This is a genomic window from Rhodococcus indonesiensis (assembly GCF_047782815.1).
Taxonomy (GTDB): Bacteria; Actinomycetota; Actinomycetes; order Mycobacteriales; family Mycobacteriaceae; genus Rhodococcus; species Rhodococcus indonesiensis.
This window is the reverse complement of sequence record NZ_CP180631.1, coordinates 1-115343: the sequence shown is the minus strand read 5'-3', so window position 1 is coordinate 115343 and position 115343 is coordinate 1. Positions and strand designations below refer to the sequence as shown.

The 115343-nt window shown below is 67.4% G+C and carries 87 protein-coding genes and 5 pseudogenes (1 of these 92 running past the window's edge); 46 read left to right on the top strand and 46 right to left on the bottom strand.

What is annotated here, in order from left to right; translation table 11 throughout:
- From ACM26Y_RS25910 to ACM26Y_RS25890, 5 genes are all read right to left on the bottom strand, one after another.
- On the bottom strand, nt 1-1205 hold the beginning of the coding sequence (locus ACM26Y_RS25910; RefSeq protein ID WP_416063786.1) for a Swt1 family HEPN domain-containing protein. The gene continues 2215 nt to the left of window position 1, outside the view; only the first 1205 of its 3420 coding nucleotides appear in the window; the start codon lies at nt 1203-1205; the stop codon falls past the left edge of the window.
- A gap of 13 nt (nt 1206-1218) precedes the next feature.
- Complete coding sequence (locus ACM26Y_RS25905) at nt 1219-4017, bottom strand: DUF1156 domain-containing protein (protein ID WP_416063785.1); 2799 nt, start codon at nt 4015-4017, stop codon at nt 1219-1221.
- Nucleotides 4018-4136: 119 nt separating this feature from the next.
- Nucleotides 4137-7616: a helicase-related protein gene (locus ACM26Y_RS25900; protein WP_416063876.1), complete on the bottom strand. Its 3480-nt coding sequence runs from the start codon at nt 7614-7616 to the stop codon at nt 4137-4139.
- Nucleotides 7617-7821: 205 nt separating this feature from the next.
- On the bottom strand, nt 7822-8898 hold the full coding sequence (locus ACM26Y_RS25895; RefSeq protein WP_416063784.1) for a HigA family addiction module antitoxin: 1077 nt from the start codon (nt 8896-8898) through the stop codon (nt 7822-7824).
- On the bottom strand, nt 8895-9215 hold the full coding sequence (locus tag ACM26Y_RS25890) for a plasmid maintenance system killer protein (RefSeq protein ID WP_416063783.1): 321 nt from the start codon (nt 9213-9215) through the stop codon (nt 8895-8897). The genes ACM26Y_RS25895 and ACM26Y_RS25890 overlap by 4 nt, the downstream gene beginning before the upstream one ends.
- Nucleotides 9216-9421: 206 nt before the next feature.
- Between ACM26Y_RS25890 and ACM26Y_RS25885 the strand changes: the two genes are divergently transcribed.
- Genes ACM26Y_RS25885 through ACM26Y_RS25875 form a run of 3 tightly spaced genes read left to right on the top strand, consistent with a single transcriptional unit; the run spans nt 9422 to nt 11500 of the window.
- Entirely contained in the window at nt 9422-9667 is a 246-nt protein-coding gene (locus ACM26Y_RS25885) for a hypothetical protein (protein WP_416063782.1), read from the top strand.
- Nucleotides 9667-10035 carry a hypothetical protein gene (locus tag ACM26Y_RS25880; RefSeq protein WP_416063781.1) on the top strand — a complete coding sequence of 123 codons (369 nt, stop codon included), beginning with the start codon at nt 9667-9669 and terminating at the stop codon, nt 10033-10035. The genes ACM26Y_RS25885 and ACM26Y_RS25880 overlap by 1 nt, the downstream gene beginning before the upstream one ends.
- Nucleotides 10036-10057: 22 nt before the next feature.
- Complete coding sequence (locus tag ACM26Y_RS25875; protein WP_416063780.1) at nt 10058-11500, top strand: ThiF family adenylyltransferase; 1443 nt, start codon at nt 10058-10060, stop codon at nt 11498-11500.
- A gap of 191 nt (nt 11501-11691) precedes the next feature.
- Here the strand turns inward: ACM26Y_RS25875 and ACM26Y_RS25870 are convergent, their stop codons facing one another.
- The gene (locus ACM26Y_RS25870) at nt 11692-12324 is read right to left on the bottom strand and encodes a DUF6308 family protein (protein WP_416063779.1); all 633 of its coding nucleotides are present in this window, start codon (nt 12322-12324) and stop codon (nt 11692-11694) included.
- Nucleotides 12325-12352: 28 nt separating this feature from the next.
- The gene (locus tag ACM26Y_RS25865) at nt 12353-13621 is read right to left on the bottom strand and encodes a hypothetical protein (protein ID WP_416063778.1); all 1269 of its coding nucleotides are present in this window, start codon (nt 13619-13621) and stop codon (nt 12353-12355) included.
- 379 nt (nt 13622-14000) lie between these two features.
- On the opposite strand from ACM26Y_RS25865, the gene ACM26Y_RS25860 reads away from it, so the two are divergent.
- Complete coding sequence (locus ACM26Y_RS25860) at nt 14001-15098, top strand: hypothetical protein (RefSeq protein ID WP_416063777.1); 1098 nt, start codon at nt 14001-14003, stop codon at nt 15096-15098.
- A 91-nt stretch (nt 15099-15189) separates the two neighbouring features.
- Here ACM26Y_RS25860 and ACM26Y_RS25855 read toward each other — a convergent pair whose 3' ends face one another.
- The 7 genes from ACM26Y_RS25855 to ACM26Y_RS25825 all read right to left on the bottom strand — a co-directional run bounded on the left by ACM26Y_RS25855 (nt 15190) and on the right by ACM26Y_RS25825 (nt 21956).
- Nucleotides 15190-16275, bottom strand: coding sequence for a hypothetical protein (locus ACM26Y_RS25855; protein ID WP_416063776.1), 1086 nt, complete (start codon nt 16273-16275; stop codon nt 15190-15192).
- 761 nt (nt 16276-17036) lie between these two features.
- Entirely contained in the window at nt 17037-17900 is an 864-nt protein-coding gene (locus ACM26Y_RS25850; protein ID WP_416063775.1) for a hypothetical protein, read from the bottom strand.
- Nucleotides 17901-18242: 342 nt separating this feature from the next.
- A complete protein-coding gene (locus ACM26Y_RS25845) occupies nt 18243-18590 on the bottom strand; it encodes a hypothetical protein (RefSeq protein WP_416063774.1) in 348 nt (115 codons plus the stop codon).
- A gap of 78 nt (nt 18591-18668) precedes the next feature.
- Nucleotides 18669-19229: a hypothetical protein gene (locus ACM26Y_RS25840; protein WP_416063773.1), complete on the bottom strand. Its 561-nt coding sequence runs from the start codon at nt 19227-19229 to the stop codon at nt 18669-18671.
- Between the two features lie 112 nt (nt 19230-19341).
- The gene (locus ACM26Y_RS25835; RefSeq protein WP_416063772.1) at nt 19342-19527 is read right to left on the bottom strand and encodes a hypothetical protein; all 186 of its coding nucleotides are present in this window, start codon (nt 19525-19527) and stop codon (nt 19342-19344) included.
- On the bottom strand, nt 19524-20255 hold the full coding sequence (locus ACM26Y_RS25830; protein WP_416063771.1) for an excalibur calcium-binding domain-containing protein: 732 nt from the start codon (nt 20253-20255) through the stop codon (nt 19524-19526). The genes ACM26Y_RS25835 and ACM26Y_RS25830 overlap by 4 nt, the downstream gene beginning before the upstream one ends.
- A gap of 207 nt (nt 20256-20462) precedes the next feature.
- A complete protein-coding gene (locus ACM26Y_RS25825) occupies nt 20463-21956 on the bottom strand; it encodes a GIY-YIG nuclease family protein (RefSeq protein WP_416063770.1) in 1494 nt (497 codons plus the stop codon).
- A gap of 453 nt (nt 21957-22409) precedes the next feature.
- On the opposite strand from ACM26Y_RS25825, the gene ACM26Y_RS25820 reads away from it, so the two are divergent.
- Nucleotides 22410-22988: a hypothetical protein gene (locus ACM26Y_RS25820; protein ID WP_416063769.1), complete on the top strand. Its 579-nt coding sequence runs from the start codon at nt 22410-22412 to the stop codon at nt 22986-22988.
- A gap of 512 nt (nt 22989-23500) precedes the next feature.
- Here ACM26Y_RS25820 and ACM26Y_RS25815 read toward each other — a convergent pair.
- Nucleotides 23501-23974 carry a 5' nucleotidase, NT5C type gene (locus ACM26Y_RS25815; RefSeq protein WP_102799181.1) on the bottom strand — a complete coding sequence of 158 codons (474 nt, stop codon included), beginning with the start codon at nt 23972-23974 and terminating at the stop codon, nt 23501-23503.
- Between the two features lie 367 nt (nt 23975-24341).
- Between ACM26Y_RS25815 and ACM26Y_RS25810 the strand changes: the two are divergent.
- Nucleotides 24342-25364 (top strand): annotated as a pseudogene (locus tag ACM26Y_RS25810) (IS256 family transposase); the annotation flags it as partial.
- A gap of 47 nt (nt 25365-25411) precedes the next feature.
- Here ACM26Y_RS25810 and ACM26Y_RS25805 read toward each other — a convergent pair.
- Together ACM26Y_RS25805 and ACM26Y_RS25800 are read right to left on the bottom strand one after the other, a co-directional pair.
- Complete coding sequence (locus tag ACM26Y_RS25805; RefSeq protein ID WP_416063768.1) at nt 25412-27367, bottom strand: tyrosine-type recombinase/integrase; 1956 nt, start codon at nt 27365-27367, stop codon at nt 25412-25414.
- Nucleotides 27364-28419: a tyrosine-type recombinase/integrase gene (locus ACM26Y_RS25800; protein WP_416063767.1), complete on the bottom strand. Its 1056-nt coding sequence runs from the start codon at nt 28417-28419 to the stop codon at nt 27364-27366. Before ACM26Y_RS25800 ends, ACM26Y_RS25805 begins: the two co-directional genes overlap by 4 nt.
- A gap of 109 nt (nt 28420-28528) precedes the next feature.
- Between ACM26Y_RS25800 and ACM26Y_RS25795 the strand changes: the two are divergent.
- Nucleotides 28529-28768: pseudogene (locus tag ACM26Y_RS25795) on the top strand (transposase); the annotation flags it as partial.
- A 94-nt stretch (nt 28769-28862) separates the two neighbouring features.
- The gene (locus ACM26Y_RS25790) at nt 28863-29039 is read left to right on the top strand and encodes a hypothetical protein (RefSeq protein ID WP_416063766.1); all 177 of its coding nucleotides are present in this window, start codon (nt 28863-28865) and stop codon (nt 29037-29039) included.
- A gap of 611 nt (nt 29040-29650) precedes the next feature.
- Here ACM26Y_RS25790 and ACM26Y_RS25785 read toward each other — a convergent pair.
- Nucleotides 29651-30544, bottom strand: a complete 894-nt coding sequence (locus ACM26Y_RS25785; protein WP_416063765.1) for a LysR family transcriptional regulator — start codon at nt 30542-30544, stop codon at nt 29651-29653.
- 168 nt (nt 30545-30712) lie between these two features.
- Between ACM26Y_RS25785 and ACM26Y_RS25780 the strand changes: the two are divergent.
- The 5 genes and pseudogenes from ACM26Y_RS25780 to ACM26Y_RS25760 form a co-directional block, all read left to right on the top strand.
- A pseudogene (locus ACM26Y_RS25780) lies at nt 30713-31180 on the top strand (NAD(P)-dependent oxidoreductase); the annotation flags it as partial.
- Nucleotides 31166-31585 (top strand): NAD(P)-dependent oxidoreductase, encoded by a 420-nt coding sequence (locus tag ACM26Y_RS25775; protein ID WP_416063875.1) that lies wholly within the window; start codon nt 31166-31168, stop codon nt 31583-31585. The pseudogene ACM26Y_RS25780 and the gene ACM26Y_RS25775, both read left to right, overlap by 15 nt.
- 41 nt (nt 31586-31626) lie before the next feature.
- The gene (gene mmsA / locus ACM26Y_RS25770; RefSeq protein ID WP_416063764.1) at nt 31627-33102 is read left to right on the top strand and encodes a CoA-acylating methylmalonate-semialdehyde dehydrogenase; all 1476 of its coding nucleotides are present in this window, start codon (nt 31627-31629) and stop codon (nt 33100-33102) included.
- 194 nt (nt 33103-33296) lie between these two features.
- The gene (locus tag ACM26Y_RS25765; protein ID WP_416063763.1) at nt 33297-34862 is read left to right on the top strand and encodes a GntP family permease; all 1566 of its coding nucleotides are present in this window, start codon (nt 33297-33299) and stop codon (nt 34860-34862) included.
- A gap of 1158 nt (nt 34863-36020) precedes the next feature.
- A pseudogene (locus ACM26Y_RS25760) lies at nt 36021-37043 on the top strand (IS256 family transposase); the annotation flags it as partial.
- 47 nt (nt 37044-37090) lie between these two features.
- Here ACM26Y_RS25760 and ACM26Y_RS25755 read toward each other — a convergent pair.
- The 3 genes and pseudogenes from ACM26Y_RS25755 to ACM26Y_RS25745 all read right to left on the bottom strand — a co-directional run.
- Entirely contained in the window at nt 37091-39046 is a 1956-nt protein-coding gene (locus tag ACM26Y_RS25755) for a tyrosine-type recombinase/integrase (RefSeq protein ID WP_416063768.1), read from the bottom strand.
- Nucleotides 39043-40098, bottom strand: coding sequence for a tyrosine-type recombinase/integrase (locus ACM26Y_RS25750; RefSeq protein WP_416063767.1), 1056 nt, complete (start codon nt 40096-40098; stop codon nt 39043-39045). The genes ACM26Y_RS25755 and ACM26Y_RS25750 overlap by 4 nt, the downstream gene beginning before the upstream one ends.
- A gap of 111 nt (nt 40099-40209) precedes the next feature.
- Nucleotides 40210-41258: pseudogene (locus tag ACM26Y_RS25745) on the bottom strand (IS256 family transposase); the annotation flags it as partial.
- Between the two features lie 584 nt (nt 41259-41842).
- Here ACM26Y_RS25745 and ACM26Y_RS25740 point away from each other — a divergent pair.
- From ACM26Y_RS25740 to ACM26Y_RS25715, 6 genes are all read left to right on the top strand, one after another.
- Complete coding sequence (locus ACM26Y_RS25740; protein ID WP_416063870.1) at nt 41843-42109, top strand: hypothetical protein; 267 nt, start codon at nt 41843-41845, stop codon at nt 42107-42109.
- 231 nt (nt 42110-42340) lie between these two features.
- Nucleotides 42341-43654, top strand: a complete 1314-nt coding sequence (locus tag ACM26Y_RS25735) for an MFS transporter (RefSeq protein WP_416063869.1) — start codon at nt 42341-42343, stop codon at nt 43652-43654.
- A 42-nt stretch (nt 43655-43696) separates the two neighbouring features.
- On the top strand, nt 43697-44716 hold the full coding sequence (locus tag ACM26Y_RS25730) for a TIGR03617 family F420-dependent LLM class oxidoreductase (protein ID WP_416063868.1): 1020 nt from the start codon (nt 43697-43699) through the stop codon (nt 44714-44716).
- Nucleotides 44717-44752: 36 nt separating this feature from the next.
- Nucleotides 44753-46288: a long-chain-fatty-acid--CoA ligase gene (locus tag ACM26Y_RS25725; RefSeq protein ID WP_416063867.1), complete on the top strand. Its 1536-nt coding sequence runs from the start codon at nt 44753-44755 to the stop codon at nt 46286-46288.
- Nucleotides 46285-47193 carry an alpha/beta fold hydrolase gene (locus tag ACM26Y_RS25720; protein ID WP_416063866.1) on the top strand — a complete coding sequence of 303 codons (909 nt, stop codon included), beginning with the start codon at nt 46285-46287 and terminating at the stop codon, nt 47191-47193. Before ACM26Y_RS25725 ends, ACM26Y_RS25720 begins: the two co-directional genes overlap by 4 nt.
- Nucleotides 47190-48356, top strand: coding sequence for a CaiB/BaiF CoA transferase family protein (locus ACM26Y_RS25715; RefSeq protein WP_416063865.1), 1167 nt, complete (start codon nt 47190-47192; stop codon nt 48354-48356). Before ACM26Y_RS25720 ends, ACM26Y_RS25715 begins: the two co-directional genes overlap by 4 nt.
- Before the next feature lie 60 nt (nt 48357-48416).
- Here ACM26Y_RS25715 and ACM26Y_RS25710 read toward each other — a convergent pair whose 3' ends face one another.
- Nucleotides 48417-49637, bottom strand: a complete 1221-nt coding sequence (locus tag ACM26Y_RS25710; RefSeq protein ID WP_416063864.1) for a TetR/AcrR family transcriptional regulator — start codon at nt 49635-49637, stop codon at nt 48417-48419.
- A 271-nt stretch (nt 49638-49908) separates the two neighbouring features.
- On the opposite strand from ACM26Y_RS25710, the gene ACM26Y_RS25705 reads away from it, so the two are divergent.
- The 4 genes from ACM26Y_RS25705 (at nt 49909) to ACM26Y_RS25690 (ending at nt 54182) form a co-directional block, all read left to right on the top strand.
- Entirely contained in the window at nt 49909-50691 is a 783-nt protein-coding gene (locus ACM26Y_RS25705; protein ID WP_416063863.1) for an enoyl-CoA hydratase/isomerase family protein, read from the top strand.
- 109 nt (nt 50692-50800) lie between these two features.
- Nucleotides 50801-51700 (top strand): SDR family oxidoreductase, encoded by a 900-nt coding sequence (locus ACM26Y_RS25700; protein ID WP_416063874.1) that lies wholly within the window; start codon nt 50801-50803, stop codon nt 51698-51700.
- A 34-nt stretch (nt 51701-51734) separates the two neighbouring features.
- Nucleotides 51735-52592: a MaoC/PaaZ C-terminal domain-containing protein gene (locus tag ACM26Y_RS25695; protein WP_416063862.1), complete on the top strand. Its 858-nt coding sequence runs from the start codon at nt 51735-51737 to the stop codon at nt 52590-52592.
- Nucleotides 52593-52601: 9 nt separating this feature from the next.
- On the top strand, nt 52602-54182 hold the full coding sequence (locus tag ACM26Y_RS25690; RefSeq protein ID WP_416063861.1) for an AMP-binding protein: 1581 nt from the start codon (nt 52602-52604) through the stop codon (nt 54180-54182).
- 6 nt (nt 54183-54188) lie between these two features.
- Here the strand turns inward: ACM26Y_RS25690 and ACM26Y_RS25685 are convergent, their stop codons facing one another.
- A complete protein-coding gene (locus tag ACM26Y_RS25685; protein ID WP_416063860.1) occupies nt 54189-55070 on the bottom strand; it encodes a LysR family transcriptional regulator in 882 nt (293 codons plus the stop codon).
- A gap of 196 nt (nt 55071-55266) precedes the next feature.
- On the opposite strand from ACM26Y_RS25685, the gene ACM26Y_RS25680 reads away from it, so the two are divergent.
- From ACM26Y_RS25680 to ACM26Y_RS25625, 12 genes are all read left to right on the top strand, one after another.
- Nucleotides 55267-56202: an SDR family oxidoreductase gene (locus ACM26Y_RS25680; protein WP_416063859.1), complete on the top strand. Its 936-nt coding sequence runs from the start codon at nt 55267-55269 to the stop codon at nt 56200-56202.
- A 1-nt stretch (nt 56203) separates the two neighbouring features.
- Nucleotides 56204-56644, top strand: coding sequence for a MaoC family dehydratase N-terminal domain-containing protein (locus tag ACM26Y_RS25675; RefSeq protein WP_416063858.1), 441 nt, complete (start codon nt 56204-56206; stop codon nt 56642-56644).
- Nucleotides 56644-57132, top strand: a complete 489-nt coding sequence (locus ACM26Y_RS25670) for a MaoC/PaaZ C-terminal domain-containing protein (protein WP_416063857.1) — start codon at nt 56644-56646, stop codon at nt 57130-57132. The genes ACM26Y_RS25675 and ACM26Y_RS25670 overlap by 1 nt, the downstream gene beginning before the upstream one ends.
- 35 nt (nt 57133-57167) lie before the next feature.
- A complete protein-coding gene (locus tag ACM26Y_RS25665) occupies nt 57168-58604 on the top strand; it encodes an OB-fold domain-containing protein (RefSeq protein WP_416063856.1) in 1437 nt (478 codons plus the stop codon).
- A 1-nt stretch (nt 58605) separates the two neighbouring features.
- Nucleotides 58606-59802: an acetyl-CoA acetyltransferase gene (locus tag ACM26Y_RS25660; RefSeq protein WP_416063855.1), complete on the top strand. Its 1197-nt coding sequence runs from the start codon at nt 58606-58608 to the stop codon at nt 59800-59802.
- 37 nt (nt 59803-59839) lie between these two features.
- Entirely contained in the window at nt 59840-60988 is a 1149-nt protein-coding gene (locus tag ACM26Y_RS25655) for an acyl-CoA dehydrogenase family protein (protein ID WP_416063854.1), read from the top strand.
- A 123-nt stretch (nt 60989-61111) separates the two neighbouring features.
- Entirely contained in the window at nt 61112-62248 is a 1137-nt protein-coding gene (locus ACM26Y_RS25650; RefSeq protein WP_416063853.1) for an acyl-CoA dehydrogenase family protein, read from the top strand.
- The gene (locus ACM26Y_RS25645) at nt 62245-63306 is read left to right on the top strand and encodes an acyl-CoA dehydrogenase family protein (protein ID WP_416063852.1); all 1062 of its coding nucleotides are present in this window, start codon (nt 62245-62247) and stop codon (nt 63304-63306) included. The genes ACM26Y_RS25650 and ACM26Y_RS25645 overlap by 4 nt, the downstream gene beginning before the upstream one ends.
- A complete protein-coding gene (locus tag ACM26Y_RS25640) occupies nt 63303-64154 on the top strand; it encodes an enoyl-CoA hydratase/isomerase family protein (RefSeq protein WP_416063851.1) in 852 nt (283 codons plus the stop codon). Before ACM26Y_RS25645 ends, ACM26Y_RS25640 begins: the two co-directional genes overlap by 4 nt.
- 143 nt (nt 64155-64297) lie before the next feature.
- Nucleotides 64298-65221, top strand: a complete 924-nt coding sequence (locus ACM26Y_RS25635) for a TauD/TfdA dioxygenase family protein (RefSeq protein WP_416063850.1) — start codon at nt 64298-64300, stop codon at nt 65219-65221.
- Entirely contained in the window at nt 65218-66672 is a 1455-nt protein-coding gene (locus ACM26Y_RS25630; protein WP_416063849.1) for an aldehyde dehydrogenase, read from the top strand. The genes ACM26Y_RS25635 and ACM26Y_RS25630 overlap by 4 nt, the downstream gene beginning before the upstream one ends.
- A gap of 790 nt (nt 66673-67462) precedes the next feature.
- The gene (locus tag ACM26Y_RS25625; protein WP_416063848.1) at nt 67463-67615 is read left to right on the top strand and encodes a hypothetical protein; all 153 of its coding nucleotides are present in this window, start codon (nt 67463-67465) and stop codon (nt 67613-67615) included.
- A 55-nt stretch (nt 67616-67670) separates the two neighbouring features.
- Here the strand turns inward: ACM26Y_RS25625 and ACM26Y_RS25620 are convergent, their stop codons facing one another.
- From ACM26Y_RS25620 to ACM26Y_RS25610, 3 genes are all read right to left on the bottom strand, one after another.
- A complete protein-coding gene (locus tag ACM26Y_RS25620) occupies nt 67671-68954 on the bottom strand; it encodes an IS256 family transposase (protein ID WP_106201846.1) in 1284 nt (427 codons plus the stop codon).
- A 1128-nt stretch (nt 68955-70082) separates the two neighbouring features.
- Nucleotides 70083-70526, bottom strand: a complete 444-nt coding sequence (locus tag ACM26Y_RS25615; protein WP_416063847.1) for a hypothetical protein — start codon at nt 70524-70526, stop codon at nt 70083-70085.
- 36 nt (nt 70527-70562) lie between these two features.
- On the bottom strand, nt 70563-70754 hold the full coding sequence (locus tag ACM26Y_RS25610) for a hypothetical protein (RefSeq protein ID WP_416063846.1): 192 nt from the start codon (nt 70752-70754) through the stop codon (nt 70563-70565).
- Nucleotides 70755-71322: 568 nt separating this feature from the next.
- Between ACM26Y_RS25610 and ACM26Y_RS25605 the strand changes: the two genes are divergently transcribed.
- From ACM26Y_RS25605 to ACM26Y_RS25585, 5 genes are all read left to right on the top strand, one after another.
- Nucleotides 71323-71955, top strand: coding sequence for a hypothetical protein (locus ACM26Y_RS25605; RefSeq protein ID WP_416063845.1), 633 nt, complete (start codon nt 71323-71325; stop codon nt 71953-71955).
- 161 nt (nt 71956-72116) lie between these two features.
- Nucleotides 72117-81104, top strand: coding sequence for a helicase-related protein (locus tag ACM26Y_RS25600; RefSeq protein ID WP_416063844.1), 8988 nt, complete (start codon nt 72117-72119; stop codon nt 81102-81104).
- 80 nt (nt 81105-81184) lie between these two features.
- On the top strand, nt 81185-81373 hold the full coding sequence (locus ACM26Y_RS25595; RefSeq protein ID WP_416063843.1) for a hypothetical protein: 189 nt from the start codon (nt 81185-81187) through the stop codon (nt 81371-81373).
- A gap of 1 nt (nt 81374) precedes the next feature.
- Complete coding sequence (locus tag ACM26Y_RS25590; RefSeq protein WP_416063842.1) at nt 81375-82331, top strand: Fic/DOC family protein; 957 nt, start codon at nt 81375-81377, stop codon at nt 82329-82331.
- 105 nt (nt 82332-82436) lie between these two features.
- A complete protein-coding gene (locus ACM26Y_RS25585; protein WP_416063841.1) occupies nt 82437-83429 on the top strand; it encodes an Abi family protein in 993 nt (330 codons plus the stop codon).
- 533 nt (nt 83430-83962) lie between these two features.
- Here the strand turns inward: ACM26Y_RS25585 and ACM26Y_RS25580 are convergent.
- Nucleotides 83963-84550 carry a hypothetical protein gene (locus ACM26Y_RS25580; protein ID WP_416063840.1) on the bottom strand — a complete coding sequence of 196 codons (588 nt, stop codon included), beginning with the start codon at nt 84548-84550 and terminating at the stop codon, nt 83963-83965.
- Nucleotides 84551-84802: 252 nt separating this feature from the next.
- On the opposite strand from ACM26Y_RS25580, the gene mobF reads away from it, so the two are divergent.
- The 3 genes from mobF (at nt 84803) to ACM26Y_RS25565 (ending at nt 91277) form a co-directional block, all read left to right on the top strand.
- Nucleotides 84803-89089 (top strand): MobF family relaxase, encoded by a 4287-nt coding sequence (mobF, locus tag ACM26Y_RS25575; RefSeq protein WP_416063839.1) that lies wholly within the window; start codon nt 84803-84805, stop codon nt 89087-89089.
- 48 nt (nt 89090-89137) lie between these two features.
- A complete protein-coding gene (locus tag ACM26Y_RS25570) occupies nt 89138-90322 on the top strand; it encodes a hypothetical protein (protein ID WP_416063838.1) in 1185 nt (394 codons plus the stop codon).
- Nucleotides 90323-90773: 451 nt separating this feature from the next.
- Nucleotides 90774-91277 carry a hypothetical protein gene (locus tag ACM26Y_RS25565; RefSeq protein ID WP_416063837.1) on the top strand — a complete coding sequence of 168 codons (504 nt, stop codon included), beginning with the start codon at nt 90774-90776 and terminating at the stop codon, nt 91275-91277.
- A gap of 263 nt (nt 91278-91540) precedes the next feature.
- Here ACM26Y_RS25565 and ACM26Y_RS25560 read toward each other — a convergent pair whose 3' ends face one another.
- From ACM26Y_RS25560 to ACM26Y_RS25480, 17 genes are all read right to left on the bottom strand, one after another.
- Nucleotides 91541-92002 carry a DUF4913 domain-containing protein gene (locus ACM26Y_RS25560; RefSeq protein ID WP_416063836.1) on the bottom strand — a complete coding sequence of 154 codons (462 nt, stop codon included), beginning with the start codon at nt 92000-92002 and terminating at the stop codon, nt 91541-91543.
- A 2-nt stretch (nt 92003-92004) separates the two neighbouring features.
- Nucleotides 92005-93996 carry a type IV secretory system conjugative DNA transfer family protein gene (locus ACM26Y_RS25555; RefSeq protein WP_416063835.1) on the bottom strand — a complete coding sequence of 664 codons (1992 nt, stop codon included), beginning with the start codon at nt 93994-93996 and terminating at the stop codon, nt 92005-92007.
- Nucleotides 93997-94013: 17 nt separating this feature from the next.
- Nucleotides 94014-94565: a hypothetical protein gene (locus ACM26Y_RS25550; RefSeq protein ID WP_416063834.1), complete on the bottom strand. Its 552-nt coding sequence runs from the start codon at nt 94563-94565 to the stop codon at nt 94014-94016.
- A 14-nt stretch (nt 94566-94579) separates the two neighbouring features.
- Nucleotides 94580-96205, bottom strand: a complete 1626-nt coding sequence (locus ACM26Y_RS25545) for a peptidoglycan DD-metalloendopeptidase family protein (RefSeq protein ID WP_416063833.1) — start codon at nt 96203-96205, stop codon at nt 94580-94582.
- Nucleotides 96202-96516: a hypothetical protein gene (locus ACM26Y_RS25540; protein ID WP_416063832.1), complete on the bottom strand. Its 315-nt coding sequence runs from the start codon at nt 96514-96516 to the stop codon at nt 96202-96204. Before ACM26Y_RS25540 ends, ACM26Y_RS25545 begins: the two co-directional genes overlap by 4 nt.
- A complete protein-coding gene (locus tag ACM26Y_RS25535) occupies nt 96513-98267 on the bottom strand; it encodes an ATP-binding protein (RefSeq protein WP_416063831.1) in 1755 nt (584 codons plus the stop codon). The genes ACM26Y_RS25540 and ACM26Y_RS25535 overlap by 4 nt, the downstream gene beginning before the upstream one ends.
- A 19-nt stretch (nt 98268-98286) precedes the next feature.
- Nucleotides 98287-99792, bottom strand: coding sequence for an SCO6880 family protein (locus ACM26Y_RS25530; RefSeq protein ID WP_416063830.1), 1506 nt, complete (start codon nt 99790-99792; stop codon nt 98287-98289).
- Nucleotides 99789-101354 carry a hypothetical protein gene (locus ACM26Y_RS25525; RefSeq protein WP_416063873.1) on the bottom strand — a complete coding sequence of 522 codons (1566 nt, stop codon included), beginning with the start codon at nt 101352-101354 and terminating at the stop codon, nt 99789-99791. The genes ACM26Y_RS25530 and ACM26Y_RS25525 overlap by 4 nt, the downstream gene beginning before the upstream one ends.
- The gene (locus ACM26Y_RS25520; protein WP_416063829.1) at nt 101345-102187 is read right to left on the bottom strand and encodes a hypothetical protein; all 843 of its coding nucleotides are present in this window, start codon (nt 102185-102187) and stop codon (nt 101345-101347) included. Before ACM26Y_RS25520 ends, ACM26Y_RS25525 begins: the two co-directional genes overlap by 10 nt.
- Complete coding sequence (locus tag ACM26Y_RS25515) at nt 102184-102789, bottom strand: hypothetical protein (RefSeq protein ID WP_416063828.1); 606 nt, start codon at nt 102787-102789, stop codon at nt 102184-102186. Before ACM26Y_RS25515 ends, ACM26Y_RS25520 begins: the two co-directional genes overlap by 4 nt.
- Nucleotides 102786-103163, bottom strand: a complete 378-nt coding sequence (locus ACM26Y_RS25510) for a hypothetical protein (protein ID WP_416063827.1) — start codon at nt 103161-103163, stop codon at nt 102786-102788. The genes ACM26Y_RS25515 and ACM26Y_RS25510 overlap by 4 nt, the downstream gene beginning before the upstream one ends.
- Before the next feature lie 13 nt (nt 103164-103176).
- Complete coding sequence (locus tag ACM26Y_RS25505; protein WP_416063826.1) at nt 103177-103470, bottom strand: hypothetical protein; 294 nt, start codon at nt 103468-103470, stop codon at nt 103177-103179.
- Nucleotides 103471-103489: 19 nt separating this feature from the next.
- A complete protein-coding gene (locus ACM26Y_RS25500; RefSeq protein ID WP_416063825.1) occupies nt 103490-104062 on the bottom strand; it encodes a hypothetical protein in 573 nt (190 codons plus the stop codon).
- Nucleotides 104059-104835 carry a hypothetical protein gene (locus ACM26Y_RS25495; RefSeq protein ID WP_416063824.1) on the bottom strand — a complete coding sequence of 259 codons (777 nt, stop codon included), beginning with the start codon at nt 104833-104835 and terminating at the stop codon, nt 104059-104061. The genes ACM26Y_RS25500 and ACM26Y_RS25495 overlap by 4 nt, the downstream gene beginning before the upstream one ends.
- A complete protein-coding gene (locus ACM26Y_RS25490; protein ID WP_416063823.1) occupies nt 104832-105878 on the bottom strand; it encodes a hypothetical protein in 1047 nt (348 codons plus the stop codon). Before ACM26Y_RS25490 ends, ACM26Y_RS25495 begins: the two co-directional genes overlap by 4 nt.
- Nucleotides 105879-105981: 103 nt before the next feature.
- Nucleotides 105982-107106 carry an insoluble domain protein gene (locus ACM26Y_RS25485; RefSeq protein WP_416063822.1) on the bottom strand — a complete coding sequence of 375 codons (1125 nt, stop codon included), beginning with the start codon at nt 107104-107106 and terminating at the stop codon, nt 105982-105984.
- A gap of 40 nt (nt 107107-107146) precedes the next feature.
- On the bottom strand, nt 107147-108727 hold the full coding sequence (locus tag ACM26Y_RS25480) for a cutinase family protein (protein WP_416063872.1): 1581 nt from the start codon (nt 108725-108727) through the stop codon (nt 107147-107149).
- A gap of 948 nt (nt 108728-109675) precedes the next feature.
- Here ACM26Y_RS25480 and ACM26Y_RS25475 point away from each other — a divergent pair.
- From ACM26Y_RS25475 to ACM26Y_RS25465, 3 genes are all read left to right on the top strand, one after another.
- Complete coding sequence (locus tag ACM26Y_RS25475) at nt 109676-110113, top strand: helix-turn-helix domain-containing protein (protein ID WP_268744391.1); 438 nt, start codon at nt 109676-109678, stop codon at nt 110111-110113.
- 166 nt (nt 110114-110279) lie between these two features.
- Nucleotides 110280-110486 carry a toxin-antitoxin system gene (locus ACM26Y_RS25470; protein ID WP_139311051.1) on the top strand — a complete coding sequence of 69 codons (207 nt, stop codon included), beginning with the start codon at nt 110280-110282 and terminating at the stop codon, nt 110484-110486.
- A 303-nt stretch (nt 110487-110789) separates the two neighbouring features.
- Complete coding sequence (locus ACM26Y_RS25465) at nt 110790-112592, top strand: hypothetical protein (protein ID WP_416063871.1); 1803 nt, start codon at nt 110790-110792, stop codon at nt 112590-112592.
- Between the two features lie 28 nt (nt 112593-112620).
- On the opposite strand, the gene ACM26Y_RS25460 is transcribed toward ACM26Y_RS25465, so the two are convergent.
- A complete protein-coding gene (locus ACM26Y_RS25460; protein ID WP_416063821.1) occupies nt 112621-113619 on the bottom strand; it encodes a GAF domain-containing protein in 999 nt (332 codons plus the stop codon).
- A gap of 90 nt (nt 113620-113709) precedes the next feature.
- Nucleotides 113710-115068: a cytochrome P450 gene (locus ACM26Y_RS25455; RefSeq protein WP_416063877.1), complete on the bottom strand. Its 1359-nt coding sequence runs from the start codon at nt 115066-115068 to the stop codon at nt 113710-113712.
- Nucleotides 115069-115343: the final 275 nt, after the last annotated feature.

Sequence of the window (115343 nt, the reverse complement as noted above, 5' to 3'; positions counted from 1 at the left end):
GCCGCCTCGGTCAGGGCTTGGGCGAAGGTGAACTGGGCATCGAAGGTGCCGTCGGGCAGCTCCTCGTGGCCGAACAACAGGCGGGCGTAGGCGACCCATTCGTCGATGAGGATCACCGACGGGCCGAACCGCAGGAACAGCTCGCGCAGTGCTTCGCCGCTGGGATTCAGTCGGTTGGTGTCGGATTCGGCGACCATCGCATAGCCTTCGGCACCGCCGAGGTGCCACGCCAGCAGACCGCCGAGGGTATTGATGCGGGTGCCGTCGGGCATCACCTTCACCGCACCGGCCTTGATCTGGGTGCCCACCAGCGCCACCCGCCGTGCAGCGGGAATCTCGGTGCCGGCGAGCAGGTCCTGCACTTCCTGCGGGTAGTCCACCAGCGGCCGGCCGGACGCCAGATGCCATACCGCGAGCATGGAGTGGGTTTTGCCGCCACCGAAGTTGGTTTGCAGGTTGATGATCGGCGCGGCGTTGGGGTCGCCGGACAGGCGCCGCATCGCGGGGATGAGCAGATCCTTCAAGCCTTCGGTCAGGTAGGTGCGGGCGAAGAACTCCACCGGATCGGTGTATTCGGGGTCGCCTTCGCCGCGGGAGACCATCGCCAGGTCGGCGGCGAACTCGGCGGCGTGAAAGTTGCCGCTTTGCACATCCTGATGCGGGCTGAGCACCAGCCGCCACGGCTCAAGCCCGTCGGCGCCGATCTCCGCCGCCGCGGAGGTCTTGACGACCTTACGGTCCTGCTTTTCGGAGCTCAGACGCATGAGCTCGATCCGTGAGCGTCGGGCCTCATCGGCCTGGTCCGGAGCCCCTATCGCGCGGAGGAACCGCTCGGCGGTATCGAGGGCTCGATATGCATCGTCGCCGGAGAACGAACCGTTGTGCGCCCAGGTGTTGCGCACATCCCGCAGCTCTGTCGCCCAGGACTGCTCCGTGCGGGAAAGATGATCGGTGAACGGATACCAGCCCTTTTGGATCTGGTTGGGGATCTGTTCGGTGATCATCCGCAGGCCGTTCTGCGGATCGGTGCGCACATACGTCTTAGCCGCCCCGGCGCCCTTGGTCTTGTCCCGCGCCGCAAGTAGCGCCGTCCAGTCCCCCCCTTCCGGCAGTTTCTTGGCCAGCACGTAGGTGTGGAACTCGTCCAGCGCTGGCCCGAGAAGCTCGAAGATCCGACCGATCCGGTCGCGGTTGCTCACAGCCATGACACGGTTCCTTCTAGGTGTCCAGCATCAGCTGGGTTGAGGCGGTGCGGGACTCGGCGACAATGTCGTTCCATGCCGTACCGAGGGAGTTGAACTCGATAGCCACCTGGGTGCGCTTGGAGTCCTCTGCGATGGTGAACAGGAGGAACGCCAGCTCCTTGCACAGATCCCGATCGATCGATTCCGGGACTCGGGACAACAAGGCCGCCGCAGCCGGTACACCCTTCTCCGTCAGAGCCCGGGACAGGTGCATGACCACTTCCCAGGTGCTGAGGTGGGGGTCTGTAGCGGGGTCGTATTCCCTACTCGCATACACCCCTCCCAACGCGGCGGGAGAGAGCAACGCGACCTTGCCAGCGCGGCTGATAAGAATCCCGGAGCGCTCTAGGTGGTCGAGAGAGGCATTGCGCGCACGGGCCATGCTGTCGGCATCCCCGAAGCTGCCAGCATCGAAGCCGTGCTGTCGGAACCAAGCGATCGCGAAACGGGTGTCCGGATCGAAATCACCTTCCTGTTCGGCGAGCACCTCATCGAGGATCTCGTTGATCCGCGCCAGCGCCGCCCGCACCGTCATCTTCGAACCATCATCGGTGAGTACCCCCGAATACCGGGAGAACACCGACATACCCGGACCAATGGCCGCCTGCGGCAGATCGACCGGAGCGATCGAACCCTGCTGCAGCTCCCGGAGTGCTTGAGGAAGCTCGTCCTTCAGGACGCTGATGAAACCCCGGCGGTCGATGGTAGGCGCGTTCGTGGCCCGAGGGCGCAGGGCAAGGACGATGGAGGAAGCCAAAGCATTCGAGTCAAAGCTGCGCATTCGGTTACCCAGTTCACTGCGCATTGGCCATGTCGCGGTGATTACCCAATCGGACCGGATCATGCCCTCCAATAAGGTCTCCCACCCGGTCGAAGCCTCTCCACTGCCGTCGGCATCTTGCTGTTTGAAGGCGTAGTACACCGTGATGGGGTAATCCCGCAGCGCGGATTCACGAGCCTGACGGAACACTTCTCGAAATCCGCTCTCGAAGAATTTGTGCGCTCCGTCCTTGCCGCCATGTCGATATGGGTTGGCGACGAGTTCCTCTGCCTTGGGAACCAACATCGTGCTTAAGAGTTTCGGGTGAACTCGACGAAGAGACCGGCGTAGCCAGAGGTAGAAGAAATCAGACAGATCCGAGTACCCGATGTTGTCGTAATAGGGCGGGTCGGTAGAGACGATGTACGGGGCGCGAATACGATCTACCGCTGTAGCCTGCCTGGCCTCCGATTCCGCCGCGTCAGGTACCGCCCATGTGGTCAGCGCTTCGAGGACTTCGCATTCCGATTGAAGTACCGCCGAGAAGCCTCCACCAAAGCTCTCCAAGGGGTGAGCCTCTGCGTAATCCCACGTCATCGAGATCGCTTGGCGCTGGAATGACCCTCTTAGCCTATCCATACCGGTTTCCCACGTACACATTGTGTTGTTGCGAGCCGTAGATTTCGAAAGCGCGAAACCCAAATAAGTCGCAACCGCATCCGCGTATGCCGCAGCGCTGGTTCCACCCGATTCAAGACTGTCACCCTCTGGCATGCCGAAAGAAATTGCGTCGACGAGGACACGTTCGCGGGCCTCTCCGACGAGATCGCTGAGGGTAACTAGTGCAGTGAGTTGACGCAGGGTAAACAGATCTGTGTACTCAGTCATGCCATATGACTGGACACGGAAACCGAGTGCCTCCGTAGGGAGGCATCCATCCGGCATATCGATCGGTGGGGCTACCTGCGCTGCATTTTCATGTTCGTCCGTCGGCTCCAAATAGATTCGCTCGCGTTTTCCCTCAGCTACGATCGCCATCATCTGAGCACCGATCCGTCCGGCGTGACCTTCGGTACGGATATAGCTGAAATCGACCGCTGCACCGCATCCGATGCACGTTGCACCAGTCCTTCGGACAGTCCCGTCGTTGTCCTTCGTCGGCCCTTTCTTGGGATCATGTCCGATGGTGAAGTGGACTTGCCTATCCGTTACGGCAGGGATGACATAGGATTCTCTGCCCTTCTTCTTTCCCAGCCACCAACTGCTGGTCAGAGGCATGGCAATACCGCAAGCAGGGTTAGGGCAAGCGACAGTTCGGACCCAGATCCAGGCGATCACAGTGGCTGCTGTTCCGTCGGCCAGGGCAGCTTTCGGATACAGGTGCCCGATGCGCTTCTCCGCCTCGTCTCGTACCCATCGTCCGTACCGGCGCACATCCTCGGCGAGTCCTGTTACCCGCGGCCATGTGGTGATTTGGGCCTCGGCGGCGCCGGGGAACACTGGGGGGTGGCCAGCAAATTTCGGGGGGAACTCGATCAAGGCTTTGTTGATGAGCACCGCCACGGGGTTCAGATCGGAGGCGTGGGCTTCGAGGCCAAGACGCTGGGCTTCGAGAGGGATGGAACCGCCACCGGCGAACGGGTCGAGGATTGGGGGTGGATTACCGTCGCTGGAATCGAGGATCTCCTTACGAGCTCGACGAAGAAGGTTTTCGTCCCGGGCGTTATCCCACACCACCAACTGTTCGATGATCTCATGCAAGCGTCTCCGTTCCTTGGCGACGGATTCCTCGGTGGGGAACCGGTCGGGAAACGAGGAAGGATCATCGACAAGCTGCGCGAAGAGCACGGCGCGTGCGGTGGCGAGGGGTTTGCGCGACCACCATAGGTGCAAAGTGGAAGGGTGGCCATGGCGAATGGATTTCTCGCGGGCCGATTCTGTGTTGATCTTCTCCAGCGGCAGCGCGACCTCGATGAGTTTGCGACGGGCAACAGCGGTGGTGTCGGCAATCACGAGGTGGGGTCCTTCTCTATGTACATCGGTGCTGCTGGGAGCGTGGTTACGGGAAACAGTAGTGGCCGATCGTGCCGGGATCCGGCAGCGGTGCCCGGTCCGGTCGGGACGTGAGGCTGCTAGGAGGGTGGTCCGCCTTTCGCCCAGGTCTTGGCCCAGTGCAGACGTACCTCGGTGGCGGCAAGATCGCCCAGGTCGATGCGGCGGAACGGCTCATGCACATACCGCAACTGGTCGTGGTCAGGGCCGCGGTCGCTGACCGAGACCATGGCGAGGCGGTGACGATCGGGGACGTTCTTGCCGTAGAGGACTTCGTTGAACGTGACGGTGAAGTCCTCGGCGCCTTCGATACGGCCTTTGACCTCGATGAACACGTAGTGTCCGTCCTGCGGGTCGAGGGAGCGGATGTCGTAGCCCTTGTTGTTGTGCGGCATCTCCTCCGGGATGCGTCCGAGGGCGTGTTCGGCGGCGAGGACCTTGTCGACGGCGCGGCGTTCGATCCGAGCTGTTTCCTTGGCGTACCGGGCGGGGGCGCCGGGCAGCATTCCGGCGGGGATGACCAGCACGGCACCGGCGATCTGTGGGGGTTTGGCGGCCAGGCGGGATTGCAGGTCGAGTTCGGTGGTGCGGGCGGTGAGGCGGGTTTCGAGGTCGCGGGCGCGGGCCTCGAGCCGGTCGGGGCTGTGCCGGGGTTTGGCGTGCCGGCCCTGGGTGCGGGTGGACAGGATGTCGCGCAGGCGGGCGGCTTCGCTGTCGAGATAGTTGATCTGCTGGGTGAGGCGTTTGTGCACCGCAGCGCGGGTCTTGTCCAGCAGCGGCAGGACACGGTCTTTGACCTGGGCGAGATGTTCGGGTTGGGCGTGGGTGATGGCCCAGGTGGCGGCGAGTTGCTCGACCCCACCGGCAAGCCAGCTGTGGCCGAGGACCTTGTCGGCGATGGTGCGTGCCTCGGCGGGAAGGGGCTGGAGGTCCAGATAGGGCGCCGGTCCGCACAAGGTGGCGGTGCCGTCGGGGGTGAGGGTGATGAAGTCGAAGCGTTTGGACACCACCACGCCGGTGCCGTCGCTGATCTCGCCGGTCACGGCCACGATCAGCCGGGGGTGTTCGGCCGGGTCGTGCGGGTCGAACAGCACGGTTCCGGTCTCCAGCGCCTGCTGGTGGGTTTCGATGGTGGCGTCGAGGACCGTGTCGAGCAGCGGGTGGCCGGGGGCGAGGAGTTCGGCGCGTGGTGCGGTGGGTTCGCCTAGGTCGATGTGGTCTGGGTCGAAGGTGACCCGCTGATAGCGGGAGACGATCGGCACTGCTGAGCCGGGGCGTTGCCGGGTCCGCACAGTCGCGGGGACGTGGGTGATCTCGAACCGTCCGGCTTCCCGGCGAGGCAGGCGGCCTCCGAGGCGAGGGAACGCGTCGTGGAAGAACGCGGCGATGTAGTGCGGTTGCAGTCGGCGGGCGCGGGCTTCGTCCATCTCGCGGCGGAGCCGGTCGAGTTCGTGGGGGGCCAGGGCTTCGTGGGCCAGGGCGCGTTCTTCGAGCAGGGTGTCCAGGCCGCGGGAGACTTCGGCGTCGACGACCTGGTCGAGTGCGGCTAGGCGGGCCGGGTCGTCACCGTAGCGGATCGCGTCGAGCAGCAAGGTGCGTAGCGGTCGGTCGGTGAAGGCGTCGCCGAGGACGTCGAACAGCCGGCCGCCGTAGGCGCGGCGCTGGGTTTCCATTTTCTCGAGCAGCCGGGTGAACACGTGGCCTTCGCGGGTGCCGTCGGCGACGAGATTCCACAGTCGGCAAGTGTGGCGTTGGCCGATGCGGTGGATCCGGCCGAAGCGCTGCTCGAGCCGGTTGGGGTTCCACGGCAGGTCGTAGTTGATCATCAGGTGGGCGGCCTGCAGGTTCAGCCCTTCCCCGGCGGCATCGGTGGCGATGAGCACCTGGGTATCGGGGTTGTGGGTGAACTGTTCGCGGATCGTACGGCGGTCTTCGCGGCGGGTGCCGCCGTGGATGGTGACCACCGCGTCTTCGCGGCCGAGGATGTTGCGGATCTGGGCGGTCAGATAGTCCAGGGTGTCGCGGTGTTCGGTGAACACGATCAGCTTGCGCGGTGCACCTTGGGCGTCGCGCAGCAGATTCCGGTCCAGCAGCAGCGAGCGTAGTTCGGCCCATTTGCGGTCCTCGCCGGAGTCGCGGACCTGCTCGGCGAGGGCGACGAGCACCCCGAGGCGGGTGATTTCGATGTCGAGTTCGGCGACGGTCTGCGCCGCGGTGGCGGCGTCGACGACCTGCTCTTCCATCTCTTCGCGTTCGCCGGCGTCGTACTCGTCCGGATCGTCGAAGTCGATCCCGGTCAGCGCGAGATCGTCGACCCGACTCGTCGGGGTGGGGGTGAGCAGGTCCCGGCGTTTGGTGCCGAGGCGTTCGCGACGGCGTTGCAGCGACCGGACGATCGCATGCGGGGAGGACGCCAGGCGCCGTTGCAGCACGGTCAGGGCGAAACCGACGGTGCGAGCGCGGGGGTTGTCGGCGCCGAGACGGTCGGCGCGGTTCATCTCCTCACGGACGTACCGGGTGACCTCGTCGTAGAGCTGGCGTTCGCCGTCGGAGAGGGTGTACGGCACGGTCTCGGCGATGCGCTCGGGGAACAGCGGGGTGCCGTCGAAGGTAAGCAGCTCTTCTTTGACCATGCGGCGCATCAGCCCGGAGGTGTCGGTGGTGTGCGCCCCGGAGCGGTATTCGCCTTCGAACCGGTCCGGGTCGAGCAGTGCCATGAACGCCTGGAAGCTGGTTTCGTTGCCGTTGTGCGGGGTGGCGGTCATCAGCAGCAGGTGCCGGGTGACCTGCCCGAGACGCTGGCCGAGCTGGTAGCGGCGGGTGACGTCGAGTTCGCCGCCGTACCAGGTCGCCGACATCCGGTGTGCCTCATCGACGACCACCAGATCCCACTCGCTGGTGTCGAGCAAGGCGAGCAGATCGTCGTTGCGGGCGAGCTGGTCCATCCGGGCGATCAGCAGCGGATAGCGTTCGAAAGGATTCGCGTCCGGGCTCGAGGCGATCATCTCGCGCGAGAGCAGCTGCGCGTCGATGCCGAACTTGGTGGCCAGCTCGTCCTGCCACTGCTCGACCAGCGAACCGGGAGCGACAATCAACATGCGGGTCAGGTCCCCGCGCAGCATCAGTTCCTTCGCGTAGAGCCCGGCCATGATCGTCTTGCCGGCGCCGGGGTCGTCGGCGAGGACGAACCGCAGCGGGGTGCGGGGCAGCAGTTCGCCGTAAACGGCACGGATCTGGTGCGGCAAGGGATCGACCGCGCTGGACGAGACCGCCACCATCGGATCGTGCAGACCGGCCATGCGAATACGCAGCGCCTCGGCGGCGAGCCGGAACTCGGCCGGATCCGCATCGAACGACCACCGGGCCTGCGGTGTCTCGATCCGCAGACGTTCCTCATCGGTTCGATACAGCAACTGCTGCCCCAGACCGCCAGCGGTGTCCTTGAACGTCACCGTCACCGCGTCCGGGCCGTGCCGGTCGACATCGACCAGTGTCACCGGACCGGGTTGCACACCACGCAAGACCTGGCCACGGTCGAGATCCTCGAGCCGCACCGGCATCCCCTCCGGCGATGATCCCGACACTGTCCGTACTCCTTTCCCTGCGGCATCGTTGCCGTACATGGGTGATCGTTCGCCGGGCGAAGAACGTCACATGTACCCGGCATAACAGATATTCCGACCCGCTATGAATGCGCAGGATCAGCCAGGTCGGCACGGTTCGGACCGGGAAGAGCCTGATTGATGTGTCAATCGACTGTCGCCGTCACCAGTTCTTGAGTTCAGTGAGAACTGAAGGAGCGTTCTTGACCAGCGTGCTCTTCCAAGGAATTTGCCCATCGTTTTGGAGACGGCCGATCAGGACGATTGGGTGAATACCCAGGTCGCTGGCTACCGTTGTCAGCCACGGCTGATTGATTCGTGCCGGTATCGCGGGGAGCGGGGCTGGGAGTACCCAGTCTGCCGCCTGTTCATTGGCAGGCTCTTCTGCACCGAGTGTGGGGCTTTCGCCCTGGTCGTCGATGACGTACTTCTCGTCATTGAGGTGACCGAGGATGATGTGAGCAACCTCATGAAGCACGGTGAAGAGAACTTTGTCGAAGCGCCTTCCCCTGCCGGAGATACCGATCACCGGCGACTCATCGTCGAGCAGGAACGCGCAGCCATCCATCTTGCTCCCAGGAAAGGCTTCTACGAACACCAGACGAACGCCCACCTCCGCGAACAAGGCAGGGAGCCGGGTGAAATCGGCCGGCTCCTTGATCAGGCGAGTGAGCTTTCCTGCCAATTCTTCCAAGGCCGCACGGTCATAGGCACCGACCTGAAGTTCCTCGGCTCGCTGCCGCACGCAAGCGATCCACGCAAGTTGAGTGCCGGAAACGCGTTCGCCTGCTTTAGAACGGCGTGCCGCAACCAGCATCTCCGGGTCGGTGTAGATGTCGTCAAGCTTGTAGAGCCGCTCGAGTTCACGCGCTTGCTCTGCGGCTGTCTCACCCCGAACCACTCCCCGCTTCCGGAGAATACTAACCGGGGCAAGTTCCGCTAATCGTGCGCGCAGTCGCACCTCGTGCAATTGCCCTTGCGAGCGTTCGTCCTGCAGATACCGCCAGAGATGATATTTATCCTGAATATTTAGCCACATCTCAGGCGACGTCCCGAGAGCTGCGGCGATCTGTGTCGCCGACTCCCGGGTGATCTCCTTTTTTCCGGAGATGATCTCCGACACGAACTGTGCGGGCCGGTCGAGTATTTCCGCGAACTCGGCCTGGGTCCATCCCAGTACATCCAGTTCGTCGGACAGAATCTCGCCAACGGGGAAGGCCTCTGCCAGCTTCGTGCTCACCGCACACCTCCTTTCACTGATACATCGACGAGTTCGAGAACGACGACAACGAAGCCTGAGTGATCTCGACAGATCTCGAATGTCAACCGGTGCCCCTCGTCGAGGCGGATCGAGTAACAGTCCTTGGCACCGGTGGCGTCGATCTCTTCCAGTGCGAGGGACCGCAGCGCCCGGAGATCCCGCATGTCGACGGCCCCGTCCAGTATCTGCAGCTTCTTGCGATAGGCAGCAACCACGGAGCGTTCCCACTGGCGCGATGCGAAATCGCGGTCCTCAGCGAGGCGACGTACGTCTTCGTCGCCGTACTCGATCTGCACTCGGATTCGCTCCATCACCCATACGCCTGTGGACGGAACACTATCGCGCATTCCGGGTGGAACCTACCGGCACACCCTTCGCCGCTAGTACGATAATACTCTTCACCTAAAGGGTGATTGGCAGAATCCGATCGTTTGGTATAGTGGACTCCGGGAACAGGCCCACCCTCGAGCCGGAGCGCTGAGGGCGAAGTGAGGAGGTCGGCATGGCCGACATGCACGAATCGCGGAAAAAGATCACCATCACGATCGACGGCCGGCCGTTCACGACTCGTGACGACGATCAGGAAGCCGCCGCATTGCTGCGACTCGCAGGCCTCGACCCCGACCAGTACGATCTCGCCAAGATCAAGCACAACGGCGAGCCCAAGATTTACCGCGACGAGAAGGTCATCGACCTCAGAGACGGCGACGCCTTCGTCACTGTTCGCCAGAGCGCCCCGGTGGCCTGATGACCAGCGTCGTTCCGCCCGCAGACGGGGCCGCGCGTTTCATCGCCGACCTCGCCGACGAAGGACACGAACCGACCCGGTGTGGGGAGGTAGTTCGGTACCACGTCATTCCCGCATCCGGCCGGTACGCCGGAGTCCGGCTTGAAACCGGCGTCAGTGTGTGTGAACTGCAGGGATGGCCCACTGTTCCGCCGCACTGGATACATCTGCCAAACGAGGTCGGGTTCCCCCATACCAACGTCGATGCCCAGGATTGCCTGCCGGGCTGGCAACGACACTCCCGCGACACCGGGCCGTGGCGTATGGATCGCAAGCCGATTCTCGTGTGGATCGCACACGTGCGCGGCGTGCTTGGGCAGGCGATCTGAGATGGTCCGGCATTCGGTAGCGATGACGCAGGAAGCACACGACGTGCTGGCTCGTCATCTGCTGCGCACCGACGGACAGGAGGATATCTGTCTGGCAACCTACGAGGTCTCGACCGGTGCAAGACGCATTACGAGGGTGCTGCACACAGTCGAACTGCCCCGCGATGGTGAAAGGTTGGTGCACGGCAACGCCACCATCACGGGCTCGTACGTCCTTCGCGTCGCCGCGCAGGCCGCACGTGCAGGTCGTGGCCTGGTCCTGCTGCACAGCCACCCTCGCGGCGTGGGTTGGCAGCGCCTCAGTGGCCTCGATTTCGAGGCCGAACAGTCGTATGCGGGCCTGACACAGCAAGTCACTGGTCTGCCCCTGGTGGGCATGACACTGGCCGGGGATGAGACCTGGTCCGCGCGGATTTGGGCGGACGCGACACCGGTGGGGGTTGAGGCGGTGCGCCGCGTCGGTACCAGCCTGGCCGTCTCGTGGAACGACGCACTGCGTCCACCGTTCGAATCCGAGGAAGCGCAGAGTAGAACGGTTTCAGCCTGGGGTGAGGAGCGGCACCGGGACATCACCCGGATGCGGATCCTCGTCGTCGGTGTCGGCAGCGTCGGACTCGACGTGGTGCAACGGCTGGCCGCCACCGGTCTCGTCGAGATCGGCGTCATGGACCATGACCGTATCCATGAGGTCAATCGAGATCGCATGATCGGCGCGACCCGCCGCGACGTGCGATTGCGGCGCCGTAAGGTTGACGTCGCAGCACGCCTCGCTCGCCGAGCAGCCACCGCCCGCGACTTCGTGGTCCATTCACACCACGTCAATATCTGTACGCCCGAAGGCCGTGCAGCAGCGCTCGACTACGACATCGTCTTTTCGTGCGTGGATCGGCCTTGGCCTCGAGCGGTACTCAACACGCTGGCCTACGCCGACCTGATCCCCGTCATCGACGGCGGAATCGCGATCGATACATTCGACGACGGCGCCATGAGATCAGCGACACGGCGAAGCCAGACCGCGACTCCCGGACGGCCCTGTCTGGCGTGCACCGGCCAGATCGACATGTCCGAAGTGGCACTGGAAATGGGCGGCAACCTCGACGACCCGGGTTATATCCGGGACGCACACAGGTCGCCGGTATCAGGTCGCCCCAACGTCGCCGCGTTGTGCGCCGCCGTTAGCGGCAGCCAGCTCGAACACTTCGTGACTCTCGTGGCTCGCCCCGGCGGACAGGGAGTCCCGACCGCGCTGCGATTCACTCTCGCTACCCACCACCTGGAGCACCTACCGCATGACACTCAACCCTACTGCGCCACTGAGACTTGCACGGCCACAGGTGACCACCGTGCTGATCTGATCCGCCCCGACATACCGTGGGCCCGCGATCACGGGGCTTCGACCTCGGCGGTCCGGCGCTGGGCGCAAAACCTTGTCGATCGTGTGGTCGAGAAGCTTCTCAACGTCTGACGGCTAGGAGGTGCGGCCTTGCGCACGTCGTCGACGGGGAGAGTTACTGCAATTGGGTGATTAACATAAGAGAGGCATATCGGCCCCCCAACGACGGGTAGCCGATGTCGGGGCGCGACGAGTGCGCAAGGTGTCCAAATGCTGGACGTCGCCCCGCGCTCGTGTCGCTGGAGTGAGGCCCGCCCCGGCGTTCAGGCGATCGCCCAGGTCAGCAGGTCGAGCAGACGCACGTCGGTCAGGCCCGCGATCTGGCGCACATGTTCGGTTTCGGACTGCGCCAAGCGGTTACGGAACAGCGGGAGGGCACCGCTGTCGAGGTTGGCACACACGTCGCGGATGGCCGCCCAGAACAGCGCTCGTCGACCACGGTGAGGATATCGGGCAGCTGCGGCCCGCGCCTGGGATCGGTAGACCGCCATGACCTTCGAGTCGAGAATGGGGAACAAGCCCGGGCGTTTGAGGTGCAGCACTTTGCTGATCTTGGCCACCCCCACCTGCCTGGGGGCGGCGGTGCGGAAATGCTCGTAGAGCGCTTGGGCACCGTCGTAGAGGCCGCCGCTGACGTTCGGGTCGGCGTCGACCAGCCGCGCCTGTGCCGGCACCGCAGCCCACGGCGCACCGACGGCGGTCCGGAGGAACCAGTCGCGTTGGGCGTGACTGATCCGGGACCGCACCTTGTGGGTACGCGCGATGTCGCCGGCGGTGATCGCGTCGACCGGTCCGGGACCGGGCAGGTCGTAGCAGGCGACAGTCACCTTCGGATAGGCATGCGCCTGGGCGACCGCGGCCTCGATGCCGATGCTGCGCCCGGCAAGCACCAACACGGTGGCCCCCGACCGTCCCCGTCGCGGGTCACGGCTCTCGCTCACCGGCCGGTGCCGGGTCGGCATCGTCGCTGCCGGGTGGCTGTTTCGGTTCCACCCAGGTGGCCACGGCGTCGGCGCCGCGGGCGAGTCGGCGCCGGCCGGCGGTGACCGCAGCTCCGGTGCGGATGCGTGCTGCCGACCAGGCGTCACCCAGGGTGGCGTGGCGGGCGCCGGTCCACTGTTCGATTTGCAGGTTCCGGGCCGCGATGAACGCCTCGACCATCGCCGCCAGTGCGTCGCGGTGTTTGGTCAGGGCACGGCCGGCCAGCTTGTGGTGCGCTTCGCCGGGGCTCAGGACCGCGTGCTGGTCGAGGACCTGCCGCAGCCGGGCGGCGAGGTCGGTGTCGGCGGTGTACTGCTCGGACAGGGTCGCCCGGGCACTGGTGATGGTCTGCTGCAGGTGCTGCGGTTCGATGGTCTGCACCTGCACCAGGCGCAGCCGTTGCCACAGGAACAGCGACTGTTGGGCCACGATGAGCAGCTGCAGCGTCTCGAGCAGCCGGCCCTTGTGCAGCACGTCGGCGAGCTGATCGGCCCGGACGCCGGGGGAGGCGTCGGCCTCGAGGGTATCGAGCAGTTTCTGGGCGTGGAACCGCAGGCGTTCGACGCCGACCTCGAGGTCGGCTCCGAGCGCGGCGATCGAGGACCAGTCGGTGGCGGTCAACGCATCGCCGTCCGTGAGATCCTGCACCCGGCGGGTGAGCAGCCGGTGGTGGCCGTAGACGTCGCCGAGTCGCTGCGCGGACGCCAGCCGCAGGATCTCGTCGACGGAGTCCTCGATGCGATCGAGGTGCTCGTCGATCCGGTCGAACTGCGCCGCGATCGCCATCTCGAGGCCCGCCAACGCCGCGGCCGGACCGAACCCCGCCGCAGCCGCCGGGGGAGCGATCCGGGCGTGGGAGAGGATCTTGCCGGTGCCGGCATCGCGCACCATCCGATGGAAGGTGACGGTGGTGCCCGCGGTGGCCTTGGCGGCGAACTGGTGCTGCAGCGCCGTGCCGATCGCATAGGCCGTCGAGACGGTTCGCCTGGAGAACAGTTCCGCGGTCATCCGGGCCAGGGTGTCGTTCGGGGCGGTGGCCACGGACGTGAGCGGAGTGTCCCACTGTCGGCAGAACTGTTCGATCGCATCATCCGCGCCGACGACGGCGGTCCCGAACTCGTCGGCGATCACCATCAGGTCCACCTCGGGGGAGGAGGCCGTTGCCTCGTCGTGGTCCGGCTCCTCCGATGCGATCTGCTGTTCCGTGCTCACGCACACACCCCTTCTCCGCGTTGCTCCACACTGCGACATGTCGCCGAGGGCATCGTGCCGCACCCGTCCGACGTCACACCATGCGGACGCGCCGGCGGGCGCCGACACTGCGTCGCTGGGGACCGGCGTGTCGGTGTCGTCGCATGCGTATCTGTGGAGAAAGCCAGGTAGGAGAGGGGCATTCGAGGTGGCTCGGGGCGGATGTCGGCTTCGCGCGGAGCCATCACCCTCGTGCCCGCGCGGGCTTGATCCCCAGGGGATCTGCGTAGTTTCGTCGCGTTTCGGCGCGGTGGTGAGGTAGTAGGGGACTCTCACGCAATCATTGATCTTGTCGGTGCCTCGAGTTTGTGGGCGGTCGGATGAGGGGAAGTGGTGTGCGATGCCGGTACAGATCGGACTGTGGCGAGTGGACGGGACGCCGGTGCGGGTGCGGCCGGCGCGGATGCCGCTCGAAGAGCGCCTCGAGGCGATCATCGAATCCGACCCGGCGATGCTCGGCCAGGACCTACTGATCATCGGCCGGCAGGTCGTCACGAGCTACGGCAGCCGAATCGATCTGGTGGCCGTCGATGTCGACGGCGGCCTGCACGTCCTCGAACTCAAGCGGGACCGCACCCCGCGCGAGGTGGTCGCGCAGGTCCTGGACTACGGCTCCTGGGTGCAGGGACTGACCGACGACGACGTGCGGGGGATCTACAACACCTACCGCCGCAGCGGCAACGGGCCGGAATTCGACGAGGCCTTCGCCGACGCCTTCGGCGCCACCGCGCCCGAGACGTTGAACACCTCCCACCACCTGACGGTGGTGGCGTCGGAGATGGACGATGCCACTGAGCGGCTGGTGACGTACCTGGCGACGGGCTACGACGTGCCGATCAACGTGATGTTCTTCGACTACTACGAGGACGACGGCCGCAGCTACCTCGCCCGCACCTGGATGCTCGACCACAACGCCACGGCCGCGGCGTCGCGCACCGGCACGGCCGCCCGCAAACAGCACCCGTGGAACGGGCAGGACTGGTACGTCAGCTTCGGCGAGGAAGAATCGTCGCGGAACTGGGACGACGCCCGGCGGTACGGGTTCGTCTCCGCCGGTGGCGGCAAGTGGTTCTCGCGCACCCTCCGCCAGGTGCCGGTGGGCGGCCGAATCTTCGCCTACATCCCGAAGACCGGCTATGTCGGCGTCGGGGAAGTCGTCGGCGAGGCGCAACCGGCCGACGAGGCGGTGCTGACCGTCGAGGACACCACGGTCCCGTTCCGCAGCCTCGACCTGGGCGGACCGTACCGCCACCACATCCCCGATCCGAAGGACGGCGAAGACTACCGGGAATGGGTGCTGCCGGTCCGGTGGCTCGTGACCGTCGACCGCGACGAGGCCCTGAGCAGGCAAGGACTGTTCGCCAACCAGCACTCGGCCTGCAAGCTGCGCCACCAGTTCACCATCGACACCGTCACCCAGTTCTTCGACCTGGACTGACCGGACGCTCCGGATCAGAGAACATGCCGCGCCGGCTGAAGGGAGCGGCATGACGGGGACGGATTCGCAGCATGCGCACCGGGAGCGGGGATCACTCGATCCGGCTCTCGGCTACGCGCGAGGCGTGTCGATCCTGTCCGGTCGTTTCCTGTCCGTTGATGCGCCGGGCACACCGGAGCACTACCGGCCACAGCCGGTCGAGGTCGAGGTCGGCGACAGCGAATCCTTTCATGCTGGACTGATGGTCCTGGCCGACCAGGTGGGCGAGTTCTGCGAAGCCGGGGTGGTGGCGCACGGCCTCGTACTGCCGCCAGTTGCCGTACGCCATGAGTCGGCCGGACTTGTTGATCCACAGTTGCATCGGGGAGTACCGCAGCCCGTAGGGGTGCAGGAAGATGCCGCCGTAGGGGCGGTTGCCGAACCAGAGATCGTCGTGGGTGCCCGTCTTTGTGTCGATCGCCTCGAGCAGGGCGAATAGCCGTTCGGCGAGTTCGCGGTCCGACGGGGAGGCCAGGGCGTCGAGGAAAGTGCCCTTGGTCCAGGTGGTGTGCTGTCCCGAGGCTCGTGCCTTGACCGCGGCGATTTCCCCACCGTAGGTCGAGGGAACGAGGATCTCAAGGTCGCCGTGGCGGGCGTAGGCCAGTTGCAGGGCGGTCACCCGCACCTCGTCCCGGGTGATCGCGTTGAGGTACTCGACCAGCCGCCGCAGGTCGGCGTCGATCTGATCGACCGCCAGACACAGGTGGATCCGTCCGTCGGCGAGGTTGCGGTCCAGTTGCGCGTCGCCGCCCTCCCCGAGGGTGCTCAGGTCGGCGCCGCGTTGACGGGACCATTGTTCGCGAAACGCCGCGGGCCCGTCCCGCCAGATCGCCGAGGCGTAGTCGAGGACTTGTCCGATGACCATCCGGCGGCGTTCGGAGTTCGACGCCAGTTTGCATTCGACGATGGTGATGTCCCCGTCGGGGCTGAGGATGCACACATCGGCCGGCCCGGCGGAGGTGGGCAACTCCCGCACGGTCACCGCACCGTCGGGCACGCCGGGCACGTGCTGGGGTGCGGCGGCGATGATCGACTGCAGATGGTCTTCGTTGTCGTAGGCGGTCATCTCCGGCGACTCCCACGCCCCGCCGGAGCCCCCGTGACGCACCAGCAGGGCCCGCTCCGCATCGTCTGTCACGATTGCATCCTTCCTTCGGCTTCGGTGGTGTGGTGTGTACCCGTTTTCGGTCGGTGGGGTGACTACGGTGGGCGGCACCGCTCCCGTAGGACGCACGCGGTGGTGGGCGCACCCTCGGCAAATGCCGTCTGGCAAGGGTCGATAGTCGAGGACCGGGGGGATCGTGATGTCCACATCGGGGACAGTGAGGTGGCGAATGGCTTCACTCAGCGCATGCGGCCGCCTCTGATACTGCAGCCCGCTGCGGTGGGGCCGGTGTCCTGGCACAGCTCGATGCAACCGACCGCGACCCCGAATCGGTTCGAACGGAATCGATGTCACCGCAGCTGGCGAGGACGCTGATCGCCACCGGCATGTCGTTGCCCTGGCAGCGCTCGAAGGTACCGATGTCGGTGCCGGTGGAGGGGTAGACGCGGAGAAGACCGGCGGCGACGTCGATCGCGTGTACTGATCGAGTCCGGGCACGCTCGCCGCGGTCCTGCCACTCCGACGCGGACCACCTGGCCGCCTGCGACGCTGCTCAAGGCGCTCGCCGCCGACGGAAACGGCGCCCACCCGACCGACGAGGTACGCGACCCGGGCTCGTTCTCCACCTGTGGTGCCGCAACCGAGTTCGGACGCCCGGCTCGGCCCGTGACCGAACCGGGCCGAGCGGCGAACCGGCACTCGTCACCGGACGTACAGTCCCGTCCATACCGGTTCCGTACCGTGAGAGTCACCGTCGAGGCAGTCGCGGTCGATGTCGTGGAGTGATGTGTGGGTCAGGAACCGAGCGGGGGCAGGCACACCGATCCCCAGCACTGCCCCGGCTCCGGCTGGTCGTCGGTGGGCTGGACGGCGATGCCGTACGGGCGATTGAGGCCGGTGACCACAGTGGTGGGAGTGCCGCCGGTGATCGGTATCGAGATCACCGCGCCGGGACTGTTCTCGGTGATATAGAGCGTGTTGCCGGAAAGCGTCATTCCGTACGGGTAGGTCAGTCCGGTGGCGACGACGGTGGGGGCGCCGCCGGTGGTCGGCACCGATACCACCCGACCGGGATCGGTGGCCTCGGTGACGTAGAGCGTGTTGCCGGATACTGCCAGCCCGAGGGGAGTGGTCAGGCCGGTGGCCACGGCGGTGGGGATGCCGCCGGTGGTCGGCACCGCCACCACCCGGCGGCCTTCGAGTTCGCTGATGTAGAGGGTGGTGCCGGAGACCACGATCTCGCCGGCGCCGTTGAGTCCGGTGGCGAGGGTGGTCGGGGTGCCGCCGGTGGTCGGCACCGACACCACCCGGCCGGTCTCGATCTCGGCGACATAGACGGTGCCGCCGGACACCGCGATCCCGTACGGGCGGTTCAGACCGGTCGCAATGGGTGTCGGCGTGCCGCCGGCGACCGGGACCGACAGGACCCGGCCGGTTTCGATCTCGGTGAGGTAGAGGGTCTCCCCGGACACTGCCAGATCGGCCGGATAGTTCAAGCCGGTCACCACCGGGGTAGGGGTGCCGCCGGAGGCGGGGAGCGCGAGCACCTGCCCGGCGCCGGTCTCGGCGACGTAGATCATGCCCGGTGCCGGTTGCGCCGAGGCCGGACCGGTGATGGTGAGGATCGAGACGAGTGCCAGCAGGAGTACAGCCGCCACGGAGTGTGTACGGCGGCGTCCTCGAGCCGGGATGGGGTGAGGACGGGCGTGTCGGCTCATGGTCACTTCTCTCTCGTCGGTCATATGCGGGACACGGAAGCACTCGGGCAGGTCGGAGAGAAGCTCCCTCTTCCCGCCACGGGGATGAAGACCTTCGTCGGTTCGCCGACTTCCGCACCGTGTCGCGGTGGAACGTGGGGAGATTAACCCGACCGTCAGGCCTGCGTCCGACATCGCCGCGCTCAGGTCGAGGCGCGGGGAATGGCTTGGAGCCGTGGTACACCGCTCCCGCCCCCATCTGGTTGGAAGCACTGGTTTAACGGTGTCCGATGTCCCCGCCGGCTAGTTCGCGGTATCGAGATCACGGGTGATCACCGCGGTTTCCGAGGCCGGTGGCACCGTCCGCATCGTCGACGACCACCGGAGCGTCCCGGCGCGGACTTGTTCGTACTTGCGTCCCTGCATCCGGGTGATCGGGCGCAGCCGTGACGGCTCGGCGAAGTACACCAGCTGCCATGCGCCGTCGCCGAGGAGTTCGGCGAGCACCGGTGACGGGCCACGCTTCGGGCCGACGGCGGCGCGGGCGGCCTCGGCGAGGGCGTGCACGTTCACCGAGGTGTATATCGGCGCCGATCCGGCTACCGAGAAGTGCTCTCGGCTGCGCCACGCTCCGTACACGTCCACTCCCATCCTTGTTCCCCGCGGTCTTCACCCTGCTCGGTATCTATTTTTTCGCATCGACGCCGCTACTTCGGCTCGGCAGTGTTCTCAGTCGTGGAGGACGCGGTCGGCCAGCCACCGGTTGTGGTACTGCGCATAGACGCAGGTGCTTTCGGCCATCAGCTGCTCGGCGAGGGACGCTGCCGCGCGTCTCCACCGCAGGCCCTCGGGAAGAGCGATCCGTGGGCCGAGGACCTCGCTGGTGAGGCTGACGGCGCGGCCGGCGAACTTTGTGTGCTCGGCTACCTCGAGGAGCACGTCGTCACCGAAACGGTGATCCAGCTCGGCCAGCGAACTTCCGCAGTCCTGTTCCAAGGTGGCGCGGTCGACGAACACTGTGACGAAGTATCCGGTGACCACCGAGTGTTCCCGCAGGGTCCACAGGTAGGCGCCCTCAAGCGCGCCGACGTTGACGGTGAACAGACGCCCGCCGCCTCCGGTCGACGGCAGGCAACTGATCGACCACTGCGTGACGCAGGTGTCGCGGGGCTGGGTGATCGCGGCGTCGAGGTAGTCGCGGGCCACGCCCACGGCCAGATCCAGGTCGTAACGCTCCTTCAACCGCAGGTAGTTGTCCTCGGACGCGGACGGATACACACGGGAGGCCACGGCGCTCACCTTTCGGGCAGAAGGGATGGGGACATCGGATAGGGCATCGGGTCGGCGGTGGCCACGAGACGCGTCATCGAGCGGCGCCCCGCTACCGAGGCCGGGCGAGCGTTCAGTCCCGTCGGGCGGATTCAAGCTGGGTGATGCGGTGACGCTCGTCGAGGACCGCGTCGACGACCCGGGTCGGGATGCGGAAGGCGGCGCCTTCGCTGCGGCGCAGTCGGCTCCGGAGGTCGGCGAGCAGGGCCAGTTCCGCATCCACCCATCCGATCCGATCGTCCGGTGGCGTCGGGGTCATTCGCAGGCGATGCCGTCGTTGTCGCGGTCCAGATGCGCGGCGTAGCCGGGGTCGCCTCGATACAGCGGTGCCACACCCGCGGCGCGGGCCTGCGAGCAGTTCTTGTAGTACACCTCCGGTTCTGCCAGGGGCGCAGGGGCGGTCTGCGGCGCCGGAGCCGGTGGGGGAGCCAGGGCCGGCGCAGGTGCCGGAGCAGGACCGAGGGGCACGGAGTCGGTGTCGCCGTGGCACGGCGGTCCCCACAGGCCGGTGCCGCTGGTGCGGGCCTGGTCCTCGGCGGCGACGATCGCCGGATACTGCTGCACCGGAGTGTGGTCGAAGACGTAGGACTTGGCGACCCCGGCGCGGGCGGCCTCGACGCTGTAGTTCCAGCCGTCCGGCTTGACCACATACGCCAGGGTGCGGCCGTACGCGTCGACGGTGTCCTGGGTGGGATCGCCGACCAGCGCCACGGGCTGGTTCAGCAACGCCTGCGTGGCGAACGCCGTGGCCTCCGGGCCCCAGCACCCCACGGTGTGGCCGGGTTTCTTCGTCTCCGGAGTGTCGATGCCCAGGATGCGGACGGTCACGGTGCCCGAGGCGGCGTCGGTGACCTGCACGGTGTCACCGTCGACCACGGCGGTCACCACGGCAGTGGGCAGCACCGGAGCCGGCTCCGCGACCGCAACCGCACCCGAACCGCAGGCGAGCGCACCGGTACCGGCGCAGACCAGGAGCATCTTCTTCATGGCGCTCATCAATATCAGACGGACCGGACGCGGAGTGTAGGCACGCCGAACGGCGGTGCTCCGGTGCCCCGCGGGGGAGCAGATCGTGTGGGCTCTCGGCGCGACCATCGGCGGCTGCCGCCGTGCGCCCCACACCACACCGCCGCGCCGGCCGGGGTCCGGGTGGCGGTGCCGAAGCGGACTACACGCGGGTGTCGCTGCGGTGGGTCACCGGCCGGCGGCCTCGAGGGCGGCGGCGGCGAGTTGCCGGCAGTGGGACGGCTTGTAGGCGGACTGGCGTTTGCGCATCAGATCGAGATTGAACGCCGCCGCCGCCCGCCGGACCTTCCTGGACTTCAACACCGAGCGCAGAGAGCGGATGTCGTCGACGATCAGGCACTGCTCGAACGCACCACCGGACTTGTGGGTGTACTCGTCGTCGAACATCACGCCGCGGGCGGCGAGCAGGGCCCGCCCCCACCGTCCGGCCGGAAGGTGACGTTTGTCGACGAACAGCACCGCGGTGATGGTGTCCGAGGTGTCGGAGACCGCGATGTAGAACGTCTCCAGGGCGGCCATCGACACGCAGAAGATCCGCCTGCGGTTGGAGCCGGGAAAGCAGCTCACCGTCCAGAAGGACGCCTCGGTGCGGCGGGGAAACGGAATGCACCGCGCCGCATACACCCCGAGCGCCTCGACGATCGTGTCGTAGCGCGGGTGCTCTCGGAGGCGCCGGAAGTCACCGTCGTGGGCGGCGAGCTGACTCGGGTCCAGCGCGACCAGGGCGGACCTGTCGCCGGCGTTGACCCCGATCGGGTCGCGCAGCCACGCCGTCTGCTCGTCCTGGGTGATCAGAGCGTCGAGAGTGGAGGGTCCGGCGTGGCCGCTGGCGTGTTCCCGGTTGCGGACGATCAGCCCGGCGCGTTGCGCGTCACGCACCAGCCGCCGCTCGACGGTGCGGCGCTCGCGTTCGTCCCCGGGATGCGGCAGGAAGCGGAACGTTCGCACGTCGGGATGTTTCTTGAGGTGGTACGGAAGGCGCTGGGCGACGTCCTTGGCGATGCCGATGTAGATGTCGTGGTTCGTGCATTCGAACAGGTACAGACCGCACCGCCCGAGCGGGAAGTCCGCCTTGAACTGCGTCAGGCCGTCCCGGGTGAACGGATACGGTCGGTCGTCGTAGCCGTGGCCGAGCGCCCATCGCGCCACCTCGGCATGACCCGACCATCGCGGGGCGAGATCATCACTGGGCGCACCGGTTACCACCATGGGCGCATGGTACGAGGCGCCACAGTCGGGGCCGTCGTGGGGTTTCCTGTTCTCGCGCTGCATGTGCCCGGCCGCAGGGTCGGGCGGCGCACCTTCGGCCAGAGCCGCGGCCGCCACACGAGGACAGGTCGGCGACCTGGGGGCGCGGCGGTCGGCGTCCCGACCCCGAGGTGCCCCTGCCCCGGTCGGGACTGCTCCGGCCGTGGAGAGTCGCCACTTCTTCCGGGGCCGGTAGATCGAGGTGGCCCAATGGACAGCACGCTCGAGCTGCGCGTCGTCGATCTCGAAGACGGCATCGACATCCGGGGGCAGGGGATCGCACGGGCAGCGCCCGTTGGCCGGGCCCGCATACGTCGAGAGCACCGCACCACCCTCGACGACGAACACCTCCGGATAGATCTCACAGGCCAGACCCCGCCTATTGGTGAGGTGCGTCGCCTTGACCTCGTACATGTGCACTCCTTCCGGCCAGTGCCCCGGGGGCGTCCGAGGACAGTGTCGTCCGGACCCTAACCGGTGCGCGGGCATCGATCCGCCACCAACACATCCAGGTTTCCGCAGGTCAGTACGCCTGCCCATAGGACGAGTCCAATATGAAGAAGGCTCTGCGACGTTTCGCCACCGTCCTCCGGAACACCCGTCCCGGCGCGGTAGGGGCACCTCGATACTCCTTGTCCATTACGGGCACCCCAGCGACCTCGCCGCCGCGAACGCCGACCAGACCACCGTGTGGTTCGTGGTACCGGCCGGCGAGCAGCTCGTCGACCACCCGACCGCGTACGAGCCTGGTTGTCTCCTCGGCTGAGCCGAGTACCTCGGCCGCCGCCGACACTGATTGCAGGAGCGATAATCTCGTCCCTGCGGAACCACTACCATCGTCACAATGACCGCTACCCGGAGGACGAAATGAGCACCCATGCCTCGCCCAGATCTGCGATGTCTACTCTCAACATCGCCGGGTACGGTGTGGCCTGCGTCGCGAGCATCGTCCTTGTTGTGGCCAGCCTCGGTCCGTGGGGAATTGTTCAAACTCCAGCCAACTCGTTTACCTTCAACGGCACCAGCGGTACAGACGGCAAGATCACCCTGATCGCCGCCTGTGTCGCTGGAGCAAGCCTGCTGCTCCGCGCTGTATGGAACTCCCTCTGGCCGCTACTGACAGCCATGCTTGCCGGAGCTCTGTGCGCCCTCGCTGGGTTCGTCGACTTGTCACGGGGTCAGGCACTTTTCGCCGATGATCAACTGTTCGCCTCAATCGGGTGGGGGCTGTGGTTGCTGTGCATCGGATCCGTCGCGCTTCTGCTCGGCCTCGTTCTCTGCGTGATCACCCAGGTGCGCAACAGCTACTGGGGTATCGGAGCCGAACTGCGGGAACTGGCCAGGGATCCCCGCGAATTGACGTACACCATTGTGTCCGTGCTGTGCGCCATCGCCACGGTAATCCTCCTTGTCTGGGCGTTCAGTATCCGACTCCCGTGGGAGTGAACCAGGTGGGGCGGCGATGCCTCTGGGTGCGCCGTACGTGGCGGGAGCGCGGGAGGTGTCCGGACGCACGAGGACCGGGGCAGTCGGCTTGGCGGCACCGGCCGGCGATGTGGACGGTGATGTTCGTGCAGGGCAGGCCGTACCGGTGGTGATGCGTCCAGCGGATCATTCGGTCATTGGGCGGTGCACCGATGCTCCCGGCTGGTTCCGTCGCTGGGACCGCGCCGCCCGTACTGGGGCTTCCGCACCGGGTGCGGGAGTTCTTCGCCGCACACAGCACCGGCCCCTGCCGCCGCAGCGTCCCTGTCCAGGAGCTTTCTGCCGTGCCAATGGCGCTCAGGGCGGTCTCCATGTGGACCAGGTACCACCGAACAAGCACTTGCCGCGACTGTCCTTCGTGATGAGGATGTCGTTCCCGCTCAACGCCTGGGTTAGCGACGTGAGGCGCTGCTGACCGTCCAGCAGAACCAGTTTTCAGTTGCCGTTGACACCGGTGGTGCGGTAGGCCAAGGCTATCCCGCTCCGCCCAGCAGGTGGGTGGTCACCGCATCCCAGTTGGGGAATTCGGTACTGCCAAATTTGACCAGTTCACCCGTGAAGTCCTTCGCGCCATTGTGGTCACGGTCGTCGACCAGGAAGTCTCCGTGATTGAGATTCTTGTGGTGCGACAGGATTAATCGCTTGTAGGCGACGGAGTGCGGGTCGGTGCCGAAGTGCTTCTGCACCCACAGCAGTTTGTCCGACCACGCTGACGGGTTTTTCCACGGTGCGGTCGAGAGTATGTACGCATCGAAGTGTGCTGCCAGCTGGGTGAATGCTTCGATCGCACCGTCGATGGGGTCCATCAGCGCGAAGATCCCCGGAGCCTCGTCGTAGCGGTCCTGGTACTCCTGGAAATCGGCAGCGCCGAGGCGATCGATGCCGGACCTGAAGTGAACCAGCGTGTTGTCGAGGTCGACGTAGAGGATCTTTCGACGATCAGCCACGTCCCGACAATACCGGCGGGCGGCTTACAGCGCTGTGCGCTGCTTGCGCCACTCGATATCGCCGTCGCGAACAGGGCCGCACCCACCACAGTCTTTATTGCCACTACACCGCAATTCCCCCACCGCGCATCGAGGGAACGGTGGTCTCAATCCACTGGTGGGGACGGTCGTCTTTCCAGTCCCCGCACAGTGTCGAGTTCCCCACCACGTGAGGTCGTCATGGAAGAGCACTTAGTAGTGCCCCTTAGAGTGGTGTAACTCGGTGGCCGAGCCCGTCTACGAATCCGTGTTGTGCACGAATGTAGAGCGGCCACCGTGTGATCCTTCGAGTCAACCTCTTACCGAATCCTCGAATGGAGTCATCACGATGACCGCACCCCATATTGTCGACCCTGCAGGCCTGCTTAGCCAAGCCCTCGCCGACGCGTCGCCGGATCTGATGCGCGAGCTGCTGCAGACCATGATCAACGCCCTGCTTTCGGCGGACGCCGACGCCGTGTGCGGTGCCGAGTGGAACGCCCGGTCCGCCGAACGCACCAACCTGCGCAACGGCTACCGGCACCGGCCCCTGGATACCCGCGTCGGCACCGTCGACGTCGCCGTACCGAAGCTGCGCTCGGGCAGCTACTTTCCGGAGTGGTTGCTCGAGCGCCGCAAGCGGGCCGAGTCGGCGCTGATCACGGTGGTGGCGGACTGCTACTTGGCCGGCGTCTCCACTCGCCGGATGGACAAGTTGGTCAAGACCTTGGGCATCGATTCACTGTCTAAGTCGCAGGTCTCCCGCATGGCCGCCGACCTGGATGAGCAGGTCGCCGCGTTCCGCCACCGGCGCCTGGACGAGGCCGGGCCGTTCACGTTCGTCACCGCTGACGCGCTGACCATCAAGGTCCGCGAGAACAAGCAGGTCGTCAAGGCCTCGGTGCTGCTGGCCACCGGCGTCAACGGCGACGGCCACCGCGAGGTCCTCGGTATGCAGGTGGCCACCAGTGAGACCACGGCCTCGTGGAACACCTTCTTCGCCGACCTGGTCGCCCGCGGCCTGGGCGGCGTGCGGCTGGTGACCTCCGATGCCCACGCCGGCCTCGTGGATGCGATCTCGGCGAACCTGCCCGGCGCCGCGTGGCAACGCTGCCGCACCCACTACGCCGCCAACCTCATGGCCGTGTGCCCCAAGTCCATGTGGCCGGCCGTGAAAGCAATGCTGCACAGCGTGTACGACCAGCCCACCGCAGACGCCGTCAACGCCCAGTTCGACCGGCTGCTGGAGTACACGGAGCACCGCCTGCCCGAGGTCGCCGACCACCTCGGCGATGCCCGCGAGGACCTGCTCGCCTTCACCGCGTTCCCCGACGACGTGTGGCGACAGATCTGGTCTAACAACCCCACAGAACTTATCCGGCCCTCAGGGTCGGATCAACCCCTGATTGCCGATTTGGGTCAGCGGTCGAGCCGGTGGAGGTGGTCGGTCAACGCGTCAGCGACGCGATGGTGACGGGCCGCTTCATCGGGCCATCCTCGGTCGTGGGCATCGACCTCGAGTGCCTGGATGTCGGTGCGTTGCGCCTCAAGCGCGTCGCGGAATTCCGGTCCGGTGACGAAGTTGTCGCAGGTCTCGCAGATGTTGGCATAGGGACAAGCACCCGCGCTCTCGTGACGGGAACAGTAGCCGTGGGCAACACGCGTTTTGAGCATCTCGCTGCCGAGCCAACTCACCGTGTCGGGAACGATCGGTTTGCCGACCGGGGTGAGAGTGAACCGCCGCCGCATCTTGCCCATCGCCTGGTCGTAGGCATCACGCAATGTCGGTGAAGCCAAAGTGGCGTAACGCAAAGTCATTTGCGGGGTGACGTGCCCGAGCAACGCCATCAACGCCTGCAGGCTCATCCCAGCGTTCGCGAGTTCGGTAGCCCACGTATGCCGCAGCTGATGCGGGGTCACCACCAACGGCGCACCCCCGGCCCCACGCAGTCCGCAAGTCTCGACGGCAGCGAGTAACCCGTTGCGCAGCCGGGTCTGGCTGAGACGGCGACCGTGCGCGACGAACAGGAAATCGGTCAACGCTCCGGTGCGGGGGTGCGGCAGCGGCCGGCAGATACCACGCCGACTGGTCCACTCGTCCAACGCGGTGAGGGTGGTGGCCGAGAGTGGCACCATGCGTTCGGTGGCGAGCTTGCCCAACGGCACCTTCAACCAGGTGCCGGCGGGACCGTAGTCGATGACGCTGCCGAGTTCGAGGTCGAGTAGCTCCCCGACCCGCAGACCAGCTCCGCGGAGCACGGTCAGCCCGATACGAGCGAACGAATCATCCAGCCCAGAGACCGCATACATCACTGCAACATCGATGTCGGGCGGCAGGGCCCGCGGAAGCGGTTGATCGAGTTTGGGGACGTCGACGGCGAAAACCAGACGGCGCGGTGGGGCCTGCTCCCAACCCCATTCGGTGATGTCGTCGAGCAGGTTGCGCACGCTCAGCACCGTCGATTGGATCACGGCCTTCGAGATGATGCGTCCGGCGCCGGAAGCGGCGCGTTGCCCACGCCAGGTGCGGGTGCGGTTCCAGACGAGGAAGCCCTCGATGTGATTGCGGTCGAGATCCTCGAGGGACGTGACCTCGGGATGAGCGGTGGTGAGGTAGTCCGCGAACGGCAGCAAGTCGTTGATCAAGGATTCGACGGATTTCGGACGCAGCACCGATGCCCGGACGGTGACGTAACGCAGCAATGTTGCGCGAATCGCGTCGGCCATCGGAACCTCGGCGAAGCGTTGAGCGTAACTGCGGGCCCACCCCCGGCGCCGTGGTGGTGTGTCGACGATGCGGGCCTGAAACAGCATCTGTCGCAGCCCCGCAATCCGGTTGCGGTAGGCGCGACGAGACGTTGCCGGAATCGACTGTGTTGCAGCCAATGCAGCGTCGAATTCGTCGACGGTATCGGCGCTCACGTCGCTGACGAGTCCGCCGTGCCAGGCGAGCAGCACCGCCAGACATTCACCCAGGACCGTCTCGATCCATTGCGGTGTCCAGCCCAAGGCCAGCCCGGCGGCCCGGACTGCGGCAAACCCGTCCGGGTCGCGGTCCTCGACGGCTCGGCCGAGACCGGTGAGGTTCTTGACGGCCGCAAGTTCGAGGTCCAGCCGCAGGCCGCCGCGTCCGATGAGGTGACACAGCAGCGGCCACGCCCCGGTGCGGCGCAGTTCGATGAGCCGTTCGGCTGCCGGTCGGGTCATCCAGTCCCGCAGGTCCGGATGCGAGGTGAGGAAGGTGGTCGCGATGAGGGTGCGAGCGCGCACCGACCTGGCGCTGAGAGCCAGGGCGGCAACGTGCTCGAGGTAATCGGCCAGCACCGTATCCGGGTCGGCCAGCGGATCGACCATTGCGAGCGCGGGGGTGGTCATCGTCGTGTCCCGGCGAGGCTGGCGCGGGCCGCGCCGTATTCGGCGGCGAGCTGCTCGACCGACAGATGCACGTATCCGGCGGTGGTCTCGGGAGACACGTGCCCCATCAACTCCCGTAACGCCATCAGATCGATTCCAGCGGAGGCGAGTTCGGTGCCGTAGGTGTGGCGCAGTCGGTGCGGACGCACCCGCGTTGCGCCGGACAGGCCTCGGTGCCGCCGGAACAGCGACCGCAGTCCGGCCTCGGTGACCGGCGACCCGTGGGTGGGGCCACGCAGCACCACGAAACACTCTTGCGTCGCCAACCCCGGTGGCCGTTCGAGGCGCAGATAGGCCGACAGTTCGGTGAAGAACGCCGCATCGACCGGCACCACCCGTTCCTTCGAGCCTTTGCCGAGCACCCGCAACCGACGTCGACCGAAATCGACGTCTGCCAGCCGCAGGGATCGCACCTCGGCGCTGCGCAGGCCCCCGAACAGCATGGCCCACACCATCGCCCGATCCCGGTGAGTGCGCAACGACGCCGCGAACTGCTCTACCGCGTCGGCGTCGAGGGATTCGGGCAGCAGTCGCGGTTGGCGCACCAGCCGGCCCCCAGCTCGGGGTCGGCCCGGTCCGAGGTGCCCGAGCAGTCCCCGCGCTTGTGGTCGCAGGCCCTGCCCGCGCCGCGGTGAGGGCACCGGATTGTCGGCGCGCATCCCGGTCATCACCAGGTACTCGAACAACGCCCGTATCGCCGCGACTCGTCGGTTGATCGTCGACGCCGCCGCGCCCCTGCCATTCCTTCTCGCCATGCCGGGGCGGGGTTCGCGGCGCACGTCCTGCCAGTCGATCCACTCGAACACCGTCACCGGCGTCACCGCCGCCACCGTGAGGTCGCGATCGAGCAGGAACCGGGCCAGGTTGAGCACGTCGAACGCATACGCCCGCACCGTTGCCGCGCTGAATCCGCGTCCGGCCAGGTGTGTCAGGAATGCGTTCGCCGCTGCGCTTCCCTCCCACTGGCCGTCGATCGCATAGCCGTCGCCGTGGGTCCGCACCCGAACGGTCATGGTCTGCCCCTCTCGATCGAGCCGACACCGCCAGCATGCGCCGAGCAACGCCGTCGGCCCCGGACCTCACGCCGCACCCATGATCGTGTCGTGGGAGGGCCGGTTAACCGATCGGCTCAACCGCGAGATCCGCCGCCGCACCGACGTCGTCGGGATCTTCCCCAACCGGGATGCCATCGTCCGCCTCATCGGCGCCGTCCTGGCCGAACAGACCGACGAATGGGCCGAAGGCCGCCGCTACCTCGGCCTCGAAGTTCTGGGCCGCTGCCGACTCACCCTGACCACCGGTACCGATACCAGCTCGCCGACGGAGGTGAGCACCGATGACCTGATGCAACTGCCCGCCTGATCACCAACGAAGGATCAAAAACCAGTTACACCACTTCTAGGGGCTTGACCGACCAATCGCGCAACAGCCTGTTGCGTACTTGCCCTGGGGGCACGTGACTGTCCTGCTGGACAAGCTCAGCGCTCAGGACGATCGAGACAAGTACGCAGCCGCGGCCGTCGAGCACGGCTGGTCGCGCGATGCTCTGTGCGCCGCCCACCAGGCAGCGAAGACCGACGTCACCAACGGGACACCCTCCCGCGGCACCGATACCGCCCGTCTCCTCAGATGATCCTCCACCGCGACACCGCCATCTCGCCACGCGACCAGTGCCGCCCGCACGTTGTGAGCAGCCTGCCGCGGCGTAAGAACGTGCGCGGAAGAATTACCCAGGATCGCCCCGCCTACCAACTCCAATACGCACGACCTTGATACGCAGACTGTCCAGTAGAGTTGGACGAGTTGCCGCTCCCGCGAACTCGCCCCCCGAGATGCTCGCAGCTCGTCCGAGTTCGAGCCGCATGCAACCTGCGCGTGGTCGCGCATCGAGTCGTTAATTCGCCGCCGTGTTGATGTCGAACCCGGGCCGCCAACCACATGGTGGCCGGTGCTCTCACTTGCGACTCTTCACTGGGATTCGCATCCGCTTTGACACATTCGCACATTGTGCGAAGCGCCTGACAATGGCTCGAAACCCACAGCAAGGGCTTCTGCCAAGGCCGACGTTGGCAAACTGGACGCGTTGTTGTGTCACGGACCTGGCCTGCGACGGGAACTCGACACCTCAGAACCCGGCACCTAATCAATACCTGGCGTTCAAGTCTCGTCTCTGACTGCGCCCATTCCCTCCACTCGGCCATTCTTTGGCAGCCGAAGATGGGGCGGGCGCCCGTGGCCTGCCCCTCATGTAGGCAGCAGGAGGTACTGCTTCTCGGCGACCATCTCGCGGATTGCCTGCATCACGGTCGTGGCGGCGGGGCGCCGAAGCCTGCGCGACGCGAGGACCGCCGTGTACGTCGGTTCGACTCCGACGTCGGCCCACAGCACCCGCCGCAGGCCAGGGACAGATTCGGCGAGGTAGGCGGGCAGTAGACCGATCCCCGCGCCCTCCCTGGTCGCCGCGATCTGGGCCTGGATGCTGGTGGACCCCACTGCCACGCGATGGGTGTCGACGAATCGCCCGAGGATGTCGAGGTCCTCGACCCGCAGGAGCGATTCGACGTAGTACACGAGCGAATGACCTCGCAGATCATCCGGCGTTCGGGGGACCCCGTGGTGGTCGAGGTAGTCGGCGGACGCGTAGAGCGCAAGCCGATATCGGGTCAACGCCTCCGCTCCCGGGCGGCCCGTCAGCGGTTCGCCCACGCCGATCTCGATGTCGGCTCCGAGCCCGTAGGCATCGAGCCGGGTGCTGGTGACGATCTCCACCTGTAGGCCCTGGTTGATCTGGTGGAGTTCGGCCATGAGCGGCGCGATGAACGCGCTGCCGAACCCGTCCGTCGTGGCGATCCGGACCAGGCCGGAGAGCGACCGGTGCGCCGGGGTCGAGCTCGCCCGCTCCGCCACCTCCGACAGTGCGCGCTCGATGAGTTCGCACGACTCCAGCAGCCCTGCCCCCAAGTCCGTGAGCTCGCACCCCTGGACGGTGCGGGTGATCACGGCCGAGCGCAGGTCGTTCTCCAACACCGAGATCCGCCTCGACACGGTGGCGTGGTTGAGGCCGAGGGTGGCGGCCGCGCGCGAGAGCGAACCACACCGTGCGACCTCCAGAAGGATCACGAGGTCGTCGGCTCGCACTGATTCCCCTCTGCGCCTCGCTGTGCAATCTTGCACAGCCAGGTTACCGAAGTCGCCCTTTTCGCGGCGGCAATGTTCACCCACTCTTAAACCGCGGGTCGATGACGTAGATCACAGTTTCCCGATCGCGGCGCATCCCCGGTAGAACGACACGACGAGAAGAGGACGACCACGATGACTCGACTAGGTTGGATCGGTTTGGGCCACATGGGAGCCCCCATGGCTAGGAACCTCGCTGCTGCCGGCTTCGATGTCGCGGCGTTCGATCTCTCACCGGACGCACGCGAGGCAGCCGGGGTCCCCACCGTGGAATCCGCGCTTGACGCGGTCCGCGACGCCGACATCGTGGTGAGCATGCTCCCCAAGGGTGAGCATGTCCGTGCAGCCCTCTGCGCGCAGGGTGTCCTCGAGGCGACCGCTCCCGGTGCGCTGGTCATCGACTGCTCGACCATCGCGGTCGCGGATGTCGAGTCCATCGCCGCCGAGGTGCGGGACCGGGGTTGTCGGTTCATTGACGCTCCCGTCTCCGGAGGGACGGCGGGCGCCGAGGGGGGCACCCTGACGTTCATGGTCGGCGGTGAGGCGCAGGACGTCGAGGCGGCGCGGCCGACCCTGGACGCCATGGGGTCTCGCGTGTTCCACGTCGGTCCGGTGGGTGCCGGACAGGGCGTCAAGATGCTCAACAATCTCATGCTTGCGGTGAACCTCCAGGGTGTCGCCGAGGCCGCCGCTCTCGCGGACCGCCTGAAGATCGACCATTCCACCCTTATCGAGTGCGCCGCCGTCTCCAGCGGCGACAGTTGGGTGCTGCGCAACTACTACCCGATCGCCGGGCCCGTCCCCTCCGCTCCGTCGAACCGCGACTTCGAGGGCGGCTTCTCGGTGGCTCTCATGGCCAAGGACCTCGGCCTGGCGCACCAGACGGCAGCGGGCCTGGACCTCGATCTCGCCGCCGCGCGCGAGATGTCCGGCCGGCTGCAGACCCTCACCGACGCGGGTGATGCGGCGCTCGACTGCTCCGCCATCGTCAAGCTCATCTGAGCAGCTCTTTTTCCCAGATTCCCCATCGAAAGGTAATACCGATGCGCACCATCACCCACTGGATCAACGGCGAGGCCGTCTCCGGCGAGGACACGATCGACGTGCTTAACCCCGCCACCGACACGGCGGTCGCGACCGTCCCGATGGCCGATCCGGCCACCGTGGACCGTGCCCTGCAGACTGCCGCGGCCGCCGCACCGGCGTGGGCGGCCACCACCCTCTCGCGTCGTGTCCAGCCCCTGTACCGACTCCGCGACCTGCTCATCGAGCACCGCTCGGAGCTGGCCGCGCTCATCAGCGAGGAGCACGGCAAGACCGTGGACGACGCCGCCGGTGAGGTCGGTCGGGCCGTGGAAGCCGTCGAGCTGGCCTGCGGCGGTCCGGCCCTGTCGCACGGGTCGACCTCCCTGCAGACCGGCCCCGGCATCAACACCAAGTCGGTGCAGCACCCGCTCGGGGTGGTCGTGGGCATCACCCCGTTCAACTTCCCCATCATGATCGGCCTCATGCAGGGCGCCGTGGCGATCGCCGCGGGCAACGCCTTCGTGTGGAAGCCCAGCGAGCAGGCGCCCGGGGTCAGCATCCGGGTGGCCGAGCTGTTCGCCGAGGCCGGGCTCCCGGCGGGGATCTTCACCGTCATCCACGGCCGTCAGGAGGCCTCCGAAGCACTCATCGATTCTCCGATCAGCCAGGCCGTCGCCTTTGTCGGATCCACGCCGGTTGCGCACTCCGTCTACAAGCGGGCCTCGGAGGCCGGGATCCGTGCACAGGCGCTCGGCGGCGCCAAGAACCACATGATCGTCATGCCCGACGCGGACCCGGAGATCGTCGCCGACCAGCTGACGTCGTCCGCCTTCGGTGCCGCCGGGCAGCGCTGCATGGCCATCTCCGTGGCCGTCGTCGTCGGCCCCGACACCACGGCGCTGCTGGACAAGCTCAAGCCCCGCGCGGAGGCCGTCAAGCTCGGCGCCGGCAGCACCGCCGGGACCGAGGTCGGTCCTGTGGTGACCCGCGCCGCGCAGGAGCGGATCCGCCGTGTCGTCGCCGACTCCGTTGCCGGCGGCGCCACCGCGGTGGTCGACCGCAGTACCGAGGAGGTCGAGGGCTTCGAGAACGGCTACTTCATCGGGCCCACCATCCTCACCGACGTCACCACCGATTCCCCCGCGTACTGCGAGGAGATTTTCGGACCTGTTCTCGTGGTGCTGCGCGTCGACACGCTCGATGAGGCACTCGACCTAGTGGAGAACCACCGCTACGGCAACGGCGCCTCGATCTTCACCCAGTCCGGTGCGGCCGCCGATGAGTTCGAGCGCCGCATCTCGGCAGGGATGGTCGGGGTCAACGTGGCCATCCCCGTCCCGGTCGCCACCTATGCGGTCCAGGGCTGGAAGGACTCCGCGTTCGGCCAGTCGGGCCTGAACAACGCATCGTGGGACTTCTACACCCGGCCCAAGTTCGTCACCTCTCGGTGGGACAGTGTCGCCGGTCAGGACTTCGGCTTCCGCCCCAACTGACCCTCACCTCCCGGGAGTGCCGACCGTCGCAGTCGGCGCTCCCGGGGCCAACGGCCCAGCGGCGGCACACCGCGCCGTCGCGAGGCTCAAACCCCCTCCCCCTCCTCAATTCCTGACCCTGCGCCAGTGATCGTGACGACTACCGACGAGTGCCCGGCGCACAGGCCCTGCCACCTGATCGAAAAGAGCACCCCATGATTCTGAGCCTTCTTGGAATAGTGTTGTCGCTGGTCTTCCTCATCACGCTCGCCTACCGCGGCCACTCCGTCCTCTACGTCGCGCCACTCGCCGCCCTGATCGCCATCCTGTTCTCGGGACTTCCGGCGCTCGGCAGCTACACGCAGATCTTCATGCCCGCAATGGGCGGCTTCATCATCTCCTACTTCCCACTCTTCCTCACCGGGGCCATCTTCGGCTCCCTGATGTCACTCAGTGGAAGCGCCCAGGCCATCGCCCAGTGGTTGGCCCGGGTGATGGGTCCGCGCAGAGCGATCTTCATCACCGTCCTGGCCACCGCACTACTGACCTATGGCGGCGTGAGCGGCTGGGTCGTGGTCTTCTCCGTCTTCCCCATCGCCACCGCCCTGTTCCGTGAGGCGGACATTCCCCGCAGACTGCTTCCGGCGGCCATCATGCTGGGCCTGTTCACGTTCTCACTCGCGGCGATCCCGGGCAGCCCGCAGATCCACAACACAATGCCCGGCAAGTACTTCGGCACCAACACCTTCGCCGCACCCGTTCTGAGCCTCCTCGCCACCGCTCTCGTCTTCGGAGTGGGCATGGCGTGGCTGACCTACCGCCAGAACAAGCTCAAGACCGCCGGGGAGTCGTACTTCGACCCGACCGAGATCGAAAAGCGCGACGACATCGCACCACCCACGCTTGCCGACGGCCCGTCAAGCCCCGGGGGCCACGCGCTTCCAGACTTCCAGGAAGGCCTCGGCGAAAGCGCCACAACCTCGACGGGTGGCCGCGAGGCCGCCGCGGCACCGGCCACTCGCGGTGCGACGGCCGTGATCACCGCCCCCGAGCGTCCGACCCCCCTCGATGACGGGGTCCATCGGCGCGGCGCCATCGGACTCCTGCCGGTCGTCGTGGTGGCCTCGATGAACGCTTTAGCCACCTACCTCATCATCCCTGGCCTGGACACCTCATACTTGGCAGAGGAGGCGTACGGCAGCACCAGCGTCGAGAGCCTCCTGAGCATCTGGTCCGTCATCATCGCGCTCGTCTCCGGCGTCGTCTGGCTACTGGCGTGGAATTTCCGCCAGGCCAAAGATCTGGTCAAGGGGTTGTCCGAGGGCGCCCAGCGTGCGGTCGCCCCGTGCATGATCACGGCCAGCGAGGTGGGCTACGGCGCCATCATCGCCTCCCTCGCCGCGTTCGCCGTGGTACGCGACGGCCTGTTCACCATCAGCGAGAACCCTCTCGTGACGGGCGTGCTGTCAGTGACCGGTATCTCCGGGATCACAGGATCGGCCTCCGGCGGTCTGGCGATCTCCCTCGAGACCTTCGGTGCCGACCTCGCTACAGCAGCGGCCGAACAGGGCATCGACATGGAGGTCATGCACCGCGTGATCGCCATGGCATCAACCAGCTTCGACTCCCTCCCCCACAACGGCGCGATGATCACGGTGCTCGTAGTGTGCGGGCTGACGCACCGGGAGGCTTACAAAGACATCTTCGTCGTGAGCGTGTTGGTCCCACTGGTCGGCGTTCTGTTCGCCGCCACCCTCGGACTCACCTTCGGCGCCTTCTAACCGAACCCGTCAAGTTCGAGACACCAGAATGAACGCCCCAAGGTCACCCACGCCTCCGGGTTCGGCGCCCCCTAACACCGAGCCGGAAAAATGACGGTGTGCACCACGAAGTGGGAAAGTCCAGCTTTTTCAACCGCTAGCACCACGCCGTCAAAGCGCTTTACCGAGTTAGCGACTGTGGGCAACTTTCGTTAACCAGATCCTATAAAACGAAGCGCTTTGAAGGGCTTCGGCTCAAGCACTCGTCGAAGCTCGAGGGATCCCCGTACATACCTCCCCCGGACCTGCCCCACCTGTAAAACGGCCCACGTCACCGCACCGACGGAGCACGGAAGCCTGGCGCGCCTAATCCCAGCCCAGGAGCCGGCCAGTCTCGCGCCGCTCACACCGCAACGAAGACGGCCGATCTCGGGCCGTTCGGTGGCATCCTGCAGCATTCCGCGCACGACCTGGAACGCGTCGTCGAAGTGCTCGAGCCGGGCCGCGCCGACGACGGCGCGTCCGCCCACGGCCTGCCCCTCAGACGGGCAGTAGGACATCTGGCTTCTCGGCGACCATCTCGCGGATCGCCTACATGTCGGTTGTTGTTGCTGGGCGGCGCAGTCCGCCGGAGGCGAGAACCGCTGTCTAGGTGGGCTCGACGCCGACGACACCCACAGCACCCGCCGGAGACTGGGAACGCGTTCCGCGAGGCAGGCGGGCCGGAGACCGATTCCGGCGCCTGCGCTGCTAGCTGCGCCTGGATACTCGTGGACCCGACCGATACGCGGTGGGTGTCCACGAACCGGTTGAGGATGTCGAGGTCCTCGACTCGCAGAAGGGACTCGACGTAATAGACCAACGAGTGGCCTCGGAGGTCGTCCTGGACCCGAGGCGCCCCATGGTTGTCGAGGTAGTCGACGGACGCATACAAGGCGAGCCGATATCCAGTCAGTGCCTCCACCCCGGGCCGACTGATCAGGGGCTCGCCGACCCCGATCTCGATGTCCGCTCCGAGCCCGTAGGCGTCCAGTCGGGCGCTAGTAGTAGTGCCCCTTAGAGTGGTGTAACTCGGTGGCCGAGCCCGTCTACGAATCCGTGTTGTGCACGAATGTAGAGCGGCCACCGTGTGATCCTTCGAGTCAACCTCTTACCGAATCCTCGAATGGAGTCATCACGATGACCGCACCCCATATTGTCGACCCTGCAGGCCTGCTTAGCCAAGCCCTCGCCGACGCGTCGCCGGATCTGATGCGCGAGCTGCTGCAGACCATGATCAACGCCCTGCTTTCGGCGGACGCCGACGCCGTGTGCGGTGCCGAGTGGAACGCCCGGTCCGCCGAACGCACCAACCTGCGCAACGGCTACCGGCACCGGCCCCTGGATACCCGCGTCGGCACCGTCGACGTCGCCGTACCGAAGCTGCGCTCGGGCAGCTACTTTCCGGAGTGGTTGCTCGAGCGCCGCAAGCGGGCCGAGTCGGCGCTGATCACGGTGGTGGCGGACTGCTACTTGGCCGGCGTCTCCACTCGCCGGATGGACAAGTTGGTCAAGACCTTGGGCATCGATTCACTGTCTAAGTCGCAGGTCTCCCGCATGGCCGCCGACCTGGATGAGCAGGTCGCCGCGTTCCGCCACCGGCGCCTGGACGAGGCCGGGCCGTTCACGTTCGTCACCGCTGACGCGCTGACCATCAAGGTCCGCGAGAACAAGCAGGTCGTCAAGGCCTCGGTGCTGCTGGCCACCGGCGTCAACGGCGACGGCCACCGCGAGGTCCTCGGTATGCAGGTGGCCACCAGTGAGACCACGGCCTCGTGGAACACCTTCTTCGCCGACCTGGTCGCCCGCGGCCTGGGCGGCGTGCGGCTGGTGACCTCCGATGCCCACGCCGGCCTCGTGGATGCGATCTCGGCGAACCTGCCCGGCGCCGCGTGGCAACGCTGCCGCACCCACTACGCCGCCAACCTCATGGCCGTGTGCCCCAAGTCCATGTGGCCGGCCGTGAAAGCAATGCTGCACAGCGTGTACGACCAGCCCACCGCAGACGCCGTCAACGCCCAGTTCGACCGGCTGCTGGAGTACACGGAGCACCGCCTGCCCGAGGTCGCCGACCACCTCGGCGATGCCCGCGAGGACCTGCTCGCCTTCACCGCGTTCCCCGACGACGTGTGGCGACAGATCTGGTCTAACAACCCCACAGAACTTATCCGGCCCTCAGGGTCGGATCAACCCCTGATTGCCGATTTGGGTCAGCGGTCGAGCCGGTGGAGGTGGTCGGTCAACGCGTCAGCGACGCGATGGTGACGGGCCGCTTCATCGGGCCATCCTCGGTCGTGGGCATCGACCTCGAGTGCCTGGATGTCGGTGCGTTGCGCCTCAAGCGCGTCGCGGAATTCCGGTCCGGTGACGAAGTTGTCGCAGGTCTCGCAGATGTTGGCATAGGGACAAGCACCCGCGCTCTCGTGACGGGAACAGTAGCCGTGGGCAACACGCGTTTTGAGCATCTCGCTGCCGAGCCAACTCACCGTGTCGGGAACGATCGGTTTGCCGACCGGGGTGAGAGTGAACCGCCGCCGCATCTTGCCCATCGCCTGGTCGTAGGCATCACGCAATGTCGGTGAAGCCAAAGTGGCGTAACGCAAAGTCATTTGCGGGGTGACGTGCCCGAGCAACGCCATCAACGCCTGCAGGCTCATCCCAGCGTTCGCGAGTTCGGTAGCCCACGTATGCCGCAGCTGATGCGGGGTCACCACCAACGGCGCACCCCCGGCCCCACGCAGTCCGCAAGTCTCGACGGCAGCGAGTAACCCGTTGCGCAGCCGGGTCTGGCTGAGACGGCGACCGTGCGCGACGAACAGGAAATCGGTCAACGCTCCGGTGCGGGGGTGCGGCAGCGGCCGGCAGATACCACGCCGACTGGTCCACTCGTCCAACGCGGTGAGGGTGGTGGCCGAGAGTGGCACCATGCGTTCGGTGGCGAGCTTGCCCAACGGCACCTTCAACCAGGTGCCGGCGGGACCGTAGTCGATGACGCTGCCGAGTTCGAGGTCGAGTAGCTCCCCGACCCGCAGACCAGCTCCGCGGAGCACGGTCAGCCCGATACGAGCGAACGAATCATCCAGCCCAGAGACCGCATACATCACTGCAACATCGATGTCGGGCGGCAGGGCCCGCGGAAGCGGTTGATCGAGTTTGGGGACGTCGACGGCGAAAACCAGACGGCGCGGTGGGGCCTGCTCCCAACCCCATTCGGTGATGTCGTCGAGCAGGTTGCGCACGCTCAGCACCGTCGATTGGATCACGGCCTTCGAGATGATGCGTCCGGCGCCGGAAGCGGCGCGTTGCCCACGCCAGGTGCGGGTGCGGTTCCAGACGAGGAAGCCCTCGATGTGATTGCGGTCGAGATCCTCGAGGGACGTGACCTCGGGATGAGCGGTGGTGAGGTAGTCCGCGAACGGCAGCAAGTCGTTGATCAAGGATTCGACGGATTTCGGACGCAGCACCGATGCCCGGACGGTGACGTAACGCAGCAATGTTGCGCGAATCGCGTCGGCCATCGGAACCTCGGCGAAGCGTTGAGCGTAACTGCGGGCCCACCCCCGGCGCCGTGGTGGTGTGTCGACGATGCGGGCCTGAAACAGCATCTGTCGCAGCCCCGCAATCCGGTTGCGGTAGGCGCGACGAGACGTTGCCGGAATCGACTGTGTTGCAGCCAATGCAGCGTCGAATTCGTCGACGGTATCGGCGCTCACGTCGCTGACGAGTCCGCCGTGCCAGGCGAGCAGCACCGCCAGACATTCACCCAGGACCGTCTCGATCCATTGCGGTGTCCAGCCCAAGGCCAGCCCGGCGGCCCGGACTGCGGCAAACCCGTCCGGGTCGCGGTCCTCGACGGCTCGGCCGAGACCGGTGAGGTTCTTGACGGCCGCAAGTTCGAGGTCCAGCCGCAGGCCGCCGCGTCCGATGAGGTGACACAGCAGCGGCCACGCCCCGGTGCGGCGCAGTTCGATGAGCCGTTCGGCTGCCGGTCGGGTCATCCAGTCCCGCAGGTCCGGATGCGAGGTGAGGAAGGTGGTCGCGATGAGGGTGCGAGCGCGCACCGACCTGGCGCTGAGAGCCAGGGCGGCAACGTGCTCGAGGTAATCGGCCAGCACCGTATCCGGGTCGGCCAGCGGATCGACCATTGCGAGCGCGGGGGTGGTCATCGTCGTGTCCCGGCGAGGCTGGCGCGGGCCGCGCCGTATTCGGCGGCGAGCTGCTCGACCGACAGATGCACGTATCCGGCGGTGGTCTCGGGAGACACGTGCCCCATCAACTCCCGTAACGCCATCAGATCGATTCCAGCGGAGGCGAGTTCGGTGCCGTAGGTGTGGCGCAGTCGGTGCGGACGCACCCGCGTTGCGCCGGACAGGCCTCGGTGCCGCCGGAACAGCGACCGCAGTCCGGCCTCGGTGACCGGCGACCCGTGGGTGGGGCCACGCAGCACCACGAAACACTCTTGCGTCGCCAACCCCGGTGGCCGTTCGAGGCGCAGATAGGCCGACAGTTCGGTGAAGAACGCCGCATCGACCGGCACCACCCGTTCCTTCGAGCCTTTGCCGAGCACCCGCAACCGACGTCGACCGAAATCGACGTCTGCCAGCCGCAGGGATCGCACCTCGGCGCTGCGCAGGCCCCCGAACAGCATGGCCCACACCATCGCCCGATCCCGGTGAGTGCGCAACGACGCCGCGAACTGCTCTACCGCGTCGGCGTCGAGGGATTCGGGCAGCAGTCGCGGTTGGCGCACCAGCCGGCCCCCAGCTCGGGGTCGGCCCGGTCCGAGGTGCCCGAGCAGTCCCCGCGCTTGTGGTCGCAGGCCCTGCCCGCGCCGCGGTGAGGGCACCGGATTGTCGGCGCGCATCCCGGTCATCACCAGGTACTCGAACAACGCCCGTATCGCCGCGACTCGTCGGTTGATCGTCGACGCCGCCGCGCCCCTGCCATTCCTTCTCGCCATGCCGGGGCGGGGTTCGCGGCGCACGTCCTGCCAGTCGATCCACTCGAACACCGTCACCGGCGTCACCGCCGCCACCGTGAGGTCGCGATCGAGCAGGAACCGGGCCAGGTTGAGCACGTCGAACGCATACGCCCGCACCGTTGCCGCGCTGAATCCGCGTCCGGCCAGGTGTGTCAGGAATGCGTTCGCCGCTGCGCTTCCCTCCCACTGGCCGTCGATCGCATAGCCGTCGCCGTGGGTCCGCACCCGAACGGTCATGGTCTGCCCCTCTCGATCGAGCCGACACCGCCAGCATGCGCCGAGCAACGCCGTCGGCCCCGGACCTCACGCCGCACCCATGATCGTGTCGTGGGAGGGCCGGTTAACCGATCGCGGATTGTTGGACCAGATCTGCCGCCAGATCTGCTTGGGGAACGCGGTGAACGCCAACAGGTCGACCCGGGCAGCGTCGAGGTGCTCGGCGACCTTCGGCAGCTTGGTTTCGAGGGCATCGATCACTCGATCATATTGGGCGTGAACGGAATCCGCGTCGGTCTGGTCGTAGACCGAATGCAGCAGCGTCTTCACCCAGGGTCACGACGACTTCGGGGTCACCGCCATGAGGTTGGTCGCGTAGTGGGTGCGGCACCGCTGCCAGGACGCGCCCGGCAGGGTCGCGCCGATCGCCGCCACGAGGCCGGCGTGCGCGTCGGAGGTCACCAACTTCACCCCGGTCAGGCCGCGGGCGACCAACCCGCGGAAGAAGGTCAGCCAGCCGGCGCCGTCCTCGCTGGAGGTGACGTCCAGCCCCAGGATCTCGCGGTAGCCGTCGGCGTTGACCCCCACCGCGACCAGGGCGTGCACGTTCACCACCCGCCCGTTCTCCCGCACCTTGAGGACCAGGGCGTCGGCGGCGACGAACGTGTACGGGCCCGCATCGAGGGGTCGGTTGCGGAAGGCCTCGACCTGGGTGTCGAGATCTTTCGCCATCACGCTGACCTGGGACTTCGCTCCCCCGAGCACTTCGTGCAGGGAGGCACCCCCAGCGAGGTGATCCCGAGGGTGTCGACGAGTTTTTCCATTCGGCGGGTCGAGACGCCGAGCAGGTAGCAGGTCGCAACGACCGAGGTCAGGGCACGTTCGGCCCGCTTGCGCCGCTCGAGCAGCCAGTCCGGGAAGTACGATCCGGACCGCAGCTTGGGGATGGCCACGTCGAGGGTGCCGACGCGGGTGTCGAAGTCGCGGTGCCGGTAGCCGTTGCGGCTGTTGGTGCGTTCGTCGGAGCGTTGGCCGTAGCCGGCGCCGCACAGGGCGTCGGCCTCGGCGCCCATCAGGGCGTGGACGAACATCGTCAGCAGCTCGCGCAGCAGGTCGGGGCTGGCGCCGGTGAGTCGGTCTTCGACAAGCTGGCGGAGGTCGATATCGTGGGCAGTGGTCATCGCGTGCTCTTTCGTCGAGTCGAGTTGGTAGCTCTCTCGAAGAATCACGCGGTGACCGTCTTTCGTCCGGTTACGACACGCCGGCCAGGTCGTTCAGGTCCGGTTCGTACACCATCTTCATGGACGCCACCCCTCCCCCGGCGGAACCGGGTCATCCACGTGCCAGGAGAGGACGGTGCCCCAACGGGGACCGATCAGGTACGCAGCAGTCGGAACATGCGTGCACTGGGTGCAGTGTTTTCCTCGCAGTAGACCGCGGTTGCAGCTCGCTACCACCGCCGCTCTCGAGTCTTCGTAGATACCGGAGGCGGCGCCCGGTTCCTGGGTGCAATCGCAGGTCGTGCACAGCGGATGTGCCGGTGAGCGGTTCGTCAACCCCCTCGAGGACTGACGGGTTCGCGGTGAGGTCGGCTGGACCGCATTCCTCGGTGCGTCGCCGCCGACAGTTGACCGACGGGCGGGATCGAGGACATCAAGCTGCGGGTGTGGCGCGACGGAATGGCGGTGCGCATCGACGGACTCGACGGCCACCTTGTGTTGCTGTGCGAGGCGACCAACTGCTGGTGGGTCACAAAGGTCGATAGGTGCCTCGGGCCGCGCCCGCGGTGACCTTGCCGTTCCGCGGTAACAGCATTGACCTGCTCGCCCGCCGTCTCGCCGAGCACTGGATCGGTGACGACTGCACCCGCCCGACCGGCTCCGTCACCGCGACTACGTTCCTGTCGCGGTCACCGTGGCGGCTCGAACCGGCCCGGCGCTGGCGTAAGTCGTCACCGCGTACGGCGCATCCGATCCAGGAGGTCTTCGACCGGCAGGCAGCGTGCGATCACTGCGTGCATCCCGATGTTTAGTGAACGAGTAGTGACATCTTTCCTACTCTCCGGTAGTGGACGCCTGCCCCTGACGTTCGCGTCGATTTGGCAATGGGGTCGATACGGACAGGTGATAATCGCAGCTCAAGACTCCATGTATCGATGCCCTCAACAAGTCGCCTCCTGATGTGAGGCTTGTCATAGTTAACGTTCATTGATCCAATCTGTCTGAACATTCATTCTCCGATTTACGACATTGAGGAGACCGGCATGAGCTTGCCTCAGGTAGGCACCACACCCCCCGGGTCGGCCGCCGCCCGACACACCCCGCAGACCCCATCGCGCGCATGGATCATCGTCGCGATGCTGTGCGCATTCCTGATCGTCAATTACGCAGACAAGGTGGTGGTCGGGCTCGCCGGTCCCTCCTTGATGCGCGATCTCGGCATCGGCGCCCGCCAGTTCGGTCTCATCCAAAGCAGCTTCTTCTGGTGCTTCGCCCTCGGCGCCATCCTGGGCGGCTTTCTGGTCGGGCGCGTGCCCGCCAAGTGGTTGCTGTCCGGTACCGCGATGCTGTGGGCCCTCAGCCTGGTACCGATGATCTGGAGCGAGAGCTACGTCGTTCTGATCGCATCCCGCATGGTGCTCGGTTTCGCCGAAGGGCCAGCGACGGCAATGGCTGTCGCTGTTGCGCACACCTGGTTCACCGCCGAGCGTCGCACCATCCCGACCTCGGTCATCACCGCCGGGGCGGGGCTCGGACCGGTCATCGCCGCTCCGGTGCTGACATTCGTCATCGTCACGTTCTCCTGGCATGCAGCCTTCCTCACCCTGGTGCTGGCCGGTGCGCTGTGGGCACCGTTGTGGGTGGCGATCGGGCGCGAAGGTCCGGTTCACGACACTCTCGCGGCGTCTATGGACGCCAGCCCGAGGTGGACATCGGCTGTATTCCAGCGAACCGTGCTCGGCATCTGCGTCCTGATGTTCGCGACGTACTGCTCCAGCGCCATCAAGATCAGCTGGCTGCCGCTGTACCTGCACGACGGCCTCGGCTACACGCAGGAGGAAGCGGGCACACTGGTCGCATTACCGTACGCCGCCACCGCCATCCTGCTGGTACTTGCGGGTACGGTGTCACGATCGATGACCAAGCGCGGTGTCGCACATCGTATTTCGAGAGGAATTCTGCCGTCCACGATGCTGGCGGTCGCCGGCCTGAGCACGATCGGGTTCGCACTGAGCGGGCGCGGCACGCTCAACCTGTTCCTCATCGTGGTGGGTGCGTCGTTCGCCGGCGCGGCAGCGGGCATCGCGCTGACGGCTGTCTCCGACGTCGTCCTCCCCCATCAGCGTGGCCCCGTGCTGGGCTTCGTGGTGGCGGTCTACAGCAGCGCAGGAATCGTCGCCCCCCTGGTCCTGGGAAACATCGTCGCCGACGCGGCCTCACCGGCTGCCGGGTACGAACGCGGATTCGTCATTCTCGGCTTCGTGATGATCGCGGGCGCACTGATCAGTCTCTTCCTAATCAACCCCGACCGAGACCGGTACCGCGGCACCGAACCCTCGGCGACGACGACCCCCTAGCCCGCGTTCCCGACCATCACCCCTTTCCCGTCAGGAGAACTCATGAAGTGGGACCTCGTCTTCCGCGGCAGCGTCACCGACATCGCGGCCACTGCCCGCCGTGCCGAGGAAGCGGGGTGGGACGGTATCCGTCTACCCGAGACGGCCCACGACGTCTTCGTCGCTGCGGCACTTGCCGCACCCGCGACGACTTCGCTCGAGATCGGAACTTCCGTCGCGATCGCCTTCGCCCGCAACCCCATGACGATTGCGAGCTGCGCCCATGACCTACATCGAGTCACGGAAGGTCGTTTCGAACTCGGCCTGGGATCCCAGATCCGGCCGCACATCACCAAGCGGTACTCGATGCCGTGGTCATCCCCGGCCGCCCGGATGCGCGAGCTGATCCTCGCGGTCCGGGCCATCTGGGAAAACTGGGAGAGCGGCGAAAAACTCAACGTCCGCGGATCCTTCTACACCCATACCCTGATGACTCCGACATTCTCCCCCGGACCCCTCGGCTTCCCGCCGCCACGAATCACCCTCGCGGCCGTGGGGCCCCGCATGATCAAGGTGGCCGCCGAGGTCGCCGACGGCATCATCTGTCACCCACTGAGCACGCCGCGCTACATCGAATCGACCGTCCTACCCGCCCTGGAACAACGTCGCGGGAGCAACGGCCCCGAGCGGATCGAGCTGTCCGGTCAGATCTTGGTAGCAACCGGCGCCGACGACGAATCCCTGGGCGCGTCGATCGAAGAGGTCCGGTCGCGCATCGCGTTCTACGCGTCGACGCCCGCCTACCGTCCGGTGCTCGAAGCACATGGCCTCGGACATCTTCAGGACGACCTCAACGCGCTGTCCAAGCAAGGCCGCTGGGACGATATGGCGCGCCGGATCGACGACGACGTCCTGGAACTGTTCGCGGTCGTCGCCGCGCCGGACTCGGTTCGAACCGAGATCGAGCGCCGAGTCGGGTATTTGTTCGACCGAGTCGCACTGACCCCGAGCGGGCCGACCCCCGATTTCCTCCATCGAGTAGTCGGCCGCACCGCCATCGACACCGCGGCCGTGCCCACCTGAACGACCCGCTCTTACCTCCAGACGGAAGTTGACTCCATGTATTTCACTCAGGCTCTGCACCGCGTGCTTCAGCACGAACCCGACCGGATCGCCTGGATCGACGGCGAGCACCGTGCCACCTTCGCCGAATTCGCTGACCGCGTCGCACGGCTGGCGGGAGGATTGCGCTCGCTCGGCATCGGGTCGGGCCAGCGGGTGGGGATGCTAGCCGCCAATCGTGCCCAATTTTTCGAGTACGCGCTCGCGTGCCCATGGATCGGCGCCGTCGCATCACCGCTCAACACGCGCTGGAGCCTGGACGAGATGGCGTTTCAGATCGACGACGCCGAGATCGGTGTGCTGTTCGTCGACGCTCCCCGGCTCGACCAGGCCCTCGAGCTGCGGCGACGGTGCGCCACACTGGACACCATCGTCGCCTTCGGCGCCGCCGCGATGCCCCGTGACGTCGTCGACTATGCAACGCTCATCGAGACAAGTCCCTCCGTGCCGGATGCCCGCACCGATCCGGATGCGCTTGCGGTGCTGATGTACACCGGCGGCACCACCGGAACCCCGAAGGGCGTCATGCTCAGTGCCCGGCAGATGCTCGTGTCGGCGTACGGCTCGGCCGTCAGCGTCGGCTTCCCGAATCTGCCGGGCCGTTACCTGCACGCCGCACCCCTGTTTCACCTTGCGGCGTTCGGCGGGCTCGTGCAACAGATGATGATCGGCTCCACCCATGTGTTCATCGGCGAGTTCGATGTGCCTGCGCTGTGCGCAGCGATCGAACGCGAGCGCATCACCACCACCACGCTCGTACCGACGATGATCCCCTGGCTGCTCGATCACGCAGCGCAGCGCGGCTCGGACCTCAGCAGCCTCGAGTACATCAGCTACGGCGCGGCACCGATGACCCGCCCCATCCTCGATCGGCTGTTCACCGCCCTACCCCACGTCCGCCTTCGGCAGGGATACGGCATGACCGAACTCGCACCCGTGGCCACGATCCTGCGCGACGAGGACCACCACGATCCCGCCCACCCCGAGCGCCTGCGCTCGGTCGGGCGCGCCGCGGCCCACACCGAGATCCGGATCGTCGACGAATCCGACCGCGTCGTTCCACGCGGCACCGTCGGTGAAGTGGTCGTCCGCGGCGAGAACATCATGCTCGGCTATTGGAAGAACCCGGAGGCGACGGCCGCGGCGATACGCGCCGGCTGGATGCACACCGGCGACGCCGGATACCTCGACGAGCACGGCTACTTGTTCCTGGTCGACCGGATCAAGGACATGATCGTCAGCGGCGGCGAGAACGTCTACAGCGCCGAGGTCGAGAAAGCTCTACTGCAACACCCGTCGGTGTCGGCGTGTGCCGTGATCGGGGTCCCGGACGAGGTGTGGGGCGAACGGGTCCATGCTGTGGTCGTCCTCGAACCCGGCACGTCGGCCTCGGCCGACGAGCTACGTGACTTCGTCGGCGAACACATCGCCCGGTACAAGGCGCCACGCACCGTCGACTTCGTCGCCGCACTGCCGCTGTCACCGGTCGGCAAGATCCTCAAACGGGTACTGCGGGAGGAATTGGCGAAGTGAGCGCACACCACTCGAGTCCCGTGCAGCTGGAGCCGGCTCCCGGCTGGTTCGTCCGCGCGATCGCCTCCGTCCCGCGTATCGGCTTCCACCACGTGTGCGGCGCTCGTATCCGCACCCTCGAGTGGGGTGATCGGGGGGACCGGCCTGTCGTCCTCGTCCACGGCGGGGCTGCAAATGCGCACTGGTTCGACCACGTCGCGCCCTTGCTCGCCCACGGCCGGCACGTCCTGGCGTTGGATCTCAGTGGCCATGGTGAGAGCGATCGGCGCGAGGAGTACCGGCGGGACCTGTGGGTCGAGGAGGTCGTCGAGATCGCTCTCGGCGCCGGCGCCGCGCCCATCGTCGTCGGACACAGCATGGGAGGACTCGTCGCCCTCGAGGCGGCCGGTACGCACGGTGAGGAGCTGGGCGGCGTCATCGTCGCGGACTCGCCGCTCCGTCCCCGTCGGACACGGCACGGGCCGGCGCGCAACCACAACCGACTGCCACGGGTGTATTCATCCGAGACCGAGATTCTGGCGCGGTTTCGGCCCGACCCCTCCGACGGCCCGATTGCCCCGTACCTGCACGCGCACGTTGCGCGCCGGTCGATCCGGGCGGTCCCCGGCGGGTTTTCGTGGCAGTTCGATCCGCGCTTCGGCATGGGCGGCGGGATGGCGCTCGACGAGGTGACCACCGCCGCGTGCCGAGTGGCGTTCGTCCGCGGCGAGCGCGGCATGCTCGATCCCGGCGTGATGGATCTGCTGGCGCGACGGCTCGGACAGGACACGATCTGCACCACCGTTGCCGACTGTGGCCACCACCTCATGCTCGATCGTCCCCTCGCCTTCGTCGCCACCGTCGACGAGATCTTGCGGTCCTGGCAGGACTGCCCCGCCCCACGACACTCACAGGAGCAACCATGAACGAAACTGTCGGCGCCCCGGACCGGTCCGGACCCCTGGCCGGGGTGCGGGTCCTCGAACTCGGGGGTATCGGTCCGGGCCCGTTCGCCGCCATGATGTTGGCGGACATGGGGGCCACCGTGATCCGGATCGTGCGTGACGATCGGTGGCGCCGTGACCCGATCCTCGGGCGGGGGCGGGTGGTTGTCCGCGCGGACTTGAAGGATCCGCAGGTGCGGGTCGCGATCCGTCGCCTCGCGCAGGGATGCGACGCGGTCATCGAGGGTTTTCGACCCGGGGTGGCCGAACGACTCGGTCTTGGACCGAAGGATCTGCACGAGTGTAATCCGGCGTTGGTGTACGGCCGGATGACCGGGTGGGGGCAGGAGGGGCCGTGGGCGTGGGCACCCGGGCACGACATCAACTATCTGTCGCTGACCGGGGGGCTGCACGCCATCGGTGAAAAGGATCGCGCGCCCGTGCCTCCGCTCAATCTGGTCTCCGACTTCGGTGGCGGCGGGATGTTCCTCGCCTTCGGAATCGCCTGTGCGCTGGCCCGTGTGCGGACGAGCGCCCCGGGGCAGGTCGTCGATGCCGCGATGGTCGACGGTACGTCCACGCTGCTCGCCATGACCTACGGATTCGTCGCGAACGGGACGTGGCTCGACGAGCGGGGGAGCAACATGCTCGACGGCGGCGCCCCGTTCTATCGCACATACCGGTGTGCGGACGGCGGATACATGGCGGCGGGATGCGTCGAGCCGCAATTCTTCCGCGAATTTCTCACCCGGCTCGACCTGGCCGACGACCCGCTCTTCGCCGAGCAACACGACCGCACGTTGTGGCCCCGTCAGGGCGAGCGAATCGCCGCCGTCTTTGCCACCCGCACTCGGGCCGAGTGGGAGGCCGTCTTCGCCGACAGCGAGGCGTGCACGACCCCGGTTCTGACCCTGGCCGAGGCACCCCACCACGCGCACACGGCAGGTCGAGGGACCTTCGCCGACATCGAGGGGGTGGTCCATCCGATGCCGGCGCCCCGCTTCAGCGGGACACCCACTGCCACCCCGACCCCGGCGCGGGCAGACACCGACTCGGTGATCTCTGCGCTGGCCGGGAGGAGCTTGACGCTCGGGGAGGCTCGGGACCTGATCGACTCGGGGGTGTTCGCTCCCGCCGACCGCTGAACCGAACCGTGATCGGTGGTGCCGTGGCAGCTGCGGTATCACCGATCCCGGTCGGCGCGCTCAGCGTCCGGCCACGACGGACTGGGCGAGGCGGTAGAGGTCGTCGGCGAGATGTGGGCGGCGCGACAGGCGCCGGGACCGCACCGATTCGGTGACCAAGCCGGTCATCAGACGGACGACGAGACGCGCCTCGGCGGTGGTCAACTCGGGCCGGATCTGGGCCAGGCAGTGCGTCCACTCCTCGAAGAAGACGCGCTGTCGCGCACGCCGCCGCTCGTGGATCTGGGGAACGTGGTGGTACTCGGACAGACTGATTGCGACCAGGTCGCCGTTTTCGACACACACGTCGACGTAGGCATGCAGCATACGGTCGACGGCGTCCTGCGCCGATGTGGCGTTTGCCAGCGCATCGTCCATGCCGAGCGCCACCCGCAGACCGGTGCGTTCGATCGCCGTCGCCAGGATGTCCTCCTTGCTCTTGAAGTGTCGGTACGGCGCGCCGGCGGTCAGTCCGAGCGCCTCGGCGATCTCGGCCATCGCCACGCCGCGGAACCCGCGCTCGCGGAACAGGCCGATCGCCGTGGTGAGAATCTGCTCGCGTCGCGACGACCGTATCCACCGGCGGCCGGCGCCGACCGGTTCGGCAGAGGCGGTGGCCCGACCTTCCGGGACCGGGGTGTCGAGCACCCGCGCGACGGTCAGGCGGACCAGGTCCAGGACTCGTGCCGGATCGACTCCCTCCTCGGATCGGCTCGCCCCCAGCGCCACCCCGCAGGCCGCCCGCAGATACAGCGGCGCATCTTCCGGTGCGATCGGTACACGGGCGAGCGTGGCAGCGCGGGTCCACAACTCGACGACGGCGTGCCACCGGTCGAGCAGTTCGTCGAGTGCAGTGCCGTGAAGGTGCCACAGGTGCCGCAGACACACGGTCAGGTCGGGGGAATGAGCCAGGGTGTATGCCACAGTCGCGTCGACCATGCGTCCGAAACTGTCCACGGCCAGGCACTCGCCGACGGCCTCCTCCGCTGTCGAGTGCAGCCCGTCGAGGAAACGAACACCGATCCGGGCGAGCACGGCGTCCTTGCCGGCGAAGTGCCGGTAGATCGCCGGTCCGCTGATCCCGATCGTGGCGCCGATGTCGTCGATCCCGGTGCCGGTATAGCCTCGGGCCGCAAACAGCTCGGCTGCCGTGGACACGATGTCCTCGCGCCGCCGATCCGCCGGTACCCGGGGGGCGCGGGTGCGCACGCCGGCCGCGGCCATGCCCTTACCGGACCTCATGTCCTGTGCCCTTCATGCGCTCCGTCCATCGACGGAGCGTAACTCACCGACTCCCTCAAGTGAACGATTGTATATTTTCGAATATCCGACTCAGTGGGGTTAATCCATTCTGATACGAGCTATAAGAAGTCTCTAGTTAACGATCATTGACATACTTAGAGGCTGAGTGCTTCGCTGAGCTCATCACCTTGTGTCCCGCGTCACCGGATCGATCACCACCGTGCGCACCGCCACCCGCCCCGGAGATCGACGTTTCCCGCCAGGAGCTCAAATGGACGACATCACCTACTCCGTCGACGATCGGGTCGCGACAATCACGCTCCGGCGTCCGGAGGCCAAGAACGCCTTCACATTGGACATGGTGGACGCGTGGGCCGACTTCGTCCGGCAGGCACACCGTGCTCCCGACGTCGGTGCAGTGGTGGTGACCGGCTCCGGGGACGCATTCTGCGCCGGCGGGGATCTGTCCATGATCGCCGATCTCGACCGCTCCCCCCTGGTCGGTAAACGCGTGCTCACCGAGCACATCCATCAGGTCGCCCTGGCGATGGAGGACCTGGACAAGCCCTCGATCGCCGCGGTGAACGGTGTCGCCGTCGGCGCGGGCATGGATATGGCGCTCATGTGCGATATCCGATTCCTGGCCCGCAGCGCCCGCATGAGCGAGGGATACATCCGTCTCGGGCTCGTCCCCGGCGACGGGGGCGCGCACTACCTCCCGCGCATCGTCGGTACGGCCAAAGCGCTCGAACTGCTGCTAACCGGCGACTTCGTCGATGCCGAGGAGGCTCTGCGGATCGGTCTGGTCAGTCACGTCGTCGACGACGACGCCCTGTTCGACACCGCCCACGCCTTCGCCGCACGCCTCGCCGCCGGACCTCCGCTGGCGACGCGGATCATCACCCGCAACGTGCATCTGAGCCTGCGCAACGACCTGCGCACCAACCTCGATCTGGTGTCGGCCCACATGGGACTGGTCGCGACGAGCGAGGACGCGCGCGAAGCACGCGCGGCCCGACGCGACCGCCGCACCCCGGCGTTCCGGGGACAGTGACCCCACCGGCCGCACCCACGCCTGGCAGTTTCCCCAACCTCGGACCCACCGGGTCCCCGTGGACCGACCCGCTCCGGGCGGTCCTCCCCTATTAGACGAAGGAGTGCCCATGAGCGGCATCAACGACGGCAGAATCGTGGTCATCACCGGCGCCGGCCGAGGCATCGGCCGCGAGTACGCCCTCGAGTTCGCACGTCAAGGAGCCAAGGTCGTCGTCAATGACCTCGGCTCCGCGCCGGACGGCTCCGGGGCCTCCGCCGGTCCTGCCGGCGAGGTCGTCGAACAGATCCGAGCCCTCGGCGGTGAGGCAGTCGTCAACGGCGACGACGTCTCGAGCGAGGCCGGGGCGGCCAACCTGATCCGCACCGCGATCGATACGTTCGGCGGGCTCGACGTACTGATCAACAACGCCGGAATCCTGCGTGACCGCATGATCGCCAGCATGTCGGTTCAGGACTGGGACGACGTCATCCGGGTTCACCTGCGCGGCACGTTCCTGCCGACCCGCTGCGCGGTCGACTACTGGCGTACCGAGTCGAAAGCCGGCCGCACCCGCAACGCCCGACTGATCAACACAAGTTCGTCGAGCGGCCTGTTCGGCAACGTCGGCCAGGCGAACTACGGGGCGGCCAAGGGCGGCATCGCCACCTTCACCCTCATCGCCGCGAAAGAACTCGGACGTTACGGTGTCACCGCCAATGCCATCTACCCCGGCGCGGTCTCACGTCTGACCGAGAACATCATCCCCGGCGCCGGTCAAGGCGATCACCCGATGGATGCGCACTACATCGCGCCGGTCGTCGCGTGGCTCGGCAGCCCTGAGTCGCACGAGGTCACAGGACGACTCTTCGGGTTGCGCGGCAACCGGATCACCATCGCCGAAGGATGGATCGACGGACCGTCCGCGGACAACCAAACCCGGTGGACACCGGCCGATCTGGGCCCGGTAATGAAAGACCTCCTCGCCCGCGCTCGGGACAACGTCGACTTCACCGCGGGCAAGAGCTGACCGACCACCACAACGCAGCACAAGGAGCTACCCGATGCCCATGAATCTCGACGTCGTCGGAGTCACCGGCGACACCACCACCGTCTCGTGGACCCACAAGGACGCGATCCTGTACGCGCTCGGGGTCGGCGCCGGACAGGACGACCCGCTCACCGAACTGCAGTACACGACCGAGAACTCGCAAGGCGTCGAGCAGCAGATGCTGCCGGCGTACGGCGTCGTTCTCGGGATGACATACGGCAAACGCCCCCCGCTCGGCGACTACCCCCTGTCTCGAGTCCTGCACGGCGAACAGTCCTTCGTCACACATCGGCCCCTGCCCGTGGAAGGAACCGCGACCGTCTCGAGCGTCGTGACCGGCATCTACGACAAGGGCAAAGGCGCCCTCGCGGTCTTCGACACCGTCCTCGCCGACCCTGCCTCCGGAAGCCCGTGGTTGACCTCGACTACCAGTCTGTTCATTCGGGGCGAAGGTGGATTCGGCGGCCCCGCACAACAGGTTCCGCACTGGTCGGTGCCCCACCGGGAGGCCGACCACGAGCTCACCTCGACGGTGCGCCCCGACCAGACCCTGCTCTACCGTCTGTCCGGCGACCGCAACCCGCTGCACTCGGACCCGAAGTTCGCGCAGAAGGCCGGGTTCGATCGGCCGATTCTGCACGGAATGTGCACCTACGGCGTCACCGGCCGCCTGCTCGTGAACGCCCTGTGCGACGGCGACCCGACCCGCGTGCGGTCGATGAGCGGCCGCTTCAGCAAGCCGGTGATGCCGGGCGAGACGTTACGGGTGCAGATCTGGGACGCCGGCGACCGAGCTCTGTTCCGCACAATCTCCTCCGACGGTTCGGTGGTCCTCGACCGCGGTACGTTCGAGTTCTCCGGTGAGCTGTGAGGTGACCCCATGACCAACCCCACGTCCGTTGCGCCCGACACCGGTGCCGACGCCACCGCGCCCGAGGCCACGAGTTTCTGGGACACCGCCGAACGTGCCCCGCACCGACCGGCCGTGGTGGTCGACGGCGGCGAGTCCGTCACCTTCGGTGAACTGGCCACCCGGATCCGGAGCCTTGCTCGCGGGCTCGTCGCACACGGCATCCGGACCGGGGACCGGATCGCAGTGATCCTCACCAACCGGGTCGAGTATGTGCTCGTCCAGGTGGCCGCCCACACGATCGGCGCCACCATGGTTCCGGTCAACCGGCACCTCACCGCTCCCGAACTGCACCACATCCTCGCCGACTGCAACCCCGCGCTCGTCGTCGTGGACGAGCACACCGCACCCAGCGCCGTACCGGCCGCGGTCGACGCCGCGATCGATCGCGCACGGCTCGTGGCGGCGGGTGCCGTCGACGGGGTCAGGCCGATATCCGAGCTAGCGGGCGCCGACGGACCGCTGCCGGAGCGGCCGGCCGGAACGCTGCTGTTCTACAGCTCGGGCACGACCGGCAAACCGAAGGGCATCGTGCGTCCGGTCTCCGGCCTGTCGCCGGTGGCCGACCAACGTCGGATCGCGGCGGCAGCTCGAAGCATATCCATGGGTCCTGGAGGGGTGTTCCTGTCGGTCGGGCCGTTGTACCACGCCGCACCCAACCAGAACATGCTGATGGGACTCGTGCTGGGCAAGACCGTCGTGGTCAGTTCCGGCTTCGACCCGGACCACGTGCTGTCGCTGATCGAGAGGCACCGGGTCACCGATACCTTCCTCGTCCCGACGATGCTGCATCGATTGCTCTCGCTGCCGGCCGAACGGCGGGCGACAGCGGACGTGTCGTCGCTGCGCTGTGTGCTGCACGCCGGCGCGATCTGCCCGGTCGCGACCAAACGAGCCATGATCGAATGGGTCGGGCCCGTGCTGATGGAGTACTACGGCGCGAGTGAGTCCGGTGCTGCAACGACGATCACCTCCGAGCAGTGGCTTGAGCATCCAGGTTCGGTCGGGCAGGCGCGGCCGGGGATGTCGGTGCGGGTCTGCGACGAAACGGGAGCGCCGCTGTCGGCCGGTGAGGTGGGCTTGATCCACATCCGCACCGGCGTGACCGTCGAGTATCTGGGCGATCCGCACAAGACCGCCCACAGCTACGTCGACGGCTATTTCGTGCCCGGGGACATGGGCTACCTCGATGAAGACGGCTGGCTGTACCTGTGTGACCGACGCACCGACATGATCATCTCCGGTGGGGTGAACATCTATCCGGCCGAGGTCGAGGCGGCATTGCTCGAACACCCGGACGTCGTGGACGTGGCGGTGTTCGGTGTGAGCAACGACGAGTGGGGGCAGTCGGTCGTCGCGCTGGTCGAGCTGGCCGAGGACGCGGCGCCGGAACCCGAGGCCGTCGAGCGGTTGCTCGACCACTGCGCGGGCCGCCTCGCGCGATTCAAGATCCCTCGGGTGCTGCGAGTGGTCGACACCCTTCCCCGCACCGCCGCGGGGAAGATCAACAAGGCGCACCTGCGCGCAGCATTCGAAAAGGCCGCAGGCTGACGCTCGTCACACGTCCCGGACGACGTCGAGGAACGCGGACGCGACCGGGGACAAGGGGTCCTGCCGGTGGAAGATCGAGGCCGACCGCAACGGCGGCATGTCCAGCGGTTTGACCACGGCACCGAGCCGGTGGGCGAGTTCTCCCTCCGGCTCGGGCAGCACGGCCACCCCGACCCCGGCCAGCAGCAGCGGCATGATCAGCTCGCGATGGTCGGTGGCCACCGCTGCATGAGGTAGCCCCAACCCCGCTTCCGCCAGCCGGGCCACGAAGTGCTGCTGACTCGCCGACCGCTCGGGGAGCCCGATGATGAGCGGAAACGTCATCAACTCCGCCAACGTCACCGTCTCCCCCTGCGGGACGACCGGTGCGTCGGCGGCGAACGCGGCCACCATGCGTTTGGCAATCGGAACCGGAACATCGCTGTGCCGAGGAAACGGCGCCGGATGGTCGGTGAGCAACAGCTCGGCTTCCCCGCGGCGGAGGATCTCGAATCCTTCCGGACCGAACGGAGCATGAAGCACGCGCAACGACATGTCGGGGAACCGTCGCCGAAAGCGGACCAGGATCGGCGCCAACGGATCGTACGACATCCCGTGCACCACAGCGATGTCCAGGCGACCGACATGCATCGACTCGACGGCTTCCACGGCCACGCGGGCCGCGTCGAATCCGCGCAGTGTCTGCCGTGCGGGACCGATGAGGGCTCGACCCGCCGGCGTCAACGTCAGTCGGCGACCGCGGACGAACAACGTCGTATGCAGCGATCGTTCCAGCTCCCGAAGGGATTGCGACACAGCCGGTTGACTCAAATGAAGACGGCGGGCCGCGCCGGAAACGCTGCCCGCGTCGACAACAGCGACAAAGTGGGCGAAATGCCGACGCTCCATAAGTTCAGGTTATCACCACTCAAGTCAATTGAGGGATTCCCTTAACTATCGGTTTCTCGTAGCGTCGGTGTCAGCGGGCCTCGACACCGCGTCGCAGCAAGTCGAACGACGGCCTCACGCCGTCACCGCAACTTCTGGCATTCGACTTCGTACACCCATCCAACCCGGACCGATTCCGGGGCAGTGAGGAGACATCATGGGACATCTCGACGGACGCGTCGCCGTCATCACCGGCGGCGGACGAGGACTCGGCCGTGAGCACGCTCTGCTGTTCGCCGCCGAAGGAGCCAAGGTCGTCGTCAACGATCTCGGGGGCCGCGCCGACGGCAGCGGCACCGACGTCTCGGCCGCGCAGGCCGTCGTCGACGAGATCCGCACCGCGGGCGGCGAAGCGGTAGCCGACACCCACAGCGTGTCCGACTGGGAGGGCGCTCGCCGCCTGATCAGGACGGCGATCGACACATTCGGTGACCTGCACGTCGTGGTCAACAACGCCGGCATCCTCCGCGACCGCACGCTGGTCAACATGAGTGAAGAGGACTTCGACTCGGTGGTCGACGTCCACCTCAAGGGCACGTTCGCGGTCACCCGTCATGCCGCCGAATACTGGCGCGACCAGGCCAAGGCCGGGGCAACCGTCGATCGTTCGCTCGTCAACACCTCCTCCGGCTCGGGACTGCACGGCAACCCCGGTCAGACCAACTACGCGTCCGCCAAGGCCGGCATCGCCGCAATGACCCAGATCGCGGCGAAGGAACTCGAGCGCTACCACGTGCGGGCCAACGCGATCGCTCCTGTCGCACGCACGCGGCTGACGGAAGCAACCCCCGGCCTGGGCCAGGTCATGGTCGAGTCGATCGAAGCCGACTTCGACGAGTGGCACCCCGCCAACATCTCACCGATCGTCGGCCTGCTCGCCGCCGAGTCGTGCCCGTTCAGCGGCCACGTCTTCAAGGTGCTCGGCGGCGAAATCGGCCTGTACCAGGGCTGGACGGTCGTCGACACAATCCAGCAGAGCGCGCGCTGGACGATCGACGAACTCGCCGCGGCAACCAAGCACATGCCGAACAAGCCGGCCGACGGCCTGACCAGCAAGCACAACGCCCAGGCCAAGGCCAACCGGGGACAGTGAGATGACCACCGACACCGAATCGGCCACCCCGACGTTCGACATCCACATCGAATACGGCAAGATCCGCGAGTTCGCCCGAGCCACGATGGCCACCGATCCGGCGTATGCCGAGACCGACGCGGTCGTACCACCGACCTTCCTCACCACTTCCGGATTCTTCTGGCAGACAGCGGAATCGAAGAAGAACGCGGCCCACCACCTGGATCCGCAGCGCACATTGCACGCCCAGCAGGAGTACGTCTTCCACGGCGAGCCGCCGCGTGCCGGACAGGTACTCACCGCGTCCGCCCGAGTGGCGAATCGGTACGAAAAGCAAGGCCGGCGTGGCGGCTCGCTCACCTTCGTCGACATGGTGATCGAGTTCCGCGACCCGAACGGCCGACTGGTGGCCGAGCAGCGATCGACCGCAGTCCAGACCGCGCACGCGCCGAAGGAGTCGTGATGACCAGTAGCCGCACCGTCACCGAGACACCCACCGCGCCCGTCGCACCCTCGACTGCTCGAGCCGACGCCGACCGCAGGCTGCGCCCGATCGCAGTCGGTGACCGAGGACCTGAACGCGAGTTCGGTCCGCTCACCGTCACCGACATCGTCCGGTACGCCGGAGCCTCGGGCGACTTCAACCCGCTGCACCACGACGACGCCGCAGCCAAGGACGCCGGGTTCGCGGGCATCTTCTCCATCGGGATGTTTCAGGCCGGGCTGCTCGCGACCTACGCAGCCGAATGGCTGGGACCGCGCAACATCCGCCGCATCACCACCCGCTTCCAGGAACAAGTGTGGCCGGGTGACGTACTGGTGTGCACCGGCGAAGTCACCTCGCTCGACGCGCAGGGCGAGTACACCGTCGTCGAAGTCTCGCTCACCTGCCGACGCCGCGGCGGTGGTGTCGCCATCGCGGGGTCAGCGGAGTTCTCTCTTCCCGCCTGACCTCCGGAACCATCGATCAACCATCAGGAGACACCATGAACACGTCCAACGTCGGTGTGGTCAGCTATGGCGTCCACGTCCCGATCTGGCGTCTCGACCGCGCCGAGATCGGCAAGACGCTCGGCACACCGTCCGGTCGAGGCACTCGCGCTGTCGCCGGATTCGACGAGGACTCGACCTCGATGGGCGTCGAGGCGGGACTGTCCGCCCTCGACGGCCGCCCCGATCCTGACGCCCTCGTCTTCGCCACCGCGACCCCCGGATACGCGGACAAGACGAACGCCTCCATCGTGCATGCTGCACTGGCGCTTTCGCCGTCGGCACCGGCATACGACATGGTCGGCGCACCACGCTCGGCCATGGGGGCCCTGGTCGCCGCGACCGACGCCGCCCACGCCGGCCGCCGCACCTTGGTCGTCGCCTCGGACATCCGCACCGGCCTGCCTGCCTCGGCCGAGGAACGCGACGGCGGCGACGCCGCCGCGGCCGCGCTGCTCGGCTCCGGGGACGATGTCGTCGGGGCCGTCCTCGGCCGCGGCAGCGCATCCGCCGAGTTCCTCGACCGCTGGCGCATCCCCGGCGACCAGGCCACCCGTGTGTGGGAGGAACGCTTCGCCGAGGGCATCTACACCGAACTCGTCACCGACGCGGTCGATGCAGCGCTCAAGGATTCGGGGCTGACCCGCGCCGACGTCAGCCACGTCGCGGTGGCCGGCGTCCACCGCCGCGCGGTCGGATCGACAACCCGGATGCTGGCCAAGGATGCCACGGTGGTCGACGATCTGGCGGGCGTAGTCGGTGCCACCGGCACCGCAGCCCCCGGCCTGCTGCTGGCCTCGTTCCTCGATGCGGCGGATCCGGGGCAGACGTTGCTGCTTGTCCATCTCGGGGACGGGGTCGATGCGGTGATCGTCCGCGCAACCGCGGCCCTGCCCGCCTACCGCTCCGACCGCGCCCGGCCGACGCTGGCCCGGCAGCTCGGCACCACCCGTGCGGTCGACTACGCCCGGTTCCTGACCTGGCGCGGCTTCGTGCACCGCGAACCGCCGCGCCGCCCCGATCCGGACCGGCCGGCGGCACCGCCGTCCGCGCGCCGGGCGGACTGGAAGTTCGGGCTGAGCAGTTCCCGCTGCACGGACTGCGGCACCCGCCATATGCCGCCGATCCGCGTGTGCCGGTCGTGTCACAGCGTCGACCACATGACGCGCGAACGCATCGTCGGCGAGCACGGCACGATCGCGACGTACCAGGCGGACCTGCTGGCATATACCCTCAGCCCGCCCCTCATCGCGGCAGCAGTCGACTTCGCCGGTGGCCGGTTGATGTGCGAGATCACTGATGCCGACCCCGCGGCGCTGCGCATCGGGGATCGCGTGGAGATGACGTTCCGTCGCCTGTACACCACGACCGACGGAGTCCACAACTACTTCTGGAAGGCTCGCCCCGTCGCGGCCGCCGGGAAGGACGCCTGACATGGCAACACACGGCATCAAGGACAAGGTCGCCATCGTCGGTATGGGGTGCACGCCCTTCGGCGAGCACTGGAACCGCAGCGCAGAGGACCTGCTTGTCGACGCGAACCGCGAGGCCCTCGCGGATGCGGGTCTGGAACAAGGCGACATCGACGCGTACTGGCTCGGCACCATGGGTTCGGGGTTCTCGGGTCAGCTTCTCTCCCGCACGCTCAAATTGGACTACAAGCCGGTCACGCGTGTCGAGAACTTCTGTGCCACCGGCTCGGAGGCGTTCCGTAACGCGTGCTATGCCGTGGCGTCCGGGGCGATCGACGTCGCGATGGCGATCGGGGTCGAGAAGTTGAAGGACTCCGGCTATTCCGGCCTCACCCGAGCTGCCCCGCCGCACGACGGCACGGCGGTGGGCCTGACCGCTCCTGCCGCGTTCGGCCTGCTCGCACCCGCCTACGCCAATGCGTACGGCCTCGACGACGACAAGCTCAAAGACGTCATCACCCGCATCGCATGGAAGAACCACTACAACGGGGCGCGTAACGCACGGGCACAGTTCCGCAAGGAGGTCCCGCTCGAGGCGATCCGCAACAGCCCCAAGGTTTCCGGCATGCTCGGGGTGATGGACTGCTCGGGGGTCTCCGACGGATCCGCGGCCGCGATCATCGTGCGCGCCGAGGACGCCTACAAGTACACCGATCAGCCGTTGTTCGTCAAGGCGCTGTCGATGGTCGCCGGTCCCGGTGACGGGCCGATGGACCCGTCGTTCGACTACACCTCGATCCGGGAGGTTGTCGAGTGTGCACGCAACGCGTATGCGGAGGCGGGAATCGAGGACCCACGCGCCGAACTCGCCCTGGCCGAAGTGCACGACTGCTTCACCCCGACCGAGTTGGTTCTCATGGAGGACCTCGGGTTCAGCGACCGGGGAAAGGCGTGGCGTGACGTGCTCGATGGCGCGTTCGATCTCGCCGGTGACCTGCCCGTCAACCCGGACGGCGGGCTCAAGAGTTTCGGGCATCCGATCGGCGCCTCCGGGCTGCGCATGCTCTTCGAATGCTGGCTGCAACTGCGGGGCACAGCGCCGCAGGAACGCCGGATCGACACCAGCGTCAAAAAGCTCGGTCTGACCCACAACCTCGGGGGACACCCCGGTGACTGCGTCAGCTTCATCTCCGTGGTCGGGACCGAACCTGCCGCCTGACCCCAGCGAACCGAACGCCCAGCAGACAGGAAGCACCATGAACCGCACGTTGTACGACCAGGAACACGAGGACTTCCGCGCGACCGTCCGCAAGTTCCTCGAAGCGGAGATCGCCCCCTACATGGACGAGTGGGAAGCGGCCGGCATCTTCCCGAAACAGATCTACGCCCGATGCGGTGATCTCGGCATCGCCGGACTGAATGTGCCGGAGGAGTACGGCGGCGGCGGGGTCAGCGACTACCGCTTCAACTCGGTCGTTCTCGAAGAGGTCGCGCTGACCTATACCGGGCTCGGCGCATTGGGGTTGCACGCGAACATCGTCACGCCCTACTTCACCCGGTTCGCCGACGCGGAACAGAAGACGCGGTGGCTGCCGGGCATCGCCGCCGGTACCACGATGTGTTCGATCGCGATGACCGAGCCCGGCACGGGATCGGATCTCAGCGGGATCGTCACCAACGCCGTCCGCGACGGCGACGACTGGATCCTCAACGGGGCGAAGACGTTCATCACCGGGGGTATCAATGCCGACCTGGTGGTCGTCGCGTGTCGGACCTCGTCGAACGAACAGGACCGTCGCGGCGGGCTCAGCCTGCTCGTTGTCGAGGACGGGATGCCCGGCTTTTCCCGTGGTCGCAAGCTCGACAAGCTCGGCACCCATTCGGTCGACACGGCCGAGCTGTTCTTCGAGGACGTGCGGGTCCCGGCGGCGAACATGCTCGGTGAGGAGGGCCGCGGGTTCGAGTATCTGACGTCCAACCTCGTCCCCGAACGCCTCTCCCAATCGGTCAGTGCCGTGGCGGCGGCGCAGGCCGCCCTCAACGCCGCCGTCGCGTACGTCAAAGAACGCAAGGTGTTCGGCAAACCGGTGGCTGCCTTCCAGAACACCAAGTTCGTCCTCTCGGAATGCGCCACCGACATCGCCGCGGGTCAAGCCCTCGTGGACCAGGCGATCCTCGCCTACAACAGCGACGATCTCAGCGTCTCCGACGTCGCAAAGGTCAAGCTGTTCGTCACCGAGATGGCAGGGCGCGTGGTCGACAAGTGCCTGCAGCTGCACGGCGGATACGGCTACATGCGTGAATATCCGATCTCGCGCCTGTACGCCGACATCCGACTGGCGCGCATCGCCGCAGGCTCGAGCGAAATCATGAAAACCGTGATCGCCAAATCGCTCACCCTCTGATCGACCGCCGCCCGCTCGACGGGTGTGTTCCGCCCCGACCCCGCTTCGGCGGAACACACCCGTCCTCCCCGTGCCCGCGTCCACACCGACGGCCCACCCCGGCCACCGATTCCAGGAGAGGCCATGACTTCGGTCCTCGACCTACCCGACGCCCACCTGCCCGACCACCTCGATCATCTGCGGACCCAAGTCCGTGCGTTCCTCACCGAGCAGCGCGCCGCGGATGCGTTCGTCCCTTACACCGACAGCTGGATCGTCGGCGCCGACCCGCAGTTCAGCCGCCGCCTCGCCCGGCACGGCTGGCTCGGCATGACCATCCCCGTCGAATACGGCGGGCGCGGGCGCACACCGCTCGAACGGTTCGTCGTCGTCGAAGAACTCGTCGCCGCGGGCGCACCGGTCGCTGCGCATTGGGTCGCCGACCGCCAGGTCGCCCCCGGATTGCTGCGGTTCGGCACCGAAGAGCAGAAACATCGCTACCTCCCCGGCATCGCGTTCGGGGAAATCCTGTTCGCGATCGGGATGAGCGAACCTGACACCGGTTCGGACCTGGCGTCGGTCCGCACCCGGGCGACCCGCACCGACGGGGGGTGGCTCGTGACCGGGACGAAGATCTGGACCAGCGGTGCGCACCTGGCGCACTGCATCCAGACGCTCGTCCGCACCGGACCTGCCGGCGACAGCCGACACGAGGGACTGACCCAACTGCTGATTGCGCTCCCGCGAGACGGCGTCCGGATCCGTCCCATCCGCTCGATGAACGGCGCGCACCACTTCAACGAGGTCGTCTTCGACGACGTGTTCGTCGCGGACGCCGACGTGCTCGGCACAGTCGGCAACGGCTGGGCCCAGGTCAACGCGGAACTCGCGTACGAGCGCAGCGGTCCCGAACGCATCCTGAGCACGATGCCGCTTCTGCGCTTGCTCGTCGCACGAGGCGCACTCGAACCGACCATCCTGGGCCGGCTGATCGCGCGGGCATGGGCGCTCCGTGAGGCCTCGATCGCGGTGGCGGTCGCGCTGAGCGCAGGACAGGCCCCTGATGTGGCGGCCGCGGTGGTCAAGGACCTCGGGACCCGGTTCGAACGTGAAGTGATCGAGGCCGCGCGCACCTGCGGAACCGAGCCCGACCTCGACTCCACCGATCCACTCGCCCGCATGCTTGCCCACGCGCTGACGATGTCACCGACAGCGACACTGCGCGGCGGTACCAACGAAATTCTCCGGGCCATCATCGCCCGGGCGATGGGAGTGCGATGACCACGACACACCCGCAGCGCAGTGCCGAATCCGCTCTGCTCACCCAGACCGCACACGCCCTGTTCGAACAGTGGACCACCACCTCCGACTCCTGGTCCACACTCGAGAACACCGGTCTTACCCTCGTCGGAATTCCCGAAGAACTCGGGGGCAGCGGTGGCACCACCGCCGACGCGGCCGTGATCGTGCACGCATGTGCCTACCATGCCGTCCCGGCCCCGATCACCGAGACGCTGTGGCTGGCCGCCCCCCTGCTGGCCGCGACCCGCCTGCCGATCCCGTCCGGTCCGCTCACCGCCGCCATCGGCGACCGGACATCGTTGCGACTGACGTCGATCCCGCACGGCGCTTGGCGCCTCGACGGCACGCTGCACCGCGTGCCGTGGGCCCGCGACGCACGGGCGGTGGTGATCCACATCGACGACCGCGTGGTTGTGGTCGACCCGTCGCACGCGTCGCTCGTCGCCGGGGCGAACCTCGCCGGCGAACCTCGCGACGACCTCGTCTTCGACGGCGTCACCATGACCGACGACGTGGTCGTTGCCGCGCCGGCGACCTTCGATCCGGCGTTGCATGCAGCGCACGCCCGCACCGTGCAGCTCACCGGGGCTGCGCAACGGGCGCTGGATCTGAGTGTGCGATACGCCGGGGAGCGGGTGCAGTTCGGCCGCCCGATCGCCCGATTCCAAGTGGTGCAGCAGTACCTGTCGACCATCGCCGGGGAGGTGGCGCTCATGTCACTGGCCGCTCGCAGTGCCCTGCGAGCAGGAACCGACAGCGGTGACGCGCGGGCAGCGGTCGCCGCTGCCCGAATCACCGCTGCGCGCGGGGCCGGGATTGTCGCCGAACTCGCCCACCAGATCCACGGAGCGATCGGCACCACCGAGGAACACGACCTGCACACCGCGACTCGACGACTGTGGGCCTGGCGTGAAGAACACGGCAACGAACACACCTGGGCTCGCACGCTCGGCAAGCGTGCCTCGGCGAGCGACCCCTGGGAGTTCGTCACCTCCCTGCGCCGCTGCGCCGTCCGACCGACCGAGGAAGCACCATGACCTTCACCCCCGAGCACCCGATCGCGTCGGCCACCACACCGAACCACGGTGCCCCGCCCGGTACCGTGGAGTGCACCGTATCGAACTCGGTCGCAACAGTGAGGCTCAACCGGCCGGAGCGACGCAACGCCATCTCACGAGCACTGATGACCGACCTCGCCGACGCCCTCGACCGGATCGACCGCGACCCGTCGGTACGCGTGGTGATCCTGACCGGCACCGGCAACGACTTCTGTGTGGGCCGCGATCATGCGTCCGCTCCGTCGACTCGGATCGTGCGGGGGAAGTGCCCCGTGGACGATCGGGCAAGCCTGCGCGCTGCCTCCGCCGTCATCGAACGGCTCATCGCGATGCGGGTGCCGACGATCGCCTCGATCCGCGGTGGCTGCGCCGGCGGCGGACTCTCGCTCGCTCTCGCGTGCGATCTGCGGATCGCCGCCGAATCAGCCGTATTCAACTCGGCGTTCGTCGCAGTCGGATTCCCCGGTGATCTCGCACTACCGTGGTTGTTGACACGGGTGGTCGGCACCGCCCGAGCCCGTGAGATCATGCTGCTGCCCGAAAAGCTGACCTCCGCAAGCGCATTCGAGCTCGGCCTTCTCACCGAGGCAATCGACGACAACACTCTCGACACGAGGGTCGGCATTCTGGCGCGCCGATTCGTGGCGGCCGCACCGCTGGCCGTGCAGGGAGCAAAGCTCAATCTCGACGCCGCGACGACGCGCCCCCTGGCCGAATACCTCGGCGACGAGATCGACCGGCTCATCGCTGTCGCCTCGAGCAAGGACGCGGAAGAAGCGCGAGTCGCGTTCCTCGAAAAACGCACCCCGAGGTTCGTCGGCCGGTGACAGGGCTCGGCACGGTGCTCCCCGAAGGAAGTGCCGACGAGCTCGGTACGGCACCCGCCGACCCCCGGCGTCGACCCACCCGAACGCGCCCGCTCAGCGAGCCCCGTCAACCCTCACCCCCGCACCACCAGGAGACGTTTCGCATGCCGACCCCACACCGCACGATGGTGGACACGCACTCGCCCTTCGGCCCTCTCGTCGCCCACCCCCCGCATGACACCACCGGATATCAACGAATCAGGGTCACCCCCGTGTCCCCCACCATCGGAGCCGACATCGACGGAGTCCGCCTGAGCGGCGACCTCGACGAACAGACTCGCACGGAGATCGCCCAGGCGCTGACGGACTGGAAGGTGCTCTTCTTCCGCAACCAAGACATCAGCCGCGAGGAGCATCGCGAGTTCGCCGCGCTGTGGGGCGACCTCGAGGAACACCCCTTCTTCAAGTACGTGCTGCCCGGTCAGACCGCCGCAGACGTGACGACGTTCGCGAAGGACATGGACACCGCAGGCACCGAGAACAACTGGCACAACGACGTCACCTGGCACACCCTGCCGTCGTTCGCAGCAGTGCTCCGAGCCGTCGAGGTTCCTCCGGTCGGCGGAGACACCCTGTGGGCCGACACCGGTGCGGCATACGACACCCTGCCCGACGAACTCAAACAGCGACTCGAGCACCTGGTCGCCGAACACGACTGGATCGACACGTTCGGAGCGAGCATGCCGCCGGAGGCCATCGACACACTCCGACCGAAGCTGCCCATCGTGCACCACCCGGTGGTGCGGGTAATTCCCGAGACCGGCCGCAAGGTCCTGTTCGTCAACATCGCCTTCACCCAACGAATTCTGGACGTGCCCGACAAGGAGTCGGAGGAATTGCTCACCCGGCTGTACCGCCACATTGCCCGCCCCGAATTCCAGGTGCGTCTGAAGTGGCAACCCAACACCATCGCGTTCTGGGACAACCGAACCTGCCAGCACTACGCCGCCAGTGACTACCATCCCGCTCGCCGGGTGATGGAGCGAATCTCGATCGTCGGCGACCGCCCGGTCGGAGTGTCGGCATGAGCACCGAAAGGCAGGACTACACAAAACTGTTCATCGGCGGAAAGTGGTCCACCCCCTCGGGATCCGACATCATCGAAGTCGTCAACCCGCACGACGGCACCGTCGTCGGACGCGTACCCCATGCCACGCGCGACGATGTAGACGCGGCGGTCACCGCTGCCCGCACCGAATTCGACACCGGTCCCTGGCCCCGGCTCCCCCTGGAAGAACGGCTCGCGGTGCTCGAACGGATCAGCACCCTGCTGCGCGAACGCATTCCCGAATTTGCGCAGATGATCACCCGGCAGAACGGATCTCCCATCACCTGGAGCCTGCGTGCCCAAGCCGGAGCTCCGGCGGCGATCTACGCAGTCACAGCGCGCACAGCCCGTGCATTTCCGTTCGAAGAGCGCCGACAGGGCCTGCAGACACCGGTCGTGGTACGCCACGAACCGGTCGGCGTGGTAGCTGCTGTGGTGCCGTGGAATGTGCCGGGCTATGTCACCTCCCTCAAGCTTGCTCCGGCACTGGCCGCCGGCTGCACCGTCGTGCTCAAACCCTCGCCGGAGACACCGCTGGATGCGAACCTGCTGGCCGAAGTCGCGACCGAGGCCGGCTTGCCCCACGGTGTCCTCAGCGTCCTTCCCGCCGATCGCCACGTGAGCGAGTACCTCGTCGGCCACCCCGGCATCGACAAAGTGTCATTCACCGGATCCGTCACCGCCGGCAAGAAGGTCATGGAGGTCGCCGCCCGGAACCTGAGCCGGATCACGCTGGAGCTGGGAGGCAAATCGGCAGCGGTAATCCTCCCCGACGCGGACATCGAGACCGCCGCCACCACGATCACCGGCGCCTCATGGGCACTCAACAGCGGTCAGGCATGCGTCGCGCTCACCCGTGTCCTCGCGCCCCGTTCGCGATACGACGAGATCGCGCAACGACTCACCGCGGCAGCGGAATCACTCATCGTCGGTGATCCGACGGATCCGACAGTGCAGGTCGGCCCGATGGTCTCGCCCCGCCAACAACGCCGTGTCCTCGACTACATCAGGATCGGACAGGACGAAGGCGCCGAGCTGCTCACCGGCGGGGGGATCCCCGAAGGTCTCGACTCCGGATGTTATGTGCAACCGACACTGTTCGGGCAGGTGGACAGATCGATGCGCATCGCGCAGGAGGAGATCTTCGGCCCGGTGGTGTGCCTGCTCCCCTACGACGACGAGAACGACGCGGTCGCAATCGCCAACGATTCCGAGTACGGCCTGTCCGGCGCGGTATTCACCGCCGACTCCGCCCGTGGGCTCGACGTGGCCCGCCGAATCCGAACAGGAACCCTGACCGTCAACGGCTTCGCAGCCGAGCCCACGGCACCGTTCGGTGGCTACAAGAACTCCGGAATGGGCCGCGAGATGGGCACAGAAGGCCTCGCGTCGTACCTCGAAACGAAGTCCATCGCTCTGCCGGAGCAATAGCGCCTACCGAGCGAGAGCTTCGTTCGGCGCCGGCGGTCGAAACGTAACCGGACACGGAAGGAAGAGAGTCGCAGACCGCAACCGCTGCGACCTCGAATTCGGCATCCCCATCATGTGCATCAGCGGCGGCCAAGCCCCCGCCGCCCTGCTTCGATGCGCCCCGACCACCCAACTCGCCGTCATCGCCAACCGAGCACCCCACACCGATCCCGGTGTACTTCCCGCTACGCTGGACAGAAAGAGAACCCTCATGACCGGACTTCGCACCAGCGCACCCGAGCAGAGCAGCCACGGCACCACAGCTGGTGGTCTCCTGGCCACGATGTCGTCAGACAGTCTTCTCGTTGCAGCTGACGCCCTTCGCGCGTGGGGAGCCGAGATCGACGCGGACGAAATCGAAAGATGGGTCGCTCACCAGCCGACGCGACGGCACCTGAATCAGCACATCCTGCCTGCCTGACGTCGGAGCTACACCGACCAAGAATCAGTCCAACCGTGACGGCGTGGAGTTCTCGACGTAGGCGCTCGTGCCCCCGAAGCGGCCGATCGAGCCCGTGTTCCCTCGGTATGCAGCTCGGCCGGAGGGGCGCCACCACGGCCGAGAGATATGAGCCCGGCTCGGGGGGGGGGCATAGGTGGCCTTCGTGGCAATTGCTCACCAGACAGAACCCGAGCAGTCGATGGTCGAGCACGGTGGCGCACTGGCGCCGGACTTCTCCGATCCTCGACGCCGCGAGCATGCCTCACCGTGTCACCAACTCCACTCCGCCTTCACCACAGGAGCCCTGCGATGAACACCATGATCGAGAGACTGTTCGTCACCCCTGTGTCATGGCTGCTCGCCGTGCCGATCGTGCTGCTCGACCGTCTCCTGTCTCCGAACCTGACCGAATTGCCGGATCGGGACAGTCACACAGTGCTGCAACGCGATGCCGACCGATGATCGGCGACGTCGACCTGGGTCTGTCAAGTTAACGGTGTAACTGGTTGAACTGTAGCTACTTTCGTCCAGCGGACAGGCGTCCGTCGAAGGTGATCTCGAAGGCGTTCAGTGCTGCCTTCCAGCGGTTGGACCAGCGTTGGCGGGCGGTGCCTTTGGGATCGAGGCTCATGATGGCCAGGTACACGCATTTCAGGGCCGCGGCCTCGGTCGGGAAATGACCGCGGGCCTTGACGGCCCTGCGGATTCGGGCGTTGACACTCTCGATGGCGTTGGTCGTGTAGATGACCTGTCTGATGGCGTTGTCGAACTGCAGGAACGGCACGAACTCGGCCCAGGTGTTGGTCCAGAGCCGGATGATCGCGGGATAGCGTTTCTCCCATTTGTCGCTGAACTCGGCGAACCGGTCCAGCGCGGCCTGCTCCGACGGCGCGGTGTACACCGGTTTGAGGTCCTTGGCGATCTCGGCCCAGTCCTTGCGGGAGGCGTAGGCGTAGGTATTGCGGAGGAGGTGGACCACGCAGGTTTGCACGATGGTCTGCGGCCACACCTGCCCGATCGAGTCGGGCAGATGCTTCAGACCGTCGCACACGACGATCAGCACATCCTGCACACCACGATTCTTCAGCTCCGACAACACCCGAAGCCAATACTTCGCCCCCTCCCCGTCGCCGTGCTCGCCGGCCCATAATCCGAGGATGTCGCGGGTGCCGTCCACAGTCACCCCCATCACGACGTAGATCGGCCGGTTGGCCACGTTGCCGTCGCGGATCTTGACGTGGATGCAGTCGATGAACAGCACCGGATACACCGGGTCCAGCGGCCGGTTCTGCCACTCGGCCATGCCGTCCATCACCCGTTCGGTGATCGTCGAGATCGTCTGCTTGGACACCTCGGCGCCGTAGACCTCGGCCAGGTGCGCAGAGATCTCACCGGTGGTCAGTCCCTTGGCCGACAGCGAGATCACCATGTCCTCCACCCCGGTCAGCCGCCGCTGCCGCTTGGCCACGATCTTCGGCTCGAACGAGGACTCCCGGTCCCGGGGTACGTCGAGCTCGACCGGGCCGGCCTCGGTCAGCACGGTCTTGGCGCGTCTGCCGTTGCGGGAGTTGCCGCTGCCCCTGCCGGCCGGGTCATTCTTGCCGTAGCCGAGGTGGTCGTCCATCTCGCCCTCGAGGGCGGACTCCACCACCAGCTTGGTCAACTTCGCCAGCAACCCGCCCTCGCCGGTGAGCTGGAGGCCTTCGGCCCGCGCCTGATCCACCAGTTCCTGCAGCCGGGCATCGCTGACACCCACAGGTGCCGAGTTCGATTCGTCCTCACGATCAATCACATCGGTCATGGTGGTGCATCTCCTTTCAGAGTTACACCGTTGTTCTTACAGTCCCGTCGACCTCGACGTCGACCGCGTGGGCGATGCGGGTGGGTCGTCACCTCTGCGATCGGGAACGGCTATGACGACAGGGTGGCATCGATGCCGTCGGAAGGTTAGGGCTTGGCGATCGGGGGTGCCGGCAGCAGGTACTACACGCCAGGCCTTGGGCGTCGTATCGATGGGCTCGAATGCCCATGGTGTCAATGGCCCCCTTGATCACGGCCCCGGACACGAACTCGGGGACCGGCGGAACGAGCGACAGCGTCGCGCGGGCGTGATGGTCCGGCTCCCGTGACCGCCGGTAGTGGACAGGTACGGGCAGGGAACCTCACGGCGCCGGTGTCTGTTCGGTACGGTTTGTGAAGTCACCGTCATCCCCCTGCACGGTGACACGAGGCCCCGCCGGAGTTGCCCCCAAACTCTCTCCGACGGGGTTTCTCATGTTCGATCTCACGCCGCTCTCGACCGAGCGTGCGACACTGCAGGGCGGCCGGTTCGGACTGCGCCTTGCAGGGGACTGCACAGTACGAACCGGCCCTTCTCGTCTTCCGGGACGGACTCCAGTCGGTGCTTCCACGGACGGAACTGGATCATCCCTGTACCAGGGAGGGTGCCGGTGTCCCGACGGGAGGGATCGAACGCGCTGGCGGAAGCATGAGTGCATTGCGTGCACGCCACGCATGCAGCTTTGCGTCGAGGCGGGCCGGGCCTTCGGTTCGACACCGCCGCCTCGGGGTCTTCGCACTCGGTAGGCGCTTGTTCCGCTTTGTAGTCGAGGTACTCGGCTCAGCCCGCAGCACAGCCGCGTTCGTCCTCGATCGAACCCGGCTGTGCGTGCTTGTCCCTCGTATTCGACCGGAGCTCACCGGCGGCACCCCTACCCCCGGCTCGATGCTGCGTCGCAGGCAGGGCCCTCAGTCCTGATCGCCGAACGATGCGAAACGAACGTCCCGCCAGAATTCACACAGCAGAGCCAACGACCTGTGCTGATCCCACTCCCGCAGCGCCGCCACATACCGGGCATGTGGGGCGGTGTCCCGTTCGACGCTGAGCTCGAGAACGGGAAAATCCAGCCGCCGCATCGCTCGGCGACCATCACCCGGACCGCTCGACTGTTGAAATCCTCGAAGGGGTGCACGTGCAGCGCCTGAGCCTCCAGGTAGGCGAGGGCTTCGAGTTGAAGCTCGACGTCGCCGGCGCAGTAGTCGAGCCGGCCGGTGAAGCTGTGGAACAGCTCCCCGCATCTCCCGGTCCACATGAATGTGTTCCGGCGGATAGTGGCCTCCCACCCGGACCGGCTTCCTGCGCCACCTGCCGGCGATGTTCGGGCATCACGTCGATCAGGATCCGGCGATGGAACTCGCGGAGCAAATCCACGTCCATCGCCTCGTCGGCGAAGTGACCGGAGGCCACCTCATCGAGCAGCCGGCGCAGCGGCTCGGCGATCAGATCGGCGACCTCGTGGTAGGTCTTCGTACCGAACAGCGTCTCGAACTGGCGGGTGCTGCCGGTATCGACCGGCTCCGCCGGCTCACCCACCGGCAACCGCTGCTGCGCGGATCCGTGCGTGCACGATCAGTGCGAGCCCAGCACGGTCCGCTGACGGTGCCGTGCCTGCTCGATCCACCGGTCGGAGACCGGCTCGCCTTCCATCGCCATGCTGTGGATCACGTGATCGACCACGGCGGCGCGCCGCCGATAGACCTTCTCCTCGGTAGGCAACGCACGCCACCGTGCGACCAGTGCCCGAACGTCGTGTGTGGTCACGGCGTGCCCCCTTCCGTCTCGATCCGGTCCGTTGTACTCCCATGATGGCAGCCGGTGGCGACAGCGAGCAATCGAGACGGGCTCTGCCGACCTGCGGACGTATGCGTACCGCGGCGCTGTCGGCGCCGTGGTGTAGGCACAGCTGGACGACGAGACGACGGATGTGCCTGACACGCCCACCGAGGCAGGGGGATCGAATGGTTGTGCTGCTCACCTTCAATGTGCTCGGAATCGTGGCTGCGCTCTTCTGTGCGCACCGGTCGTATCGCCGGTACGGTCGCCCGGTTCGGGCGGTGGCGGCCGGCGTCGGAGGGCTTCTGATTCTTCCGCTGATCGTCGTGGTGGCGGTCGCGGCGGCCGCCCCGCGAGCATCGCGTATCGGGTAGTGGAACGACAGGTAATCGCAGTTCAGGACGTATTTCGAGTGCAGTGATCGAGTAGAATTGATCTTGAAACATTCACGGATTCGGGGGGACTCCGCCCAGGGTCGGGCGCAGTCGAGGAGGTCGCGTGGCGGACAAGAACGCCAACCAGGACACGTTCGGAACCGCGGATCAGGAAGGACGAAATGGCACCGCAGAGCGAGGAATTCACCACGCAGGTCGAGGGAATCGACCTGACGATCGCGGCCGAGACCAGACGGATTCTGGTCGAGTGGCTGGGCGTCGATCCGGCGACCGAACAGGAGCAGATCGACCGGGAAGCTCTGCGCCTGCAGCAGATGACCGAGGACGCGGCCGAGCAGTTCGAGCAGGCAACCCCGACCACCCCGGACGCGACGTACCGGGACGCGGTGCAGACCAAGGCAACAGCCTGGCGGGCAGCGCGGGAGATGGTGCTCGAGGGCGAGCTTTATCCGCAGGTGACGCCGGAGATTCGGGCAGCGCAGGAGGAGTTCGAGGTGGGGCTCGATCGGCGGATCAAGGAACGCAGGGAGGCAGCCCGGGCAGCGCAGGATCCCGATCGGTGGCGGACGCGGAACGTTCGGCCGAACCCGACCGCGGGTCGAGTCGTGGAAAGGGTGTGGGTGTCGAAGCCGGGATGGTTCCTGTCGCTGGCGGAGGCGCTGATCGCACAGCGGATCGAGGACAACCAGCCGGTGCCGATGACCTCCCGCGATCCGTTGGCGGACGAGCTGGCGGCGATGATCGAGGACGAGATGCGGCGCAACCCGCCGCAGGACCCGGATCTGCCGTTCTGATCCAGGCACAGTGGGCACAGGTCCGCGACGAACTGTTTGGCCTGCGTAAACAGGGCGAGAAGCTCGCTGATCGTCTGGCCGAGGCCAGGAAGGCTCTGGCGACCGCGCAGGAACGCGGACTGGGCCGTGGCGTCGACATCAACGGTCAGCGAGTCGCTGCGTTGACCGAGCACCTCGAACGGCTCCGTGGGCAATGGCGGGAGCTGCGTGGCCGGGAGAACCAGCTGCGCAGTGAGCTGCACGTTCTGGGGATCGACCCGGAGGGCGTCCCCAGGCAGGTGGTGCGTGAGGTCGCTTCTGCGCAACCGGCCTGGCGGGAGCACCCCGCCACCCGGCGCCAGCTGCGGGCCCTCGAACGCCTTGCCCGCGAGACGGACGTGCCCTTCGTCGTCGAAGACGGCATCACCAAAGGCCAGGCCCACGATCTGATCGCGTCGCTGCTGGCCGGCAACATTCCGCAGGCCCAGTTCACCGACCGGCCCGCAGGGCCGATGTTCCTCCCGACCGCGGCACCGACCGAACCGGCCGCACCGGGCACTCCCCCGGCACCCGAACCGCCCCAGGTCAATACGCCGCAGCTGCAGCCGGTAATCGATCCGTTGGCCGAGGTCGAACGTCGTTTGCTCGAGACCCTCGCCGAGCCGGACGCCGAGGCCGATGCCGCGGCGAACCCCGAGATCAACACCGCGGCGCAGTTCTTCTCCTGGGCCGACGGGCATTTCAAAGTCAAGGCCCAGGTCGCGCTGGCCGACCTGATGACCGACCGTGCCTCGCTGACCGACGAGATGTTCGTGGTGTGCCGGTCGATCCTGGCAGATCCGAAACGCTGGGGCGAACTCGGCCACCGCGCCACCGAAGCGTACTGGCAGGCCCGCACGGGCGAGCCGGTGCAGCATCCGGTCACCGCCGCGGTCACCGACACGATCGTCGACGCCCGCGCCAGCGAGGAACGAGCCGTGGCCGAGGACTTCCTCGACACCACCCAGCACGTCCTGGACACGCAGGAACAGGTGGAGCTCGCCACCGCCGAGCAACGCAGCGAGCACATCGACGCGGTGCAGGACGGCATCGACCAGGCCGCCACGGTCGAGGTCGAGCAATGGTGGGCGCGGGGTCGCGCCGCCTACGACCCCAGCGATCCGCTGACCCTGCCGCAGCCGGACACCGATCCGCAGGTCGCCGCCGCGCTCGAGGCGGTGCGCGGCCGCAAGGCCCGCGACGAGATCCGCAGCCAGTGGTTCGCCGGGGTCGAGCAGGGACGCCGCGAGGCCACCGCCGACGAACGGCACGCCCTGCTCGCCGAGATCGCCGTCGACCCGAGGCTTATCGCCAAGGTTGAGGGCCGGCGCCCGGACTACCTGCCCGCCGTGGCCCGCGACGATGCCAAGGCCCTGATCGCCGAAGCCGCCCGCGCCAGCTCACCGCTGCGGCAGGCCGCAGCGAAGGTTCTACTCGAACATCACCCGTTGCCGGCCGAGCTGTACGAGCGGGCGTACGTCGAATGGGATCGCCTCCACGGCCCCGAGCTGACCTGGGACCAGGACACCGCCGCGGAGTGGACGGCGTGGATGACCATGCAGCTACGCCGGGACCCGCTGGTCGGGTCGTGGGCGGGGCTGCCGATGTGGACCCGCACCGATCTGATCGAGTTCGGCATCGAGACCGCGTTCGCGGTCATGGCCGAGGAACGCCCCGATCTGATCGCCGCCACCGCCGGCATTTCCCCCGAGCGTCTGGCTGCCGAGCTGCGCGGAAACATCATCCCGAACCTGCCGCAACCCGAGGCATCGGATGTCTCCGCCGGGTTCGTCGCGACCGGCGAATTCTGCCAGCTCCGCTTGCAGGACTACGTGGAATCGAGGGTGCAGCACTACACGATTCACGGATGGGCATACACCCTCGACGGCGGCAGCACGTCCACCACCGCCGGCCACAACCCGCGGGTGGCGATCGGTGCGCTGCTCGACGCCCGCACCAAGCCGATCCCGGAGTGGATCGAACGCATCTACCGGCCCTACGCCGGGGCCCGCACAACCGTCGTGACCAGGGCGATCGCCTACACCCGGAACAACGAGTTCTACCACGCTGCCGCCCGGTCGGATCTGCTGTGGAAGTACGACGAGTCCGGCACCTTCGTTGCCGCCCACTCGCTCCTCGAGGACGTGCGCCGGGGCATCATCGAGCAGCTGCGCAGCACTGTCCCGGCCGAAGTCGACCTGCTCGAATCCCTCGGGATCGACCTGGAGTGGACCCTCGGTCACGACGCGGACCCGAAGACTCTGCGCGATCTTCGGGCAGCCGGCGAGGACCTCTACAGCCTCACCCCCACCGACCTGACCTTCGCCGGGGCGGGAGATGTGATAGTCGGGGACCCCGACGGCCGGCACGTCACGATCCGCTCCGGGTGGGCACCGAACAGCAGCGACCACATCACCTACGTCGACGGCGAACCCCGTCCCGAGCTGACGATGCGGGACGCGATCGCCGAAGCCCGCGCCGTCCTCGCAGCCGACCCCCAGGCCGAACAGCTCGACCCGGAGCGCACCACCGGCGTCGAGGCCGAACTCGACCCCGACACCGAGGCTGAAGCCGAGGTGGACACCCACGACCAACCGACCATCGAGACCGAGCAACCGCAGGTCGGTGAGGAGGCCCCGCCGCCGTCCCCCCGAGTCGTAGCGCCTGCGGTCGATGACACAGGCGCGGTGATCTTCGAAGAGGTCGAATCGGCTCCCACCGAGCCGTCGGCACCGCCCGGCCCCGCCACGGCGGCGACCTCGTGGATGCTCACCGATCGTCCGATGCTCGGCCACATCGGACCGATCGCTGCACCGACCCCCGCCCCCGAACCCGAGTTGGCACCGGAACCAGAAGCTGTCGCCGAGCCGATCGAGGCGGCCGCGGACGCCGACGAGCTGGTCGTTCCCGACACCGAGTACGGCGAGCCGCTGACCAGCCCCCTGTGGCGGGGCGGTGGTCTGGTCAAGGTCCGCACACACTCCGGCGGATACGTCTACCTCTCCCCGGCCACCGCCGCCCAGTACGCCGCTGCTGATGCTTCCGCCGAGCCGCAGACCACGGTTGAGCAGCCACAACGCGAGACCACCGCCGCGGCCGCGGTTGAGCGGCCGGAGGCTGTCGCCGAGACCGGCGAACCCACCCCGCAGACCGGTGGTGACCAGGCGCACCCGGACACCGACTCCGCGGCCGCGGCCCCGGTGGTGCGTCCTGCCCCGCCGACCGCGGCGGCGCAGGACTTCACTCTCGGTACCGAGGTGCTGGTCCCCACTGGGGCGAAGGCCCGGGCGCGGGCGAACATCGCCGCCCTGCGCCTGGTGCGCGAGCTCGACGAGCAGCAGCGACCGGCGATCGCCGACGAGCAGGCGGTGCTGGCCCGGTGGTCCGGATGGGGAGCGGTCCCGGAGGTCTTCGACAACCGCCCGAAGATCCTCGCGCAGTGGGGCGCCGAGCACGGCGAACTGCTCGATCTGCTCGGGGAGAAGGGCTTCGCGCAGGCCCGCCAGACCACCCTCAACGCCCACTACACCGACCCGGCGATCGTCGCGGAACTGTGGCGGGCCGTGCAGCGCGCCGGACTGCCCGACGGCGCCCTGGTGCTCGAACCGGGCTGCGGGGCCGGCCACTTCGTCGGCACCGCCCCGGCCTCGGTGCTCATGGTCGGCGTCGAGATCGAGCCGATCAGCGCGAAGATCGCGCACTACCTGTATCCCTCGCAGCAGATCCGCAACCACGGCTTCGAACGCAACTTCGCCCCCGAGGCCACCTTTACCGGGGCGATCGGCAACGTCCCGTTCGGCAAGTTCTCCCCCGTCGATCCGATCCACAACCCGAGCGGGCTGGCGATCCACAACCACTTCATCGCCAAATCCCTGGCCTTGACCGCGCCCGGTGGCTACGTCGCCGTGGTGACCAGCATGTTCACCTCGGACGCCCGCCGCGCCGAACAGCGCGCCGCGATCACCGCGAAGGGTGATCTGATCGGGGCGGTGCGCCTGCCCACCGGCGCGTTCGACCGGCAGGCCGGCACCGACGTGGTCACCGACGTGCTCATCTTCCGCCGCCGCGAGGACGGAGCCACCCCCACCGAGGACACCCTCGAATGGGCCACACCCGCCGTGCAGGTCGCGGCGATCGACGCCAAGACCGGTGAGCAGGCGCGGACCTGGATCAACCCCTACTTCGCGAAGTACCCGGATCGGGTGCTGGGCACCCTCACCGTGGGGGGCGGCATGTATGCCGGGGGCTCGCTGCGGGTCACCCCGCACACCGGCGCCGCCCTGGCCGAGCAGCTGCGCGCCCAGCTCGATCCGCTCGTCGACCGGGCCGTCGCACGTGGTCTCGGGTTCACCGCCCCGGCCCCCGATCCGGTGCAGGTAGAGGCGTTCACCACGCCGGGGTTGCGCACCGGAGCCGGTCTGGACTCGAACGAGGTGCTGCCCGGTGCGATGCGGTTCCACGAGGCAGAGAATCGCTTCGAGCAGTTCACCCTCGGCCGGGGCTGGGCCGAGGTCGGCTGCCGCGGCAAGGATCTCGCCGAGCAGTGGAAGGTGCTCATCGCTCTCGGTGAGACGGTGATGGAGCTGTCCGAGGCCAGCCGCTCCCGCACGCATACCGTCGCCGACCGTGACGTGATCCGGGGCCGGCTGAATTCGCTCTACGACGGCTATGTGCGCCGGTGGGGGCCGCTGAACCGGTTCAAGCTCACCGACCCGACGCCGCTGTCGGAGGCGAAGATCGCCGCTCGCCTGGACAAGGCGATCACCGAGTGGCGGATCAAGACCGGCCGCGACGAGGCTATTGCCGACGGCCTCGACCCGAGGGATGCCGGACCGTTCGAGGGGTCGATTCCCGACGAGGTGCTCGAGGAGCTGCGCGAGAAGGCGGCCGAGCAGCCGCAGCCGCGGCGGTATTCCGCGCATCTGCAGGGCGCGATCGCCCGCGATCCGCGGCTGGGCATGGTGCTGGCGATCGAGAACTTCCAGTCGCGCTTCGACGGCACCGAGGCGGTGGCGACCAAGACGGCGATCTTCACCGAGGACACCACCCCGTTCAAGGACAAGGCCACCGGCGCCGCCGACCTCGACGAGGCGTTGGCGATCTGCTTCGACGAACTCGGACACATCTCCCCGCACCGGGTCGCCGAGCTGTTGAACCTGTCCGTCGAGGACACCCTCGAGGGGGCCCAGGGCCGCATCTACCCGTCCCTGCACACCGACAGGCAGTGGGAACTCGCCACCGTCGCCCTGTCCGGGCAGGTCCGCGACAAACTCGCCCTCGCCCAGGTCAAAGCGGCCACCGATCCCCGCTACGCCCCGCTGGTGCAGGCCCTCGAATCGGTGGTGCCGGCGGATGTGGACCCCGCCGACATCGGGGTGCGCATCGGCGCGACCTGGGTGCCGATCGAGGACTATCGCGCGTTCCTGATCCAGGAGTTCGGGCTGCGCCCGGACCGGCTCACCGTCGAGCACGACAAGGTCAGCGGCAGCTGGGAGATCTCCACCGACCAGAAAAGCCGCCACGAGTTCTCCAGCGGCTATCCCGACAAGTACGGCACCGGCCGGCTCCCCGGAGTGAAAATGTTCGAGCTACTCGCCAACAACAAACCCATCCAGGTCACCAAGACCGCCGACGAGCTCGAGCGCTCCCCCAAGCCGCGGTTCCACGTCAGGCTCACCGAACAGGCCCACGCCTCCGCTGGTGCGCTGCAAGAACGGTTCGAGAAGTGGCTGTGGGAGGACGGCGACCGCTACCTGCGCCTGGCCGCCACCTTCAACGAGCGCTACAACTCGTTCGTCAAACCGGTCCACGACGGACACAGCAAGACCTTCCCCGGCCTGAACCCGAAATACACGCCCTACGACTACCAGGCCGCCGCGGTGCAGCGGTTCCTGCACGACGAGACGATCCTGCTCGACCACGTGGTCGGCGCCGGCAAGACCCTGACGATCACCGCCTCGTGCATGGAAGCCACACGACTCGGGCAGATCCGCCAGCCCTGGATCGTGGTGCCCAACCACCTGCTCGCGCAGTGGTCGGTCGAGGCCCGCGACGCCTACCCCAACGCCAACATCCTCGTCGCCTCCGAACTCGACGGCCGCGACGACCGGCAACGCTTCGTCGGGCAGAGCGCGGTCGGGCACTGGGATCTGGTGATCGTGCCGCAGTCGGTGTTCGGCAAGATCGCCATGCGCCGCGAAGCGCAGATCGAATACCTCGACAGCGAAATCGCCGAACTCCGGCAGGCTCTCGACGCCGCCAACAACCAGGGAGCGGAGTTCACGGTCAAGCAGATCGAGAACGCGATCAAGGCCGCCGAAGGCCGCATCGAGAAGATCATCGACGCCAAGGCCACCGACGACGGGCTGACCTTCGAACAATCGGGCTGCGATTTCCTGTTCGTCGACGAGGCCCACGACTACAAGAACCTCACCCGCCCGTCCAACAGCGCCGACCTGTCGGTGCCGACCGGCTCCCAGCGCGCCACCGACCTGGAGATGAAAGCCAAGTACCTGCGCGAGCAGGCCCGCGCTCGCAACGCCGAGCAGGGCATGCCGCACGCCCCGGCCAAGGCGATCGCGTTCGCCACCGGCACCCCGATCACCAACTCGCTGTCGGAGATCTGGGTGATGATGAAGTACCTGCGCCCGGATCTGCTGCACGAGGCCGGATTGGGGCGCATCGACAACTGGGCGGGCACCTTCGCCAAGCCGGTATCGGTGGCGGAGATGAACACCACCGCCACCCGCATCCAGATGCGCACCCGCATGGCCGAATACGCCAACGTCCCGCAGCTGGTGGCGATGTTCGACCAGTTCCGCGACGTGGTGACCGCCGATCAGATCCCGGTGCGCCTGCCCACCCTCGACGGCGGCACCCCGCAGATCGTCGAGTTCGACCTGGGCCCCGACGCCCTCGACGCGATGGCCGACCTGGACGTGCGCATGGGCACGATCCAGGGCGATCGGATGGACCTGGACAACAGCCTCAAGATCGCCACCGACGGACGCAACCTCACCATGCACCCCTCGCTGGCGAACCTCGCCCCTCCCGGCCCGGAGCACAGCCGCATCGAACACGCCGCCGACCTGATCTGGCAGGTCCACACCGACCACGCCGACCTGCGGATCCCGGCCGACAAGTACGGCCCCGAGATGACCGGGGTGTTCCAGCTGGTGTTCTGCGACCGCGGCACCCCCAAGGCCGGAGCCGGCCCCCGATCCCGCAACCTCTACACCGAGCTGCGCGACGCCCTGATCGCTCGGGGCATGAAACCCGACGAAATCGCGTTCATGCACGACTACGAGGGCCCCAAGGCCAAAGCGAGGCTGGTCGAAGCGTGCGCGGACGGGCGGATCCGGGTGCTGCTCACCTCCACCAAGAAGGGCGGCACCGGCCTGAACGTCCAGCGGGCGCTCAAGCAGATGATCAACCTCGACCCGGCGTGGACGGCCGCGGACATGGAACAACGCCTCGGCCGCATCATCCGCCAGGGCAACGTCCACCAGACCGTGAGCGTGGTCAACATGGTCGCCCGCCGCTCCTACGACGCGATGATGTACCAGTACGTGGCCCGCAAATCGAACTTCGTCGCCATGATCCGCAAGGCCGACGTACCCCCCACGATGGAAGACCTCGGCGGGGACCTGACCGTCTCGTGGGCACAGAGCAAGGCCGCCGCCACCGGCGATCCGGTCTTCGTCGCGCAGGTCGAGGCCGACCAGCAGGTCGCCGACCTCGAAGCCCGCCGCGACGCCGTCCAGGGCGCCAACGCCGCCCGCAGCGCCGCGATCCGGGCCTTGAGCAAGTCCATCACCACCGACGAGACCCGGCTGCCCGAAGTCCGGGCGACGGTCGACAAGCTCGCCGCGTGGAACAGCATCGACGACCGCGCCCAGAAGATCTGGCACTTCCCCCACGCCGCGATCCCCGACTCGGAAACCGCCGACCTGGCCGACGCGCTGCGAGGGGCGTTGATCCGGCTCGAGGAGGAGGTGACCCGCAGCAACGACGAGGTGGTCTTCGGGGCCATAGGCGGCGTGCCCCTCGAACTCGGCTACACCCAGGTCCTGGGCCAGTTCTACCTCTGTGTCGGCGAGGAGATCGCCTGGTACGACCGAGACCGGTTCCTCAACGCGGTCGAGAAAGCCAGCGGGGCGCAGGGGATGCTGACCACCCTCCGCAATCTCGCCGAGAAGGCGGTCCGGCAGGTGCCCGTCATCGAAGCGCGGATCGAACACAACCGGGGCCGGCTCGCCGACGCCGAGTCCGAGCCGGAGCTCGAGTTCACCGAGACGGACGAACTCGACGCCGCGAAACTGCGGGCCGAAGAGCTGCGCCTCGAGGTCAACGCCCGCGAGAACTCCCCCGAAGCACTACGCCGAGCCCGCCAGGAACGCGAACGGCGAGCCGCCGACGGGCAATACCCGCAGTGGACCCTCGACCTGAACCCCACCGATGCCTGGGCCGAACACCGCGGCATGAGCAAGTCCGACCTCATCGCCTCGGTGCCGGCGCGCATGGCCGCCGCCCGGCAGCAATGGCTCGACGGCGCCGAACAACGCGAAGCCAGCCGCAAGGCCCAACCGTGGGTGGCCCTCGACGAGACCGAAGCAATCTGGCAGTACGGCTTCGACCAGGGCAGCGGCCGGCCCGGTGCCCGAGTGCACTGGGACGACCGGCAATGGCACCTCGAAGCCTGGGACGGCGACGGCGCGATCGACCGTGACGCCGTCAACACCCGAGGCGAGGCATTCAGCATCGGCACCCGCGTGGTCGAACAGTTCGCCGCCGACCGGGAGATCCCCCGCGAGGCAATTCACCAGGCCGGCATCGACCGCCGCGAACGCCTCGACAACGCCGCGTCCCCCACGACGGTGGAACCGACCGCCGCGGTGGTCGAACCCACCGATGCGATCGTGGAGCCGACCGAGACGGTCAGCGCCGCCCCCGGCGCCTTCGAGCTCGATGACACGCTCGCACACGGATTGCGGGCCGCAGGAGACGTTCGCCCACTGCACAAGTTCAATCCCCACGGCACAGCGCCGCAACAGCAGCAGCACATCGACCCGACGCGGCAGTACGAAGCCGAATACGGAGGCGGATACGAGGAAGACGGTCGCGCCGTCTGATCGCGTCTCTAGCCTCGACACCACCGGTGGGGCAGGACCCGACGGTCCTGCCCCACCACACCACCGACCAGGGGGAACCTGTGGCACCACGCAAGACCGAAGCCGAAGCCCGCGCCGCCGTCGCCGCGATGGAACCGATCATGGCCATCGAAGGCCGCGAGATGAGCGACGCCGACAAGGAACTGCTGGTCGAACTGATCCGGGGCACCACGACCGTCGACGAAGTCACCAAGATCATCGCTCGCGAAGCCGGCTACGAGATCGACTGACATGGCCCCGCGCTACTCCCGCGAATGGCTCGACTACTTCATCCCCGACACGGTCGACTGGCACCCGGACGGAATGCCCGACACCAGCCGCGCCGTGATGAAAAGCCTAGTCCTGCGATCGGAGAAATGGCCGCACGGCATCCCCGACGCCGACCTGCTGCACCGCACCGAAGGCGTCATCAGCTACATGCGCATGCAGGAACTGGCCGACGATCCGATCCCCGGCCGGTTCGACCTGCCACACTTCCAACGCATCCATCACCACCTGTTCCAGGACGTCTACCCCTGGGCCGGCCAGCTGCGCACCGCACCGTGGGACTGGCCGATGGTCAAGATGGGGCCGGACGTCGCGGCCGTGCGCGCCGGCGGGCGCCCCGTCACCGAAATCCCGCATTCGTATTTCAAGGCCCGCGAAATCCCCGAAGCCAGTACTCTTGTCCTCGGCCGCATCGCCGCCAAGGACAACCTGCGCGGACTGAACCGAGATACGTTTCTCGATGAACTGACCAAGGTGTGGCTACGGATCAACTACGTCCATCCCTTCCGCGAGGGCAACACCCGAACCCAGTTCGCGTTCTTCCGGCAGCTGTGCACCGAGGCCGGCTACACCCTGCACACCGACCGCTTCATCGCCGTCAAGAAAGCCGACCTCGCCCACAACCCTCTGCTCGGAGACCTCCGCGAGCAATTCGTCTGGGGGCGCTTCGAGTACATGCAGACCGGCGACACCCGCCTGATGCGCAAGGTGCTCGACATGGCGATCACCGACGCCACCGACCCCATCCCCGTCGGCCCGATCATCGACCACGGCGTCGACCTACGCGCCATCGCCGCCGCGACCCTCGGCCACCGAGACTCTCACCAGGTACGAACCGGCGGCATCCCCGCGCCGAAGGCCGATGATCCGTGTGTCGATCTGTCCCGCCCACACCACTCGAGCCGCGAACCCGACGTATGAGGACAATGCCAGCGTTCTGCCGAAAGGCCGTGCTACCATCGAGTCATCATGATCAGCCCGTTGCTGCAAGGCGCGGGCTGATTTTCTTTTGTGCAGGGGATATTCATGGTCGAGTACACGAAGCCCTGGCTGTCCCTGGAACAGCAGGTCGAGCGGCTGGCGAGCCAGGGCGTCGACGTGGGCGATCGTGACCGCGCGGCCGCGCTGCTCAAAGCCGTGGGCTACTACCGGCTCACCGGCTACCTCTACCCCTTCCGCAAGTCCGAACAGCACGTCGACGACGCCGGCCGCACGTACACCCGTGTGCTCAGCGGCTACCGGCCGGGAACGAGGCTGGGGCATGCCGAGGCGATCATCGACTTCGACCGGCGGCTGCGCATGCTTGTCATGGACGGCGTCGAACGCCTCGAAGTCGCGGTGCGGATGCAGGTGGGGTACGTGCTCGGGCGCACCTCCGCCTTCGCGCACGAGGATCCCACCTGCTTCACGGAGGCGTTCACCGAGCCGGGGACCGACCCCGACAGCGGGGAGCCGATTCCCAGCTCGCACGCGAGGTGGCTCGAACGCGCCCGCGAGCGGCGAGCCCAGTCCGACGAGCAGTTCGTCGCGCACTTCCGGGAAAAGTACGACGACCGGATGCCGGTCTGGGCGCTGACCGAGCTGCTCGAACTCGGCCAACTCTCCGTCCTCTACCGGGGGCAGCGCCAGCAGGACGCCGAAGAGATCGCGCTCGCCTTCGGGGTGCCGACCAAGAAGCTCATGGTCAGTTGGCTCGCCAGCCTCAACTACGTGCGCAACGTCGCAGCCCACCACGCGCGCCTGTTCAACCGCAAACTCCAGCATGCGCCGGCGCGACCCAAAGCCGGACAAGTACCGCTCCTCGACCACCTTCGGGACCAGCAGACAGCCAAAGGTGTCTTCGGCACATACAACGCGCTGGCCGTGATCGCCTACCTTCTCCCCTCGATCGAAGCCGAGACGGACTGGTACCGGCGACTGACCGAGCTACTGCAGGCGTTCCCGACCTCGCACGCCCTGTCGATCGCGTCCCTCGGCGTCCCACAGCACTGGGAGTCACTGGAGCTCTGGCGTCGATGACCGGTCAGTCTGTCGACACCACGTCCCGAAACTCATCGAGCGTCACGCTCTTCGCACGACCCTGACCGCGCGTGCGCCCGGTTCGCGGTTTCACGCCGCGACATGGTGGCGCACGGTATCACGAACGTCGAGGCGCCTGGACTCGGTCCACGGAACGATCAGGGCGAGAGAGTACGCACCTCGTGCCCGAGCTCGTCATCGAAGAGCACGACCCGTCGGATCGTGTCGAGGTCACCGGTGCACAGAAGTTGCCCCCCACGCCCTTCGTACTCGAACATGCGCTTGTCCCGGGGCCCGCTCACGTGTCCCGTCCAGGCTCCGGCGAACCCGGTCGGTGTCCACCGGCAGGGGCTCACGCTCGATCTTGTCCAGGACCGCCGTCGGCATGAGCTCTTGCCGGATGACTTTCCTCGCTACGACGGACATCTCAACTCCCCGGCGATGGCCGCGCAGAAGAAGCCGCAAGTCCAGTCGGGCCTTCGGTTCGAGGTCGAAGAGCGGCGCGCCGTCGCCGAGCACTACTCACCGGCCCGTCATGATCCGACCGCTGCCGGCGTGGCCGGTGACGTCGCGCCGACCGCAGCCTCGACGGTGGTCACCGACGTGGTTTCGACCGGGGCGAGAGGAACACTCGATGTCGCAAGGTCCGTCTTTGCCTGTTCGAGGACCTTCTTCGCCTCTCGTGTGCCGACGCCGAGAACCGACGCGAGTTCGGTGGCTGACGCACCCTCGGCGAACGCGACGATCGCTCGCGCATAGTCGAGCAGCAAGGCTTCTTCGCGCGCCTGCTCGTCGCGCGTCAGGCCGAGCTCGGTCGACTCGGCGTCGGAGCGGGCGGCGGCGATTTTCGCGGCGAACTCGGCGCGGATCTTCTCGATCCGTTTGTCGCGTGCCTTCTCCAACTGCGCAACCTTGCGTTGTGCGGCCGCAGCTCGCGCATCGACGATCGCGTCGATCTTCGCCAGTTGGGCGGCCGCCTCGTTGATCGGCGCCGCGAGCGTCTCCAGTTCGGCCTGGCGGGCGAGCACACGCTCCTTCTCCCGACGCAGGTTCTCGCGCACGTTCGGGGTGGTGTGCGGGCGCAGGGAGCGGCGCGCTGCCGCCTTCGAAGACGTGGCCATGGCCCGGGAGTGTATCGGCTCACCGCGGCCGCACACGGCTTCACACCCCGGACGCCGTGTTGCCGTATCGGATCACAGTTCTGATTCCCCTTCCCGCCGAACCGCTCCCCCTGATACCTCACGCCGGCACCCCTCGTCACGTGCCCCGAAACGTCGAGTTTTTAGGCACGCCCAGGCTGACCTGTGGTCAGCCCCAAAACTTCTACACACCTCATGCACTGAAGCTGCGACATGGCATGATCACCTTCCGTGATGACCGTCCACAAGCTCAACGCCGGGGACGGCTACGTCTATCTCACCAAGCACGTTGCCAAGGGCGACGCCACTGAGACCCGCAAGGCCGATGCGGTCGATTACTACGTCACCAAGGGCACTCCACCCGGCATCTGGTGCGGCAAATTGGCCGAGAAGGTCGGTGTCGAGGTCGGCACCGAAGTCACCGAATCGGCGATGCGGGCGGTGTTCGGTGCCGCTCGCACACCTGCCGCATTCGATACCAGGCCCGGACCGGATGCCCCGATCCAAGACCGGCTGAACTGGTCGCGGGCGACGGCGTTGGGCCGGGCGTTTTCGTGGTTCCAGCGCAGCCAGGAGTACGTCAACGACGTCGAGGAACTGTGCAGTTCCTACAAGGCGCAGTACGGCGAATACCCGGCCCCTGATGCGAAGAAGGCGATCCAGCTCTCGACCGCCCGCAAGCATCTTCGCCGCAGGAAGGGCGAGAAGGCCGACCTGCTCAGCGAGCAACAGGTGTGGGAGTTCATCACCGAGCAGTACACCAAGGTTCGGCAGCCGGTGGCCGGTTATGACCTGGTGTTCACGCCGATGAAGTCGGTGTCGTTGCTGTGGGGGCTCGGCGACGAGAAGGTCAAGGCCGCGGTCGAAGAAGCCCACGCGCAGGCGGTGTCCGAGACGCTGGAGTGGATCGAAAACGAAGTGATCTACACCCGCCGCGGGGCCGGCGGTGCGCGCAAGGTCAAGGCCGAGGGTCTACTGGTTGCCCGGTTCGATCACTACGACAATCGCGCCTCCGATCCGAACCTGCACACCCACTGCGCCGTGCTCAATCGGGTGTTCGCCGAGGACAAGTGGACCACGATCGACGGGTCGATTCTGTACAAGGCGAACGTCGCCGGCTCGGAGAAGTACAACACCCGTGTCGCCGAGTTGGTCTCACGCAAGCTCGGTGTCACCTTCGCTCCCCGACCCGACACCCAGGTCGGCAAGCAGCCGGTCTACGAGGTCGACGGCATCCCGCTGTCGCTGATCGACGAGTTCTCCCGCCGGTCGGAAATCGAGGCACGCCAGGAAGAACTGGCGCGCGAGTACAAGGATCGGTACGGCAAGAATCCGCCGAAGAAGGTGCAGTACGCCCACGCGCAGCAGGCCACCCTCGATACCCGCAACGCGAAGAATCCGCCCCGGTCACTGGCCGAGTTGCGGTCCGAATGGCGCCAGCGCGCCGAGGCGATCCTCGCCGGAAGCGATCCGGCCGAGCTGGTCGATGCGGTGCAAGGCGAACGCGATCGTCGTCCGGTGTTCTCCCCCACCCAGGTGCCCGCGTTGGTGGAAGACGTGGTCGATGCGCTCTCGCGCAAGGTCGGCACCTGGACGGTGTTCTCGCTGTCCGCCGAGATCGACCGGCAGTTGCGTCAGTTCAGTTTCGACACCGACGACGAGTTGCGGGCGATGTACGACAACGCCCTGGAACTGGCGCTGCGGGACTACTGCAAGCCGACCTTCACCGAGGAGTATCACGGCCCGGAGCGCGTCACCGAACGCATCGAACGCGGCCTGGTGCGCAGCCAACTCGTCGATCGCGCCGAGATGCGGTACACCGCAGAGTCGGTCCTCGAGGCCGAGAAGTTCATGCGCGAGCAGGCGTTCGCCGACGATGAGCGCACCGTCTCCGGCTTCGTGATCCGACGCCAGATCAAGCGAGCGGAGCGCACGGCCGGCCACAGCCTCGGTAGCGACCAGATCGCCCTGATCGAGCACTTCCTCACCGCGAAGAAGCACGTTGCTGTGGCGGTCGGTGCGGCCGGTGCCGGCAAGACCACCGCCGCTACCGTGATCGCCCGCGCCTGGGAGACCAGCTACGGAAAAGTCATCGCGCTGGGTCCGTCGGCCCGTGCCGCGGAGGTGCTCGGGGAAGAGATTGCGGTGCAGGGCCGCACCCTCGCCGATGTGCTCACCCGCCACCGTGTCGGTCTGCCTACCGGCATCGACAAGGGTGATCTGCTGCTCGTCGACGAGGCGGGCATGGCGTCGGCGCGGGATCTGGCGGACCTGACACGCATCGCAGTCGAGACCGGTGCGGTGGTGCGATTGTTGGGCGATCCGCAGCAGCTCGCCTCCGTCGAAGCCGGTGGTGTGTTGCGTGATCTGGCCGATCTGACCGGCGCGCCGTTCCTCGAACAGGTGCACCGTTTCACCACTGCCGGCGAGGCCGAGGCCAGCCTGCAACTGCGCAGCGGCGATGCGTCGGTGCTGGACTGGTACGCCGGCAACGCCCGCATCCGCGAGGGCATGGCCCACGAGCTTCCGGACCTGGTGTTCGACGCCTACGTCCGCGACGTCGAGGCCGGCGAGGTCGCGTTGATGGTCGCCCCGACCAACGACCTGGTGCGCCAGCTCAACGAGAAAGCCGCCGCCTACTACCGCACAGGCGGCACCGTCACCGGACCCGGCATCGTCCTGGCGGACGGTCTCGAGGCCGCGGTCGGCGACGTGGTGGTCACACGAAAGAACAACTCGAAATACGTCGTCAAGCACTCCGACGGCACCAAGTCCGGCCGGGTCAAGAACGGCGATCTGTGGACCGTCACCGCGATCGGCGACGACGGCTCACTGCGGCTGCGCAACAACATCAGCGAAGGTGAGGTCACCGTCGCGGCCGACTACATCGCCGAGAACGTGCAACTCGGGTACGCGACGACGGTGCACCGCTCGCAGGGCATGACCGTGGGCCACTGCCATGTGCTCGCCGCGGCGAACATGGATCGGCAGTCGCTGTATGTGGCGCTCACCCGCGGCAAGCACGCCAACATCGTCTACGCCGCGGGCGGCGAGCTGCCCGACTGGGACTTCGAACACCCCCAGCAGGACCATCCCGGCGTGACGGGTCTGCTGGCGCGGATCATCGAACGCGACGGCTCGCAGCGCACCGCCCACCAGATGATCGAAGACGCACAACGCCAGGCCTCGTCGTGGTCGAAGATCACCGACATCTACGAGCTGGCCGTGTCCGCGCTGTACGACGACTACACCGAAAAGCTGCTGTCGTCGATCCTCACCGAACGGCAGCTCGGATGGGTGCACGACCTCGGCGGCTGGGATGCCGTCGTCAAATGGGTCACGCAAGCGGAAACCTTTGGCTGGGACTCCCAGGCTCTGTTGCGCGAAGCGGCCGAGGAACTGCGCGAGCAGGGACGGGTCGGGCAGGTCGATGACGGCAAGAACGCTCCCGGCCGGGTGCTGGCTCGGGCGCTGCGCACGCGCATCGCGCCCGAGGACGGACCGGGGCTGCCGCGCACCCGCCGCGACGATCTGGCGCGCTACAAGGTGCCGGCCGTGACTGACGCGGCGGCCGAGATGGACCCGATCCTCGCCGCCTACGCCCGCGCCCAGCAACAGCAGATGCACGCCTTCGTCGACTCGTATCTCACGCGGGCGATCGAGCAGAACGCCCCGTGGGTTGCGGCGGTGGGCACCCCCGGCGACGACCCGAGGCGAATGCGGCTGTGGGAGAAGACGGTGCGCGAGATCGCGATCTCGCGGGTGGTATCGAACGCACCCGACGACCAGCACGACCCGCTGGCCTACCTCCGCGGCGGGCGCCGCGAGAAGATCGAAGCGGCCATCGAGCGGCTGGCCGCGACGCCGGCCGTGCGCAGGAAGTCGGCGAAGCCGTCCTCGCCGTACGCGAGCTACAGCGACACCGAACTGTTCGCTGCACGCCAGTCGAGCCTGCGACGGCTCGGCGAGGACCGGCACCTTCTGGCCTTGGCCGAAGACGAACTCGGCCGCGTCAGCGGCGCCGATTCGGCAGTGACGGCCGTCGATGAACGTGTCGCCGAGGTCGAGCGACAGGATCGGCACATCCAGGCGGTGCGCGCCGTCCGTACCCGGCTCGAACGCCTGCGCACCGATCCGGCCGTGACCGCCGAGCAGATCGCCGCAGCCGCGGCGGCGCTGTCGGTGGCCGAGCAGACCGCTCCCCCGGAGCGGGACTGGCCGATCATCGAACGCTCCGCGCAGTTCAACCGGGCCGCAGCTGCCCGCCGCGACCGTGCCCGTGGGATCGACGAACAGGCGATCGGCCGGGTGCGCGACCGCATCACCCGTCTGGAGGAAGGACTGCACACCGAGCAGGCCCTCCTCGACCAGATCGACGCCGAAATCGCCCGGCGTGAGCAGGACGGAACACCACCCGAGACACGCCGGACCCGGCCCCAGGCGAGCACACCGCCGCCGATGACTACGCACCCCGAGTTGGACCGGACCCAGCGCGAGTCCGGTCCCGAGGTGCAGTGGTGACACCGACGCACGTGCACTGCACGAAGAGAAAAGTGAGGACTTCCACCGATGGCTGACAGCGACCGCACCCGCCGTTTTCGTCGCACGCGCCCCAACCAGGGCGGTGATGCTGCCGCGTTCATCGACGTCCGCGCCGCCCGGAACGCAGCGCCGCAACAACCCCCGGCGCAGCCCCAACCGCGGCCGGCTGCCGTGCGGGCACGCCAGGACGTCATGGATGTCGCCGCGTTCGTCCGCAAGGTCGAAACCGAACGCAGTCAGGGCCGGCCCGCCCCCCAACCGCAGCCGATGAAGACCGTCCTCGGCGTGTTCCACGGGTCCCCGGCCACCCAAACCACCGTGCAGATCCTCGCTGCCGCGGCCACCGCTCGGCATTTCGGCGGCGAGAACTCCGCCGCGGCCCGCAAGTGGCAGCAGCTCGCGCAGGACAACGCGGCCCGCCTCGAAGCGATGCGGGCCGCGCAGTACCGGCAGGAACAGGCCCGCTGCGTCCAGGCCCAGATGCCGCCGGAGGAGATGGACCGCCGGCTTCGCGCCCGTGTCGCCGCCGACCGGGAAGCCGATCGGCGGGCCTTCGACGCGGCCGGTGCGGTGGCGCTGAGCTACGTCGCAGCCAAGGCACTGCCCCCGTTCGACAAGCTCGCCGAGCTGTCCCACACGCATCTGACCGTCCCGGAACCGACGCCGGTACCGCTTGAAGTCGCCACCCACATGGAGGCGCAGACTCACGCTGCACAGGCCGAGACCGTCACCGAACACGCCGACCCCGAGAAATATGCTGACCGCGGGTTCGACTTCGACAAGTCCGCGGACCCGGCAGAACCGGAGACCGAGCAGGGTATCCCATCCGGCAACGCGGCCGCGGCCGTCGAGGACGCCGATGTGTCCGATCGGCTCGAGCAGGTGCACACCGAACCGACGACTTCTTCCGAAGCAAAGGGTGGAGCGAACCTCGAACAGATCGGATCCGTGCTCGAGAAGGCCGGCCGAGGCATCGGGGCCGCGATCGGCCCGATCAACGGAAACGATGAGGCGGCCCCTCCCCTGTCCCCCGTCGATATGAACCAGCTCAGCCAGGAACTACTCGACGCGATCGCGGCTGCGATGAGCAGTCATCCCCGGTCGGTGACCGAGATGCTCAACATCGAACGCCAACCCGACCACACGAACGAGGCCGCGTTCGTTCCCGATCTGGGTGTCGAGCACGGCCACGAAGCGACACTCGGGTGCTGACCCGGAACCGTCGTCTACGAACTGCTCGCTGCGCTGGCCTGGTGGTAAGCAGGAGTGTCCTTGGGATGCGCAATGATGGTCGTGCAACGCACCGGCTGCAGACTGTGCGCCGCCTGTAGGCCGGTGCACACGCCTAGCACCATGCTGCGCACCGGCACTGCGCGGAACATGCACGCGCAGATGCTGTCACGGCTGTACGCATATGTGGACTTCGGGAATCACGGGTAGGGAAGGGCACCGCCTCTGCTTCAAGCCCTGGGGTTACCGGATGGCGCAGCAATCGAGGAGGAGTCGGGTTTACGTCCGAGTTGCACCAATTGAGCGGGTCCCCCTAGCTGGGGCCAATGGGCCGAGGAATAAGCGGGTCCGATATGTCATCGATGGGCAATTGGCCTCCTTGTTTTCAAGGAAACCCTGGTGTGGAGTCGACCAGCGTCTACACTATTGCTTTATGACGGCGGGCGACGAACGCCCACAGGGGGAGAGCGAGTCCCCTGGGGGAACCAGTCACGGATTGCCCAAGGTCAGGTATTTACTCCAACTTGCCGCTGAAATATCTGGAGTGCTCGCGCTGATCACCGCTGTCGTAGGATTCGCCACTAGCCGCGGATTCTTCGTTTTTCTGAATGATCTCGGGCTCCTCATGATATTGACAATGGTCGGGATAGCGATCGCACGCGGGATTATGCTGGTCGTAGCGTGGGTCTTTGAGTACGCCACCGATCGAAAGGTAACTCCGGAGGCGGTGGTGATTGCAACCATCGTGATCGGAATCCTGTTTGCGGTACTTCTTTGGTGGCCGGGTATTCACAATCCGTACTATGAAAAGTTCCATAAAACTCATAAAGTTTTTATGATCTATGGCGCCATGGGAGTAATCGCTCCGTTCGTTTTGCTCCTTTATCATTTCGGCAGCCGACCGAACAGCTCAGAATCCACCGGCGACAGCAGCTAGAAGCGTGTCGGAATATTCAATGAGCGCGTATATGTACATGGCGACAGGGCGTGCATAGAAGGCGAAGGTGGTACTTCTTGAATAGGCTTTGGCGGCGCCGCGATCTGCGCCGATGCCCAGTTTCCCGCCCCCACTTGGGTGTGCCGCAAGACAGTGTGCGCCGCTGGCGCAGTCAAGGCTGAAACACGCTTCACGGCGGTAGACACCTGGATCGATGGTTGAACCCAAACATGGCGACTTCGAGACTTGTCGATGACTCCTGGTTAGTTGTTGAGGATGTTGTTGAGGACGCTGGACGGGACCGGGTCGGCAGGCATGACTGGCCAACCCATAAAGCTGCGATCGGACTTTGCGTTGGCCATCGGCCCGGTGTCGCCGTCGAGAATGACGCGCAGGTGCGGTTCGAGGTGCTGAATCCACCACGCCGACATCGCGGACATCGAATCCGAGACCCGTGCCTCCTCCCACGCCTGGTGCAGCGCGGTCAGGCGGGCCACGACCTCCGGGTAGGCCCACCATCTCGGGTCCCACGAGAGGCCCCCGTCGTTGTCGCTGATCCGACGGCGGATCACCGGGAGGAAGAAACCGTTGACCCACTCGATGACGTTGGCGAACTTCGGTTTCTTCTTCGGAGGTGTGTCTGCCTCGTCTTCGTAGTCATCGCCGTCGGGTGCTTCGTTGCTGGTGTCCCACTCGTCGGACGCTGCGATGTTGACCTCGACCATGTTCAGTCCTTTGCCAGAAACTCGGAGTGGAAGAGCCGGTCGGCGCGAGAAGTCTCGGGCGTGGGCTCGAGGGGAATAGGTGCCGTCTCGGCCTGATCCTTGGGCGGCATCACCATGTCGGCGACGACGACGGGCCGATCGGATTCACCGACAGGTAGAGCCTTCTGGTGGGCGGGGCCGAGCTGTTTGCTGTCCTGCTTGGATTGGCGGATCGCCTCGGCGAAGGGCGAGTCGCCCCAGAACGCTTTGCGGACCAGGGTCGGGGTGGAGCCACCGATCGTGACCAGGGCGCGGGTTTTCGGCAGGGCCCGCAGGTCCCGCTTTTCGAAGATGGTTTCCTTCTGCCAGTTGCTCGACACGCTCGCCTGACCGCTGGCGAAGAATCCGGCGGGGCGGCTGCGGGATTCGGTGTCGACGTAGTGGGTGCCGACGGCATCGACCAGGCCGGACAGGAAGGCGTCGTCGTCGACGTTGCCGCCGTACCAGATGACGCTGGATGCATCGACCATGGCTTTGAACGCTTCGCGTCCCCAGACCTTCTCGCCCTGGGAGGGGGACTGGAAGAAGGTGATGAGGATGATGCCGCGACCGCCGAAGTGCGAGTACCAGCGCGGCAGGTCTTCGAGCTTGCAGATGTTGGCGGCCTCGTCGAGCACCGCCGTGAGCGGGAGCGGCATCCGCTCGGATGCCTGCTGCTCGGAGTATTCCTCCGCGCAGGTGAGGATCTGGCCGACCAGGGCACTCGAGATGGCCGAGGACGAGCCGGGGCCGTCCTTGGACAGCGCGTACATCGTGTCGGTACAGGCGACGAACTCGTCCGCGGGGAACTCCGGCAGGTCGTGGACGCGGCGACCGGGGGTGATCGTGACCCGGCCGGTTTGGTCGGTGCCGATCACGACCCGCCGGTTCGGCAGGACCGCTTCGGCGTAGCGCGGCTCGTCCAACGGGGACAAAAAGCGGCGGGCCATGTCGTAGAAGCCGTCGCGTTGCTTGGCGTTGACGGCCTGCTTGCCGCGCATCGTGCGGGCGAGTTCCGGGTAGCCGTGCTGCTCGAGCACCGCCGGGGGGATCTGCGACTGGGTGTGGGTCAGCCACTCGACCACGTGCCGGATGTCCCCGCCGGCCAGGGCCGCGGCGAGCAGGTAGGAAGCGAACAGGTCGCGGGCGTTGCCGTCGAAGTAGGCATCGACCCGGGCATGCGCGTCGGTGGCGGCGGAGATGAAATAACCACACACCGCCGCCGCGGACGGCAGGTCGGTGACGGTGCGCAGCGGGTCGAACCAGAACGTGGCTCGCTGCTGCCGGTTGCCGGTACTCACCCCTTGCAGGTCGAACACCCACACCCGCCCCGAGGTGCGGCGCAGACCAACGGTGTGCGAATACACATCCCCGCGGTTGGACGCCACCAGCGCCGCCCCCGGGGCGTGACAGATCGCCGGGATCGCGAAGCTCGCCGACTTGCCCATCCGGGCGCCGGCGAACGCGATCGCTACGAACTCCCAGGTCATCCGCAAGGATCGGTTACCGACCACGGTGTGCCCGAGGGGGATGCCGAGATAGCCGGGATGATCTGTCGGGATCGCCGGGGCGAGCCGGGCGGTGCTGGCCGCGAGGTACCTCGGGTCGGCCTCGTCGACCTCCTTGGGGTCGACCATCGTGCGAGCGAGACGATCGATCTGCTTCTCGAAGCGTGTGCCCTGAAGGGTCTCGAGCACCCCGAACCGGCGCAGAGCCCACCACCCGGCCCCGGCCAGGGCGGCGACCAGGACGAGCTCGACGCCGAGGACGATGGTTGCCCTGGCCGGCCAGCTCGTGGACCCGAAGGCCAGGGCGAAGAACAATCCGATGGGGTTCCAGGTGGGGTCTTGGCCCCCGCCGGTGTTGTAGGCGACCGTCGGCAGATACGCCGTCACCACCAGGGCGGGGAACGCGGTGAGGAACACCTCGTCGGCGCCCGAGGAGGTGCGGGGCCGGTCGCGTCTCGTCTGTGCCATCGTCGTGTGCCCCCTTTCTACTGCTGAAATCGGTAGTCGGTCAGCCGCCACCCGCCGTCGGTGCGGACGGCGGTGGTGCGCCAGGTCTCCGGCGTCAGACGGGTGCTGCGCCCGCCGGCATGCAGCACCGTCTGGGTGCAGGTGACGTCGATGACGAGGGTGCGCATCCCGGCCGGGGCGGCCGGAGTCGAGTCGGCCCGCACACAGGTCGCGGCCACCGCGTCCTTCGAGGCGGCCCACTGCTGCCAGTCCGGGTCCGGGCGCACGTCGGCGCGGGTGCCGGATTCGGCGACGGCGCGCAGGTCCCCGCCGAGATACGCCTTCGCCCGGAGTAGCGCGTCGGCCTTGCTCTCGTCGAGCGCCGGCTGCCAGGACAGGATCATCTGCATGGCCGTGATCGCGGTCTGGTCGGCGTCGATCTGCTGCGGCGAGAGCGGTTCGATCACCTGATGGTCGTCGCTGCCCTCGTGCACGTGCTGCTCACCTGCGGGGTCGCTGCTGCCGCAACCCGCCACGGCGACGGCGGCCGCGGTGCCCACCGCCGCGACGGTGATGCGTGTGATCCTCACGGGCTTGCCTTCTTTCACTGGTTGCCCATCGCCCGGTACCGGGGTTCGGCGGCGATGATCGTGTCGGCGTAGGGGCGGGTCTGCACCACGTAGTCGGTCGCACCGGTCGGGAAGCCCCCGGAGGCCAGGACCGCGCCTTCGCCGGCGTTGTAGCCGGCCAGATACAGCTCGGTGCGCCCGTTCGGTGCGCTGACCACCCCGTCTGCGATCCAGCTGTCGATCGCCTCGGCGAGGGTGCACATGTAGTGGCCCTGAGCCATGACCGCATCACCGATGCTGTTCACATCGACCTTCCCGTCGCCGTCGTAGTCCTTCCCGTAGCTCGCCCAGGTGCCGGGCATGAACTGCGCCGGCCCCCTCGCCCCGGTCACCGACACCGGAGCCGACTCCCCGTGACGGAAGCCGTTCTCGGCGGCGAGCTGCGCGGCGAGCAGCGACGGTCTGATCTGCGGGCAGATCGACCCGGCCCGCTCGAGCCACACCGCGAACTCGTCCGGCACGGTGCCGTCGGCGAGGTAGTCGCCCACCCCTTCCCCGGAGATGAGGCAGTCCGCAGCCGACGACGTGGCGTGGCCGCTGCCACCGGGCAGCGACCCCCACGACACCAACCTCTCGTCGGTGCCCTGCCCCCGGACGCTGATGTGCACGTGGTCGAAGTGGTTCTGGGTTTCCGAGCCGCGGTCCTCCATCAGGCTCGGGGCACCGCCGGCGGGGTAGTAGGTCTGCCGCCAGATCACGTACTCGACGCCGAAGAACTCCGCGTGGGCCAGGAGGTAGTCGGTGATCTCGTCCCCGAGCGCCACCCCGTCGCCGGAGCGGTGGTTCGCGATCATCACATCGATGGTCCGGCCTTCGGTGTGATCGGTCGCGTAGCCACCGTCGGCCCGCCACCCGCCGAGGCCCGCGATCCGATTCCCGAACTTCAGGTGCATCGCCCGAGCGACCTTTTTCGCATCGACCTGTAGGCCCTGCTCGGAGCCGGCCGACGGCGGCAACGGCTGCGCCAGGTCCCCCTGGGGCGGGGCCGGCGGCACCGAGGTGGTCGGCCCGGCCGACGTCTGTCCCGGTGCGGGGGCGGCGTCGTAGTACGGCAGCGGATCCACCGCTTCGGTGCCCCAGCCGCCGGGCCAGACTTCCCAGTGCAGGTGCGGACCGGTCGACTGGCCCCGGTTGCCCAGGGTGGCGATCTGCTGACCGGCGCGGACCTGCTCACCGACGGCGACGGTGTAGGTGTCGATGTGCCCGTACACGGTGGACACCAACTGCCCACCCTGCACATGGTCGAGGACCACCCACTGCCCGAACCCCGAGGCGGGGCCGGCGTGGCGCACCACCGCGTCGGCGGAGGCGTAGATCGGGGTGCCGACGGCGCCGGCCAGGTCGATGCCTTTGTGCCGGGTGCCCCAACGCTCGCCGAATCCGGAGGTGACGGTGACGGTGGAGGGATCGACCGGCTTGAGGAACGAGCCCATCGGTGCGAGCTTGTCGCCGGACCCGAGGCCGGGTCCGAGGCAGCTCGTGCCGGCGCGGCGGTCTTGTTCATCCTGGATCCCCATCACCAGCATGAGGAGCAGGAAGAACGGAACGAGTGTGAGCGCCAGGATGAGCGCGATCAGCCCGGTGCCCCCCTTGCCTGTCACCGCAGGCTCAGATCCTCGGCCGCGACTCCGTGCCCCCGCGCCAACGCCCGGTTCAGCTCCTGCGCCAGCGCCAGCTCCGCCTCCAACGCGGCGACATCGCGTTCGGTGCGGCGGGGGCGACGGCCGGAGCGGGTGACCCAGCCCCGCACCGTTGTTTCGGCCACCTCGAGCTGCGCCGCGGCAGCTCGCGTCGCGGCGGTGAAGCTGTCCCCGGCCTGCATGCGCTGAAGGACCGCCTCGATCGCGGCCTCACGGGTGAGGTCGTCGACCAGGGTGTACCGGCGGCGGCCGCGACGCTCCCGCCGGCTCATGCCGCGAACTCCGTGCCCCGGTCTTCGTCGGCGGCCCGCAGACGGGCATCGGTGTCGTGAATCCCGGAATCCTTTTCTGCCGGGGGCACCCACACCTTGAACGGGGTGCCCGGTGATGCGCCTTCGCCGAGCCTGAGCAGAAAATGCCCGACACCGGCGGCGGTGCGCGTGCTCTCGACCGCGGCGGTGCCGTCGTTGCCGGCGCTCTTGCGGCGCGCCTGGCGCAGCGCCTTCTTCTCCTCCACCGAGGAGGTGCTGTCGTTGGCCCAGCCGGTCACCATCGCCCGCTCAGCGCGGGAGAACTTCATGAAGTGGGCGAGGCGGTCGAGTTCGGCGTCGGGGACCGGGCCGATGATCCGGGCGCGGGAGCGTTCGATCATGCCGAGGGCCCCGACCTTCTCGAAGTCCACCAGCGAGTGGGTGACCAGCGTCATCGCCACGCCCATCGACCGCTGCAAGCGCTGCACCGCATCCAACCGGGCCACCGCCGAGCTGCCGGTTTGGATCACCTGCCAGACCTCGTCCAAGATGATGTGCGCCGCGATCGACTTCGCTCCGGGCACCTGGTTGTCGGCCAGGATGTGCGCCGCCTCCACCGCCGCGAACGCCTCGTTCCACCCCGCCAGCAGCACCGCGGCCCGCATCAACTCGTCCCCCGGCGGGACGGAGGACATGTCCAGGTCCACCATCGGTTTGGTGATATCGATCCGCACGGTGCTGTGCCGGTTGAAGGTTTCCCCGAACCGGCCCTTGACCAAGGCCCGCAGCGAGCGCAGCAGCGGTTTGATCTGGCCGCGGTATTCCTCGGCGGTGTCGGCCACCGCGTCGTCCCGCAGCTCGCCGGGGCCGGAGGCGATCAGCGTCAGCAGGTCCTCGATCCGGGCCGCGTGAGCGTTGGTGAACGGCGAGCCGGGTGCGTAGAGCAGCCGGATCGCCGAGGCGAGCAGGGTTTCCTCGAAGTCCTGCAGCGGGCCGCGGCGGACGATCTCGAGCAGCGCGCAGAGCATGTTGAGCTGGCGGGCGTGCAGCGCGAACTCGGCCTTCTCCCGTTCGAGGGAGCCTGCGGGGAGCTGGTCGATCGCGTCGCCGATCGGGCCGCGATCGAGGGGGTTGATCGCGCCGGTGCCGTAGCCGACCTCGCTGACCTGCCCGCCGACCTGCTCGGCGAGCACCCGCAGGTCCGGCTTGACGTCGCCGGGCACGAGCACCAATGTGCCTCGCGCAATGTCCCCGAGAGCGATCCGGCGCAGCAGCGTCGATTTGCCGAAGCCGTTGAGCGCGCAGATGAAGCAGGACGGTGCGGTGATCGCCTTCATCGTCCAGGCGTAGAGCGGATCGAACCCGACTGCGGCGCCGGTGGTCAGGTGCCGGCCGAGCGGGGTGCCCAGCAGCGGGGCCTTCGCGCCGACGATCCACGGGTAGATCCCGGCGACCTGCACACTCGTGCCGCGGTATTCGACCGGGGGCATCACCGTGGACATCCGGCCCCCACCGACCCCGTCGAATCCGCGGGCGTCGAGATCGGCGACCTGGCGGTCGAAGCCGTCGGAGTTGATCCGGGTCAACCGCTCCACCGTCGCCCGGCGACTGTACTGGCGGGTGACCAGGGCGTTCTTCCATGCCTTCATCAGCCCAGTCGCGGTGGCGGCCTGCTCTTCGAGACGGGACAACTCGTCGTCCGACAGCAGAGTCTTGGCGATCTTCTCCGCTGTGCGCAGCCGCGACGATCTCGTGGCGTTGCGTGCACTCATGCCTCTAGCCCTTTGCGTGTCAGTTGCTGAGGAAGCTGGGAATGGTGGTGTGATCGGGGGCGATGACCCCGACACCGAGACAGGCCGCGAACGCGGCGGCCTGCCAGCACCAGGAACGGCGGATCGTCAGCCGACTCTGACGCGAGAGGTCCTCGACCAGGGCGTCGATCTTCGGCACATCGGCGCGCCCGGCCGGTTCGGTGACGGTGACGAGCACCCCGAAGCGCACCATGCCCGCCCCGCGGGCCTGCTCCATCCGGGCCTGGGCGGTCGCGGCGACCTCGATCTGCGACTTCGCCGAGGCGATCGAGCCGTTCTTGAGCGACCCACCGTGCGCTTCGGCCATCGCGTTGCGGTAGTCGCGGTCGGCGATGTCGGTGGCATCGCCGGCCGAATGCGGCCGGTAGAGCACCGACACCCGCTTGAGCGGCACCGCCTCGTTCGGCGCCAGCAGACGTGCCAGCACCCGTTCGGTCACCGCGCCCTTGGGGGCTTCGCGCATCTCCCAGGTCACCGACACCGCGCCGTCGTGGACGTACGTGCCGCCGTCCGGGCTTTCCAGAGCGGTGCGCGGGCCGCAGTCCTCCCAGCTCAAGCCGGTGCCGTCGCCGGAGTGCAGGCCGGTCTCGACATCGACGAGCGAGGCCGGATCGTAGGAGCGGCGCACGAACGCCATGACCTCGTCGGCATCCATCGGCGAGCACGGCACACCGGCCCGTGCCGCCGACGCCGTCAGGGCGGGCAGACGCCGGCCGAGCTCGACGGCCTGCTCGGAGGGGTCCTGTTTGCGTTCGGCGGTCTTGGCCTCGAAGGTGATCGCAATGCGGGCTGCGAGGCGGATCCCGCCGGAGGTCAAGCCGGTGGCGAGCTGGTAGGCCGCATCACGGGCCAGCTGCGGGGCATCGGCGCGGGTGTTCTGGTGCACCGTCTCGTACAGCTCGATGCCGGTCTCGGGCAGCGTCTCGACGGTGGTGACCACCGCGAGGATGTCCGAGGTCTCACCGGCCCCGGACAGGAACTGTGCCCAGTTGCCGACATAGTGGTCGATCACGTCCTGATCGACAGCTTCGGCGCCTTGGGGGTAGGCGTCGAACACGACGGTGTAGGCACCCCGGCTGGGCATGTGGATCATGCCGAAGCTGCGCCCGTCGGAGTCGATGCCTTCGTAGAGCTCGGTGTCGCCGAGCACGCCGGGAAGGCGGTAGGCCCGCCCGGGAACGCGGGAGAACGTGCCCGAGGCGTAGGCGTGTTCACCGCGGCGGCGGCCGCGCCAGAACTGGACTCGCATCAGTGCCCTTTCGTAGCCGGAGCGGCCGTCACGGGAGATGACCAGGGGGATGAAGCACACGATCACGGGGATGGCCAGCAGCAATGCGACCGTCATGCCGAGGAACAGGCCCGCGATGATGACGACAGCTGCGGCGGCGATCCCGGCGATCGAGGTGCCGAAGGTGGCTCCGAGCAGGCCGGTGCTGCGGGGTCGGCGCCAGTTGCCGTAGGTGTTGAATGTCGGCTCGTTGCTCACTGTTCGAAGCCCCCTCGGTTGAACTGGTGGCCGGCCCCTGTCGCCACAGGAGCATCGAAGCCGGAGTGACCGGAACCGCCCGCGCCGGAGCTGCCGGACGCGGTGGCGCCGGGGGTGCCCGAGTCGTTGCCCTGCGGGCCACCGCTGCCGACGGCGGCGCTGCCGTCACGGGCGGATGGAGTTCCGTTCTGATTGCCGCCTGCCTGTCCGCTCCCGGCGCCACCTGCAGCACCGAAACCGGACGGTGTAGCCCCACTCGGAGAGTTCGAGGCGGTCGACGAGGTGGTGCTGGTGGTCGCCACACCGGATGCTGCGCCGCTGGCACCGCCGGTGGCGATCATCCCGCCGACCTTCGCCCCGACCGCGGCCGCGCCGGCGGCTGCTGCCAGGCCGCTGCCGCCGCCCCCGAGTGCGCCGACGTTCGGGACGATCAGGCGCATCAGGGCGGGCAGCACCAGCGCCGCGGCGGACAAGGTGATGACCCCGGACAGGGCCATGAACCCGTCGCCGTTCTCGGGGTCGGTGATGGTCGGGGTGGCCTCGAGGAACAGGATCGCCGAGACCCCGATCACGAACGCTCCGACCGGCTTGACCAGCAGGAACGCGATCGTCCAGGCCAGCATCTTCTCGTATGCCTGGCTGCCGACCTTGGTGCCTCCGGCTGCGCCGGCGATCGGCAGTGCCGCTGCCATGAGCACGAGGATGCCGGTGCGCAGCAGCATCAAGAACGCCATCATCAACCCGCCGAGCATGCCGATGATGCCGATCAGGAACAGCAGGCCCACACCGGCCGGACCGGAGTACAGGGTGATCGAGACCATCGCTTCGGCCAGGCGGGACGGGTCGGAGCCGACCGCACTGTCCATGAACCAGGCCGAAATCTGGTCCGACAGTTCGGTGCCGAGCACGATCAGCGTCGATGCTCCCCCGGCGAGCACCGCCGCACGGGCCATCTGCTTGAGGCCCTCTTCCGAAGTGTCGCGGATCGCCCCGGATCGGGCCAGTGCCAGCCGGCCCCCGAGCAGGATCAGCGACAACGACAGGGCCGCGACCTGGATGTAGAAGGTGTAGTCGTTGACTGTCGCCACCGTGGTCTGGAAGGTGTCCCCGTCCATCTCGGTGCTGGTAATCCACCACCCGAGCGCGAACTTCAATACCGCGACGCCAGCGTTGCCGATCCACAGCGCCGTCTTCTCGACCGCACCCGCAGCCGCATCATTGATGCCGTCCTCGATTGCACCCGTACCGGCGTCGACGACGTTGCCAGCTGCATCCAGGCAGTCGGGAATGTCTGCGTCGGTAACCAGATTTCCGAGCCCGCCGACAAGAGCTGCAACCGGGTTGGCGCAGCTCAACGCTCCGGCGCCGGTTTCCAGCCAGTCGAAACCGTCGCCCTGATCTTCAACCTCGGCATTGTCGATGGCACCGGCAGACGAGTCCTCCGAGGGAGCGGTGTCCTGGGCGGATGCGACAGTCGCTGCGCCGATGCCGACGATCGCGACAGTGCAGAGCACAGCGACCAGCCGAAGCATGGCGGGGAGCAGGCTGCGGGTCACCACCATTGCTGCCATCCTTCGGACGACACCGGTTCGAACTCGCCACCCAATGCGCTCGAGTCCAGCTGGACAACCCATCCGGTGCCCTCACGCCATACCACCGGGATCTTCACCACCCTGATCTCGGTGGCCCCGGACGGCCGTTCTACGGTGGCGCCGAACTTCACCAGGGTCAGATCGGGATGGAAGGTCACGTTGACCATCGGCATCGCCGCAGTCGGCGTGTTGTCGGCAAGCCGCACTCCCGACAACTGTCCGGTTGGGTCCGACACGCGCTTCGCTTGCGTAACCATCTCGACCCTGTTGTCACCGGCAGCGACGTATCCGATGTAGTGGGCGGCAGCCAGCGCAGCGCCCTGCGCAGTACGCGAGAACCCGATGGCGACACCGTTGTCGGTGAACCCGGTGGGGCCGTCGGAAGTCGAGAACGGAAGATCCATGTTCCCGTGAATGCGCTGGAGCATCACACCGCTGGGAGCCTGGTCCGCCGGACGGTTCGAGCTGGCCAGGATGTCGGAGAGGATCACCCCGTGGGGCTCGAGCGGCACGTAGATGACACGGTTGAACTTGTCGAAAACCGGGTCCGGCTCGAACAGACCGTCCCCGACCTGAGCGGGAGCGGCACTGTCGGTGGCCGGATCGAGCGAGACCAGCGGTTCGGCGTCGTCGCCGCGGAAGACCATCACGATGCTCACCACGAGACCGACGACGACGATCACGGCCACCGCCGCCAACCCGATGGTGAGTTTCGTTGCTGCCGAAGCGCGCTCGTTCTCGGCGCCCTCGAGTGAGGGAGTGTTCGTCTTCCCGGTGGGGCCGGTGGTGTGGGGTTCGGTCACTTGCGGGTCTCCTCGAGGTCGACCAGTTCCGACGGCACGCCGTCGAGGGCGGTGATGGTGGCGGCGGTATCGCTGGGCAGGTGCAGTCGCCAATCGCTGTCGATCCACACCACCTGGGTGGTCGCGGACGCGAGCGAGTCGTCGGAGAACCGCTGCACGACGTCGACGGTGGCGGCGGTGTCGCTGTAGTCGACGACGGTGTAGCCGACGATGGTCGGCACCATCTCGGGATCGGTGCCCGACATCTCCACCAGGGAGCGGTGGGCGGCGTAGAGGTCGCGGCCTTCGCCGGGTGCGGCCACCCCGGACAGGATCGTCGGCCAGGTGCGATCGGAGGCGGTGGCCAGTTGCACCGACTGGGTGATCGCCGCCAGGGCCGCGCCCTGCGGGGTGTGGCTGAACCCGGCGAAGGGCTCCCACTCGCCGCCTCGCGGTCCGTCGGTGGTGCCGATCGGCACCTCGATGCCACCGACGGTGACCCACCGAGCGATCTGCGGCGGATCGGTCAGCGACACCGGGCTCTCGCCTGTGTCCGATCCCCCGCAGCTGGTAGCCACCAGCGCCACCGCGACCACCGCGGTCCGCGCCCATCGACGCCTCATCGTTCGTTCTCCTCGTTGCCGGATTGCTGCTGCTGTTGCTGCCTCTGTTCGAGCTGGTCGATGACGGTCGGGGAATGGCCGCCTCCGAGCTGCTGGGCTTGGGGCCCGTGTGCGGTGGCCAGCAGGATCGTGGCGAGGGTGGCGGCCACACCGCCGGCCAGGAGTGCGCCGATGTTCGCCGCGACGAACTCGGCCGCGGTGGGGGATTCGAGGCCGGCCCCGTGCTTGTGGTCCCAGGCCAGGCGGGCGCCGACGAAGATCACCTTGGCCACGCACAGGGCGAAGACGATCCAGGCCGCGTAGCCCAGGAGGGTCTGGAGACCGTCGAGGACGTCGGGGGGCGGGCTGACCACGCCCTGTGCGGACACCTGCATCGCCGACCCCGCCTTATGCCGCGCTGGTGACGGCGCTGAGGATCTGGTTGGCGGAGATGGCGACGATCGCCCCGACGAGCGAGCCGACGAGCATCTTCGGCGAGTCCCCGGAGCCGTGCTGCCACTTCTCCCACGCGAACTTCCCGCCGGAGAAGATCAGGGCGGCCACGCACGCGAGCGTGACGCCCCACAGCAGCCAGTTCAGCAGCTTGAGCAGGCCGCTCGCGCCCGGAGGCACTTCCGGGTTGATGTCGAAGTTGACGGCCCCCTGTGCGAGATACGCGACGTCCACAGCGGTCTGGATCATGAGTGTGTCCTCCGGGTGATTACTGCCCCGACCACAAGGTCGGGAGACTCGATTGGATTGCCGTGACGATGCCGACCCCGGCAGCGATCACGTCCTCGGGAACGGCGATCACGGCTCCCTTGGTCCGAATCGGCACGCCGTCGAGGGCGCGCCAGGTGGGCAGGCTCGACCGGGCCGCCGAGGCCAGGAAGCGATGCCAGCCGATCGCCCAGTGCGCAGCCACCGCGCCGGTGACGATCGAACGCAGCTGACGCACGTCCTTCGGGGGTGCTCCGGGCGCGTTCGCCACGGTGACCAGGCCGAGCAGCTCGCACGCCAGATCGCGGTTGCGGTGTTCGAGGATGAGATCGTGGGCGCTGGACAGGCCCTGGACGGTGTCGCGGCAGACCACCACCACATACGGCGATTCGGTCTGCCGGGCGTCACCGCACGGCCACCGATGCCGCGCATCCTCGGCGAAGTCCCAGTACTGGGCGAGGGTGGAGACCCCGGCCCCGCCGTGCGCGCCGAGCAGCCACACCGCCGGCCCGGGCGCAGCCACCGGGTACGGCTCGACCCTCACCTCGACGCTGATGCGTTCGCGGGTACTCATGCCGGCTCCCCCGCCCCGGCCTGGTGGCCGCCGGTGTCGCGGCGGCCGGCCTCGATGCGGCCCAACGCGTCGAGCACGTCGGTCCAGGCGTCGATCGAGGCGCCCGACAGGCGGCGGTGATCGACGGTGCCCGGCCGCGCCAAGCTCGCATCGAAGGGCACTTCGACGAAGCCGGCGACCCGTGGGGCCAGGTGCTCTCGGATCGGTGCCGGATCCACCAGGCGGTGCGGCATCTGGTGCGAGATCGACACCACCGTGCGCGCCAGCACCCCGCGGCCGTAGGTGCCGAGGAGCCAGTCGAGGCCGGCACGCATCCGGGCCAGCGGTTCGGAGCGGGGCGGGGCGACGATCACGATCGCGGCACCGGCCTCGAGCAACGGAGCCAGACGCCGTGAACGCAATGCTGTTCCGACGTCGTGGATGCGGGCGAGCCGCCGGTCGGCGAGCAGGCTGTCCACCAGCGCCGGGGCCGTGGCGTCGCCGTGACCGACGACGACGGCCCCGGCGCTGCTGACGGCCATGCGCGAGCCGAGCCGGCGGATCGCCCGCGCCGGGTCGATCGGTTCGACACCGACCCGGTCGAGCAGGTTCCCGCCGCCGAAGGTGCCGTCGATCGCGGCGACCTGTGCATCGGTGCCCAGGCGCAGGGCGGTGGCCAGGCCGAGGCAGGTGGTGGTCGCGGCCGCGCCCCCGGATCCGGCCACCACGATGGCCGAGAGGTGTTCGGGCTGCTCGAGTTTCGGGCTACGGCGCAGTGCGACAACGTTGTTCATCGGTTCTCCACGTTCGCGATCTTCAACCCGCCGTCGGCGGGCAGGGTGGTGATCCACTGCCTGTGGATGCCTTCGTCTCCCACGGGCGGGAACTTCAGGAGCACATCGACCGACCAGCGGTTCGGGTCCTCGGTCGGCAGCACGGTCACGCAGTGCTCGGTCCCGACCGGCACGGCGTCGATGAAGCTCTGAATATCGTTGCCGGGCAGGACCATCAGCTCTGTGACGGCCGTGCCGTCCCGCTCGACGTAGTAGGCGTGCTCGAACGCCTGGATCACCGCCGGACCGGAATCACGTCCACCGGGGCCGTTGCCGACGATCCGGTCGGGTTCGGTGACCGGGGCGCACCACAGCGGTGCCGCCGCGGTCGCGGTCGTCGAGGGGGTGGCCGAGGGCGAGGCCACCACTGAGGAGGACAGCAGCGGCGGTACCTGCGGTTCGTCGGTGCTGCCGGTCATCGCGGTGACCACCGCAGCGGAGACCACCGCCAGCACGGCGACACCGCCGCCGACGAGCATCCCGGTGCGGAACCGATCGCCGCGCAGCTTCGCGGGAGCAGCGGCAGCGGTGTCGGTGACGGGCACGGCGCGGGCTCTGGTGGCGACCTCGGCGGACTCGGGGGCCGGAGTCGGCAGAGGAGGACGGGCACGGCCGATCGCGGACTTGAGACCCCCACGGCTGCGCTGCGGGATCACCAGCGGACCTCGCGGAATGTGGGCGCGCACCCAGTCTGGGGCATCCGCATAGGGATCGACCTCGGTTGCAGCGCCGCCGTTGTCGGCAGGGTCGTGGACCTCGGGATCGGTGAGAGAAGGTGAGGCCGGATCGGGCTCGCCGGCGGTGTCGGCGGTGAGAATCGGTTCGAGTTCGGTCTGGATCACCGCGTCGGTGTCGGAGGGAGCGGGCGCCGGGCGGGCATCGACCGGTTCGAGGTCCGATGCCACCACCGCGTCGGCGATGGTCTCGTCCGGGATCGGGAAGTGCAGCGATCCGGTCGCAGCGGTCTCGGTCGGAGTCGGCTGCGGACCGTAGTGCTCGGTCACGTCCGGGAAGAGTTGTCCTCGATTGCCGGTCGACAATGTGTCCTCCGTCGGCGGGTGGTGGGGGCGGGGCTACCCGCCCCCACCGGCGAGATGTTCGGGCAGGTCAGGCCGGGTTGATGCCGTCCGCGGCCGCGGTCGAGATCATCTCGGCGGCAGTGCCGGCCGAACCGTCGAAGAACGTGGCGAGCACGGTGTCCGCTCCCGCGACGACACCGTCGCCACCGGGCTGGACCTTCACCCACTCGCGGACCTGCGAATCGACCTGCGGAGCGGTGGTCACGACGCTGCGCACGGCGTCGGCCGCGGCCTGCCCGACCGGACCGGAGGAGCGCCACTGCTCGACCGTGGCCCCGGTCTGCTCGGTGAGCGCCGCCTGGTGCACATTCGGCAGCTGCACCTCGATGGGCTGGCCTTCGTCGTCACCGGCACCGAACGCGGTCCCGGCCGCCAGACCGGCCGCGCCGCCGACCACCGCACCGGGGACCGCGCCGACCGCAGCGCCGATCGCTGCGCCTGCCGCGGTCCCGGCCACGCCGGTGGTCACCGCGGGCAGTACCGGGATCGGCAGCGGCACCACACCTCCGGCCGCCGCCCCGGCGATACCACCGAGGGTGCCGCCGATCAGCGCGCCGGGAACCGCCCCGGCCGCAGCGCCGGCCGCGGCGCCGGCCACCGTCGCACCGATCTGCGCAGCAGCGACCCGATCGGCACGGCTGGCATCGACGCCGACCGAGGTGTAAAAGGTGGCGACCTCGGAGCGGATCAGACCGGCGGTGTTGTTGGTGCGCTCGCGGTCGTCGTCGGTGACCCAGTTCGGCTGGGTGACGTGGACATCGCCGATCATGATCTTCTCGGGCGGAGCGAGGTAGATCGGGGCCGGGGTGACCGGCTGCGGCGCCCGCAGCGTCATCGGGTCGATCGGCGGTGGGGCGCTTTGCCGCTCGTAGCGGTTGGTGTCGTAGTTGTAGTCCGGCAGCGGCGCGTACTGACGCTGCTGCGCCGGAGGCGGGGTCCAGTAGATCTGCTTGGCCGGAGGAGCCGGGGCCGGCTTCGGGGCGCTGGTGGTGCCGCCCTGGGTGGACGGGGCCGGGGTGGTCACCCCGCCCTGCGAGGGCAGCTCGACCGGAGCGGCCGAGGCCAGCCCCGACCCTGCTGCCACGATCGCTGCGGCCGTGGCGGGCACGACGCTCGCCTTGGCGAGCCGCGAAGCCCTGCGCTGTGTGCTCATACTCGCTTCTCTCTCTTCTCGTGTGTGTCGGGGCGGGACATCAGTTGAGTGCGGCGGCCGAGACGCCGCCCTGCTCGAGCACTGTCGGTCCCGCCTCGACCACATGCGTCGTGGCCGCGGCCGGTGCCGAGGTGGTGGAGGCGACCGTCTGCGACGGCGTGCTCGACGTGGTCTCGGAGGTGGTCGGCCGCGCCGTAGTGGTGGCCGAGGTGGTGGGAGCCGCCGAGGTGGTGAGAGCCGTCGACGTGGAGGCCGAGGAGGTGGCGGCGTCGAGGTCGGCTGCCGCCGCAGCGAGCCAGGACGCGACGAATCGTGTCGGGGCCTGCCCACTGGCGGTGGCCGGGACCGACCCGTAGGAGCCGTGCTCGGCGGCGACGTTGCGCGCCGTCGTCATCGCCACCAGATCGAAGGCATCCCGGTTGGCCTCGACCTCGTTCGCCACGACCTCGAACGCCTGGCGCACGAGGCGTTGCGAGGTCGCCGGGGGAACCAGCTCGGGCAGCACACCGACCGTCTTGGCGGCGAGCACACCGAATGCCGCGGCCGGGTTGGCCAGCCCGACCGCCGCGACCGCGGCGATCGTCTCCGGGGTGAGCACCTTCTTGGCGACCGTGACAGCGGCGTTGAGGCCGATCAGCCCGACCTTCAGCAACGCCGCGGTCACGTCCTGCCCGGTCGGGGGTGTGGCCCGCGGATCGGAGGCTTCGGCCAACCGCTGCGAGATGGTCTTCTTCGGCTGGATCGACACCGCCTGGAGGGCGTTCTTCGGAGCCGCAATGTCCTCGTTGACCACCTCGACGGCGGTGGTGAACGCCGTCGAGGCCAGGGCCCGACCGACCGTGGCGACGGCAACGAACGGATCACCGCCGACCTCGACCTGCCCGGCGACGTTGACCACCGCCCGCACGATCGGCGCATTCGCCGGAGCATCACACGCCAGATCACCGGTCTGGCACCAGGACGACACCCGACCGGAGAGGCCGCCGTAGTCCTCGGTCAAGTCGGCGACAGGGCCGATGCCGCCGCCCTCCGGGGCCACGAACGACACCGATGCCAGACTCTCGACTGCCTCACCCGTGGTGCCGGGAACCGGCGACGGGGCGGTCTGCGAGGTGCCAGGGAACAGCCCCGAGCCGGCGCTACGGGTCGGTGTGCCGAACAGCGCACCGGCAGCGACCGAACCGGCCGGCACCGCTCCGGTGCCCTGGCCGACCGACCGCAGGAAGTTCGAGGCGGCGTGAGCGCCCTGGGAGTAGCCGACCACCGCGAGCTTGGCCGACGGACACTGCTCGAGCACCGTCTTCGCCGCCAGGGACAGGTTCTCCTCCCCCTCGGTGACCGACTCGACGTACGACCGGCCACCGCCGGGGGTCAGGCCACCGAACGAACCCGGATACGGCACATAGGCCCGGTCCACGCTCGCGCCCAGCTCACGAGCCTGATCGAGCATCGGCCCCATGATCTTCGAGAGCATCCCGGTATCGACCTTCACCGGCGCATCCGGTGAGGACTCCGTCGTGCCCTGCATCCCCAGCACATACAGATCCGGGCACCCCTCGACCAGCTCGTCGAGCCAATTCGTCTGCGCGTGCACCGGGACCAGACCACCCACACCGGCCATGACCGCAACCGTGGTGACGGCGGTGGCCACAGTCCGCGTCCCCCAACCCTTCATCTCTCTCCCTCCCGAACAGCCGTTTCCCAATGCCAGCAGTCATTCCTGTCTGCTCCGAGAAAGAAACGGGGACAGCAAGATACGGCGCAAAGCGACTTTCGGAGAGAGCGGTTGCCTCGATTTCGGAGTATGGGTCCGTTGTCGTTGGGGTGCCAGGCAAGGTTCCGGGTTGACGGATCCCGGATCGGTCGCCTTCGCTTGGATCTCTTCAGCCGTTGCGGCGGGCACTCGACGCACCGGCTGTGCGGACTCGTGTGCGTGGAGGGGCTCACGTGAGAGACCCATTCGCCGACAAGACTGACGCTGCACAGAAACCTATGCAGCCTTTGCTGGTACTGAGCACGACGTCGCTGTTCACGATCCGGGAGTGCGATCAGGACTTGGCTGCCCTCGGGATTCGAGTTGAGCGGGGCCGCTGACCCCAGGTCGACGGAGCAGCGACGGCCTGAGGTCAGCGGCTGCAGTGGACGCGGCGCGAGGGGTCGCCGGCCACAGTTCGGGAGCGGGTACGACCGATCGCACCCTTCATTGAGTGTTGGGCGCAGGTGTTCGGCACTCGGTGGTACGCGCAAGTTGATTCCCCGGGGTTCCGTAGCTGGCTCTGGGTAGAGCTCCGCCAATCGCGTCAGTGCTACGTCCGAGGCCGACCACGACAGACCTCGGGAAACCCCCGGAAGGGGCGCGAGCGGATCGTAAGCAAGAGCGGCGCGTTCGCGCAACACGGCGGGCCCTCCCCCTCCTCGGCGCAGCACCTTCAGTGCGGGTCCTGAAATTGAACCGTAGATTATCTCCTCATAATTGTAAACACTAGGGGTACAAGGGAACGGGAAGGGGCGAGACAATGAGCGGCGACAGGAGGATCCAGGGCAGGGAGTAGAGTTGGCTCGAAGCGGCATGCACGGCTTCAGTGGCGCTCGCCTGCGCAGATACCGCCAAGCGCTCGACATGACGATGGCTGACCTCGCTGATGCCGCGGAGGTCTCGGAAGCGACCGTCTCGGCTTGGGAGACCGGCCGGGCCGCCCCTACACCACCCTTGTTGAAGCGCGTGGCCGACGTCTTGCGCGTCACCGTCCCGGACCTTGCTCCGATCCAGGAAGGCCGGATGACGCTCAGCGACTTGCGCGCTCTGGCTGGTCTCACGCAGGCAGAAGCAGCCCGAGAGCTCGGCATTTCGGCCACCGTGCTCGGGCGTATCGAAAAGGGCCGCAAGGACTACGACAAGGATCGGGTGGCGAGCATGGCCAAGCTTTATGGGGTGAAGTCCTCGGTCGTTAAGGCAGTCTGGGAGCGCGACCGTGCGACACGCCAGGAGTACATCCGACGTCTGTAGATTCCATCACTAAAATAACTCCACATGCGTGCCTCGATCGTGGAGGGTCGATGTTGCACTGGATGACTTCTGTTGCGAACTGGGGGCGTGTCGCTCCCCTTCTTCCGAACCAACCTGGGACAAGATCAAGGGCGTTCGGAAGCAGTGACGAGGAAGGGCCGACACCATGCCTACGCCAAGCAAGGGGCCGCGCAAGGAAGTGAAAACCCGCGTTCCGGAAGACGTGCGCGAAGTGCTGGAAGTGATGGCAGCCAATTCCGGTGCCAGCTCACTCAGCCAGTACGTAGCGGACCTTCTCTCCAGCCTCGCCGGCCGTCCGGACCTTGTACGAGAAATCCACCAGGAAGTGATGCCGATGCCGCTCTCCGCATAGAAAAGTGCGGCGGAGTCCTCCGCCGCACCAGCACATAGCCGAAGCGGTTACTACAACTGAAATGCGAAAACCCCCGGCGGGCAGGCCGAGGGCTTTCGTCTGAAGTTGGCGAGAACGAGTTGGCGCTCGTTCTCGGTACCGCATATCCCCGAAGGGACTGTCTTGCCGGACAGGTCTCAGGGTACATCGCGCCCTGAATCAGAGCCAACGATCGCTGCGCGTGTCGCCACTCTCACCGGTGACACCTCACCGAATCGGCACCTTTTCGACGTGTGCACGCGCCGCTGGTCGCCGCGTGCCCGGGTGCGGATCGACCCGGATCGCACCCACACGTATGCCACCACGATGGCCATGCCCAGCCAGGCGCCCGGATTTCCGTGGGCGATCTACCTGGCCGGCGCGGACCATCGCTACCGCCTGCTGGCGTTCGACCTCGACAGCGGGCGCCACGGCCCCGAGGTCGCCCGCGTCGATGCCGACCGGCTGGCCACGCACCTGGCGGAGCTCGGTGTTGCGCACCTGCGCGCCCGGTCCGGGCCCACCGACGGGCAGCACCTCTGGCTGCGCCTCGCCGCCCCGGGCGCCGCCCCGGACGAGGTGCGTCGCCTCGCCCACGCCCTGCGCCAGCACTACCCCAGCCTCGACCCCGCGCCCCTGACGAACCCCGCCACCGGCGCCGTCCGCCCGCCCGGGGCCCCGCACCGCCGCGGCGGGCAGTCCCGACCCCACCTGCAGGGCGCCGCCCTCGAGACCGCCCTCGCCCGCCTCGACACCGAAACCGCCCCGGAGGTGGTGGACTGGTTGCTCGCCCGGCACCCGCACTCCGCCGCCCCGGCCCCCCGCCGTCCCGCCGGGGCGGTGCGCATCGTCGATCCGGCCTCCAATCCCCGCCTGGACCGGCCGCGCCGTCCCCTTACCGACACCACCCGGGCTCTGCTGGCCACGGTTCCGGCCCCCGGAGCGGACCGCTCGGCGATCGTGCACAGCATCTTTCTGGGCATGGCCCGCGCCGGACACAGTCTCGCCGATGCTCGGGCGGCCGCCGCGACGGCGCCGGGACTGGTCCGGCTGCGCGAGGACCGCGCCCGCGGCCGCGAGGACACCGACCGGCAATGGCGCCGCGCCCTGGACACCGCCGCCGGCTTCGCCGCCGCTCCCCCGGCCACGCGGGCCCCGGTCGACGACGAACTCGACCGCATCGAGGCCGCCATCGGAGCCGACCCGGCGCACTGGGCCCGCCCCGGCGGGGCCAGTGACGAACGCATCCTCTACGCCCTGCTCGCGCTCGCCCGCACCGCCCGCACCCGCGTCCTGGACATCGACTGCCGGCGACTTGCCCAGGCCGCGGCCGTCGATGCCTCCACCGTCTCGCGGCGTCTGCGGGTGCTGGCTCACGAGTCCTGGGTGCGATGTGTCCGCGCCGGCAGCGGAACCCGGGCCGCCACCTGGCAACTCGAAGTCCCCGGACCGGTGGTATCGCTACCGGTTGCAACACAAGGGGAACCCGCCCCCGCTCCGGGGCACTCCTCCGCCCTGCTGGAGCACCACACGCACGATCTCTGGGCGAACCGGCCTGGGCTGGGTGGGGTGACTGCTCGTATTCACTGGGCTGTGATTTCGGGAAAACCCCTTATTTCCGGAGCGGGCAGAAATCCCGTTGAGGTGGCTGCCCTCACCGGCTACAGCCTCGCCACCGTGACTCGGACCCTGTCCACTCTCGCCCGCTTGGGCGTGCCTACCGACGTATGCGTCGATACCTTCTCTCTCCGAGAGAAACTCGATCGCGCTGCGCACCGTGTCGGGGCCGCCGGTGTCGGAGCACAGCGGGTCCGACGTCATCTTTTCGATCGGGAGCTGCACCGGTGGTGGATCGAAGAGCAGGAATGGCGCAGCCGACGCGGGAAGAAGACCGGCGTACCCCGCACGGTCTCCCTCACCATCGCCCTGCCGATCGACGCGCCCGCTCGGCTGCGGTACGGCCGATTCCCGGTGACCGACACCGGCCGCGCCGACTACCGTGCGGCACGAGCCGTGGTCACCCGCCTGTGCTCCCCCGCGGGTGATCCCATGGCCGATTCAGGCCAGCAGAATGGGAAGGCGGCCTGACACACCCTGTCTCCCCACCTGGACCGAATCAATATGAGTCGTCTACGCGGGCGATTTGAGCCAGAAGGAACGCGGCATGAGGCGGCCGATCCGGCAACTGGAACGGCCGCAATGTTACCGCGGCCTTGACCCAGTCACCATCTCCTGCATGCAGTCGCACGAGATCGCCGGCCTGGGGAACCGCACCGCTCTCGACTCTCCGAGCACTCGCTTGCAGGCTCGGCAGATCCTCGGGATGGACGACAGGACCAGTGACGTGCGCATACTGCCACTCCACCCACTCCGGAGCCCGACCGATCCACATCGCGATAATGCCTCGCCGAGCCTCGAACAGCGCGACATGGACATCAGCACCTAACAACCCCTCACGCAGCCCAAGAGCAGCCAACGATGGCATCGACGGCGGATATACATCGGACACGTCGTGATACAGCACTCGGACACCAGAGCCGTCTTCCATGGGGCGTAACACGACCTGCCACTGCATCGCATGACCGTGATCGTGCTGAACCGAGAACCACGTGCTCAGCACTCCCCCGGACCGCGGATTGAGCACCAGATTCAGGAATTCGGTCTCGCGCTCAAAGCAGATCGCTCGGTTGATGTAGTCGGCAGGGGTCGCGGTGGGAAGCCAATCTTCGAGCAACGTACCGGACATCGCCCCCGACTCCCACGTTTGATAGATCAACATTTCCTCGACCATCCAAGCCACACCCGAGGTCAGACGCCGCGTCCCCAACTCCTCCCCCGGCTCCCCCACCCACAGATGAATGCCGTGCACATCGCCGAACGGGCCGATAATCGGCCAGGCATAGAACCGCCACGACTGCCGCATCCTCTTCGACGACAGCACCCGATCGAACGGTTCACGGACTTCCCGGACGTACTCCACGATTGGCTCCACCGGGATGTCCGGTGCGGGCGACACCTTCCGTCGGAGCGAAGTCATCTCCTTCACTTCACCATCCGAGGCAACCAGCGTCGCAACACCCTCTACGAGGGTTTCAATCAAATGCCATGAACCCATCGAAGATCCCCCCTCTGTCTCGACCTGATCTCGATGCGGGGAGGCAGTGTAGCGAAAAACGACTGTTCGACCGTTAAGCGGGATCGATGATCATGCTCGGCCGTGTAGCGCCAGCTGTAGGCCTTCGGGCCGGATCGTCAACAATTCGGCCACCGACAGCTCATAGCCCGGCATCGGCGCAACCTCGAACCGAGTGAGGATCTCCGCTAGCGCCAGGACCGCCTCATGCAACGCGAACTGCCGTCCGATGCAGGACCGGGGTCCCACCCCGAACGGTTTGTAGGCGTGGGCCGGACGGGAACGCACGGTCGCAGGCAGGAACCGGTCCGGGTCAAAGGCCTCGGTGTCCCCGCCCCACAGCGTCGGATCCCGGTGCAACGCCAGCAACACCACCAGAACCGTCTGCCCCTTGCGCACCGGGTAGCCGGCCAGCGTCGTGTCCGTCCGGGCCTTGCGGAAGAACGCCGGGCCGGACGGCCACAGCCGCAGTGTCTCGTCGACGAGGCGGCGGACATAGCGCAGCTTCGCGACCTGTTCGAACCGGAGCGGGCCGCTGCCGTCGCGCACCTGGGCGATCTCCGACCGCGCTCGCTCGGCCATCTCGGGATGCAAGGACAAATAGTGCAGGGCGAACGACAGCAGGCCTGCCGTCGTCTCATGTCCGGCCACCAGGAAGGTCAGCACCTGATTGCGGATGCTCTGATCCGACAGCAGCTCCCCGGTCTGCGGATCGGGGAGCTCCAGCATCCGCTGCAGCAGGTCGTCCTGGCGCGGTGACTGTCCGTGGCGGCGTGCCGCGATCACCTCGTCCACGGTGCGCTGCATCAGCGCAATGTCCTTCGGGTGTTGACGCAGCGCCTTCCATCCGAAGATCTCCCGGATGACCGGCAGATCGTTCGCCGACTGCGACACGAACGACAGCGCCCGCGTCATCGACTCGACGAACGGATGCCGACCGGCGGAGAACGAGTCGAAGCTGTACCCGAACCCGGTGCGACCGATGACCTCCAACGTCAGGCGATTCATGTCCGAGGAGACGTCCACCGGACCCTGAGCAGCCTGAGCAGCCCAGTAGCCGCAGAGCCCGTCGACGCACTCGAGCATCACCTCGTGATAGCTGCGCATCGAGGATTGGCTGAACGCCGGCATCAGCACGTTGTGCGCCTGCGCCCACGCCGGCTCACTGTTGAACGCGGTGAACAGTCCGTCCCCGGCCAGCTCCCGCAGATTGCTCACCGGTGGGACGACTGCCTTGGCGAAGCGGGACTCGTCGAACACTTCCGCGGCTGCGTCCCCGCCCCCGACCACAACCACCTTCTTGCCGGCGATGTCGATCTCGAACACATCCCCGAGCTCCCGGACGAACTGCGCCTCACGCTGTACCGGCCGCCGAGGATCCAGACGCAACACATCTCCCAGCAAGGGCAGCCGCCACGACGGATGCGGCATCGCTTCTCCATGCCCGGTCTCAGCTTCGACGCGGACATCATTTGAGGCTTGCTCCCCCGCAGAAGTCATGACCGAAGTCTGCCGCACCGCTGTGCCGATCGCAGAATCGGTTCGGCTGGCATGACGGAGGAAGCGACGGCTACGGCCAAGTCGGGTGATGAGGGTTCGTGGCGGTTCCCCTCCCGTTGAAGCACTGCCGCTGAACGAACGACGGCTCGCTCAGCGGAGGCTTCACGCGTTTACTGTTATAGCGCTACAACGTCGTTGCGCAAGGT

Coding starts and splice junctions, on each gene's coding strand:
- ACM26Y_RS25800 (WP_416063767.1), bottom strand. CDS start 28,419: ATGACCGTTCGGGTGCGGACCCACGGCGACGGCTATGCGATCGACGGC.
- mobF (WP_416063839.1), top strand. CDS start 84,803: ATGACCGTCCACAAGCTCAACGCCGGGGACGGCTACGTCTATCTCACC.
- ACM26Y_RS25730 (WP_416063868.1), top strand. CDS start 43,697: ATGAAGTGGGACCTCGTCTTCCGCGGCAGCGTCACCGACATCGCGGCC.
- ACM26Y_RS25830 (WP_416063771.1), bottom strand. CDS start 20,255: ATGAAGAAGATGCTCCTGGTCTGCGCCGGTACCGGTGCGCTCGCCTGC.
- ACM26Y_RS25690 (WP_416063861.1), top strand. CDS start 52,602: ATGACCAACCCCACGTCCGTTGCGCCCGACACCGGTGCCGACGCCACC.
- ACM26Y_RS25590 (WP_416063842.1), top strand. CDS start 81,375: ATGGCCCCGCGCTACTCCCGCGAATGGCTCGACTACTTCATCCCCGAC.
- ACM26Y_RS25630 (WP_416063849.1), top strand. CDS start 65,218: ATGAGCACCGAAAGGCAGGACTACACAAAACTGTTCATCGGCGGAAAG.
- ACM26Y_RS25700 (WP_416063874.1), top strand. CDS start 50,801: ATGAGCGGCATCAACGACGGCAGAATCGTGGTCATCACCGGCGCCGGC.
- ACM26Y_RS25650 (WP_416063853.1), top strand. CDS start 61,112: ATGACTTCGGTCCTCGACCTACCCGACGCCCACCTGCCCGACCACCTC.
- ACM26Y_RS25765 (WP_416063763.1), top strand. CDS start 33,297: ATGATTCTGAGCCTTCTTGGAATAGTGTTGTCGCTGGTCTTCCTCATC.
- ACM26Y_RS25515 (WP_416063828.1), bottom strand. CDS start 102,789: ATGAGGCGTCGATGGGCGCGGACCGCGGTGGTCGCGGTGGCGCTGGTG.
- ACM26Y_RS25480 (WP_416063872.1), bottom strand. CDS start 108,727: ATGGCCGGTGTGGGTGGTCTGGTCCCGGTGCACGCGCAGACGAATTGG.
- ACM26Y_RS25495 (WP_416063824.1), bottom strand. CDS start 104,835: ATGAACAACGTTGTCGCACTGCGCCGTAGCCCGAAACTCGAGCAGCCC.
- ACM26Y_RS25635 (WP_416063850.1), top strand. CDS start 64,298: ATGCCGACCCCACACCGCACGATGGTGGACACGCACTCGCCCTTCGGC.
- ACM26Y_RS25710 (WP_416063864.1), bottom strand. CDS start 49,637: ATGAGGTCCGGTAAGGGCATGGCCGCGGCCGGCGTGCGCACCCGCGCC.
- ACM26Y_RS25645 (WP_416063852.1), top strand. CDS start 62,245: ATGACCACGACACACCCGCAGCGCAGTGCCGAATCCGCTCTGCTCACC.
- ACM26Y_RS25625 (WP_416063848.1), top strand. CDS start 67,463: ATGAACACCATGATCGAGAGACTGTTCGTCACCCCTGTGTCATGGCTG.
- ACM26Y_RS25685 (WP_416063860.1), bottom strand. CDS start 55,070: ATGGAGCGTCGGCATTTCGCCCACTTTGTCGCTGTTGTCGACGCGGGC.
- ACM26Y_RS25620 (WP_106201846.1), bottom strand. CDS start 68,954: ATGACCGATGTGATTGATCGTGAGGACGAATCGAACTCGGCACCTGTG.
- ACM26Y_RS25555 (WP_416063835.1), bottom strand. CDS start 93,996: ATGGCACAGACGAGACGCGACCGGCCCCGCACCTCCTCGGGCGCCGAC.
- ACM26Y_RS25605 (WP_416063845.1), top strand. CDS start 71,323: ATGGCACCGCAGAGCGAGGAATTCACCACGCAGGTCGAGGGAATCGAC.
- ACM26Y_RS25875 (WP_416063780.1), top strand. CDS start 10,058: ATGACGCAGGAAGCACACGACGTGCTGGCTCGTCATCTGCTGCGCACC.
- ACM26Y_RS25805 (WP_416063768.1), bottom strand. CDS start 27,367: ATGACCACCCCCGCGCTCGCAATGGTCGATCCGCTGGCCGACCCGGAT.
- ACM26Y_RS25660 (WP_416063855.1), top strand. CDS start 58,606: ATGGCAACACACGGCATCAAGGACAAGGTCGCCATCGTCGGTATGGGG.
- ACM26Y_RS25715 (WP_416063865.1), top strand. CDS start 47,190: ATGAACGAAACTGTCGGCGCCCCGGACCGGTCCGGACCCCTGGCCGGG.
- ACM26Y_RS25540 (WP_416063832.1), bottom strand. CDS start 96,516: ATGAGCCGGCGGGAGCGTCGCGGCCGCCGCCGGTACACCCTGGTCGAC.
- mmsA (WP_416063764.1), top strand. CDS start 31,627: ATGCGCACCATCACCCACTGGATCAACGGCGAGGCCGTCTCCGGCGAG.
- ACM26Y_RS25570 (WP_416063838.1), top strand. CDS start 89,138: ATGGCTGACAGCGACCGCACCCGCCGTTTTCGTCGCACGCGCCCCAAC.
- ACM26Y_RS25560 (WP_416063836.1), bottom strand. CDS start 92,002: ATGGTCGAGGTCAACATCGCAGCGTCCGACGAGTGGGACACCAGCAAC.
- ACM26Y_RS25735 (WP_416063869.1), top strand. CDS start 42,341: ATGAGCTTGCCTCAGGTAGGCACCACACCCCCCGGGTCGGCCGCCGCC.
- ACM26Y_RS25880 (WP_416063781.1), top strand. CDS start 9,667: ATGACCAGCGTCGTTCCGCCCGCAGACGGGGCCGCGCGTTTCATCGCC.
- ACM26Y_RS25485 (WP_416063822.1), bottom strand. CDS start 107,106: ATGAGCACACAGCGCAGGGCTTCGCGGCTCGCCAAGGCGAGCGTCGTG.
- ACM26Y_RS25885 (WP_416063782.1), top strand. CDS start 9,422: ATGGCCGACATGCACGAATCGCGGAAAAAGATCACCATCACGATCGAC.
- ACM26Y_RS25775 (WP_416063875.1), top strand. CDS start 31,166: ATGGGGTCTCGCGTGTTCCACGTCGGTCCGGTGGGTGCCGGACAGGGC.
- ACM26Y_RS25510 (WP_416063827.1), bottom strand. CDS start 103,163: ATGCAGGTGTCCGCACAGGGCGTGGTCAGCCCGCCCCCCGACGTCCTC.
- ACM26Y_RS25525 (WP_416063873.1), bottom strand. CDS start 101,354: ATGGTGGTGACCCGCAGCCTGCTCCCCGCCATGCTTCGGCTGGTCGCT.
- ACM26Y_RS25655 (WP_416063854.1), top strand. CDS start 59,840: ATGAACCGCACGTTGTACGACCAGGAACACGAGGACTTCCGCGCGACC.
- ACM26Y_RS25680 (WP_416063859.1), top strand. CDS start 55,267: ATGGGACATCTCGACGGACGCGTCGCCGTCATCACCGGCGGCGGACGA.
- ACM26Y_RS25565 (WP_416063837.1), top strand. CDS start 90,774: ATGACGGCGGGCGACGAACGCCCACAGGGGGAGAGCGAGTCCCCTGGG.
- ACM26Y_RS25500 (WP_416063825.1), bottom strand. CDS start 104,062: ATGAGTACCCGCGAACGCATCAGCGTCGAGGTGAGGGTCGAGCCGTAC.
- ACM26Y_RS25580 (WP_416063840.1), bottom strand. CDS start 84,550: ATGGCCACGTCTTCGAAGGCGGCAGCGCGCCGCTCCCTGCGCCCGCAC.
- ACM26Y_RS25455 (WP_416063877.1), bottom strand. CDS start 115,068: ATGCCGCATCCGTCGTGGCGGCTGCCCTTGCTGGGAGATGTGTTGCGT.
- ACM26Y_RS25505 (WP_416063826.1), bottom strand. CDS start 103,470: ATGATCCAGACCGCTGTGGACGTCGCGTATCTCGCACAGGGGGCCGTC.
- ACM26Y_RS25695 (WP_416063862.1), top strand. CDS start 51,735: ATGCCCATGAATCTCGACGTCGTCGGAGTCACCGGCGACACCACCACC.
- ACM26Y_RS25640 (WP_416063851.1), top strand. CDS start 63,303: ATGACCTTCACCCCCGAGCACCCGATCGCGTCGGCCACCACACCGAAC.
- ACM26Y_RS25755 (WP_416063768.1), bottom strand. CDS start 39,046: ATGACCACCCCCGCGCTCGCAATGGTCGATCCGCTGGCCGACCCGGAT.
- ACM26Y_RS25670 (WP_416063857.1), top strand. CDS start 56,644: ATGACCAGTAGCCGCACCGTCACCGAGACACCCACCGCGCCCGTCGCA.
- ACM26Y_RS25825 (WP_416063770.1), bottom strand. CDS start 21,956: ATGTACGAGGTCAAGGCGACGCACCTCACCAATAGGCGGGGTCTGGCC.
- ACM26Y_RS25860 (WP_416063777.1), top strand. CDS start 14,001: ATGCCGGTACAGATCGGACTGTGGCGAGTGGACGGGACGCCGGTGCGG.
- ACM26Y_RS25835 (WP_416063772.1), bottom strand. CDS start 19,527: ATGACCCCGACGCCACCGGACGATCGGATCGGATGGGTGGATGCGGAA.
- ACM26Y_RS25725 (WP_416063867.1), top strand. CDS start 44,753: ATGTATTTCACTCAGGCTCTGCACCGCGTGCTTCAGCACGAACCCGAC.
- ACM26Y_RS25750 (WP_416063767.1), bottom strand. CDS start 40,098: ATGACCGTTCGGGTGCGGACCCACGGCGACGGCTATGCGATCGACGGC.
- ACM26Y_RS25460 (WP_416063821.1), bottom strand. CDS start 113,619: ATGGGTTCATGGCATTTGATTGAAACCCTCGTAGAGGGTGTTGCGACG.
- ACM26Y_RS25705 (WP_416063863.1), top strand. CDS start 49,909: ATGGACGACATCACCTACTCCGTCGACGATCGGGTCGCGACAATCACG.
- ACM26Y_RS25845 (WP_416063774.1), bottom strand. CDS start 18,590: ATGGGAGTGGACGTGTACGGAGCGTGGCGCAGCCGAGAGCACTTCTCG.
- ACM26Y_RS25820 (WP_416063769.1), top strand. CDS start 22,410: ATGAGCACCCATGCCTCGCCCAGATCTGCGATGTCTACTCTCAACATC.
- ACM26Y_RS25470 (WP_139311051.1), top strand. CDS start 110,280: ATGCCTACGCCAAGCAAGGGGCCGCGCAAGGAAGTGAAAACCCGCGTT.
- ACM26Y_RS25900 (WP_416063876.1), bottom strand. CDS start 7,616: ATGCCGGTGCGGCTCGAGGATCTCGACCGTGGCCAGGTCTTGCGTGGT.
- ACM26Y_RS25475 (WP_268744391.1), top strand. CDS start 109,676: ATGCACGGCTTCAGTGGCGCTCGCCTGCGCAGATACCGCCAAGCGCTC.
- ACM26Y_RS25585 (WP_416063841.1), top strand. CDS start 82,437: ATGGTCGAGTACACGAAGCCCTGGCTGTCCCTGGAACAGCAGGTCGAG.
- ACM26Y_RS25665 (WP_416063856.1), top strand. CDS start 57,168: ATGAACACGTCCAACGTCGGTGTGGTCAGCTATGGCGTCCACGTCCCG.
- ACM26Y_RS25675 (WP_416063858.1), top strand. CDS start 56,204: ATGACCACCGACACCGAATCGGCCACCCCGACGTTCGACATCCACATC.
- ACM26Y_RS25535 (WP_416063831.1), bottom strand. CDS start 98,267: ATGAGTGCACGCAACGCCACGAGATCGTCGCGGCTGCGCACAGCGGAG.